The organism is Variovorax sp. 770b2 (assembly GCF_900115685.1).
GTDB lineage: Bacteria > Pseudomonadota > Gammaproteobacteria > Burkholderiales > Burkholderiaceae_C > Variovorax.
In genome coordinates this window covers 1-113,602 of the sequence record NZ_FOXJ01000011.1, presented here as the reverse complement: position 1 = coordinate 113,602, position 113,602 = coordinate 1, and the positions used below count along the sequence as shown (strand labels likewise).

General features: G+C 67.0%; 104 protein-coding genes and 1 tRNA gene (1 of these 105 cut by a window edge). 41 read left to right on the top strand and 64 right to left on the bottom strand.

The window, feature by feature from the left end:
• From BM133_RS33130 to BM133_RS33120, 3 genes are all read right to left on the bottom strand, one after another.
• On the bottom strand, positions 1–2,678 hold the 5' portion of the coding sequence (locus BM133_RS33130; RefSeq protein ID WP_093443588.1) for a beta strand repeat-containing protein. The gene continues 2,668 nt to the left of window position 1, outside the view; 2,678 of the gene's 5,346 nt are visible here — the first part of the coding sequence; its start codon is at positions 2,676–2,678; its stop codon lies beyond the left edge, outside the window.
• A gap of 77 nt (positions 2,679–2,755) precedes the next feature.
• Positions 2,756–4,141 (bottom strand): CsgG/HfaB family protein, encoded by a 1,386-nt coding sequence (locus tag BM133_RS33125; RefSeq protein ID WP_093443638.1) that lies wholly within the window; start codon positions 4,139–4,141, stop codon positions 2,756–2,758.
• Positions 4,142–4,155: 14 nt separating this feature from the next.
• Entirely contained in the window at positions 4,156–4,737 is a 582-nt protein-coding gene (locus tag BM133_RS33120) for a hypothetical protein (RefSeq protein ID WP_256219433.1), read from the bottom strand.
• A 230-nt stretch (positions 4,738–4,967) separates the two neighbouring features.
• On the opposite strand from BM133_RS33120, the gene BM133_RS35315 reads away from it, so the two are divergent.
• Positions 4,968–5,378, top strand: coding sequence for a VOC family protein (locus BM133_RS35315; protein WP_177225023.1), 411 nt, complete (start codon positions 4,968–4,970; stop codon positions 5,376–5,378).
• Positions 5,379–5,396: 18 nt separating this feature from the next.
• Here BM133_RS35315 and BM133_RS33110 read toward each other — a convergent pair whose 3' ends face one another.
• Positions 5,397–6,731, bottom strand: a complete 1,335-nt coding sequence (locus tag BM133_RS33110) for an omega-aminotransferase AptA (RefSeq protein WP_093443586.1) — start codon at positions 6,729–6,731, stop codon at positions 5,397–5,399.
• Between the two features lie 70 nt (positions 6,732–6,801).
• Here BM133_RS33110 and purU point away from each other — a divergent pair, with 70 nt between their 5' ends.
• Positions 6,802–7,677 carry a formyltetrahydrofolate deformylase gene (purU, locus tag BM133_RS33105; RefSeq protein ID WP_093443584.1) on the top strand — a complete coding sequence of 292 codons (876 nt, stop codon included), beginning with the start codon at positions 6,802–6,804 and terminating at the stop codon, positions 7,675–7,677.
• Positions 7,678–7,802: 125 nt separating this feature from the next.
• On the opposite strand, the gene BM133_RS33100 is transcribed toward purU, so the two are convergent.
• The 4 genes from BM133_RS33100 to BM133_RS33085 form a co-directional block, all read right to left on the bottom strand.
• Entirely contained in the window at positions 7,803–8,177 is a 375-nt protein-coding gene (locus tag BM133_RS33100; RefSeq protein WP_093443582.1) for a YXWGXW repeat-containing protein, read from the bottom strand.
• Positions 8,178–8,341: 164 nt separating this feature from the next.
• The gene (locus BM133_RS33095; protein WP_177225022.1) at positions 8,342–9,661 is read right to left on the bottom strand and encodes an SGNH/GDSL hydrolase family protein; all 1,320 of its coding nucleotides are present in this window, start codon (positions 9,659–9,661) and stop codon (positions 8,342–8,344) included.
• 65 nt (positions 9,662–9,726) lie between these two features.
• Positions 9,727–13,023: a carboxyl transferase domain-containing protein gene (locus BM133_RS33090; RefSeq protein ID WP_093443580.1), complete on the bottom strand. Its 3,297-nt coding sequence runs from the start codon at positions 13,021–13,023 to the stop codon at positions 9,727–9,729.
• A 10-nt stretch (positions 13,024–13,033) separates the two neighbouring features.
• On the bottom strand, positions 13,034–14,647 hold the full coding sequence (locus BM133_RS33085; protein ID WP_093443578.1) for an AMP-binding protein: 1,614 nt from the start codon (positions 14,645–14,647) through the stop codon (positions 13,034–13,036).
• A gap of 86 nt (positions 14,648–14,733) precedes the next feature.
• On the opposite strand from BM133_RS33085, the gene BM133_RS33080 reads away from it, so the two are divergent.
• The 4 genes from BM133_RS33080 (at position 14,734) to BM133_RS33065 (ending at position 20,989) form a co-directional block, all read left to right on the top strand.
• Positions 14,734–15,441: a TetR/AcrR family transcriptional regulator gene (locus BM133_RS33080; RefSeq protein ID WP_093443576.1), complete on the top strand. Its 708-nt coding sequence runs from the start codon at positions 14,734–14,736 to the stop codon at positions 15,439–15,441.
• 23 nt (positions 15,442–15,464) lie between these two features.
• Positions 15,465–16,721: a branched-chain amino acid ABC transporter substrate-binding protein gene (locus tag BM133_RS33075; RefSeq protein ID WP_093443574.1), complete on the top strand. Its 1,257-nt coding sequence runs from the start codon at positions 15,465–15,467 to the stop codon at positions 16,719–16,721.
• Between the two features lie 150 nt (positions 16,722–16,871).
• Entirely contained in the window at positions 16,872–20,090 is a 3,219-nt protein-coding gene (locus tag BM133_RS33070; protein ID WP_093443572.1) for a bifunctional cytochrome P450/NADPH--P450 reductase, read from the top strand.
• 140 nt (positions 20,091–20,230) lie between these two features.
• On the top strand, positions 20,231–20,989 hold the full coding sequence (locus BM133_RS33065; RefSeq protein WP_093443570.1) for a response regulator transcription factor: 759 nt from the start codon (positions 20,231–20,233) through the stop codon (positions 20,987–20,989).
• On the opposite strand, the gene BM133_RS33060 is transcribed toward BM133_RS33065, so the two are convergent.
• Positions 20,950–22,674, bottom strand: coding sequence for a long-chain-fatty-acid--CoA ligase (locus tag BM133_RS33060; protein WP_093443568.1), 1,725 nt, complete (start codon positions 22,672–22,674; stop codon positions 20,950–20,952). The two genes, BM133_RS33065 and BM133_RS33060, sit on opposite strands and share 40 nt — an antisense overlap.
• Positions 22,675–22,915: 241 nt before the next feature.
• On the opposite strand from BM133_RS33060, the gene BM133_RS33055 reads away from it, so the two are divergent.
• Positions 22,916–24,421 carry a WS/DGAT/MGAT family O-acyltransferase gene (locus BM133_RS33055; protein ID WP_093443566.1) on the top strand — a complete coding sequence of 502 codons (1,506 nt, stop codon included), beginning with the start codon at positions 22,916–22,918 and terminating at the stop codon, positions 24,419–24,421.
• 48 nt (positions 24,422–24,469) lie between these two features.
• Here BM133_RS33055 and BM133_RS33050 read toward each other — a convergent pair whose 3' ends face one another.
• The 5 genes from BM133_RS33050 to BM133_RS33030 form a co-directional block, all read right to left on the bottom strand.
• The gene (locus tag BM133_RS33050) at positions 24,470–25,243 is read right to left on the bottom strand and encodes an esterase/lipase family protein (RefSeq protein WP_093443564.1); all 774 of its coding nucleotides are present in this window, start codon (positions 25,241–25,243) and stop codon (positions 24,470–24,472) included.
• An 86-nt stretch (positions 25,244–25,329) separates the two neighbouring features.
• On the bottom strand, positions 25,330–25,965 hold the full coding sequence (locus BM133_RS33045) for a TetR/AcrR family transcriptional regulator (RefSeq protein ID WP_093443562.1): 636 nt from the start codon (positions 25,963–25,965) through the stop codon (positions 25,330–25,332).
• 22 nt (positions 25,966–25,987) lie between these two features.
• Entirely contained in the window at positions 25,988–26,485 is a 498-nt protein-coding gene (locus BM133_RS33040) for a phasin family protein (RefSeq protein WP_093443560.1), read from the bottom strand.
• A gap of 53 nt (positions 26,486–26,538) precedes the next feature.
• Positions 26,539–27,099, bottom strand: coding sequence for a hypothetical protein (locus BM133_RS33035; RefSeq protein WP_177225021.1), 561 nt, complete (start codon positions 27,097–27,099; stop codon positions 26,539–26,541).
• A gap of 137 nt (positions 27,100–27,236) precedes the next feature.
• Positions 27,237–28,943 carry a WS/DGAT/MGAT family O-acyltransferase gene (locus tag BM133_RS33030; protein ID WP_093443556.1) on the bottom strand — a complete coding sequence of 569 codons (1,707 nt, stop codon included), beginning with the start codon at positions 28,941–28,943 and terminating at the stop codon, positions 27,237–27,239.
• Positions 28,944–29,122: 179 nt separating this feature from the next.
• Here BM133_RS33030 and BM133_RS33025 point away from each other — a divergent pair, with 179 nt between their 5' ends.
• Positions 29,123–31,177, top strand: coding sequence for a prolyl oligopeptidase family serine peptidase (locus tag BM133_RS33025; RefSeq protein WP_093443554.1), 2,055 nt, complete (start codon positions 29,123–29,125; stop codon positions 31,175–31,177).
• Positions 31,174–32,094: an arginase gene (gene rocF, locus BM133_RS33020; protein ID WP_093443552.1), complete on the top strand. Its 921-nt coding sequence runs from the start codon at positions 31,174–31,176 to the stop codon at positions 32,092–32,094. Before BM133_RS33025 ends, rocF begins: the two co-directional genes overlap by 4 nt.
• 9 nt (positions 32,095–32,103) lie before the next feature.
• Here the strand turns inward: rocF and BM133_RS33015 are convergent, their stop codons facing one another.
• The 3 genes from BM133_RS33015 to BM133_RS33005 all read right to left on the bottom strand — a co-directional run bounded on the left by BM133_RS33015 (position 32,104) and on the right by BM133_RS33005 (position 34,822).
• On the bottom strand, positions 32,104–32,781 hold the full coding sequence (locus BM133_RS33015) for a DUF2242 domain-containing protein (RefSeq protein WP_093443551.1): 678 nt from the start codon (positions 32,779–32,781) through the stop codon (positions 32,104–32,106).
• An 84-nt stretch (positions 32,782–32,865) separates the two neighbouring features.
• Complete coding sequence (locus tag BM133_RS33010; protein ID WP_093443549.1) at positions 32,866–33,519, bottom strand: nucleoside/nucleotide kinase family protein; 654 nt, start codon at positions 33,517–33,519, stop codon at positions 32,866–32,868.
• A gap of 31 nt (positions 33,520–33,550) precedes the next feature.
• A complete protein-coding gene (locus tag BM133_RS33005; RefSeq protein WP_093443547.1) occupies positions 33,551–34,822 on the bottom strand; it encodes a Glu/Leu/Phe/Val family dehydrogenase in 1,272 nt (423 codons plus the stop codon).
• 246 nt (positions 34,823–35,068) lie between these two features.
• Here BM133_RS33005 and BM133_RS33000 point away from each other — a divergent pair, with 246 nt between their 5' ends.
• The 3 genes from BM133_RS33000 (at position 35,069) to BM133_RS32990 (ending at position 36,654) form a co-directional block, all read left to right on the top strand.
• The gene (locus tag BM133_RS33000; RefSeq protein ID WP_093443545.1) at positions 35,069–35,413 is read left to right on the top strand and encodes a DUF4148 domain-containing protein; all 345 of its coding nucleotides are present in this window, start codon (positions 35,069–35,071) and stop codon (positions 35,411–35,413) included.
• Between the two features lie 133 nt (positions 35,414–35,546).
• Positions 35,547–36,047 carry a hypothetical protein gene (locus BM133_RS32995; RefSeq protein WP_093443543.1) on the top strand — a complete coding sequence of 167 codons (501 nt, stop codon included), beginning with the start codon at positions 35,547–35,549 and terminating at the stop codon, positions 36,045–36,047.
• A gap of 139 nt (positions 36,048–36,186) precedes the next feature.
• Positions 36,187–36,654, top strand: a complete 468-nt coding sequence (locus tag BM133_RS32990) for an Lrp/AsnC ligand binding domain-containing protein (protein WP_013543828.1) — start codon at positions 36,187–36,189, stop codon at positions 36,652–36,654.
• Between the two features lie 12 nt (positions 36,655–36,666).
• Here BM133_RS32990 and BM133_RS32985 read toward each other — a convergent pair whose 3' ends face one another.
• Positions 36,667–37,368, bottom strand: a complete 702-nt coding sequence (locus tag BM133_RS32985) for a YggS family pyridoxal phosphate-dependent enzyme (protein ID WP_093443541.1) — start codon at positions 37,366–37,368, stop codon at positions 36,667–36,669.
• A gap of 51 nt (positions 37,369–37,419) precedes the next feature.
• On the opposite strand from BM133_RS32985, the gene BM133_RS32980 reads away from it, so the two are divergent.
• Together BM133_RS32980 and BM133_RS32975 are read left to right on the top strand one after the other, a co-directional pair.
• Entirely contained in the window at positions 37,420–38,463 is a 1,044-nt protein-coding gene (locus BM133_RS32980) for a type IV pilus twitching motility protein PilT (protein WP_093443539.1), read from the top strand.
• 138 nt (positions 38,464–38,601) lie between these two features.
• Positions 38,602–39,738, top strand: a complete 1,137-nt coding sequence (locus BM133_RS32975) for a PilT/PilU family type 4a pilus ATPase (protein WP_093443537.1) — start codon at positions 38,602–38,604, stop codon at positions 39,736–39,738.
• Positions 39,739–39,822: 84 nt separating this feature from the next.
• On the opposite strand, the gene BM133_RS32970 is transcribed toward BM133_RS32975, so the two are convergent.
• Positions 39,823–41,376 carry an MFS transporter gene (locus tag BM133_RS32970; RefSeq protein ID WP_093443535.1) on the bottom strand — a complete coding sequence of 518 codons (1,554 nt, stop codon included), beginning with the start codon at positions 41,374–41,376 and terminating at the stop codon, positions 39,823–39,825.
• Complete coding sequence (locus BM133_RS32965) at positions 41,373–41,858, bottom strand: MerR family transcriptional regulator (protein ID WP_093443533.1); 486 nt, start codon at positions 41,856–41,858, stop codon at positions 41,373–41,375. Before BM133_RS32965 ends, BM133_RS32970 begins: the two co-directional genes overlap by 4 nt.
• 88 nt (positions 41,859–41,946) lie before the next feature.
• Between BM133_RS32965 and BM133_RS32960 the strand changes: the two genes are divergently transcribed.
• A complete protein-coding gene (locus BM133_RS32960; protein WP_093443531.1) occupies positions 41,947–42,855 on the top strand; it encodes an NAD(P)-dependent oxidoreductase in 909 nt (302 codons plus the stop codon).
• A gap of 30 nt (positions 42,856–42,885) precedes the next feature.
• Here BM133_RS32960 and BM133_RS32955 read toward each other — a convergent pair whose 3' ends face one another.
• The 3 genes from BM133_RS32955 to BM133_RS32945 all read right to left on the bottom strand — a co-directional run bounded on the left by BM133_RS32955 (position 42,886) and on the right by BM133_RS32945 (position 44,848).
• On the bottom strand, positions 42,886–43,662 hold the full coding sequence (locus BM133_RS32955) for a BON domain-containing protein (RefSeq protein ID WP_093443529.1): 777 nt from the start codon (positions 43,660–43,662) through the stop codon (positions 42,886–42,888).
• The gene (locus BM133_RS32950; RefSeq protein WP_093443527.1) at positions 43,659–44,303 is read right to left on the bottom strand and encodes an SIS domain-containing protein; all 645 of its coding nucleotides are present in this window, start codon (positions 44,301–44,303) and stop codon (positions 43,659–43,661) included. The genes BM133_RS32955 and BM133_RS32950 overlap by 4 nt, the downstream gene beginning before the upstream one ends.
• A gap of 170 nt (positions 44,304–44,473) precedes the next feature.
• A complete protein-coding gene (locus tag BM133_RS32945) occupies positions 44,474–44,848 on the bottom strand; it encodes a YraN family protein (protein ID WP_093443525.1) in 375 nt (124 codons plus the stop codon).
• 51 nt (positions 44,849–44,899) lie between these two features.
• Between BM133_RS32945 and rsmI the strand changes: the two genes are divergently transcribed.
• Complete coding sequence (gene rsmI / locus BM133_RS32940; protein WP_093443523.1) at positions 44,900–45,874, top strand: 16S rRNA (cytidine(1402)-2'-O)-methyltransferase; 975 nt, start codon at positions 44,900–44,902, stop codon at positions 45,872–45,874.
• Here the strand turns inward: rsmI and BM133_RS32935 are convergent.
• The 5 genes from BM133_RS32935 to BM133_RS32915 form a co-directional block, all read right to left on the bottom strand.
• Entirely contained in the window at positions 45,871–46,599 is a 729-nt protein-coding gene (locus BM133_RS32935; protein WP_093443521.1) for a glutathione S-transferase, read from the bottom strand. The genes rsmI and BM133_RS32935 overlap by 4 nt on opposite strands.
• Before the next feature lie 71 nt (positions 46,600–46,670).
• Positions 46,671–46,892 carry a hypothetical protein gene (locus tag BM133_RS32930; protein WP_041944048.1) on the bottom strand — a complete coding sequence of 74 codons (222 nt, stop codon included), beginning with the start codon at positions 46,890–46,892 and terminating at the stop codon, positions 46,671–46,673.
• Between the two features lie 213 nt (positions 46,893–47,105).
• Positions 47,106–48,326, bottom strand: a complete 1,221-nt coding sequence (locus BM133_RS32925; protein WP_093443519.1) for an MFS transporter — start codon at positions 48,324–48,326, stop codon at positions 47,106–47,108.
• A gap of 145 nt (positions 48,327–48,471) precedes the next feature.
• Positions 48,472–48,546 (bottom strand) — tRNA-Arg (locus BM133_RS32920).
• 43 nt (positions 48,547–48,589) lie between these two features.
• Complete coding sequence (locus BM133_RS32915) at positions 48,590–49,261, bottom strand: TetR family transcriptional regulator (RefSeq protein ID WP_093443517.1); 672 nt, start codon at positions 49,259–49,261, stop codon at positions 48,590–48,592.
• Between the two features lie 179 nt (positions 49,262–49,440).
• Here BM133_RS32915 and BM133_RS32910 point away from each other — a divergent pair, with 179 nt between their 5' ends.
• The 4 genes from BM133_RS32910 (at position 49,441) to BM133_RS32895 (ending at position 56,130) form a co-directional block, all read left to right on the top strand.
• The gene (locus tag BM133_RS32910; protein WP_093443515.1) at positions 49,441–50,778 is read left to right on the top strand and encodes an efflux RND transporter periplasmic adaptor subunit; all 1,338 of its coding nucleotides are present in this window, start codon (positions 49,441–49,443) and stop codon (positions 50,776–50,778) included.
• A gap of 15 nt (positions 50,779–50,793) precedes the next feature.
• Entirely contained in the window at positions 50,794–53,958 is a 3,165-nt protein-coding gene (locus tag BM133_RS32905) for an efflux RND transporter permease subunit (RefSeq protein WP_093443513.1), read from the top strand.
• Entirely contained in the window at positions 53,951–55,372 is a 1,422-nt protein-coding gene (locus tag BM133_RS32900; RefSeq protein ID WP_093443511.1) for an efflux transporter outer membrane subunit, read from the top strand. Before BM133_RS32905 ends, BM133_RS32900 begins: the two co-directional genes overlap by 8 nt.
• 116 nt (positions 55,373–55,488) lie before the next feature.
• Positions 55,489–56,130, top strand: coding sequence for a c-type cytochrome (locus BM133_RS32895; RefSeq protein ID WP_093443509.1), 642 nt, complete (start codon positions 55,489–55,491; stop codon positions 56,128–56,130).
• Positions 56,131–56,207: 77 nt separating this feature from the next.
• Here the strand turns inward: BM133_RS32895 and BM133_RS32890 are convergent, their stop codons facing one another.
• The 3 genes from BM133_RS32890 to BM133_RS32880 are packed head-to-tail and all read right to left on the bottom strand — an operon-like array spanning position 56,208 to position 58,295.
• Positions 56,208–56,771 (bottom strand): DUF2946 family protein, encoded by a 564-nt coding sequence (locus BM133_RS32890; protein ID WP_093443507.1) that lies wholly within the window; start codon positions 56,769–56,771, stop codon positions 56,208–56,210.
• A 4-nt stretch (positions 56,772–56,775) separates the two neighbouring features.
• Positions 56,776–57,798 carry a YheT family hydrolase gene (locus tag BM133_RS32885; protein ID WP_093443505.1) on the bottom strand — a complete coding sequence of 341 codons (1,023 nt, stop codon included), beginning with the start codon at positions 57,796–57,798 and terminating at the stop codon, positions 56,776–56,778.
• Between the two features lie 44 nt (positions 57,799–57,842).
• Positions 57,843–58,295 carry a YybH family protein gene (locus BM133_RS32880; protein ID WP_093443503.1) on the bottom strand — a complete coding sequence of 151 codons (453 nt, stop codon included), beginning with the start codon at positions 58,293–58,295 and terminating at the stop codon, positions 57,843–57,845.
• Positions 58,296–58,511: 216 nt separating this feature from the next.
• On the opposite strand from BM133_RS32880, the gene rutA reads away from it, so the two are divergent.
• The 6 genes from rutA to rutF are packed head-to-tail and all read left to right on the top strand — an operon-like array spanning position 58,512 to position 62,817.
• On the top strand, positions 58,512–59,624 hold the full coding sequence (gene rutA / locus BM133_RS32875) for a pyrimidine utilization protein A (protein WP_093443500.1): 1,113 nt from the start codon (positions 58,512–58,514) through the stop codon (positions 59,622–59,624).
• A 15-nt stretch (positions 59,625–59,639) separates the two neighbouring features.
• On the top strand, positions 59,640–60,434 hold the full coding sequence (rutB, locus tag BM133_RS32870) for a pyrimidine utilization protein B (protein WP_093443498.1): 795 nt from the start codon (positions 59,640–59,642) through the stop codon (positions 60,432–60,434).
• Positions 60,435–60,456: 22 nt separating this feature from the next.
• Positions 60,457–60,849, top strand: coding sequence for a pyrimidine utilization protein C (gene rutC / locus BM133_RS32865; RefSeq protein WP_093443496.1), 393 nt, complete (start codon positions 60,457–60,459; stop codon positions 60,847–60,849).
• Between the two features lie 5 nt (positions 60,850–60,854).
• Complete coding sequence (gene rutD, locus BM133_RS32860) at positions 60,855–61,661, top strand: pyrimidine utilization protein D (RefSeq protein WP_093443494.1); 807 nt, start codon at positions 60,855–60,857, stop codon at positions 61,659–61,661.
• Positions 61,658–62,254 (top strand): malonic semialdehyde reductase, encoded by a 597-nt coding sequence (locus tag BM133_RS32855; RefSeq protein WP_093443492.1) that lies wholly within the window; start codon positions 61,658–61,660, stop codon positions 62,252–62,254. The genes rutD and BM133_RS32855 overlap by 4 nt, the downstream gene beginning before the upstream one ends.
• Positions 62,255–62,271: 17 nt before the next feature.
• Positions 62,272–62,817, top strand: a complete 546-nt coding sequence (rutF, locus tag BM133_RS32850) for an NADH-dependent FMN reductase RutF (protein WP_093443490.1) — start codon at positions 62,272–62,274, stop codon at positions 62,815–62,817.
• A 1-nt stretch (position 62,818) separates the two neighbouring features.
• On the opposite strand, the gene rutR is transcribed toward rutF, so the two are convergent.
• A complete protein-coding gene (gene rutR, locus BM133_RS32845) occupies positions 62,819–63,529 on the bottom strand; it encodes an HTH-type transcriptional regulator RutR (protein ID WP_093443488.1) in 711 nt (236 codons plus the stop codon).
• 203 nt (positions 63,530–63,732) lie between these two features.
• Here rutR and BM133_RS32840 point away from each other — a divergent pair, with 203 nt between their 5' ends.
• The 7 genes from BM133_RS32840 (at position 63,733) to BM133_RS32810 (ending at position 70,643) form a co-directional block, all read left to right on the top strand.
• Positions 63,733–64,734: an isopenicillin N synthase family dioxygenase gene (locus tag BM133_RS32840; RefSeq protein ID WP_093443630.1), complete on the top strand. Its 1,002-nt coding sequence runs from the start codon at positions 63,733–63,735 to the stop codon at positions 64,732–64,734.
• A gap of 13 nt (positions 64,735–64,747) precedes the next feature.
• Positions 64,748–65,134, top strand: a complete 387-nt coding sequence (locus BM133_RS32835) for a VOC family protein (RefSeq protein WP_093443486.1) — start codon at positions 64,748–64,750, stop codon at positions 65,132–65,134.
• A 65-nt stretch (positions 65,135–65,199) separates the two neighbouring features.
• Positions 65,200–66,333: a BMP family ABC transporter substrate-binding protein gene (locus BM133_RS32830; RefSeq protein ID WP_093443484.1), complete on the top strand. Its 1,134-nt coding sequence runs from the start codon at positions 65,200–65,202 to the stop codon at positions 66,331–66,333.
• 30 nt (positions 66,334–66,363) lie between these two features.
• Positions 66,364–67,896, top strand: a complete 1,533-nt coding sequence (locus tag BM133_RS32825; RefSeq protein ID WP_093443482.1) for an ABC transporter ATP-binding protein — start codon at positions 66,364–66,366, stop codon at positions 67,894–67,896.
• Entirely contained in the window at positions 67,889–69,040 is a 1,152-nt protein-coding gene (locus BM133_RS32820; RefSeq protein ID WP_218158424.1) for an ABC transporter permease, read from the top strand. Before BM133_RS32825 ends, BM133_RS32820 begins: the two co-directional genes overlap by 8 nt.
• Complete coding sequence (locus BM133_RS32815; protein ID WP_093443628.1) at positions 69,040–69,972, top strand: ABC transporter permease; 933 nt, start codon at positions 69,040–69,042, stop codon at positions 69,970–69,972. The genes BM133_RS32820 and BM133_RS32815 overlap by 1 nt, the downstream gene beginning before the upstream one ends.
• Entirely contained in the window at positions 69,969–70,643 is a 675-nt protein-coding gene (locus BM133_RS32810) for a cysteine hydrolase family protein (protein WP_093443479.1), read from the top strand. The genes BM133_RS32815 and BM133_RS32810 overlap by 4 nt, the downstream gene beginning before the upstream one ends.
• A gap of 4 nt (positions 70,644–70,647) precedes the next feature.
• Here BM133_RS32810 and BM133_RS32805 read toward each other — a convergent pair whose 3' ends face one another.
• Complete coding sequence (locus BM133_RS32805; protein WP_093443478.1) at positions 70,648–71,400, bottom strand: hypothetical protein; 753 nt, start codon at positions 71,398–71,400, stop codon at positions 70,648–70,650.
• Positions 71,401–71,447: 47 nt separating this feature from the next.
• On the opposite strand from BM133_RS32805, the gene BM133_RS32800 reads away from it, so the two are divergent.
• From BM133_RS32800 to BM133_RS32790, 3 genes are all read left to right on the top strand, one after another.
• Positions 71,448–72,047, top strand: coding sequence for a LemA family protein (locus BM133_RS32800; protein WP_371286380.1), 600 nt, complete (start codon positions 71,448–71,450; stop codon positions 72,045–72,047).
• Between the two features lie 145 nt (positions 72,048–72,192).
• On the top strand, positions 72,193–73,056 hold the full coding sequence (locus BM133_RS32795) for a TPM domain-containing protein (protein ID WP_177225025.1): 864 nt from the start codon (positions 72,193–72,195) through the stop codon (positions 73,054–73,056).
• Between the two features lie 2 nt (positions 73,057–73,058).
• Positions 73,059–73,589, top strand: coding sequence for a TPM domain-containing protein (locus BM133_RS32790; RefSeq protein WP_093443476.1), 531 nt, complete (start codon positions 73,059–73,061; stop codon positions 73,587–73,589).
• 114 nt (positions 73,590–73,703) lie between these two features.
• Here the strand turns inward: BM133_RS32790 and pdeM are convergent, their stop codons facing one another.
• Positions 73,704–74,387 (bottom strand): ligase-associated DNA damage response endonuclease PdeM, encoded by a 684-nt coding sequence (gene pdeM, locus BM133_RS32785; RefSeq protein WP_093443622.1) that lies wholly within the window; start codon positions 74,385–74,387, stop codon positions 73,704–73,706.
• A 77-nt stretch (positions 74,388–74,464) separates the two neighbouring features.
• Between pdeM and trxC the strand changes: the two genes are divergently transcribed.
• Complete coding sequence (trxC, locus tag BM133_RS32780) at positions 74,465–74,911, top strand: thioredoxin TrxC (protein WP_093443474.1); 447 nt, start codon at positions 74,465–74,467, stop codon at positions 74,909–74,911.
• A 26-nt stretch (positions 74,912–74,937) separates the two neighbouring features.
• Here the strand turns inward: trxC and BM133_RS32775 are convergent, their stop codons facing one another.
• The 20 genes from BM133_RS32775 to BM133_RS32680 all read right to left on the bottom strand — a co-directional run bounded on the left by BM133_RS32775 (position 74,938) and on the right by BM133_RS32680 (position 95,672).
• On the bottom strand, positions 74,938–77,550 hold the full coding sequence (locus BM133_RS32775; protein WP_093443472.1) for a ligase-associated DNA damage response DEXH box helicase: 2,613 nt from the start codon (positions 77,548–77,550) through the stop codon (positions 74,938–74,940).
• On the bottom strand, positions 77,547–79,226 hold the full coding sequence (locus BM133_RS32770) for an ATP-dependent DNA ligase (protein WP_093443470.1): 1,680 nt from the start codon (positions 79,224–79,226) through the stop codon (positions 77,547–77,549). Before BM133_RS32770 ends, BM133_RS32775 begins: the two co-directional genes overlap by 4 nt.
• A complete protein-coding gene (locus BM133_RS32765; RefSeq protein ID WP_371286379.1) occupies positions 79,223–80,281 on the bottom strand; it encodes a ligase-associated DNA damage response exonuclease in 1,059 nt (352 codons plus the stop codon). Before BM133_RS32765 ends, BM133_RS32770 begins: the two co-directional genes overlap by 4 nt.
• A gap of 62 nt (positions 80,282–80,343) precedes the next feature.
• A complete protein-coding gene (locus BM133_RS32760; RefSeq protein WP_093443468.1) occupies positions 80,344–80,859 on the bottom strand; it encodes a DUF3617 domain-containing protein in 516 nt (171 codons plus the stop codon).
• Between the two features lie 77 nt (positions 80,860–80,936).
• Positions 80,937–81,620, bottom strand: a complete 684-nt coding sequence (locus BM133_RS32755; RefSeq protein WP_093443466.1) for a phosphatase PAP2 family protein — start codon at positions 81,618–81,620, stop codon at positions 80,937–80,939.
• A 49-nt stretch (positions 81,621–81,669) separates the two neighbouring features.
• Positions 81,670–82,836 carry a Gfo/Idh/MocA family protein gene (locus BM133_RS32750; protein WP_093443464.1) on the bottom strand — a complete coding sequence of 389 codons (1,167 nt, stop codon included), beginning with the start codon at positions 82,834–82,836 and terminating at the stop codon, positions 81,670–81,672.
• Positions 82,837–82,945: 109 nt separating this feature from the next.
• Complete coding sequence (locus BM133_RS32745) at positions 82,946–83,908, bottom strand: substrate-binding domain-containing protein (protein WP_093443462.1); 963 nt, start codon at positions 83,906–83,908, stop codon at positions 82,946–82,948.
• A 43-nt stretch (positions 83,909–83,951) separates the two neighbouring features.
• On the bottom strand, positions 83,952–84,977 hold the full coding sequence (locus tag BM133_RS32740) for an ABC transporter permease (protein ID WP_093443460.1): 1,026 nt from the start codon (positions 84,975–84,977) through the stop codon (positions 83,952–83,954).
• Positions 84,940–86,502 (bottom strand): sugar ABC transporter ATP-binding protein, encoded by a 1,563-nt coding sequence (locus tag BM133_RS32735; protein WP_093443458.1) that lies wholly within the window; start codon positions 86,500–86,502, stop codon positions 84,940–84,942. Before BM133_RS32735 ends, BM133_RS32740 begins: the two co-directional genes overlap by 38 nt.
• Positions 86,499–87,668, bottom strand: coding sequence for an ROK family protein (locus tag BM133_RS32730; protein ID WP_093443456.1), 1,170 nt, complete (start codon positions 87,666–87,668; stop codon positions 86,499–86,501). The genes BM133_RS32735 and BM133_RS32730 overlap by 4 nt, the downstream gene beginning before the upstream one ends.
• 227 nt (positions 87,669–87,895) lie before the next feature.
• Positions 87,896–88,315, bottom strand: coding sequence for a F0F1 ATP synthase subunit epsilon (locus tag BM133_RS32725; RefSeq protein ID WP_013543863.1), 420 nt, complete (start codon positions 88,313–88,315; stop codon positions 87,896–87,898).
• 18 nt (positions 88,316–88,333) lie between these two features.
• The gene (gene atpD / locus BM133_RS32720; RefSeq protein WP_093443454.1) at positions 88,334–89,734 is read right to left on the bottom strand and encodes a F0F1 ATP synthase subunit beta; all 1,401 of its coding nucleotides are present in this window, start codon (positions 89,732–89,734) and stop codon (positions 88,334–88,336) included.
• A gap of 128 nt (positions 89,735–89,862) precedes the next feature.
• Entirely contained in the window at positions 89,863–90,246 is a 384-nt protein-coding gene (locus BM133_RS32715; RefSeq protein WP_093443452.1) for a hypothetical protein, read from the bottom strand.
• 94 nt (positions 90,247–90,340) lie between these two features.
• On the bottom strand, positions 90,341–91,216 hold the full coding sequence (gene atpG / locus BM133_RS32710) for a F0F1 ATP synthase subunit gamma (protein WP_093443450.1): 876 nt from the start codon (positions 91,214–91,216) through the stop codon (positions 90,341–90,343).
• A gap of 33 nt (positions 91,217–91,249) precedes the next feature.
• Positions 91,250–92,863, bottom strand: a complete 1,614-nt coding sequence (atpA, locus tag BM133_RS32705) for a F0F1 ATP synthase subunit alpha (protein ID WP_093443448.1) — start codon at positions 92,861–92,863, stop codon at positions 91,250–91,252.
• A 38-nt stretch (positions 92,864–92,901) separates the two neighbouring features.
• Positions 92,902–93,432 (bottom strand): F0F1 ATP synthase subunit delta, encoded by a 531-nt coding sequence (locus BM133_RS32700; RefSeq protein ID WP_093443446.1) that lies wholly within the window; start codon positions 93,430–93,432, stop codon positions 92,902–92,904.
• An 8-nt stretch (positions 93,433–93,440) separates the two neighbouring features.
• A complete protein-coding gene (locus tag BM133_RS32695) occupies positions 93,441–93,911 on the bottom strand; it encodes a F0F1 ATP synthase subunit B (RefSeq protein ID WP_007830193.1) in 471 nt (156 codons plus the stop codon).
• Between the two features lie 77 nt (positions 93,912–93,988).
• Positions 93,989–94,252 (bottom strand): F0F1 ATP synthase subunit C, encoded by a 264-nt coding sequence (gene atpE, locus BM133_RS32690; protein WP_093443444.1) that lies wholly within the window; start codon positions 94,250–94,252, stop codon positions 93,989–93,991.
• 60 nt (positions 94,253–94,312) lie between these two features.
• Positions 94,313–95,182 carry a F0F1 ATP synthase subunit A gene (gene atpB, locus BM133_RS32685; RefSeq protein WP_093443442.1) on the bottom strand — a complete coding sequence of 290 codons (870 nt, stop codon included), beginning with the start codon at positions 95,180–95,182 and terminating at the stop codon, positions 94,313–94,315.
• Between the two features lie 4 nt (positions 95,183–95,186).
• Positions 95,187–95,672: an ATP synthase subunit I gene (locus tag BM133_RS32680; RefSeq protein WP_093443440.1), complete on the bottom strand. Its 486-nt coding sequence runs from the start codon at positions 95,670–95,672 to the stop codon at positions 95,187–95,189.
• A gap of 157 nt (positions 95,673–95,829) precedes the next feature.
• On the opposite strand from BM133_RS32680, the gene BM133_RS32675 reads away from it, so the two are divergent.
• From BM133_RS32675 to lipA, 4 genes are read left to right on the top strand one after another with little or no spacing between them, the layout of a single operon-like run.
• The gene (locus BM133_RS32675) at positions 95,830–96,723 is read left to right on the top strand and encodes a D-amino acid aminotransferase (RefSeq protein ID WP_093443438.1); all 894 of its coding nucleotides are present in this window, start codon (positions 95,830–95,832) and stop codon (positions 96,721–96,723) included.
• Positions 96,720–97,031: a YbeD family protein gene (locus BM133_RS32670; protein WP_093443436.1), complete on the top strand. Its 312-nt coding sequence runs from the start codon at positions 96,720–96,722 to the stop codon at positions 97,029–97,031. Before BM133_RS32675 ends, BM133_RS32670 begins: the two co-directional genes overlap by 4 nt.
• A 12-nt stretch (positions 97,032–97,043) precedes the next feature.
• Positions 97,044–97,748, top strand: coding sequence for a lipoyl(octanoyl) transferase LipB (lipB, locus tag BM133_RS32665; protein WP_093443434.1), 705 nt, complete (start codon positions 97,044–97,046; stop codon positions 97,746–97,748).
• Between the two features lie 7 nt (positions 97,749–97,755).
• Positions 97,756–98,739, top strand: a complete 984-nt coding sequence (gene lipA, locus BM133_RS32660) for a lipoyl synthase (protein WP_093443432.1) — start codon at positions 97,756–97,758, stop codon at positions 98,737–98,739.
• Positions 98,740–98,792: 53 nt separating this feature from the next.
• On the opposite strand, the gene BM133_RS32655 is transcribed toward lipA, so the two are convergent.
• The 10 genes from BM133_RS32655 to BM133_RS32610 form a co-directional block, all read right to left on the bottom strand.
• Positions 98,793–99,563 carry a hypothetical protein gene (locus BM133_RS32655; RefSeq protein WP_093443430.1) on the bottom strand — a complete coding sequence of 257 codons (771 nt, stop codon included), beginning with the start codon at positions 99,561–99,563 and terminating at the stop codon, positions 98,793–98,795.
• Between the two features lie 79 nt (positions 99,564–99,642).
• The gene (locus BM133_RS32650; RefSeq protein WP_093443428.1) at positions 99,643–99,960 is read right to left on the bottom strand and encodes a DUF2515 family protein; all 318 of its coding nucleotides are present in this window, start codon (positions 99,958–99,960) and stop codon (positions 99,643–99,645) included.
• Between the two features lie 32 nt (positions 99,961–99,992).
• Entirely contained in the window at positions 99,993–100,934 is a 942-nt protein-coding gene (locus BM133_RS32645; RefSeq protein WP_256219432.1) for a PoNe immunity protein domain-containing protein, read from the bottom strand.
• 44 nt (positions 100,935–100,978) lie between these two features.
• Entirely contained in the window at positions 100,979–102,445 is a 1,467-nt protein-coding gene (locus BM133_RS32640; RefSeq protein WP_256219431.1) for a hypothetical protein, read from the bottom strand.
• A gap of 175 nt (positions 102,446–102,620) precedes the next feature.
• On the bottom strand, positions 102,621–103,883 hold the full coding sequence (locus BM133_RS32635) for a type VI immunity family protein (protein WP_093443424.1): 1,263 nt from the start codon (positions 103,881–103,883) through the stop codon (positions 102,621–102,623).
• An 18-nt stretch (positions 103,884–103,901) separates the two neighbouring features.
• Positions 103,902–104,903 carry a hypothetical protein gene (locus tag BM133_RS34990; RefSeq protein WP_143100282.1) on the bottom strand — a complete coding sequence of 334 codons (1,002 nt, stop codon included), beginning with the start codon at positions 104,901–104,903 and terminating at the stop codon, positions 103,902–103,904.
• Positions 104,900–107,722, bottom strand: coding sequence for a type VI secretion system Vgr family protein (locus tag BM133_RS32625; RefSeq protein ID WP_093443420.1), 2,823 nt, complete (start codon positions 107,720–107,722; stop codon positions 104,900–104,902). The genes BM133_RS34990 and BM133_RS32625 overlap by 4 nt, the downstream gene beginning before the upstream one ends.
• 20 nt (positions 107,723–107,742) lie before the next feature.
• The gene (locus BM133_RS32620) at positions 107,743–110,697 is read right to left on the bottom strand and encodes a toxin VasX (RefSeq protein ID WP_143100281.1); all 2,955 of its coding nucleotides are present in this window, start codon (positions 110,695–110,697) and stop codon (positions 107,743–107,745) included.
• 41 nt (positions 110,698–110,738) lie between these two features.
• The gene (locus BM133_RS32615; protein WP_093443416.1) at positions 110,739–111,680 is read right to left on the bottom strand and encodes a hypothetical protein; all 942 of its coding nucleotides are present in this window, start codon (positions 111,678–111,680) and stop codon (positions 110,739–110,741) included.
• Between the two features lie 32 nt (positions 111,681–111,712).
• On the bottom strand, positions 111,713–113,602 hold a 1,890-nt coding region (locus tag BM133_RS32610; RefSeq protein ID WP_093443414.1), incomplete at its 5' end, for a type VI secretion system Vgr family protein.

Genomic DNA, 113,602 nt, shown 5'->3' with positions numbered 1-113,602 from the left:
CTCTGCGCGTTCTGCACGCTGAACGAGGCGTTGGTGGTCAGCACGCCCGCCGCCGACAGGTCGGCGCCGGACACGGCAGCGCCGGCCGTGTTGATGTTGGTGCCCTTGACGGCGACCGTGTTGCCGGTCGCGCGGCTGCCGTAGGCCAGGGTCTCGGCCGAGTTGTCGTTGGACGTGACGCTCGCGTTGTTCAGGGTGCCGCCCACGATGGTGCGCACCGCCGTGCCGCCAGCCGCGATGGCCTCGATGCGCGTGTTCCCGCCGCCCACGGCCTGCGTGTTGGTCACGTTGGCCACCGAGGCGAAGCCGCCGCTGTTCAGGTTGTTCACGTCCAGCTTCACGCCGTTGGCGGCATCGTTGCCGTAGGCCGCGCCCACGTAGGCGTTGCGGTCGTTGCCCACGGTGCCGCCCGAGACGTTGCCGCTCACGGCCACGCCGAAGCTGTCGGCGCCCGTGGTGGTGGCGCTCACGTTGGCCAGCAGCGACTGGTCGTTGAGCACGCCGTAGGCGGCCGTGACGACCGGCTGCGTCGCCAGTGCGTTGTTGAACGGCCGCGGGTTGGCCAGGTCGATCGTCACCTTGGAGGCGACGGCCGCGCCGGGCGCGGCGGCCACGTCGTTGGCCTTCACGTTCACCGCGTTGGACACCGCGTTGCCGTAGGCGACGGAGCGCTGGATGTTGTCGGCCAGCGCCACGGTGCTGTCGGTGACGACGTTGCCGTTCACCAGGATCTGCGCCTGCGCATTCGACAGGGCCGCGCCCACGAAGGAATTGGCGTCGCCCATCTGCACGCTCGCGATGCCCGCGCCGGTGCCCACCGAATTGCCGGTGAGGGACAGCGAGTTGCCCGCGCTGCTGCCCACCGCCACCGACTCCTGCCGGTTCGAGGTGAGCGACAGCGCGCTCTTGGACACCGGCACCGCGCCGGTGTTGGCGATGAGCAGGATCTGCGAGCCGGGCGTGAGCAGCGGCGCGCCGTTGTAGGCGGCCACGGTGCTGTCGTAGTTGCCCTGCAGGTTGGTGATCGTGACGGCGCCGGTCGCCGACACGCGGCCGTCGGCGCTCGCGCCGCCGGTCAGCACGACAGGCGCGCTGCCGGTCGCCACGTCGCTCGCCTGGATCGCCTGGCTCTGGCTGATCTGGTTGCCCTGCGCGGTCGCGGCGCTGCGGTTGCCCGACACGGCGATCACGCCGGCCGCTCCGCCGCCCACGCCGTCACCGGCCAGCACGCCGATCACCGAGGGGTTCACCTTCGCCTGCAGCAGGATCTGGTTGTTGGCCTGCTGGTTGGATTCGGCGGCGGTGCCGGCGAACGATGCGGCCGTGGTGCCGGTGGCGATGCCGCTGGAGGCGGTGTTGCCGGTCACCGCGGCGGTGACGCTGTTGTCCTGCAGGTTGACGGTGCCGCCTGCGAGCGACTGCACGACCGCAGTCACCTGCGCGCCCGTGGTCAGCGCGCTCACCGCGCTGGCGCCGCCGGCGCCCAGGTTGCCCTGGCTGTTGACGATGGCCAGGTCGCTGCTCACGTTGGTGACCACGCCCGCGCCTGCATGCGTGCTGTTGTTGGCGGGCGCCGCGCCGGTGCCGGCGACCGACACGTCGCCCACGAGGATGCGGTTGCCTGCCGTGCCGGCCGCGGCACCGGTCGCTTCATTGCCCGTGGCCGCGCTGGAGATGCTGTTGTCCTTGACGGTCAGCGTGCCTTGCAGCGCGTTGGTCACGCCCGCGCCGACGCCCTGGATGGTGGCCGCGATGACCGAGTTCTGGTTGAGCGCCGTGTGCGCGGCCGCAAGGATGCCGTTGCCGTTCGCCTGCAGGTTCGACACCACCGCGGAGCCCGCAAAGCTGGGCGCGCCGCCCGACTGGATCTCGGCCGTGTTGTTGGCGCTGTTGCCCCTGAACGTGGCCGAGGCCGCGTTGCGCTCGAGCGAGGCCGATGCCGCCTTGGTGACCGCGCTGTTGCTGCCCGAAGTGAGTTGCAGGGCGAAGGTGTTGTCCTGCACGGTCGCCGACGAGCTGGCGCCCGCGGCCACCTGCATCGAGGTCACGACCACGTTGCCCGTGGCGTCGAACACCGGCCCGCCGACCGGGTAGATCAGCGTGGCGGTACCCGAGAACACGGGGCCCGGCGCGGCCTTGCCCGTGACCAGCGTGGTGCCGCTGTTGACGGTGGTGTCCGCCGAGATGGTGTTGTCCGCGTTCATCACGCTGCCGGTCTGGAAGGTGTTCGACTGCACCCGCGTCGCGCTGTTCTGGACCTTGCTGGTGATGGTGCCCGTGTTGACCGAGACGCCGAGCGCGGCATCGCTGCCCAGCGGGATCACGGGACCGGTCTCGCCGAGCTTGTTCGAGGCGATGTTGCCCGTCGCGCTCGCGCCGATCAGGTTGCCGTTGGTGACCTGGGTCACGGGCGCGGGGTTCATCGCGGAGCCGGTGGAGGTGGTGCCCACCGTGGCATTCGTGACCTGCGCATTCACGGCGCCGGAATTGTTCTGCGGCACGGCGGCGGTCAGGCCACCGGTGGCCGAGCCGCCGAAGCCCGGCGCCGGACCGACGACGGTCTCGGCGGCGTGCGCCCCGCTGCTGGCGATCAGCGCCATCGCAACGGCCGAGCCGATGCTGCTGCGGCTGAAGAGGGGCGCGCGCGCGGCGCGGCTCTGGGTCTTGCGTGTTTTCATGACGTGATTCCTCAAGGGATGGAGAACGCTCTGGAACGGAAAGGTGTGACTTGGAAAAAGGCGGGCGGGGGCAAGGCTCAGTCGCCCTTGCCGGCGCCTTCGGTGGGCGCATCGACCGCGCCGCTCACCACGGGGCTGCCCACGCGCAGCTTGGCGATCTCCTGCAGGCCGGGCCCGTCGCGGTGGATCGAGGTGTCGGCCGCGTCGGGGCGCCATGTGACGGTGATGGCGCCCGGCGCAACGCCGCGGTTGGCCAGCGCCGAGGTGACGGCGGCGATGCGCTGGTCGGTGAGCTCGTCGCGCTTGCGGGCATCCCAGTTCTCGGTGTCGCGCGCGACCAGCACGATGTCGGTCGTGCCCTTCTTGGCAGCGCCGGCGATCTGGTCGATCTGCGCGAGCGAGCTGCCGCCGAGCGCGGTGGCGCCGAAGTCGAACGACACCTGCGTCGCGTTGCCCGTAAGGCGCGAGCCGCCCTGGCCCGCGGCGTTGACGGCCACGCCGCCCTGCGCCACCGGCGAGGCGATCGCCGCGCCGCCCATGCTGGCGTCCACCGGGTTGTCGACCTTGCGCAGCTCGGCGGCGGGCACCAGCGGGATCTGTTCGCCGCCGCCCGGGCGCAGCGTCATGCAGGGCCGGTGGTCGACCTGCGTGACGGCCGCCATGAGCCGCACCACGCCCTCCTCGAGCGCGGCGCGCACGCCCATCTGCACCGGCTCCTGGCCCTTGGCGCCGATGTCCACGTCGTACAGCTTGCTGCCGAAGAAGCGGAACACGTTCAGGCCCACTTCGTAGCCGTTGAACTGCTTGGTGAGGCTCACCGTGCGCACCACCATCAGCGTCTTGGTATCGACGATGCGCAGGTCCACGCCCACCGACTGGCTGAAGGTGCGCGCCTTCACGCCCACCTGGTTCACGCCGAACTCGACGCCGCCGGAGTTGATGTTGTAGTTGAGCTCGGTGATGCCGCCGACGATGAAGTAGTCGGACTTGTTGATCGTGCCGCCGAAGTACGGCAGCCACGGCACGGCCTGCCCGCCGTTGGGGCCGGCCAGCTGGTGGTTCCTGCCGTCGCCCAGCTGGCGGCGGTCGGCGTAGGCCAGCTCGCGCTCGGCGATCACCGGATCGAAGCGTTCCGCGATGCTCACCGCGCCGCCCAGCTTGCCGAGCGCCGAATAGACCATCAGCGCGCCGCCCTGCGTGATCGCGTTGCCTTCGTTGATGCTGTACTTGCCCGTGTAGTCCTTGACGTCGCCCACGCCGATGACCACCGGCGGACGCCGCGTGGAAGCGACGTGGTCGGCGAAGCAGGCGAGCACCGGCTCCATCGGCGTCACGTTGTCGCGCACGGCCGGGCCGAGCACCACGGGTGCTTCGTTGGGCGCAAACCGCTGCTGCGGCGCGGAGACGCAGCCGGCCAGCGCCAGTGCGGCGGCCATGAGCGTCAGGGTGGAAGTGATGTGCATGTCGCGCGCCCCGTTCAATTGAGCACGCCGAACGCGCACGCCGAGCTGCCGGCGACGCTCGCGGTCTGGGCGCCGGTGTTGCCCTGGTTCGAGTTGAGCGCCTGGTTGGCCGCGCCCTGCACTTGCGCGCTGGTGCCGCCGACGACGCCCGAAGCGACCGGGCCGCTGTTCGCCTGCGAGGTGCCGACCGTCGCGCCGCCGGTCGTGCCGACGGCCGTGCGGCTGTCGTTGCCCGAAGCGCCCGACGTCGCACCCGCGGTGCTCGGCGAATTGGCGACCGTGCTGTTGTTGCCGTCGTTGCCGGTCGAGTTCGCCGCAACGTTGCAGTTGTACTGGCGCCCGATGTTGTTGGTCGTGTTGTAGACCGGCGCCGCGTAGTAGCCGCTCTTCTGCTTGCGGATCATGTCCTGGATGGCGGCCTGGTTGACCTTGTCGGTGCTCGTCTGGAACTGCCACGCGGCGTTCTCGCCGACGTTGTTCGCCAGGGCCGGCAGCCCGATGCATGCAACGGCCAGGTACAGCGAAAGCGCGGGCAGGCGCCTGCTTGGGTTGCGGCCGGCACGCGCGGTGCCGGCGGGGGGAGATACGCGTCGCATGGCTCTTGTTCCCTTCTCGGAAGTGCACTTGTGAATTCGAAAGTGCTATGTTTTCCGGAGGGGATGCTAGGGATGGGAAGCCGCGGGCGGTATACCGGATACCGGTAGAAATGACCCGCGCAAACCATCGAGAGGCGAGCGGCCAGACAGCGCGCGACGCGCCTTTCCTACATGACGCACGCGTGTGCGCGCATAGCCTGAAGGCTCGATCGACCCCTGGAGCCACACCGATGAAGCTGATGCCCCAGCTGGCCTTCAACGGGCTTTGCCAGCAAGCCTTCGAGACCTACCGCGACATCCTGCGCGGCGAGATCACGACCCTCCACACCTTCGACGATGCGAGGGACCTGCCGCCCGGCTCGACCGCATCGGCACCGGGCAAGGTCCGGTTCGCGGAGTTGCGCGCGGGCGCGTTCTCGCTGCTGGGCAACGACGTGCCCGCCGACGAGTTCGAACCGATGCGCGGCTTCAACGTCGCGCTGCACCTGCAGAGCGTGGCCGAGGCCGAGCGCATCTTCGGCGCGCTGGCCGAGGGCGGCGAGGTCTCGACGCCGCTCACGCGCGTGGCCTGGGCCCCGCGCTTCGGCATGGTCACCGACCGGTTCGGAACGCCCTGGCTCATCCTCGCGCTGGAGGAATGAGCCGCTGCGTTGGTTGCGTCAGGCGTGCTTCCTGATCGAATCGGCCAGCGTGTTGACCAGCGTGTCGATGTGCGACTTCTCCACGATGTAGGGCGGCGCCATCACCAGCACGTCGCCCGCGGGCCGCACCAGCGCGCCCTTGTGGAAGCAGTCCAGGAAGATGTCGAAGGCGCGCTTGCCCGGCGTGCCCGCGATGGGCGCGAGCTCCACCGCTGCGGCCAGGCCCAGGCTTCGGATGCTGATCACGTTCGGCAGTCCCTTGAACGCGCTGTGGAACGCATCGCCCAGCACCTTGCCCATCTCGCCGGCGCGGGCGAAGAGGTCCTCTTCCTTGAAGAGATCGAGCGTGGCGATGGCCGCGGCGCAGGCCACCGGGTGGCCCGAGTAGGTGTAGCCGTGGAAGAACTCGACCACGTGCTCGGGCGCGTCGGTCTTCATCATCGCGTCGTAGAGCTTGTCGCGGCAGATCACGCCGCCCAGCGGAATCACGCCGTTGGTCACGCACTTGGCGAAGTTCAGCATGTCGGGCACCACGCCGAAATAGTCCGACGCGAAGTTGGTGCCCATGCGGCCGAAACCGGTGATGACCTCGTCGAAGATCAGGAGGATGCCGTGCTTGTCGCAGATCTCGCGCAGGCGCTTCAGGTACCCCTTGGGCGGCAGGTACCAGCCGGCCGAACCGGCCACCGGCTCCACGATGATCGCGGCGACGTTGCTCGGATCGTGCAGCGGCAGGATGCGCGTCTCGAGCTCGACCAGCGGGTCTTCGGCCCACACCGGCTCCTCGTTGTGGATGTAGGCGTGGTTCACCGGATCGTGGATGAAGCGCATGTGGTCCACGCGCGGGAGGAACGCCGAGCCGAACACCTTGCGGTTGCCCGGGATGCCGCCCACCGACATGCCGCCGAAGCCCACGCCGTGGTAGCCCTTCTCGCGGCCGATGAACACGTTGCGATGGCCTTCGCCGCGTGCGCGGTGGTAGGCCAGCGCCACCTTCATCGAGGTGTCGGCCGCCTCGCTGCCCGAGTTGCAGAACAGCACCTTGTTGAGATCACCCGGGGCGAGCGCGGCGATCATCTCGGCCGCGCGGAAGGCCTTGTCGTTGCTCACCTGGAAGGCGGTGGCGTAGTCGAGCGTATCGAGCTGCGTCTTGATGGCCTCGTTGATGGGTTTCCGGTTATGGCCCGCGCCCACGCACCAGAGGGAGGAGACGCCGTCGATCACCTTCTTGCCGTCGTGCGTGGTGAACTCCATGCCGTCGGCCGCCACGAAGACGCGCGGGTCTTTCTGGAAATGGCGGTTGGGGGTGAAGGGCAGCCACTGGTTGCCCATGTTGAAGTCCTGGTAGGCCATGTCTCGCTCCTGCGGTTATCTGTCGAGGGAAAATCGCGATTCTGGCACCCCTGCCACAATTACGCCCCTGATGACGACCCCAACGCCCCCCTTGTCCGCCACGCCCGCCTACATCCTGAACCTCTCGTGCCCCGACCGCACGGGCATCGTGCACGCCGTCTCGGGCTTCCTGCTCGAGCGGGGCGCCAACATCGAAGAGGCCGCCCAGTACAACGACCACGGCACGGGCCTGTTCTTCATGCGCGTGCGCTTCGCCTGCGGCGACCACAGCGAAGCGGTGTTGCGCGAGGAGTTGAAGACCTTCGCGGCCGGCTTCGGCATGAACCTGCAGCTGCACGCCGCCGCCGAGCCGATGAAGACGGTGATCCTGGTGAGCAAGGAAGGCCATTGCCTGAACGACCTCTTGTTCCGCTGGAAGAGCGGCCTGCTGTCCATCGACGTGCGCGCGATCATCTCGAACCACCGCGACTTCTACCAACTGGCCGCCAGCTACAACGTGCCGTTCCACCACATCCCGGTAGCGGGCGCGACGAAGGCGCAGGCCGAGGCGAAGCAGCTGGAAATCATCGAGGCCGAGGGCGCCGAGCTCGTGGTGCTGGCGCGCTACATGCAGATCCTGAGCAACGACCTGTGCCGCAACCTGGCGGGCCGCGCGATCAACATCCATCACTCGTTCCTGCCCAGCTTCAAGGGCGCCAAGCCCTACTACCAGGCGCACGACCGCGGCGTGAAGCTGATCGGCGCCACCGCCCACTACGTGACGGCCGACCTGGACGAAGGCCCGATCATCGAGCAGGACGTGGCCCGCGCCGACCACACCGACACCGTCGAAGACCTCACGGCCCGCGGCCGCGACACGGAGAGCCAGGTGCTGGCCCGCGCGGTGAAGTGGCACAGCGAGCACCGCGTGCTGCTGAACGGGCACCGGACGGTCGTGTTCCGCTGAGCATCGCCGGCAGCCCGCGCCTTTCCAAAAGAAATGCCCGCGGAACGGCCGAGCCGTTCCGCGGGCATTTGTCCCTGCGAGGGGGATGCGAGAGCGCCGCGGCGTGAAGTGCGCGCTCCCCAGGCTCAGTTGCGGTTGGGGTTGTTGGGGCGGCTGTCGCGGCGGTCGGGCACGCCGTCGCCGTCACGGTCCCAGCGGCCGCGGTTGTATTCCCAACGGCCATTGTTCTCGCGCCATTCCGGCGCGCGGTACGCGTAGCCCGGACGGGCGCGCACATAGACGCCGCGCACCCACACGTGGCGCCCGCCGCGCCATTCATAGTGCCCCGGTGCCCACACATAGCCGCGGCGCGGCGGAGGCACGCGCTCGGCGCGCGGCGGTGGCGGAGCGACCTGGATGACCACGGGCTGCGCTTGCGCGGTCGTGGGGATGGTCATTGCAGCGCCCATCGAGAGCAACGAGGCAGCGCCGACAGCGAAGGAGATTGCGAGTTTTTTCATGGGGAACCCCTCATGAGTTGTTGGTGAGCCTTCATGCTGCCGGTGTCGTGTGAACCGCCTGTAAGCGGCACGCGAAATCTTGTGTAGACCTGTTTCCCCCTTTCTACGCCCCAGCGGCGTGTCGCCGGGCGCCACAGCGCCCGCTCATGCGCTCTTGCGAGCGCTCACTCCTGCAATTCCTTCAGGTCGATGGCCGCGGCCATCGCGGCGTGGCCGGCCTTGTTGGGGTGCAGGTGGTCGCCGTTGTCGAACTGCGGATTCAAGGTCTGCGGGTCCGCGGGGTTGCGCAATGCGGCATCGAAATCGATCACGCCATCGAGGTCCTGGCGGCTGCGGATCCAGCGGTTGACCGCGTTGCGCATGGCCTCGTTGTCCTCGTTCCAGTACGGCGTATTCCGGAACGGGGGCACCGTGCCGAGCAGCACCTTGATGCCCTTGGCGCGCGCCTGCTTCACCAGTTGCTGCAGCCCCTCGGTGATGCGCTCGGCGGTCGGAAGATCGTGCACGGTGTCCGGATTTCCGGGCGCCCCGAGGAACACGCTGCGGCCGATGTCGTTGGTGCCCAGCAGCACGATCGTGTGCGTCACGCCGCTCTGCCCCAGCGCATCGCGCGCGAAACGCGCGAGCCCGTGGGGCCCGATGCCATCGACCAGGAGGCGGTTGCCGCCGATGCCGGCATTGAGCACCGACACCTCGTGCGCCGCCTGCGGGCTGTCGCGCAGGCGGGTGGCCAGCATGTCGGGGTACGCGCCGTCGCCGGACTCGCCGCCGCCCGCGGTGATCGAGTCGCCGAACGCGACCACGGTGCGCACCGACTTCGTGGTCAGCACGTCCAGGCCCGTCACGATGTGATTCAGCGGCAGCGTCGTCGCGCCCTGCAGTTTCGATGCCGCGACGGCATTGCCCGGCGCGACCCAGCTCGTGTCGACGGAGAGGAGATGCACCGTGCCGTAGGGCGTCGCGCGATCGAAGAACGCGCTGACCGCCACGGTCTGCCCGGCCTCGATCTTCAGATCCACGCCGTCGCTCCAGGCCTCCGCGCCGGGCGCGATGGTGAGGCTCGCGCGGCCACCGAAACGCAGCACCCGCAACGTCGACGGAGAAATCGCATCGCCGCCCGTGCTGCGCGCCACGCTCGCGGCCGCGATGCGCAACGGCGCCTTGCCGAAGCGATTGGAAAAACGAATGCGGATGCGCTCGCCGCCGAGCGTGGGCGCCAGTTGCTGCCGCAGTGTCTGCCCGCGGAACTGATCGCCGCCGGGTGCGGGCTTGTGCGCCACGACCGGGTTCGCGGCCAACTCTCGAAAGTCCAGCGGTGCCACGGCCCAGCTGCCGACCCAGTGCGCTTCGACGGGTTGCCGTGGCTTGTGATCGGGCTGCACCGCCTGCACCCCGACGGCCAGCACGGCGAGGCAGAGGGCAGCGACCCAGTGCGCCAGTGCCACTTCGCGAAGGCTGCGGAGCCAGCGGAAAACGAGGTTCATGCGTGCAAAGCGGCCCAGTTTACGGAGCCGCCTTGCCCTCTGGCGCGACGGGGTCTAGCGCGTGGTTACCAAGTGTCTACGTACGGAGAAATAGGTGCTACAGCACGCGTGGCGGAGGCCAGGCCGCGCACCAGCCAGGTGCGGGTTTCGGCCGGGTCGATGACCGCATCGATCTCCAGCGTCTGCGCCATGTGGATCGCCTCGCCATTCGCGTATTGCTGTGCCACGAGCTTCTTGAAGAGCGCATCGCGCGCCTCGCCTTCGGGCACTGCCGCGAGCTCCTTGCGAAAGCCCAGGCGCACCGCGCCTTCAAGCCCCATCGCGCCGAACTCGCCCGTGGGCCAGGCGACGGTGAACACCGGCGCATCGAAACCACCGGCCGTCATCGCCTGCGCGCCGAGGCCGTAGCCCTTGCGCAGCACGACCGCGAAGAAGGGCACGCGCAGGTGCGAGGCCACCATGAACATGCGGCACACATGGCGCACCTGCGCCTGCGCCTCGATCTCGGGGCCGACCATGAAACCCGGCGTGTCGCACAACGACACGATAGGCAGCCCGTGCGCATTGCACAGCTGCATGAAGCGCGCGGACTTGTCGGCGGCCTCCACGTCGATCGCGCCGCCCAGGTGGTGCGGGTTGTTGGCCATGAGGCCCACCGGCCGGCCCTCGATGCGCGCGAGCGCGGTGACGATGCCCGCGCCGAAGCCCGCACGCAGTTCGAGCAGCGAGCCCGTGTCGGCCACGCCGCGCATCGCCGCGCGCACGTCGTACACGCGCAGGCGGTTCTCAGGCACCACGTGGCGCAACGTGCGCGGGTCGGCGCATTGCCAGTCGGCGACGGGGCCCTGGAAGTACGAGAGGTATTGCTTCGCCGCGGCGACGGCGGCGGCTTCGTCCTCCACGAGGATGTCGATCACGCCGTTGCGCGACTGCACGCTGCTCGGCCCGATCTGCTCGGGCGCAAAGGTGCCGAGCCCGCCACCCTCGATCATCGCGGGGCCGCTCATGCCGATGTTGCTGCCACGCGTGGCGATGATCACGTCCGCGCAGCCCAGCAGCGCCGCATTGCCCGCGAAGCAGCGGCCATGCACGATGCCCACCACCGGCACCTTGCCCGAGAGCGCGGCGAACTGGCTGAAGGTGTGGTTGTTCAGGCCCGCGACGATGGGCATGTCGGTGTCGCCCGGCCGGCCCCCGCCGCCTTCTGCGAACAGCACGACCGGCAGCTTCAACTGGTGGGCCACCGACAGCAGCCGGTCGGTCTTGTGGTGATTGCGCATGCCCTGCGTGCCGGCCAGCACCGTGTAGTCGTAGGCGAGCACGGCGCAGCGCGATGTCTCGGGGCCGAACTGCTTCGCATTGATGCTGCCCAGGCCCGTCACCATGCCATCGGCCGGCGTGTTGGCGATCAGGTCTTCGAGCGTGCGGCGGCGTGTTTGCGCGGCGATGGCGAGTGCGCCGTACTCGATGAAGTTGCCGGGATCGGACGCGGTGTCGCAGAGGTCCGCGATGTTCTCGCGTGCGGTGCGGCCGCCTTGTGCGTGGCGTTTGTCGACAGCGGGCTTGCGGTTGATGTCGAGCGTGGGCGCATGGCGATCGATCACCTTCTGCAGGTCGGGGCGGATCGCTTCGAGGTCGTGCTCGGCGCGCGCCTCGGCTTCGACGACCTGCGCATCGACGGCTTCCAGGCGCACCAGCGATTGCCCCTCGACGAGATAGTCGCCGGGCTCCGCGAGCAGCGCGACCACGCGACCCGCGAAGGGGGCGTGCAGCAGGTGCTCCATCTTCATCGCCTCGAGCACGCCGAGCTGCGCGCCGGCAGGGAGCACATCGCCGATGGCCACTTCGAACTGCACCAGCTTCGCGGGCATCGGGGCCTTGACGGTCAGGGCATCGTCCGATTCATCGGCCAACGACGCTGCCGCCTGCGTCGCGACAGGCGCCATGTCCTTCGCATGCTTGTCGAGCGAGGCGGCAGCGGCGAGCAAGTCGCCCAGGTGCGCTTCGACGAAGCGCGTATGCACCGCCTGCGTCGCGAACTCGGGCCGCGCCGCGATGGCACGCAGCAGCGGGAGGTTGGTGGCCATGCCGTCGACGCGGCACTCGTCCAGCGCGCGCAGCGAGCGCCGCAGCACGTCGGAAAAATTCGGTGACGACGAATGCACGATCAACTTGGCGAGCAGCGTGTCGTAGTGCGGCGACGGCGCGAGGCCCGCATAGCCGTGCGTATCGATGCGCACGCCGGGCCCGCTCGGCAGGTCGAAACGCGCGAGCGTGCCGCCCGAAGGCCGCGCATTGCCCTGCGCGTCGAGCGTCTCGGCGTTGATGCGCCACTGCACCGCGAAGCCGCGCTGCGGCGCCGTGCGATCGGCCTGCACGCCCAATGCACCCAGCGACTGGCCGGCCGCCACCGCGATCTGCAGCTGCACCAGGTCCAGGCCCGTGACGGCTTCGGTCACCGTGTGCTCGACCTGCAGGCGCGGGTTGGCTTCGATGAAAACGAAGGGCAGCGTCGCCGATGCCGCATCGACGAGAAATTCGAAAGTGCCGAGCCCGCGATAGCCGACCGTCTTCGCCATGCGCAGTGCGGCTTGCGTGACCTGCGCACGCAGCGCCTCGGGAAGCAACGGACTGGGCGCGATCTCCACCAGCTTCTGGAAGCGCCGCTGCAAGGTGCACTCGCGCTCGCCGAGGCTGGCCACGCCCTGCCCGTCGCCCAGCACCTGCACCTCGATGTGCCGCGCATTGCGCATCAGCCGCTCGACATACACGCCCTCGATGCCGAACGCCGCCTTGGCCTCGGACATGCATCGCGCATGCGCCTCGGGCAACTCCTCGGCGTTCAGCACCGCGCGCATCCCGCGCCCGCCGCCGCCCCCGATGGCCTTGACCATCACGCCCGCGCCCTGCGCATGCTGCTCGGCGAAGAAGGCCTGCGCCTGTGCGAGCGTCACGGCGCCTGCGCTGCCGGGCATCACGGGCACATCGCATTGCGTGGCCAGCTCGCGTGCGCGCGCCTTGTCGCCGAAGAGGCCCAACTGTCCGGGCGTCGGCCCGATGAAGACCAGGCCCGCATCCGCGCAAGCCTCTGCGAAATCCGCACGCTCGCTCAGGAAGCCATAGCCGGGATGCACCGCATCGCAGCCCTGTCCCTTCGCGACCGCGATCAGCGCGGCCACGTCCAGATACGCAGACGGCCCCGTCGCATCGAGCGCCACGGCCGCATCGGCCAGCTGGACATGCAGCGCCGAAGCATCGTCGCGCGCATGCACCGCCACGCTGGCGATACCCAGGTCGCGCAGTGCGCGCACCAGCCGCACGGCGATCTCGCCGCGGTTGGCAATCAGAACTTTGGAGAACACGCGAAACCTTTCAGGTCTTGTCTTTCAGCAACCGGCGCAGCACCTTGCCGGCGCCGGTGGTGGGCAATGCATCGATGAAGCTCACGGCGCGCGGCGCCTTGTAGCTCGCCATGTTGTCGCGCGACCAGGCGATGAGTGCGTCGGCTTCGAGCTCGGCATCGGGCTTGCGCACGATGAAGGCCTTCACGACCTCGCCCTTCTCGGCGTCGGGCTGCGCGATCACCGCGGCCTGCGCCACCGCGGGATGCTTGATGAGGATGGTCTCGACCTCTTCCGGGAACACGCTGTAGCCCGAGACCTTGATCATTTCCTTGAAGCGGCCGATGAAGGTGAGATACCCGTCTGCATCGAGCTTGCCCATGTCGCCCGTGTGCACCCAGCCGTGGCGCAAGGTGGCCGCGGTGGCCTCGGGCTTGTTCCAGTAGCCCTTGAAGGTGCCCGGGCTGGTGAGCACGATCTCGCCGACCTCGCCGGTGGGCATGTCGGCGCCCGTGTCGGCGTCCGCGATGCGGATCGCGACGCCCGGCACCGCGATGCCCTGCGTGCCCCAGCGCGGCGCATGGTGCGGCGTGTAGGTGTCGCAGGTGTGGGTCTCGCTCAGGCCGTAGGCGGCCTCGAACGAGGTGCAGTTGCCGGCATGCGAGCGCCACTGCGCGGCCAGCGGTTCGGTGAAGGTGATGCCGAAGCTGGTCACCGGATTCATCTTCAGGCTCGTGAGGTCGAAGCCCGCGATGTCGGCCACCTGCATGCACGCCACGTTCATCGGCGCGATGCTGTACCACCAGCTCACCTTGTACGTGGCGATGGCCTGCAGCACCGCGCGTGGATCGAAGCGGTGCAGCAGCACCGAGGTGGCGCCGCCGAGCACCGGCACGTTCACGCCCATCAGCATGCCGGCGATGTGATACAGCGGCGCGATGGAGAGCAGCACGTCGTCCGGGCGCACGCCGTTGCAGTCGACCACGGCGCGCGTCTTGAAGAGCGCGTTGCCGTAGCTCAGCATCGCGCCCTTGGGCAGGCCCGTGGTGCCCGAGGTGTAGGTCATGAGCGCGACGTCGTCCATGTCGATGGCGACGGGCTCTGGTTTCGCACCTGTCTTCATCACCGCGAGGAAGTCTTCGCAATCGGCCGGCACGTTGCGCTGCGCCTTCTGCTCGGCGGCCAGTTCCGCCGGCAGGTCGAGCGCGACCGGCGCGGGCAGCAGGTCGGCGTAGTGCACCACGAACACATGCGAGAGCGCGCTCTCGGGCTGCACCTTGCGCACCACCGGCAGGAGCGGCGCGGCCGCGACGATCACGCGCGCCTTCAGGTCGTTGACCTGATAGGCGAGCTCGTGTTCCTTGTTGAGCGGACCGCTCGGGCAGACGATGGCGCCGATCTTCTGGATGCCGAAGTGCGCGACCAGGTACTGCGGGCAGTTGTTGAGAAAGAGCACCACCGGCTCGCCTTTCGCAACGCCGATGGCCTGCAGGCGCGCAGCGAAGGCATCGCTCGCGCGGTCGAGCTCGGACCAGCTCATCGCATGGCCGTACCAGATGCAGGCGGCACGGTCGCCGCGCTCGCGCGCGTGGGTGCGCAGGTACGCGTGCAGCGGCTGTTGCGGGCGGTCGGGCAGTGTCTCCATGGCGTCTCTTTCTCAGGGTTATCGATAGCCGCCTGCACCGGGCAGGCGCTTGCCAATGGGTGCATGGTGCACGAACAATCCTACCCATGGGTATAACTTCCGCGACACGGCACAAACCCTCTGGGGCCGACAAAGCCAAGCAGACAGCGACCGCCACCACGGCGCAGCCGCACCTGCCGCAAGGCACGGGCCGCCAGCGCGCGGCCACGCAGAGCACCGACACGCAGCGCGAGCGCATCCTGCAGGCGGCCGCGCAGCTCTTCGCCGCGCAGGGCTACGCCAACACGACGATGGCGCAGATCGTTCGCGCGCTCGGCGTGACCAAGCCCTTCGTCTACTACTACTTCCGCGACAAGCAGGAGATCTTCGAGACGCTCTCCTGGCGCCCCGCGGTCGACTGCTTCACCGCGCTCGACTTCGCGGCCGACGATGCGCGCCGCGCGAGCCAGAAGGTGCTCGAAGGCATCGAGCGGCTGATCCGCGCCACCATCGCGCACCACCCGGTCGCCTTCTTTCCGTACCGGGAGCCCCAGGTGTACCGGCCCGAGTACATCGCGGCGCAGAAGAAGCTCGCGCACCACTTCTACGACCTGCTGTGCCCGCTGCTCGAAGAGGCGCGGCGCGACGGCGACCTCGACTTCGGCGAGACCAAGATCACCGCGCTCGCGGCCTGCAGCCTGCCGGGCTTCCTGTACAGCTGGTACCGCCCCGGCGGCCGGCTCTCGCCCGACCAGGTGGTGGCCGAGCTCACGAAGCTCGCGAGCCGCGTGATCGGGCTGCGCGCCAAAGACTGACCACCCATCTCCGGAGACACACCATGAAGCTCAAGAAGGCGCCCTCGGCGCGGATCGCCCTTGCCTGCCTGCTTTGCATCGCCAGTGCGGCGCACGCGCAGCAGCCAACCTACAAGATCGCCTACATCGATCCCCTCTCGGGCCCCTTCGCGAACGTCGGCGAGCTGATGCTGATGCACACGCAGTACGCCATCGAGGACATCAACGCCAGGGGCGGTGTGCTCGGCGGCACCAGGCTGCAATTGCTGCAGTTCGACAGCAAGCTCTCCGCGCAGGAGAGCCAGAGCGCGCTGCAGGCGGCCATCGACCAGGGCGCCAAGGCCATCGTCACGGGCGGCTCGGGTTCGTCGGTGGTCACGGCGCTGGTGCAATCGGTGGCGCGCTGGAACCAGCGCAACCCGGGCAAGGAGCTCATCGTGCTGAACCACTCCTCCATCGACCCCGAGATGACCGGCAAGGGCTGCAGCTTCTGGCACTTCCAGACCGAGGCCAACACCGCGATGAAGATGAAGGCACTGGCCAACTACATCAAGAAGACGCCCGACGTGAAGAAGGTCTACCTGCTCAACCAGGACTACGCGCACGGCAAGCAGTGGGCAAGCTACGGCCGGCAGATGGTCGGCCTCGCGCGGCCCGACGTGCAGTTCGTGGGCGAGGCGCTGCATCCCATCGGCCGCGTGAAGGACTTCGCGCCCTACATCGCCAACATCCGCCAGAGCGGCGCCGACTCGGTCATCACCGGCAACTGGGGGCAGGACATGACGCTGCTGCTCAAGGCCGCGGGCGATGCGGGCTACAACCTGCGCTACTTCAACCACAGCGCGGGCTCGGTGCCGGGCACGGTCACCGCGGTGTCGCAGGCGAAGACAGGGCAGCTCACCTGGGTGGCCGAATGGCATCCGGGCGAGGCCGACACGCCGAAAGCCGATGCGCTGGCCAAGGCCTACAAGGCCAAGACGGGCAAGGACTTCCTCGCGCCACGCATCGACATGACGCCGCGCCTCTTGGCCGCCGCCATCGACAAGGCCGGCAGCGCCGACACCGTGAAGGTGGCCCGCGCGCTCGAAGACCTCCGCTTCGATTCGGTGGTCGGCCCGGTGCGCATGCGCGCCGAAGACCACCAGCTGCTGCTGCCGCAGGTGGTGAACACCATCGCGCCGGTGGACGGCAAGGCGGTCAAGACGGGCTGGGAAGGTACGAACTATGGTTTCCGCACCGATGCGGTCTACACCGGCAACGAGCTCGCACAAGGCACGGAGTGCAGGATGGTTCGGCCCTAGCGGGGTGTGAAGGGCGAATGACGGGCGAATGACGGGCACAGACAATTTCTAGGGGAAACCCCGTCCTGCCTCTCCCCTGTGCCGTCGGGATACTCCGGGTGATACCTCCCGGATTTCCGAAGCGGGTCCATTCCAAAGGCACAACACCAAATGGCAGGCAAGAACTCGCTCTATCCGATCCCGCATCCGGCGAAGAAACCCTTCGTCGGCAACCTGCTGTCGATCGGCTCCGACTCCCCCGTGCTCGACATGTGGAAGATCGCGCAGGACCTGGGCGGCATCTACTGGCTCGACATGCCGGGCATGCCGGTGATCGTGGTGTCGTCGCCCGCGCTGGTCGACGAGCTCTGCGAGGAAGCGCGCTTCGACAAGAGCACGCGCGGGGCCCTGCGCCGGCTGCGCGCCGCGTCGCACGGCCTCTTCACCTCCGACACGCACGAGGAGACGTGGTCCAAGCCGCACAACATCCTCCTGGCCAACTTCAGCCAACGCGCGATGCAGGCCTACCACCCGATGATGCTGGACATCGCCGGGCAACTGGTCACCAAGTGGGAGCGGTTGAACTTCGACGAGGAGGTGGACGTGGTGCGCGACATGACCGCGCTCACGCTGGACACCATCGGCCTGTGCGGCTTCGGCTACCGCTTCAACTCGTTCTACCGCGAGGGCTTCCACCCCTTCGTCGATGCGATGGTGCGCACGCTGGAGACGGTGCAGAACCGCCGCGGCCTGCCGCTCGAGGAGCTGATGCTCAAGAAGGAGCTTGCGCAGCAGCGCAAGGACATTCGCTACATGCACAAGATGGTGGAGGACATCATCGAAGAGCGGCGCGCGAGCGGTGCCGACATCGCCACCAAGCCCGACCTGTTGAGCTACATGATCGCGGGCGTGGACAAGAAGAGCGGCGAGCAGCTCACCGACAAGATGATCCGCGACGAGTGCATCGAATTCCTCATCGCGGGCCACGAGACCACCAGCGGCCTGCTCTCGTTCGCCATCTACTTCCTCCTGAACAACCCCGAGGCGATGGCCAAGGCGCAGGCCGAGGTCGACAGCGTATTCGGCGGCGACACCTCGCAAAAACCCACCTATGCGCAGGTCAACCGCCTGCAGTACGTGATGCAGGTACTGAAGGAAGCGCTGCGCATGTTCCCGACCGCGCCCGCGATCTCGATGCGCGCCAAGGAAGACACGACCATCGGCGGCCAGTACACGATCAAGAAGAACAACATGGTCATCATGCATGCGCTCGCGCTGCACCGTGACAAGGGCATCTGGGGCGAGAACGCCGACCAGTTCGACCCCGACAACTTCAGCCGCGAAGCCGAGCGCGAACGGCCGGTGAACGCCTTCAAGCCCTTCGGCAACGGGCAGCGCGCCTGCATCGGGCGGCAGTTCGCCCTGCAGGAGGCGGTGCTCACGCTGGGCATGATCCTGCAGCGCTTCAACCTGGTCGATCACACGGGCTACAAGCTCAAGATCAAGGAAGCGCTCACGATCAAGCCGGAGAACTTCAAGATCAAGGCGCTCTTGCGCGATCCGGCCTCGCGCCCGCGCAGCAACGGCGAAGCGGCCGCAACGCCGGACACGCCCGCCAAGCCCGTCGTGCGCAAGCCGCAGGCAGCGCGCCACGGCACCTCGCTGCTGGTGCTGCAGGGCTCCAACCTCGGCACGGCCGAGGACCTGGCGCGGCAACTGGCCGAGGCCGGCGAGCTGCGCGGCTTCTCCACGCAGGTCGCTTCGCTGGACGACTACGCCGAGCGGCTGCCGGCCAACGGCGCCGTGGCGATCGTCTGCGCCTCGTACAACGGCGTCGCGCCCGACAACGCCGCGGAGTTCCACCGCTGGCTCGACAAGGCCGACGACGCACTCAACGGCGTGCGCTTCAGCGTGTTCGGCTGCGGCAACACCGACTGGGCGGCCACCTACCAGGCCGTGCCGCGCCGCATCGACGAGCGGCTCGAAACGCTGGGCGCCACGCGCGTGCATCCGCGCGGCGAAGGCGATGCGCGCGAGGACATGGACGGCGCCTTCCAGGACTGGAGCGACGCGCTCTGGCCGACGCTGGTGAAGGCCTTCGACATCAAGGCCGGCGCCGACACGCCCGCCGAGGCCGAACCGCTCTACACGCTCGAGGAACTCCCGCCGCCGCAGAAGAACGCGCTGGTCGATGCGCTGGGCGCCGTGGCATTGCGCGTGGTCGAGAACCGCGAACTGCAAAGCCCCGGGGGCGATGGCGACAACAGCCGCTCCACCCGCCACGTCGAGCTGATGCTGCCTGAGGGCGTGAACTACGTGCCCGGCGACCACCTGAGCGTGGTGCCGCGCAACAGCCCCGCGCAGGTCGAGCGCGCGATGGCGCGCTTCGGCTTCGACCGCTCGGCGCACGTGCGCCTTTCGGCCGTGCCGGGCCGCAAGGCCGCGCTGCCGGTGGACCAGGTGATCGCCGTCGATCGCCTGCTGGGCGACTACGTCGAGCTGCAGGACGTGGCCACGCGCAAGCAGATCGCCACGCTCGCCGCGCACACCGAGTGCCCGTTCACCAAGCCGAAGCTCGTGGCGCTCTCGGGCAGCGACGAGGCCTCGCAGGCCGCGTACAAGGCCGAGGTGCTGCACAAGCGCAAGTCGCTGCTCGAACTGCTGGAAGAACACCGCGCCTGCCAGGTGCCGTTCGCGGTGTTCCTGGAAATGCTGTCGCCGCTCTCGCCGCGCTACTACTCGATCTCTTCGTCGCCGGCGATGACGCCGGGCCGATGCAGCGTCACCGTGGGCGTGGTGAGCGAGCCGGCGCTCTCGGGCAACGGCACCTTCGAGGGCGTGTGCTCCAACTACCTGGCGCGCGCCGAAGCGGGCGACACGGTGCACGGCGTGATCCGCGAGACCACGGCCGAGGGCTTTCGCCTGCCGGAAGAGGCCAATCGTCCGCTGATCATGATCGGCCCCGGCACCGGCCTTGCGCCGTTCCGCGGCTTCCTGCAGGAGCGTGCCGCGCAGGTCGAGCGCGGCGAGGCGCTGGGCGAGGCGATGCTGTTCTTCGGCTGCCGCCATCCCGAGCAGGACTTCATCTATGCGGAGGAACTCAAGGCCTGGTCGCACCGCGGCCTGGTGAAGCTGCACACGGCCTTCTCGCGCTCGGGCGAACGCAAGGTCTATGTGCAGGACCTGATCCGCGAGCAGGCCGCGGCCGTGTGGCAGCTGCTGGAAGCCGGCGGCGTGATCTACGTGTGCGGCGACGGCTCGCGCATGGAGCCCGATGTGCGCCGCACCCTGACCGACATCGCGCGCGAGCACGGCCACGACAGCAATGCCTGGATGGACAAGATGATCGCCGACCAGCGCTATGTGCTGGACGTGTGGGCGGGCACCTGAACTGCACCCGAAGAAAATTGGGGCATGTGGACTAGCTTTCCCACGGTTCTAGTTTTTCACGCCTAGGCCTCCCCGAAGAAGATCGACGCATCGCGAATCCCGCGATTCGTTCAACTTCTGGAACCGGGGAGACTTGGAGCATGGTCAGGGCCGATGAACCGCTGCGCGTGGCTGTCGTGGACGGGGATGTGATCCAACGGTCTGCGTTGCAACGCAGGCTGGCCGCCAAGGGCCATGCCCCCACCCCGTTCCGCAACGCCGGCGACCTGCTGGCGGCCCTGTGCCACGGCTGGCGCTTCGGCCTGTTGCTGCTGAACCCCTCGGACCCCGTGGCCTGGAACGAACTGGCCACCGCCTGCCGGCAACAGGGCCTGCCCGTGCTGCTGCTGACGGACGAGCCGCTCTGGCATGCGCCGCCCGAGTTCGACACCCTCAACTGGAACCACGCCATCGTCGACTTCGCGGTGCAGCCCATCGCCGACCATGAACTGGAATGGCGCATGCGCACCCTGCTCTCGCGCGCACGCGGCCCGGTGCCGCAGACCACGCGCACGGACGACCTGGTCTGCGGCGACTACCGCCTGCTGGCGCAGCGCCGGGCGGTGCTGCATCGAGGCCGGGAACTCAGGCTCGATCCGCGCGAATTCGAGCTCGCGTTCATGCTGTTCCGCAATTCCGATCACCTGCTCACGCGCGACTTCCTGTGGATCTCGCTCTGGAAGCAATTGCCGCGCAAGGGCGCGCGTGCGCTCGACATCGCCGCAGCCGGCATCCGCAGGAAGCTCGACCTGCGCGAGGAAAACGGCGTGCTGCTGCGCGCCGCCTACAAGCGCGGCTACGAACTGCTCACCGTGACGCCTCAGGCGGTCGTGCCGCGCCTGGCGCTCTCTTCGTCGTAGAGCTCTTTCTTGGAGAGCTTGCCGACGGCCGTCTTGGGAAGCTCGGCGCGGATCTCCATGGCCTGCAGCATCTCGTGCTTGCCGAGCCGGTCTTTCAGGAAGTTCTTCAGCTCCTCGAGCGTGAAGGCCGCGGCCCCGTTCTTCAGCTTGATGAAGGCCTTGGGCGACTGGCCGCGGTACTCGTCGTGGATGCCGATCACCGACACCTCCTCGACCGAGGGGTGCTCGTAGATCGCATCCTCGATGGTGCGCGGGTACACGTTGAAGCCGCCGCACAGCAGCATGTCCTTGGTGCGGTCGACGATGAAGACGAAGCCGTCCTCGTCCATGTAGGCCACGTCGCCGCTGCGAAAGAACCCGTCGCCGGTCATGCTGGCCTGCGTGGCGGCCTCGTTCTTCCAGTAGCCCTTCATCACGTTCGGGCCCGAGATGCAGAGTTCGCCGCGCTGGCCGAGCGGCATCTCCACGTCGGAATCGACCAGGTCGCGCATCGACAGCGTGATGCCCGGCAGCGGCATGCCGCAGGAGCCCGCCTTGCGCCGGCCGCGCGCGGGCGTGAAGCTGCCGGTGGGCGAGGTCTCGGTCATGCCCCAGCCCTCGTTGATCTGGCAGCCCGTGAGCTTGAAGAATTTCTGCGCCACCTCGACCGGCAGCGGCGCGCCGCCCGAGCCGCAGGAGCGCAGCGAACGCAGGTCCAGCTCGGTCACCTTCGGGTGGTTGATCATGGCCATGTACATGGTCGGCACACCCGAGAAGATGGTGATCTTTCGCGCGTCGAACGTCTTCATCACCGTGTCCAGGTCGAAGCGGGTGTGCAAGACGATTTCGGCGCCCAGCCGGATGCCCATGAGCAGGTTCGTCACCAGCGAATAGATGTGAAAGAGCGGCAGTACGGCGAGGATGCGCTCCTCGCCCAAACCCACGATGGGCTCCTCGCCCGACAGGGTCTCCACGTACTGCGCGCAGGCGGCCGTGAGGTTGCCGTGCGTGAGCATCGCGCCCTTGGGCAGGCCGGTGGTGCCGCCCGTGTATTGCAGCGCGGCGATCGCGTCGGCCGGATCGGCAACCGGGCGGTAGTCGTGCCGGCCGTCGTTGTCCAGCAGTTGCGCGAACGACATGTGGTGCGCGTTGTCGGCCACCTGGGCCAGGAGGCCCGCGCCCTGCATGTGCGCGCGCGTGGGCCCGGGCGCCCCGGCGTATTCGTCGAGCGCGCCGACGATCAGCTTCTTCAGGCGCGAATGCCCCATGAGCCGCGCCATCTGCGGATAGAGCGCGGCCAGATCGAGGGTGACGAGGAAGTCGCTCTCGCTGTCTTCGACCTTGTGCTCGAGCACGCGCTCCGCATCGAGCGGCGAATAGTTGACCACCGTGCCGCCCGCGCGCAGCACGCCGAAGAACGCGATCGGGTAATGCGGCGAGTTGGGCAGGTACAGGCCCACGTGCACGCCCGGGCCGACGCCGAGTTTCTGGAAGCCGGCGGCCGCGCGGTCGACCAGCGCGCCGAATTCGCGGTAGCTGATGCGGCGACCCATGAAGTCGAGGAAGGGCCGGTCGGGCCACTGCGCGACGGCTTCTTCGAGCAGTTGCGGAACGGGCGTGCGCGCGAGCGGCGCGTCCCACCGCACGCCGGAGGGGTAGGAGGAGACCCAGGGGTGGGCGTCAGCCAGTAGGGGTCTGGTCGTCATGGTGCGGGCTCCCTGATGTGTGGCAACAGCAGGCGCACGTTACGCCGTTGCCCGCGATTGGGCGAGGCCCTTCGCGCGCATTCGGATGCGGGGTTTCCCCTTGGGAATGTATGGGCCCGCGCGGCGCCGACGCGGCACCTGCGCAGGCATACAAAGCTGCCGGGTAAACACCGGCGGTCGTGCAACCTCAAAACGCGCGCCGATGGGAACAATCGCAGGTCCACCCCTGAGGCTTGCCATCATGAAACACCTGAGCGGCGTCGACGCCACCTTTCTGCACTTCGAGACCACCGAGATGCCGATGCACGTGGGCTCGCTCAACGTGCTCGACCTGCCCGAGGGCTACCAGGGCGATTTCTACGAAGACGCGAAGGCCTGCCTCGCGGCGCGCCTGCACCTGGCGAACGTGTTCACGCGCAAGCTCGCGCTCATGCCGTTCGACATGTCGAACCCGGTGTGGGTCGAGGACGAGGACATCGACATCGACTACCACGTGCGCCACATCACGCTGCCACAGCCGGGCACCAACCGGCAGCTGCAGCAGTACGTGGCGCGGCTGCATTCCACGCTGCTGGACCGCAGCCGGCCGCTGTGGGAGTTCTTCATCATCGATGGCTTGAAGAGCGGCCAGGTGGCGCTCTACACCAAGATGCACCACGCGGGCATCGACGGGCAGGCGGGCATCGAGGTGGGCAAGGCCATCTTCGACATGGCGCCCACCGGCCGCGTGGTGAAGCCGCCGCGCCCGCGCGCGCGCCGCAGCAGCTACCAGCTGGGTGTGGCCGAGCTGGCAGGCGCTGCGCTGCGCAACACGGCCGCGCAATACATCAAGGTGGTGAAGCTGATGCCTGCGTTGGGACGTGCGGCGCGCGGGCTCGCGCAGCGCAGCGATGCAACGGCCGCCAAGGACCCGCGCTCACTCTCCCGGCGCTTCAACCTGCTCGCGCCGCGCACGCCGTTCAACGTGTCGATCACCAACCAGCGCAGCTTCGCGGGCCGCACCATCTCGCTGGCCGAGACCAAGCAGCTCGCGCGGCATTTCGGCGTGTCGCTCAACGACGTGGTGATGGGCACCATCTCGGGCGCGCTGCGCCGGTACCTCGCCGACAGCAACGAGCTGCCCGCGAAGTCGCTGGTGGCGGGCGTGCCGGTGAGCCTGCGCGAAGCGGGCGACAGCACGGCCAACAACCAGGTGACGGGGATGACCGTGAGCCTGGCCAGCGATGTCGCGGACCCGGTGGAGCGCCTGAAGCAGATCGCGCTGTCGTCCAACGCATCCAAGTCGGTGGTGAACCGCTTCAAGCCGCTGATCCTGGATGACTTTCCGACCTTCGCCGCGCCGTGGTTCATGTCGGGCATGGCCTCGCTGATCGGCCGCTCGGGGCTGGTGAACGTGCTGCCGCCGATGATCAACGTGGCCATCTCCAACGTGCAGGGCGCGCCCTTTCCGATGTACTTCGCGGGGGCGCTGGTGACGTGCAACTACCCGGTGTCGATCGCGGCGCACGGCACCGCGCTCAACGTGACGGTGCAGAGCTACAACGGGCGCATGGACTACGGGCTGATCGCCTGCCGGCGCGCGGTGCCGGACGTCATCGAGATCGGCGACTACATGCTCGTGGAGCACAAGCTGTTGATGGCGCGGATGCAGGAGACGCCTGCTGCGAACGACGAGATGACGGTGCCGGCGAAGAAGCCAGCGGCAAAGGCGCCCGCAAAGAGCGTCAGGGCGCGAGCGACGGCCTGACGCGCCCAAGAAAAAGCCGGCAGATGCCGGCTTTTTCTTGGGCGCATTTCACATGTCGCGGTCGGGATCGGGATAGACCAGTGGCCCCAGCAGGCCGCGGTTGAAGGGCTTCCATTCCCCCTCGGGCTGCGCGAGCCGGTCGGCCACCGCATAGAGCACCGCGGGGTGCGCGCCGAGCCCCAGGTGGCTGGCCATCACTTCGATGTTTTCCGACTGCGGACCGGTCTTCTCGAGGCTGCAGCGCCAGGCGACGACGCCATCGGTGCGGCTGAAGATCGAGGTGGTCGGCACCGGCGGCGTGGGCTCGACGAACTTCATGCGGCGCGGGTCGTGCGAGCTCTGGCCGCTCACGCCTTCGTACACGCGCCATGCGTTGGTCGCGCGCGGGCTGCCGGAAAACGGGCTGCCCAGCGTGATGACGTTGCGGATCAGGTCGGGTTGCGCGGAGGCCAGCAGGCGCGCATAGACGCCGCCCAGGCTCCAGCCGATCACGCTGACCTTCTGGCCGCTTTTTTCGTGCAGCGTCTTGAGCAGCTGGACCATGCCGTCTTCCACGCCTTCGCGCGGACCGAGGTTGCGGCCCAGGCCCCAGCCATGGGCGTCGTAGCCGCGGCTCGTGAGGTAGCGGCGCAGCAGCAAGGTGGAAACGTCGCTCGCCACCAGGCCCGGCAGCACGAGCACCGGGTGCCCGTCGCCGCGCGGCGTGAGCTGCAGCAACGGCCACATGGCGATGCCGGCGCCTGTTTCCCAGAGGGCGCGCGCTTCGGCCAGCAGCAAGAGGCGCGAGGGGGGCGCGATGTGATCGTGGGTGGCGGTGGTCATGGAGGCAGCTTCCTTTCGGGTTTTCTCTTTTATAGGACGAGCATGAGGGGCCATGGTTGCACTCTCCCGTCGGACGACATCGTCATTTATCCGAGGTATTTGCCCCTCAGGTAATCAAGGTAAGCCCTCGATTCGCTGGAAACATACGGAGAAACCAGCGTGAGCGTGTAGAAAGCCGCCAAACCGGGATCGGCCTGCGCCAGCGCGTCGCGCCCGGGCACCAGGCGTTCGAACGACAGCCAGCAGGTGGTGGTGAACACCATCTGCAGGGCCAGGATGCGCGCCTGCTCGGCGCTGGTCTCGATCACGCCCGAGGCGACGAGGCCTTCGCACAGCGTTTGTGCGGCGAGCAGGTTCTGCGCGGTGAGCGCCTGCGCGCGCTGGCCGAGGGCCGGGTACTCGCTGGCCAGGAAGGCCATGTCGCGGTAGATGAAGCGGTATTCGTCGATGGCCTCGAAGCGCAGGTGCAGCGCGAGCCAGAGGTCGTCGATGGCCGAGATCGATGGCGAAGAACCGTTGAGCGTTTCGAGCCGTTGCTCGAAGCGCCGGAACAGCCACTCGACGATCAGCTGCTTGGCCTTGAAGTGGTAGTGCAGATTGCCCGGGCTCATGCCGAGCTCGGCGGCGATCTTGTGTGTAGACACGGCCGCGAGGCCTTCCGCGTTGAACAGCGCGAGGCTGGTCTGCAGGATGCGATCGCGCGTGGTGTTGGAGCTGGCCACAACCGGCTTGCGTTGTCGTCGCTCAGCGCTTGCTGTTGCCACGGGGGCCGGCGTTGCTTTCGAATTGCGCGAGGCGTTCGCGCAGGTGCGCCACCTCTTCGCGCAGCGCCTGCACTTCTTCAGCGCTCGGCATGCCCAGGCGTTGCAGGGCGGTGGCCACGCGCTGGTCGAACACGTCCTCGAACTTGCGGATGCCGAAGCTGTCCAGGCTCGGGAAGCCGCGGGTGAGCGCCGCCTTGGCGCCCGCCGCGTCGACCTTGCCCTGCCCGATGCCGAGCAGGCCTTCGATCACGTTGGCCTGGCGCTTGGCGACGTCGCTGCGCACGTTGTCCAGTGCCTTGAGGCCGGCACGCAGCAGGCCTTCGGCCTTGCCGGGTGCGGTTGCCGCTGTCTTCTTGGCCGCAGGTGCCGCCTTGCGCGGCGCCGCGGCTTTCTTCGCAGCCGGAGCTTTGGCCGGAGCTTTCTTCGCAGGCGTCGCCTTCTTCTTCAACTTTGCAGTTTCATCGGTGCGGGTCGCCATTCAGTGGTGCTCCAGATAGCAGAAAGAAAAAGAGGCGCAGAGCGCCTCGGGGGTCAAGCTGCCTTGCGGGCAGCAGCGCGGCGAACCGGCTTCTTGGCCGCGGCGACCTTGGCCTTCACGGTGCGCACGGGCTTGGCGATGTCGCTGTCCACGCCGGCCACGCGGGTTTCGATCTGCTTGGCACCGGCGGCGATGCGGTCGGCGATCTGCACCGAGACGGTGGCGATCGGCTGGTTGATGGCGTTCAGCGTGTTCAGCACCGAGGTGGCGACCGGCGATTCGACGCGGGCAACGCGGCCAGCGACGGTTTCGATGCCGCTGGTGGTGCCGGCGGCAACGCGGTCCATCACCGAGACGATGCGGCTGGTGTCGATGTCCAGGCGGTTGGCCAGGAAGCCGTTGACCTTCTCTTGCGCGCCGATCAGGTTGGCCTTGATCTGTTCGCTCACCAGCGGGATCTGGCGGCTGCCCAGGAAGTTGCTGTAGCGCGAAGCGGCGCCGCCCAGGAGGCGATGCACGCCGGTGCGGTAGGCGCCGACCAGGGTCTTGCCCGCGTCGTTGTACTGGCCGACGACGTGGATGGCTGCGGAAGCGAGGGTGGTTTGCGTGGACATGATGAAGATTTCCTTGAAGTTGAGTGGGTCGCTGGATGCGATGGGCCAATCTTCTTCCGAAGGGCCTAGGCCTGCAAAACTAGAACCGTCGGAAAACTAGTCCAACTGCCCCAATTTTCGGGCCCGAGGGCCCTTCATCATGCGGCGGCAGCTCTGGCGGCACTGGCCCGCTTGGCCGGTGCGGCCTTTCGGGCTACGGGTTTGGCGGTCGTCTTGATGGCGGTCTTTGCCCCGGCCTTCCTGGCGGGCGCTTTCTTCGCCGGTGCCTTGGCCGCGGCCTTCACCGGCGCGGGCTTCTTGACGGCCGCCCTCGCCGGCACCTTCTTGCGCGCGGCCGGCTTCTTCGCAGCGGGCGCGGCCTCCTCGACGTCCGGCGCATGTGACGCAACAGGCGCGGGCCTGGGCGCCGTGACGCCGGCCGCGGACGGATGCTTCTGCGTCAGGTCCATCAGGAGCTTGTGCTCGGCCAGCATGTAGTCGCCGATCTCGGTGATGTCGGGCACGGCGCGGCGGCAGGCGATGAGGCCGTAGTCCATGCGGCCGTTGTAGCTCTGCACCGTCACGTTGAGCGCCGTGCCGTGGCTGGCGATCGACACCGGGTAGTAGCAGGTGACCAGCGCGCCCGCGAAGTACATCGGGAACGGCGCGCCCGCCACGTTGGAGATGGCCACGTTGGCCGCGGGCGGCAGCAGGTTGACGAGCCCCGAGCGGCCCACCATCGAGGCGATGCCCGACACCAGCCAGGGCGCGGCGAAGGTCGGGAAGTCGTCGAGGATCACGGCCTTGAAGCGGTTCATCGTCGACTTGGAGCTGTTGGACGACGCGTTGATCGCCTTCAGCCGCTGGATCGGGTCGGTGATGTCGGTCGCCAGGCTCACCAGGATCATGCTGGCCTGGTTGTTGGCCGTGTCGTCGCCCGCTTCGCGCAGGCTCACCGGCACGCCGGCCACCAGCGGCTTGGCCGGCAGCTCGTTGTTGTCGGCCAGGTAGTGGCGCAGCGCGCCGGCCACGGTGGCCATGACCACGTCGTTCAGCGACACGCCGAAGTGCTTGGCAACGTACTTGGTCTCGGCCAGGGAGATGGTGCGGCCGGCAAAGGTGCGCTGGTTGGTGATGGACACGTTCAGCGAGGTGCGCGGCGCGAAGAGGTTGAACTTCTTCGGCGCGGTGGCCGCGGCCTTTTCGGCCGCCTTCTCGTCGGGCTTGGCCAGGCCGCCGATGGCGCGCGCGATGGCCGGCGCCATCTTGAAGAGCTTGACGTACTGCTGCGCCGTGTTGCGCAGCGCCGCCGTTGCGAGCTCGGCCATGCCCAGTTGGTAGCCGTTGCCGCGCGGACGCGAGCGCGGCGGCTTCACCACGCGGCCGGTGGCCTCCAGGTCGAAGATGGCCTTGCCCACTTCCACGCCGGCCTGCCCGTCGATGCCCGCGTGGTGCACCTTGGTGTAGAGCGCCACCTGGCCGCTCTGCAGGCCGTCGATGATGAAGAACTCCCACATCGGGCGGCTGCGGTCGATGAGCGTGGAATGCAGCCGCGCCACGTACTGCTGCAACTGGCGGTTGGTGCCGGGCTTGGGCAGCGTGATGTGGCGCACGTGGTAGTCGATGTCGATGTCCTCGTCGTCCACCCACACCGGGTTGGACATGTCGAAGGGCATGAGCGCGAGCTTGCGCGTGAACACATCGGCCAGGTGGATGCGGCTGGCCATGAACTCTTTGGCGTCCTCGTAGAAATCGCCCTTGTAGCCCTTGGGCAGGTCCAGCACGTTCAGCGAGCCCACGTGCATCGGCATCTCGGGCGTTTCCAGGTGCAGGAAGGTGGCATCAAGTCCGCTCAGGTGTTTCATGTGTTGTGTCTCCTTGGTGGGGCATGCGCCGTTCGGCAGGATACCCCGCACGTGGCGTCCGTGGGCCCCGCCTGCTTCAGTGTTTCCACCGAGGTTTTGGCAAGTAATGAAAAAGTGGCCGCACCCGCAACAACTGCTCACAGGGGCTTTTTTCACAGGGGCTTCGTACACTGCCGTCCATGACATCCAACCCCTCCCCGCCCGCGCAAGACGATCACCTCTGGCTCGAAGAGATCGACGGCGAGGCCCAGCTCGACTGGGCCCGCAAGGAGAACGCGAAGACCGTGCAGGCCTGTGCGCAGTCGCCCGCCTTCAAGGCGCTCGAGGCGGGCATCCTCGAAGTGCTCGACTCGGACGACCGGATTCCGATGGTCCGCAAGATCGGAGAGAACTTCTACAACTTCTGGCGCGACAAGGCCCACCCGAAGGGCCTCTGGCGCCGCACCACGCTGGCCGAATACAGGAAGCCGCAGCCCGCATGGGAAACCGTGATCGACATCGACGCGCTGGCCGCGGCCGACAAGGAAAACTGGGTGTGGCACGGCGCCGATTGCCTGGAGCCCGACTACAGGCGCTGCCTCGTCTCGCTCTCGCGCGGCGGCGCCGATGCCGACGTGGTGCGCGAGTTCGACCTGCAGAGCAAGTCGTTCGTCGAAGGCGGCTTCACGCTCCCCGAGGCGAAGAACCACGTGGGCTGGAAGGACATCGACCACCTCTATGTGGCCACCGATTTCGGCCCCGGCTCGATGACCAGCTCGAGCTACCCGCGCATCGTGAAGGAATGGAAGCGCGGCACGCCGCTCGCAAGCGCCACCATGGTGTACGAAGGCGCGCACGAGGACATGTCCGTGAGCGCCTACCGCGACAACACGCCCGGGTTCGAGCGCGACTTCGTCTCGCGCCAGATCGATTTCTACGAAAGCGAAACCTGGCTGCGCGGCACGGGCGGCACGCTCACCAAGATCGACGTGCCCGACGACTCCAACACCGACATCAGCCGCGAGTGGATGCTGATCGAGCCGCGCGAGGACTGGACCGTGGACGGCGCGACCTACAAGTCGGGCTCGCTGCTGGCCGCGAAGTTCGACGACTACATGGCAGGCAGGCGCGAGCTCACCGTGCTCTTCACGCCCGACGACACGACCGCGCTGGACAGCCATTCGTGGACGCGCCACCACCTCATCCTCAACGTGATGCACGACGTGGTGAACAAGCTGGAAGTGCTCACGCCGCAGGACGGTGGCCCCTGGAAGCGCGAGAGCCTGGGCGGTGCGCCCGCGCTCTCCACCATCGCGGCCGGCGGCATCGACGAGGACGACAACGACGACTACTTCCTCACCGTGAGCGGCTTCCTGCAGCCGACCACGCTCTACATCGGCACCATCGGCCAGGGCGAGCCCGAGGTGCTGAAGGACAGCCCCGGCTTCTTCGACGCGTCGCGCTACAGCGTGAGCCAGCATTTCGCGGTGTCCAGGGACGGGACGCGCGTGCCCTACTTCGAGATCGCCGCCAAGGACCTGAAGGCCGACGGCACGAACCCGACGCTGCAGTACGCCTACGGCGGCTTCGAGATCTCGCTGCAGCCGAGCTACAGCGGCAGCATCGGCCGCGCGTGGCTGGCGCAAGGCGGCGTCTACGTGATCGCCAACATCCGCGGCGGCGGCGAATATGGCCCGCGCTGGCACCAGGCCGCGCTGCAGGAGAACCGGCTTCGCACCTGCGAGGACTTCGCTGCGGTGTCCGAGGACCTCATCGCGCGCAGGATCACCTCGCCCGCGCACCTGGGCGCGATGGGCGGCAGCAACGGCGGCCTCCTGATGGGCAACATGCTCACGCTGTACCCGCAGCTCTACGGTGCGATCGTGAGCGAGGTGGCGCTGCTCGACATGCGGCGCTACACGCACCTGTCGGCTGGCGCGTCGTGGATCGCGGAGTACGGCGATCCGGACCAGCCCGACGAGTGGGAATGGATCAAGGGCTTCTCGCCCTACGAGAACGCCAGCGCCGGCCAGAGCTATCCGCCCGCCCTCTTCACCACCTCGACCCGCGACGACCGCGTGGGCCCGGTGCATGCGCGCAAGATGCATGCGAAGCTGGCCGCGCAGGGCCACGACACCAGCTTCTACGAGAACATGGAAGGCGGCCACAGCGCGGCCTCGGACAACAAGGAATCCGCCTTCATGGATGCCTTGGGCTACGCGTATCTCTGGCAACACATAGGGAAGCCGACATGAGCATCTCCAGCACCACCCTCGAACTGATCGGCGCGCCGACCGACATCGGCGCCAGCGTCCGCGGCGCCGGCATGGGGCCCGACGCGCTGCGCGTGGCCGGCGTGGCCGAGGCGCTCGCCAAGCAGGGCTTCATGGTCATCGACCGCGGCAACCTCGCCGGCCCGGCCACGCCCTGGGCGCCGCCGGCCAACGGGCTGCGCCATCTGAACGAAGTGATCGCGTGGAACCGCTCGGTCTACGACGCCGTGGACACCGCACTGGGCGCCGGCCACGTGCCGCTGATGCTGGGCGGCGACCACTGCCTGGCCATCGGCTCCATCAGCGCGGTGGCCTGGCATGCGCGCAAGCGCGGCAAGAAGCTGCGCGTGCTGTGGCTGGACGCGCATTCCGACGTCAACACCGAGACGACGAGCCCCAGCGGCAACCTGCACGGCATGCCGGTCTCGTGCCTGCTGGGCCACGGGCCCGCGGAGCTGACCGGCTGGAGCGGCGAGCGCGCGGCGCTGGCGCACGAGGCCATCCGCTTCATCGGCATCCGCAGCGTCGACGCCGACGAGAAGGAGGCCATTCGCACGCTCGGGCTGAACGTGTTCGACATGCGCCACATCGACGAGCACGGCATGCGCACCACCATGACCGAGGCGCTGCAGGACGTGGACGAGGACACCCACCTGCACGTGAGCTTCGACCTGGACTGCCTGGACCCCAACATCGCGCCCGGCGTGGGCACCGGCGTGCGCGGCGGTCCGACCTACCGGGAGATGCAGCTGTGCATGGAAATGATCTCGGACACAGGGCGGCTCGGCTCGCTCGACGTGGTGGAGCTCAACCCCGCGCTCGATGTGCGCAACCAGACCGCGGAAGTGGCGGTGGAACTGATCGAGAGCCTGTTCGGCAAGTCGACGCTGGTGCGTTGACCCCGGCGATCAGCCGCGATTGGGCGAAGGGGCGACCGGGAAGCTGATGGCGGGTGCGGGTGGCGCCGAAGGTGGCGCTTCAGCCGGCATGTCGGGCGGCGCATCGGCGCCGCCGCCTTCGAGGAAGCGGTCCATCAGCGTGAAGAAGCGGTCGTAGAAGCGCTCGTCGGTCAGGGTTTCGCTGGCCACCTTGACCATCGCGTCATCGCTGCCGGCAAAGGGCAGCGACAGCGACCCGAAAGCGCCCACGCCCACGCTGGCCGAGTTGTTGACCTTCTTGATGCCGTAGCGGTCTTGCAGTGCGGTCGCGAAAGCCACCGTGCTCTGCTTGCCGCCTTTGCCGCCCTCCCGCGCACAGACCACGCGGAACTCCACCTCGACGTGCACCTCGGCCGCCGGCTGGAAGCTCTTGCGCCCGGTCACCAGGTCGGCGTTGGCCGCCGTGACCATGTAGCCTTGGCTCAGGAGCGCGCGGCGTGCCGCCTCGCAGGTCTGGCCCTCGGTGGCGGCGTAGTTGCGCGTGTGGGTGGTGGTGGAGTCGAAGTCCTCGGGTTCGTACGACACGCGACGCGAGGTGCTGCCGCAGCCGGCGAGCACGAGGGCGGACAGCAGGCCCAGGACGAGGACCGGCGTGCGTAGCGAAGAAGAGGAAAAAGAAGAAGAAAAGGAATTGAAGTGGGACGGCATGGCGCGGCGAATGCTAACCGGCGCCTCCGCCGGCAAGGCTTCGAGCGTGGCGGCGCGCCGGCGTTCCCTTGCGGCGGGTTATTTTCAGGACCACATCAATACGTGATGGGCCCGCGCCTTCGTGGCGGCGATCAGCCGGGCGTTGGGTGCATCGGTGCCCGCCACCCATTCGCGCGCGGCTTCGGCGCTGCGGCCGAACTGCTGGTGGCGCTGCACGAGGCGCTCCTCGCGCACCGCGTCGTCGATGTCCACGTACCAGACCTCGTCGAGCATCGCCGCCGCGCCGGCCCAGGGACCGGCATCGTGCAGGAGGTAGTTGCCTTCGGTGATGACGAGCTGCGTCGATGGCAGCACCGCGATGGCGCCGGCAATCGGCTCCTCGATCTCGCGGCGGAATTCGGGGGCGTAGACGATGTCGCCGTCGGAGCGCTGGTCGCGCAGCCGCTGCAGCAGCGCCACGTAGCCAGCGCTGTCGAAAGTGTCGGGAGCGCCCTTGCGGTTGGCGCGGCCCAGGCGTTGGAGCTCGACGTTGGCCAGGTGAAAGCCGTCCATCGGCACGACCTGCGCGCGGCCGGCGCCGACCGCATGAAGCAGCGCCATCGCGAGCGTGGACTTGCCCGCGCCGGGCGCCCCGACCAGCCCCAGCAGCTTGCGCTGCCCGCTGGCCATGAGGGCCTGCAGACGGGCCAGGCCGTCCGCGGGAATGGAAGGGAGTTTCTGCACGGGGATGGTGGTCATGCCCGAGCGTACCGCCCCTTCCTGTCAAGAATCATGGGTACAGGCCGCGTTCCTGGCGTGCCATGAGGATTCGTTCGCAGGCCACCGCATAGGTTGCCGTGCGCAGCGTGATCTTGTGCTTGTCGGCCGTGTCCCAGATCTGGTTGAGCGCGTTCATCATGATGCGGTCCAGGCGCACGTTGATCTCGTCCTCGTCCCAGAAGAAGGACGAAAAGTCCTGCACCCATTCGAAGTAGCTCACCGTCACGCCGCCGGCGTTGCAGATCACGTCGGGCACCACCAGCACGCCGCGCTCGGCGAGGATGTCGTCGGCCGTGGGCACCGTGGGGCCGTTGGCGCCTTCGAGCACCAGCTTGGCGGTGGTCTTTTGCGCGCGTTCGGCGGTGATCTGGCCTTCGAGCGCGGCCGGGATCAGGATGTCGCAGGCCGTGTCCCAGAAGGCTTCGTTGGGCACCACGTCGCCGCCCTTGAAGGCGATCACGCCGTCCTTGTTGGCGATGGGGATCAGCGTCGCCAGGTCCAGGCCGTTGCTGTTGACGATGGTGCCGGTGTGGTCCTGCACCGCCACGATCTTGGCGCCCGCTTCGGCAAAGAGTTCGGCCGCGACCGAGCCCACGTTGCCGAAGCCCTGCACCGCGATGCGCGCGCCGCGCAGGTCCAGGCCCAGGCGGCGGGCCGCTTCACGGCCGGTGACGAACACGCCGCGGCCGGTGGCCTTGACGCGGCCGAGCGAGCCGCCCAGGTGCAGCGGCTTGCCGGTGACCACGCCGGTGGCGGTGCCGCCGGTGTTCATCGAGTAGGTGTCCATCATCCAGGCCATGATCTGGCCGTTGGTGTTGACGTCGGGCGCGGGGATGTCGGTGTGCGGGCCGATGATGATGCCGATCTCGCTGGTGTAGCGGCGGGTGATCTTTTCCAGCTCGTTCTGCGACAGCTTCTTCGGATCGACGCGGATGCCGCCCTTGGCGCCGCCGTAGGGCAGGTTCACCGCGGCGGTCTTGATGGTCATCCAGGCCGACAGGGCCATCACTTCTTCGAGCGTGACGTCGGGGTGGAAGCGCACGCCGCCCTTGCCCGGGCCGCGGCTCATGTTGTGCTGCACGCGATAGCCCTCGTAGTGGGCAATGCGACCGTCGTCCATTTCGATCGGCACGTCCACGATCAGCGCGCGCTTGGGGCGCTTCAAGGTTTCGACCCAGCGGGCCAGCGGGCCGAGGTACGGCACGACACGGTCGACCTGGGAGAGGTACGTTCCCCACGGGCTGTTGGCGGTGGGGGAGACGAAGGAGAGTTTTTCACTCATGAGAGATCCCTTGGATTGGAACTGAGGTGGCCGCAACGATAGACCTCTCGCGCCTGTCGCGCCATGGCTTATGCGCGCCGCGCTGACGGTTATGCAAGAGACGTTAGGCGGCGTTGCATCGGATCGCCCCCCGCATGGATTTCGCCGATGTAATCGCGGCGTGCGGCCATTGACGGCCTGGATTCCTAGATTGGTTCGCCGGCGCCATGTGGCGCCGGCGAACGACAACCCAAGGAGACCTTCACCATGCTGCACCGCACGCTTTTCTTCGCCCCACTGTCCACAACGGCGCTGGCGGCCCTGGCCGTCGCCGCGCTGGCACCGCTGGCCGCTTCGGCCGCCGGCGAATACCACTTCGCGCCCACCGAGGCCGGCGCGCAACGCTATCCAGACCACCTGCGCCAGGACCCGTCGCGCGACAGGGTCGTCGCCGAACTCGAGGCGGCGCAGAAGCAGCCCGCATGGAACACGGTGAGCCGCGGCGCGCCCTGGCCCGCATCGCGCGCGGGCCAGCCCGCCACGCGCGAGGCCGTGGAGGCGGAGGCGATCAAGGCCATGCGCGAGGGCACGATCCCTTCGGGCGAACGATAGGCACGGGCGGCGGCTCCACGTGCGCGCGCCGGGGCCGCCGCAGATAACCAAACTGTCATCGACTGGTTATCGATCGCGCAGATCCACTTCATAGAGTTGGCTTTACCAACCAACCACCTCAAGGAGCCAGCGAATGAAGTCCTCTTCCACCACCCGCACCACCCGCACCACCCGCACCATCAGCGCCATCGGCACCACCCGCATCCTGGGCACCGCCACCGTCGCCGCACTGCTGGCCCTCGCCTCGGCGCCGAGCCTTGCCGGCAACTATGCCGAAGGCGATCCGCGGCCCGTGCCGCTCGCCTCGTCCACGACGCGCGCCGCCGTGACGGCCGATGCGCAGCAGTGGCTCAAGAGCGCGCCCACGCAGGGCTACACCGCTGGCTATGCGCAGCAGGCGGCCGTCGTTTCCGCGAACAGCCGCGCCGCCGTGGCCGCCGACACGCGGCTGTGGATCCAGTCCGGCCTCGCCGCGCTGCAAAACGGCGAAGCCGGTGCCGACACGACGCGGCCCGCGTACCGCCAGGCCGTGGCCGAATACAACAAGCTGCGCGCGAGCCCCGCCTACGGCGCGCTGGTCGAGCAGTTCACGAGCCAGCAGGCGGCCGCGCAGTCGCGCATCACCGTTCGCTGACTGCAAAAGGCACCGGGTACCGCAGGGAGGGTCGACGCAGGGTAGGCACAGGGCATTTCCTTGGTTCTATCTCCTATGGCCAACTGCCATAGGCCGCATCTTCTGCAAAGAATCGATGCATGAACCGGATAATTCTCCAATGCTCGACCTCGACCGCATCGACCTGCGCCTGCTGAAGATCCTTCAGGAGGACGGGCGCATCACCAACCTCAAGCTGGCCGAGGCGGTGGCGCTCTCGCCCACCGCGGTGCTGGCGCGCGTGCAGCGCCTGACGCGCGACGGCTTCATCCTGGGCTACGAGGCGCGCCTGGACCCCGAGAAGCTGGGCCGTGGCTTCACGGTGTTCGTCGAGGTGCTGCTGGACCGCACCACGCCTAACGTGTTCGACCAGTTCAAGGCCGCGGTGCAGGTGCGCGACGAAATCATGGAATGCCACATGGTCGCCGGCGGCTTCGACTACCTGCTCAAGACCCGCATGGCCGACATGGCCGCGTACCGCGAGTTCGCGGGCACGGTGCTGTGGCAACTGCCCGGCGTGCGCGAGACGCGGACCTATGCGGTGATGGAAGAAGTGAAGAGCAGCGCGCGGCTGCCGCTGGGCATCTGAAACGCCGGCCGCTCAGGCAGGCTTTCTGGCCCGACCGCCGAAGATGGCGGTGCCGACCCGCACCATCGTGCTGCCGGCGCTGATCGCCGCTTCGAGGTCTGCGCTCATGCCCAGCGACAGCGTGTCCAGGTCGATGCCCGCCGCCCTGATCGATTCGAAAACCGCATGCGCCCGCAGGCACAGATCGCGCTGCGCCGCGAAATCCGGCGCCGGTTCGGGGATCGCCATGAGCCCGCGCAGGCGCAGCTGTGGCAACGCCGCCACAGCACGGGCGAGTTCGAGCGCCTCTCCTGGCGGCACGCCGGACTTGTTCGCGCCGCTGTCCACGTTAACCTGAAGGCATACATTGAGCGGCGGCAGATGGGCCGGCCGCTGCGCCGACAGGCGCTCGGCGATCTTGAGCCGGTCGATGCTATGGACCCAGTCGAACTGCTCAGCCACGGGCCGCGTCTTGTTGCTCTGCAGAGGGCCGATGCAGTGCCATTCGAGGGACGCGCGCAGATCGGCGAGGGCCTCGATCTTGTCCAGCCCCTCCTGCACGTAGTTCTCGCCGAAGGCCGATTGGCCCGCCGCATGCGCCTGGCGCACCGCCTCGGCCGCGAAGGTCTTGGACACCGCCAGCAGCCGGACCCCGGCCGGGTCGCGGCCGGCCGTTACACATGCCTCCACGATCCGCGTCTTTACTTGCTGGAGGTCGTCGCCAATCATCGTCATAATCGTCCAAAATCGTATCAAAACGTCACCGAACTCGAGCCGAGGAGCCCCGTGGACATCACCCAATTGCTGGCATTCAGCGTCAAGAACAAAGCCTCCGACCTGCACTTGTCGGCCGGGCTTCCGCCCATGATCCGTGTGAACGGCGACGTGCGCCGCATCAACGTGGATGCGCTCGACCACAAGGGCGTGCACGCGATGGTGTACGACATCATGAGCGACACGCACCGCAAGCACTACGAAGAATTCCTTGAGGTCGACTTCTCGTTCGAGATCGACGGCCTCGCGCGCTTCCGCGTGAACGCCTTCAACCAGGCACGCGGCGCGGCCGCCGTGTTCCGGACCATTCCCTCGAAGATCCTCACGCTCGAGCAGTTGAACGCGCCGAAGATTTTCGGCGAACTGGCGCTCAAGCCGCGCGGGCTGGTGCTGGTGACCGGCCCCACGGGCTCGGGCAAGTCGACCACGCTGGCGGCGATGGTGAACTACCTCAACGAAAACGAGTACGGCCACATCCTCACGGTGGAAGACCCGATCGAATTCGTGCACGAGTCCAAGAAGTGCCTCATCAACCAGCGCGAAGTGGGCCCGATGACGCTGTCGTTCGCCAACGCGCTGCGCTCGGCGCTGCGCGAAGACCCGGACGCCATTCTTGTGGGCGAGCTGCGCGACCTGGAAACCATTCGCCTGGCCATGACCGCGGCCGAAACGGGCCACCTGGTGTTCGGCACGCTGCACACCTCGTCGGCCGCCAAGACCATCGACCGGATCATCGACGTGTTCCCGGGCGAGGAAAAGGAAATGATCCGCGCGATGCTCTCGGAGTCGCTGCAGGCGGTGATTTCGCAGACGCTGTGCAAGACCAAGGACGGCCAGGGCCGCGTGGCGGCGCACGAGATCATGCTGGGCACGCCCGCCATCCGGAACCTGATCCGCGAGGCCAAGGTGGCGCAGATGTATTCGTCGATCCAGACCGGCCAGGGCTCCGGCATGCAGACGCTGGACCAGAACCTGACGGAGCTGGTTCGCCGCAACACGATTTCCGCCGCCGAGGCGCGCGGAAAAGCGAAGATTCCCGAGAATTTCCCCGGCTAGTCATGACGCCCCCCGGCTTTTCACTTCGCTGCGCTTCGTGTAACTCCACCCCGCATGGGGGAGGCGCGGCCGCCTTGGGGCGGCCCGGCGGTCGGCCGCCGGCAGGTTCAAACTAAACAGAGATCAAGGAGCGCTCTCATGGAACGCGATCAAGCCAGCCAGTTCATCAACGACCTGCTCAAGCTCATGGTGAGCCGCAACGGCAGCGACCTGTTCATCACCGCCGACTTTCCGCCCGCGATCAAGGTCGATGGCAAGGTCACCAAGGTGTCGCAGCAGGCGCTGGGCGCGCAGCACACGCTGGCGCTCACGCGCTCGGTCATGAACGACCGGCAGGTGGCCGATTTCGAGCGCACCAAAGAGTGCAACTTCGCGATCTCGCCGACCGGCATCGGGCGCTTTCGCGTCAACGCGTTCGTGCAGCAGGGCAAGGTCGGCATGGTGCTGCGGACCATTCCCGCCAAGCTGCCGACCATCGACGGCCTGGGCATGCCGCAGGTGCTCAAGGACGTGTCGATGACCAAGCGCGGCCTCACCATCCTGGTGGGCGCCACGGGCTCGGGCAAGTCGACCACGCTGGCCGCGATGATCGACTGGCGCAACGAAAACTCCTACGGCCACATCGTCACGGTGGAAGACCCGGTCGAATTCGTGCACCCGCACAAGAACTGCGTGGTGACGCAGCGCGAAGTGGGCATCGACACCGACAGCTGGGAAGCGGCGCTGAAAAACACGCTGCGCCAGGCGCCCGACGTGATCCTGATGGGCGAAATCCGCGACCGCGAAACCATGGAGCACGCCGTGGCCTTCGCCGAAACCGGACACCTGTGCATGGCCACGCTGCACGCCAACAGCGCCAACCAGGCGCTGGACCGGATCATCAACTTCTTCCCCGAAGAGCGCCGCGCGCAGCTCCTGATGGACCTGTCGCTGAACCTGCGCTCGCTGGTCTCGCAGCGCCTGGTGCCCACCGAGGACGGCCAGGGCCGCGTGGCCGCCGTCGAGGTGCTGCTGAACACGCCGCTGATCTCCGACCTGATCTTCAAGGGCGAAGTGGGCGAGATCAAGGAGATCATGAAGAAGAGCCGCAACCTGGGCATGCAGACCTTCGACCAGGCGCTGTTCGACCTGTTCGAGAGCCACTCGATCACCTTCGATGACGCGATCCGCAACGCCGACTCGGCCAACGACCTGCGGCTGCAGATCAAGCTCAACAGCCAGCGCGCGCGCAGCCCCGACCTGGCGGCCGGCACGGAGCACTTCGCGATCGTCTGAACAACGAGGCCCTCCGGCTTTTCGCTCCAGCCGCCATGGGGGAGGCGCAGGCCGCCTCGGGACGGCCCGGCGGTGCCTGCAGGCTCAGTCGATCTGCCGCTGCCACGCGGCGAAGATCCCTGCCGCCAGCGCAATCACGGCCATCGCCGTGAACCCGTCGAGCGAGGCCATGAAGGTGGCCTGCTGCTCGAGCGTGCGCCACAGCGTTCCGAGCGCCATCGCATGCGCCTCGCCGGCGGCGTGGCCCGCGGCCGCGAATCCATGGGTCAATGAATCCAGCGCCTGCATGAAGGCGGAATTGGCCGGGTTGGCCGACTCGCTCAGCCGCACCTCGTGCAGCGCCTGGCGGTGCTGCTGCAGCGCGATCACGCTCGAAGTCGCGAACGAAATGGCGAGCTGGCGCACCAGGTTCTTGAGCCGGTAGCCGTGCGCGAACTCCTCGGCGGCGAAAGGGCGGAAGGTGAGATTGGCCACCGGCAGCACGACGAAGAGCATCAGGAGCCCACGCAGCAGCAGCGGCACCACGAGCGCTTCGCGCCCCGCCTGCGGCGTGACCCGCGACAGCCACCACGCCGCCAGCACCGCGATGCCGAAGCCCGCGACGATGAGCCACTTCTTGCGCGTGAGCCGCCCCGAGAACCGGAGGTACACGAACACCAGCAGGCCGGTGGCCAGCGACATCGCACCCGTGAAGTACCCGGTGTCGCCAACGGTGAAGCCGAGCCCGCCTTCCATCAGCCGCGGCAGCAGGTAGCTGAAGCCGGTCGACAGGTAGTAATAGACGACGTAGAGCGCCAGCCCCACGCGGAACGACGCGCTGCGCAGCGCATGCAGCCGCACCAGCGGCGCGGGGTGCCGCCACTGCTGCCAGCCGAACCACGCGAGCCCCGCCACGCCGGCGATCGTGAGGCCGATCAGCGCCGGCGAGCCGGTGAACAGCTCGAAGTGCGAGCGCGTCAGCACCACCTGCAGCGCCGCCTGCGCGAGCGCGAACACGAGGTAGGCGACGTAGTGCGGCTCGGTGCGTTCGTGCGGCGCGACGTCGCCGATGTCGGGCAGGGTCCAGAGCACCAGGAGGCCGATCAACGCGGCCACCGGCGCGGTGCTCGCGAAAAGCCAGCGCCAGTCGAAGTTGGTGACCAGGAAGGCACCGGCGATCGGTGCCAGCGCGCCGCCGAACACGATCAGCACCATGAAAGCCTTGAGCGCCTTGGCGCGCCGCGCCGGCGGAATGCCGATCTGGATCAGGATGCGGCAGGCGCCCAGCATCGGGCCGACGAAGTAGCCCTGCACCGCGCGCGCGAACGTGAGCTGCATCGAGCTTTCGCACAGCGCCGCGCCCACGCCGCCCGCGGCGAAGGCGAACATGCAGATCGCCAGGTAGCGCCGGTAACCCAGCCGCTCGATCCATGCGTGCTGGTGCAGGATGCCGAGCACCGCGCCCAGCGCATAGGCACTGGAGGCCCAGACCAGCTCGTCGGGCGACGCGTTCACGCCGCCGGCGATGTAGCTCGCGAAGAAGGCGAACAGGGCGTTGTCGAAATAGTCGATGGCCGTCACGAGGCCGATCGCCCAGGGCAGCAGCGCCGCGGCGGCGATGCCGCGCGAGGGCCACCAGCCCAGGGCCGGCGCGCTCATGGCGCGGGCCGCTCCCGGCGGCGCTGCGCGAGGAGCTCTTCCGCCGGCTCGCCGGCCAGGCGGCGTTCGACGTAGTCGAGGTCCCGGCGCAGTTGCACCTGCATGGCGGCCGCCTCCTTGAGTTCGCGGCGGACCTGGGCGACGCGGGCGTCCAGCGTGGCGAGCTGCTCGCCGAGCGTCTCGCGCAGGGCCTTGAGCGAGGCGGTCGACAGGCGCGGACGCCCGCCCTCGGCCGGTGCCTCCATCGGCTGCTGCAGCATGGCGGTGATGGCCGTGAGCGAGAAGCCCAGCGAGCGCATGCGCAGCACCCGCGTCAGCCGGTCGAGATCGGCCTGTTCGTAGAGCCGGTAGCCGCCCTCGCTGCGCACGGGCACGACGATGCCCAGTTCCTCGTAGTACTTGAGCGTGCGCGGCGTCACGCCGAGCCGGGCCGCGGCATCGCGCACGGTGATGGTCTTGGAGGAGGCTGCGGCAGTGGTCATGAGGGTTCGATTTTACCCAAACCTGTACGTTCACGTACAGGTTTGGGGCCATCGCACCGGTCACGGAATGGCTTTAAGCTCTCGCCCCATGAGCAGCATCAACACCCGAACCTACGAATCCATCCCCGCGCAGACGGTCGCTTTTCTCGGCCTGGGCGTCATGGGCGGGCCGATGGCCGGCCACCTGGCCAAGGCCGGCCACAGCGTCACGGTCTACAACCGCACGGCCGCAAAGGCTGAGGCCTGGGCCGCCGAATTCGGCCCGCCGGGCCGCCATGCCGCCACCCCGCGCGAAGCCGCGGCGGGCGCAGACATCGTCTTCTGCTGCGTCGGCAACGACGAGGACCTGCGCTCGGTGGTGCTGGGCGACGACGGCGCCTTCGCCGGCATGAAGAAGGGCGCGGTGCTCGTCGACCACACGACCGCTTCGGCCGACGTGGCGCGCGAGCTGTCCAAGGCGGCCCTGGCGCTGGGCCTGCACTTCATCGACGCGCCGGTGTCCGGCGGCCAGGCCGGTGCGCAGAACGGCGCGCTGACCGTGATGTGCGGCGGCGACGCAGCCGCCTTCGAGCGCATCCAGCCGGTGGCTGCGGCGTTTTCACGCGCCGTCACGCTGCTGGGCGAGAGCGGTGCCGGCCAGCTCGCAAAGATGGTGAACCAGATCGCCATCGCGGGCCTGGTGCAGGGCCTGTCGGAAGCCATTGCCTTCGGCCAGCGCGCGGGCCTGGACATGGAAGCCGTGCTCGGCGTCATCGGCAAGGGCGCGGCCCAGAGCTGGCAGATGGACAACCGCGGCAAGACCATGATCCAGGGCAAGTTCGACTACGGCTTTGCCGTCGACTGGATGCGCAAGGACCTGGGCCTGGTGCTCGACGAGGCCAAGCGCAACGGTGCGCGCGTGCCGGTGACGGCGCTGGTCGACCAGTTCTACGCCGACGTGCAGCAGGCCGGCGGCAGGCGCTGGGACACCTCGAGCCTGATCATCCGGCTCAAATGAAAAAAGCCCGCGGATGCGGGCTTTTTGATTTCAGCGGACCGGCGAGGTCGTCACCGCCGGCGCCGAGCCCGGCGCGGGCAGCGGCTCCATCGGCGGCAGCGGCACGCGCGAGGATGATGACGACGGCGTCGCGTTGCTCACCGGCGCAGGGCCCGTGCCGCCGCGCTGTCCCGCGGACTGGTTCGCCGCCTGGCTCGCGGCGAGGTCGGCTTCGCTCACCACCTCGACCACGCGCACGACCTTCATCACGCCGCCCACGCCGCGCGTGATCTCGGTCGCGCGATCGGTCTCGCGCCGCGTGGCGATGCCCATCAGGTAGACCACGCCGCGTTCGGTGATCACCTTGAACGAGTTGGCGAAGATGTCCTTCGCATCGAGCAGCGAGGCCTTCACCTTGCCGGTGATGTAGAGGTCGTTCGAGCGGTCCTGGAAGGTGCTGGGCGCGCCCAGCGTGAGTTCGTTCACCACGGAGCGCACGTTGACGATGCGGCTCACCTCGTCCTCGACGCGGCGGCGGTCGGCCTCGTTGCCCACCGCGCCAGTCAGGAGCACCTGGCGGTTGTAGCTGGTGACGCTCACGTACATCTGGTCGTTGGCGATGTCGCGCACGCGGGCCGCGGCGCGCAGCTCGATGCCCTGGTCGTCCAGCTGGGCGCCCGAGCTGCGGCGATCGGTCGCCACCATGCCCACGCCCACCACCGCGGCGCCGCCCACCACGAGCGGAACGCAGGCGGAGAGACCGGCGACCAGTGCGGCACCCAGGGTGAGTGCGAGGGCAAAACGTTGGGTCGGTGTCGTCATGGTCATGAGGAAGCTTCCTGTTCTCCGAGTAACTGGGCGTCCACCCCGTCGCACAGGCAGTGCAGCGCGAGCAGGTGGACTTCATGGATGCGCGCCGCACGCTCGTGCGGCACGCTGATCTGGACGTCGGTTTCGCGCAGCGCGCGGCCGATGACGCCGCCGGTGCCGCTGCTGCCCGCGCCGGGCGCAGCGGGCGGGCCCGACACGGCGTTGCCGAGCAGAGCGACCACGGTCATGTCGCGCTCATGCGCAGCCAGGACGGCCGCCAGCACGGCCGTCGACTGCCCGCTGGCACTCAAGGCGAGCAGCACGTCGCCGGCCTGGCCCAGCGCGCGCACCTGGCGGGCAAAGCGGTCGGCATCCATGGCATTGGCGCTGTCGGCGTTGGGGTCGGTGGTGTCGCCGGGCAGTGCGATCGCGCCCAGCTCGGGGCGCTCGCGTTCGAAGCGGCCGACGAATTGCGCGGCGAACTGCGCGGCCAGCAGGCCCGAGACGCCCGCGCCGCAGGCCAGCACCTTGCCGCCGCTGGTCACGCAGGCCAGGATGGCCTGCATCGCTTGAGAGATGGGTTTGCTCAGGACCGGTCCGGTCTGGTATTTGAGGTCGGCACTGTCGATGAAGTGCTGCTGAATCCGTTGCTCGAGCATGAGGCGGGATGATAACTGGGGGTTGTGAAACAGAACGTTGGAATGCCCCCCCGAATCTCCGCGCACTTCGTGTCGCTTCGACTCCTCCCTCGAGGGGGCTCACCCGGTGGCCCGGCAAAGCCGGTTCCGCGGGTGCGCTGGCAGGGGCTGCGCCCCGGGTTTCGAACGGATCAGCCCGCTTCGAAGGCACCTGGGAGCCAGGTGATTTTCTCCTCCACCAGCACCACGTCGAAACGGCACGGCGGCACCGTGCGCAGCCGGCTCAGGTAGTGCTGCGCGGCGAACACGATGCGCCGCTGCTTCGGCCCGGTGATGCTGCCGCCCGCGCCGCCATGCGTGCCGGCGCTGCGCTGGCGCACCTCGACGAACACCAGCGTGCCACCGCCGGGATCGCGCGGATCGCGCATGATCAGGTCGATCTCGCCGCCGCCGCGGCCGGGCGTTCGATAATTGCGCGCGATCAGCGCGAGGCCGGCGTCCTGTAGGTGTTCGAGCGCGGCGTCTTCCGCCGCATCGCCGCGACGCTTCGTGGTGGTGGTCTTCATGGCTCCCTGCCGTCTTCTCTTTTTTGTCGTTCGCTCTCACGGAGAAACCTCTTGGCTTCACTCGCCCCTGCTTCTTTCGGCGCCGCCCTTGCGGCCGCGCACGACGCCGCGGGTGCGCAGCATTATCCGCAGGCCACGCTCTACGTGGTGGCCACGCCGATCGGCAACCTGGCCGACATCACGCTGCGCGCACTGCACGTGCTGCAGCTGGTGGACGTGATCGCCTGCGAGGACACCCGCCACACCCAGAGCCTCTTGCGCGCCTACGGCATCGACCGCCCCGGCGCCCGGCTGCTCGCGGTGCACCAGCACAACGAGGCCGAGGCCGCGCAGGCCGTCGTCGCGCGCCTGGCACAAGGCGAGCGCATCGCGTACGTGAGCGACGCCGGCACCCCCGGCGTGAGCGACCCCGGCGCGCGGCTCGTCGCTGCGGTGCGCGCGGCGGGCCAGCGCGTGCTGCCGCTGCCGGGCGCGAGCAGCGTCACGACGCTGATCGGTGCCGCCGGGCTGGTGGCCGATGGCGCGGACGGCAACGCGAGCAGCGCCTTCGTCTTCGCGGGCTTCCTGCCGAGCAAGGCGGGCGAGCGCGACACCGCCGTGCAGGCGCTCTCGCAGGAGCCGCGCGCCGTGGTGCTGCTGGAGGCGCCGCACCGCATCGAAAGCCTCGCGCGTGCCCTCTCGGTGCTGGGCGAGCGCCGCATCACCGTGGGCCGCGAGCTCACCAAGCAGTTCGAGGACATTGCGACGGTGGCGGCAAGCGCCCTGCCCGACTGGTTCGGCGCGGACCGCGACCGCATCCGGGGCGAATTCGCGCTGGTGCTGCACCCGGTCGCGGTGAGCGGCGACGGCGGTGCTGAAGGCGAGCGCGTATTGCGCTTGCTGCTGGCCGAGTTGCCGGTGAAGACTGCCGTGAAGCTGGCCGCCGAGATCAGCGGTGCGCCGCGCAATGCGCTGTATGAAACCGCGCTGCGCATTCGTAACGACGGCAACGACGGCAACGACGGCAGCGACGAACCGGCCGACTAGCCGTCCAGCTCCGCATACCGCCTGAATATCCCGTCCTCGTTGAACGCGATGCGGCGCGGGCTCTGCAGGTAGTCGTGCACGCGCTGGCGGCGCTTGACGTTGGCATGCAGTTTCTCGACGGCCGGCGCAGGGGCCAGCGCCCTCGCGGTGGCTTTCGGGAACGCGTAGTGCAGGCCGTCGACCAGCTGGAACAGCGAGAGATCGGCATAGGTCAGCATGTCGCCGACCAGGTGCAGGTCGCCCGCGGGATTGCGCTGGAGCACCTGCTCGAACCAGTTCAGGAACTTGGGAATGCGCTCTTCGCGGAAGGACCGCGCACGCTGGACGGCGGCATCGCGCTGGTCTTCGTAATAGGCGCCGGTCGAGATCGGATGGTGCGTGTCGTGCGCCTCGGCCACCACGTCGGCGATGGTGAGTTGCAGCTGGTGGGTCCACAGGCCGTCGGACTCGCCGACGCCCGAGAGCCCCAGGCGCGGCCCCAGGTACAGCAGGATTGCGGCGGTCTGGCCCACCACGACGTCGCCGTCGACCAGGAAAGGCGGCGCGAAGGCCGCGCGGGCGTTGTTGGGGTCGCCGAGCCGCTCGCCCAGTGCGGACTCGCCGCCGCCCTTGGCCTCGGGCAGCCGCGCCACATCGACATAGTCGGCACCCGCTGCCTCGAGCGCGAGCCGCACGAATTCACCGCGGCCCTGGATCGTGGGCCAGTAATGGAGTTGGTAAGGCATGCGGCCATGGTGTCAGGGTCTGTGCAGCCCTGCAACCGGCTCGGGGGTTCACGCGCCGCGTGGCGCAGGGCTCACCAGAATTTCCACCAGGGCCGCGGTGCCAGGCGCAGCGCCTGCGGGCGGGTGTCCAGGTCGATGTTCTGGGTGACCGTGTCGCCGGAGCGGCGCCGCATCTCGGTTTCGAGGGCATGCGCGATGCCGCGCGCCTGTTTTTCGCCGCGCAGCGCGCGCCGGCGCCACTCCGCGGCATGTTCCGCCAGGCTGGCCTCGTCCAGATCAGTCAACTCCGTCATCGATGGAAATCTTGCATGTGCGCGGCGGCGAAGAGACGCCGGCGCGCGGTGAATGGTCGTGGGGAGAACGTCGAGGGGGAAAGAAAAAGACCGGACGCCTTGGGAGGCTTCCGGTCTTGCAGGGGTCTCACCGCCAGGAGTCTCACCCAACGGGGGGAAAGCCATGGTACCGCATCGGGCCCCGGCGATGCCGCTGCCGGGCAGTGTCGGCGATCACTTCCGGACCGCCGCAATCACCTTGCGCGGAAGCCAGTACGCCAGCGTCCCCGCCGCGGCAAAGGCGATCAGCCCGGTCACGGCGATGCCCGCGGCCAGGGACAAGCCGCCCGCCAGAAGAGACAGCAGCGCCGGGCCGCAGGAGGAGCCGATGTCGGACATCAGGCGCCATATGCCCAGGAAGTGCGCGCGGCCGTGGCGCGGCGAGTGGTCGGCGCCGATGGTCATGATCATCCCCGAGCCGATGCCGTTGCCGAAGCCGATCGCCAGCGACGCGAGCAGCAGCGTGGCGACGCCGGTCGTGAGCGGCATCAGCAGCATCGCCAGCCCCATGATCAGCATCGAGGGCACCGCGACCCAGCGCCGGCCCTTCCTGTCCATCACCTTGCCGGCCGGATAGAACACCAGCATGTCGATGCCGCCCGCCAGGCCGTAGATCAGCGAAGCCACCGAGGGCGCCAGCATCAGGTGGTCGGCCCACAGCGGGATCACGGCCTGGCGCGAGGCCCGCACCGCGCTGACCAGCACCACGCCCAGGCCCAGCGTGAGGAACACATGCCGGTGGTCCCGCAAGGTCGAGAGGACGGATGTCGAGGCGGGCGCCGCCTGCCCGGCCGGGACCGGCGGCACCTGCAGGTCGGGAATGCGCGCGCCGATGGCCGCGGCCCCCATCACCGCCACGATGCCGACCACATAGGCCGCGGAAAGGCCGAACACATGCACCGCCCCCGCCGCCAGGAAAGGCCCGGCGAACATGCCGATGCGCATGACGCCGCCCAGCGTCGAGAGGGCCCGCGCACGGTACTCGATGGGCACCGCCTCGGTCATGTAGCTCTGGCGCGCGAGGTTGTAGACGGCCTGCGACATGCCCACCATGAAGCAGCCCGCGGCGAACAGGCCCAGGTGCGAGGTCAGCACGCACAGGAGCATGCCCAGGCCGCTCCACACGCCCGCCGCGACGATGGCCCAGCGCTCGCCCCAGCGCATCGTGATCATCGAAGCGGGGATGTTGTTGAACAGCGAGCCGATGCCGATCATGGCGATCACCAGGGCGGCCATGGGCACGGAAGCCCCCAGGCCGCGCGCCGTCAGCGGCACGATGGGCAGGATGGCGCCCTCGCCCAGCCCGAAGAGCAACGAAGGCGCAAACGCCGGCACGGCGATGCGCCACAGGGAAAAAGGAGGGGTGGGCGTTGGAGCGGGGAGCGGCGATGACATGCGCGGAAAGGTCCGGGTTGCGGCCCCGGCCCGCAGCGCGGACGAGAAGCGGGCGAAGAGCGCGGCGATTGTCTCGCCGATGCCCGGATTCGTCAGACCGTCATGAAAAAAGCCGGAAGCTTTTGCAAGCTTCCGGCTTTGTATTTGGTCCCGCCGCCAGGAATCGAACCTGGATCTCAGCCTTCGGAGGGCCGAATTCTATCCGTTGAAATACAGCGAGAGAGGGGCTCCGGAAAATCTCCGGAGCCAGAGATTATCGCCTATCAGGCGGCGGCAGTTTCCGCTTCGTTCGCGACCACCGCGCCGGTCGCCGGCCGCTCGAAGCCCAGCCCCGCCAGATAGACGCGAAAGGTGCGCCGGCCGGTGGGCACCAGGTCGAAGGCCTCGGGGTCGAGCAGCCAGTTCTGGATGAGGCCGCTGATCAGCGCATGCATGCCCTGCGCCGCCACGTGGCCGGGCACCGGCAGCTTGACGTGGGCGCGGCGCGCAGCCAGTCGCAGGGCTTTTTCGAAATCGACCACGCAGGCATTGCGCGCATCCAGGTGGCGCTGCTGCACCGAGGCCATGTCGTGCGTGTACTCGACCTTGTGGGTGGCCACGTCGAACACGCGGCGCACCTGCGGGTCGGTGGTCATGAGGGTCAGCGCGTGGACCATGCCCTCCTCGATCTCGAGCAGCGGGTCGTCGCTGCCGGCAGCAGCCTCGCTCCTGGGCGCGGCCTCCAGCGGCAGGATGACGCGCTCCATCATCGCGTTGAAGAGGTCGGCCTTGTCCTTGAAGTGCCAATAGATCGCACCGCGCGTCGCGCCGGCCTGCTGCGCGATCTGCTGCAGCGAGGTCTGCGAGACGCCCTGCGCCTGAAACAGCAGCTCCGCGGCATCGAGCAACCGATTCCGCGTGGCCAATGCTTCTTCCTTCGTACGACGTGCCACCAAGTCTCCTGATTTGTAAAGCGAACGCCCCTTGCGTATCGTGGGGCCATTCACGGAGTCACTATACATCCATGAATGTATGTAAACTAGCGGGCTTCCCCGATGGCCCGGCTGTTTATGCTGTCATCCTGTTCGCACCGCGAACACGCCGCCATCTCCCGTCTTCGCTTCAAAGGAATCGCATGCCTCTCCTGCATGTCTCGCGCTCATCGTCCTTTTCGCCGCGTCTCGCGACCGTGGCCGCCGTTGTCCTGTTGGTCCTCGCGGGCTGCGGCAAGGGCGATGCACCCGCCGGTCCGGGCGGCGCGGGAGGCGGCGGCCATCCGCCGGCCCCCGAAGTGGGCGTTGTCGTGGCCACGCCGACCGATGTCGGCCTCGTGACCGAACTGCCGGGCCGCCTGGAAGCCTCGCGCATCGCACAGGTCCGCGCGCGGGCCTCGGGCATCCTGCTCAAGCGCGAGTTCCGCGAAGGCAGCGACGTGAAGGCCGGCCAGCTCCTGTTCCGCATCGATCCGGCACCGCTGGTGGCCGCTTCGCAGAACGCCCAGGCCACGCTGGCCCGCGCCGAAGCCAACGCCGTGCAGGCCAAGGCGCTGGCCGACCGCTACAAGCCGCTGGTCGAAGCCAACGCCGTCAGCAAACAGGAATACGCCACCGCCGTCGCCTCGCAGAAGACCGCCGAAGCCGACGTGGCCTCGGGCCGTGCCGCAGTGACGACCGCCAAGATCAACCTCGGCTACGCCGACGTGACCTCGCCCATCGCGGGCCGCATCGGCCGCGCCCTCGTGACCGAAGGCGCGCTGGTGGGCCAGGGCGACGCCACCGAGCTGGCCGTGGTGCAGCAGATCAACCCGGTGTACGTGAACTTCACGCAGTCGGCCTCCGACGTGCTGAAGCTGCGCCGCGCGCTGGCCGCCGGCCAGTACAAGCGCGCGGGCGGCGAAGAGGCCGCCAGCGTGAGCGTCGTGCTGGAAGACGGCAGCGACTACCCGCTGCCCGGCAAGCTGCTGTTTTCCGACCTCACGGTGGATTCGACCACCGGCCAGGTCACGCTGCGCGCCGAAGTGCCCAACCCCAAGGGCGAACTGCTGCCAGGTCTCTATGTGCGCGTGAAGCTCGAGCAGGCCCAGGCCACCAACGCGATCACGCTGCCGCAGCAGGCCGTCACCCGCACCCAGCAGGGCGACACCGTCTCGGTGGTCGACAAGGACGGCAAGATCAGCAAGCGCACCGTCAAGATCAGCGCCGCCAAGGACAACCAGTGGGTGGTGCTGGACGGCCTGAAGTCCGGCGAACAGGTGATGGTCGACGGCTTCCAGAAGCTGCAGATGATGCCGCCCGGAACGCCCGTGAAGGCCGTGCCGTGGAAGAAGCCGGACCCGAACGCAGCCCCTGCTCCCGCAGCACCTGCACCGGGCGCCGCCCCCGCAGCCGCGCCGGCTGCAGCGGCACCGGCCGCCGCACCCGCGGCAGCCCCCGCCGCGAACGGCCAGGCTTCCGCGCCGGCCGAGAAGAAGTAATCAGGAGCGCGCCGCATGGCCAAATTCTTTATCGACCGACCGATCTTTGCCTGGGTGATCGCGCTGTTCATCCTGGTGATGGGCGGCGTGGCAATCACCCAGCTGCCGATCTCGCAGTACCCGCCGGTGGCCCCTCCGGCCATCGTGATCAACGTCGCCTACCCCGGCGCCTCGGCCCAGACGCTGGAGGACAGCGTGCTGTCCGTCATCGAGCGCGAAATGAACGGCTCGCCGGGCCTGATCTACATGGAATCGGTGGCCCAGGCCGACGGTACCGGCTCCATCACGATCAGCTTCGAGGCCGGCACCAACGACGACCTCGCGCAGGTGGACGTGCAGAACCGGCTCTCCCGCGCCACGCCGCGCCTGCCGGCCGCGGTGACGCAGCAGGGCGTGCGCGTGGACAAGTCGCGCAACAACTTCCTGCTGTTCGCGATGCTGTCTTCGGACAATCCCGCCTTCGACCCGGTCGCGCTCGGCGACTACGCCTCGCGCAATATCCTGCCCGAGCTGCAGCGTGTCGTGGGCGTGGGCCAGGCCCAGCTGTTCGGCACCGAGAACGCCATGCGCGTGTGGATCGATCCGGCCAAGCTGCAGGGCTTCAACCTGTCGCCCACCGACGTGAACAACGCGATCCGCGCGCAGAACGCCCAGGTGTCCTCCGGCACCATCGGCGACCTGCCCAACATTCCCGGCCAAGCCATCGCGGCGACCGTGGTGGTGAACGGCCAGCTCGCCAACGTGGAGCAGTTCAAGAACATCGTGCTGCGCGCCAACACCGATGGCTCGGCCGTGCGGCTGAAAGACGTCGCGCGCGTCGAACTCGGCGGCCAGTCGTATGCCACCTCGGCCCGCCTGAACGGCGTGCCCGCGGTCGGTATCGGCGTCCAGCCGACCCCCAACGGCAACGCACTGCAATCGGCCAAGGCGATCCGCGCCAAGATGGCCGAGCTGGAGCGCTTCTTCCCGCCGGGCGTGAAGTGGAACATTCCGTACGACAGCTCGCGCTTCGTGCAGATCTCCATCACCGAAGTGGTCAAGACGCTGCTGGAAGCCGTGGCTCTGGTGTTCGTGGTGATGTTCCTGTTCCTGCAGAACTGGCGCTACACGATCATCCCGACCATCGTGGTGCCGATCGCGCTCCTGGGCACGTTTGCTTCGCTGCTCGCACTGGGCTTCTCGATCAACGTGCTGACCATGTTCGGCATGGTGCTGGTGATCGGCATCGTGGTGGACGATGCCATCGTGGTGGTGGAGAACGTCGAGCGCATCATGAGCGAAGAGGGGCTCTCGCCGCTGGAAGCCACGCGCAAGGCCATGAAGCAGATCTCCGGCGCCATCATCGGCGTGACGGTGGTGCTGATCTCGGTGTTCGTGCCGCTCGCGTTCTTCGCCGGCTCGACCGGCAACATCTACCGCCAGTTCTCGGCGGTGATGGTGACCTCGATCGCCTTCTCGGCCTTCATGGCGCTGTCGCTCACGCCGGCGCTGTGCGCCACGCTGCTCAAGCCCGTGGAAGCCGGCCACCACCACGAGAAGCGCGGCTTCTTCGGCTGGTTCAACCGCGGTTTCTCGCGCACGGCCAAGGGCTATGAAAGCATCGTCGCGCGCATCCTGCGCCGCGCCGCGCGCTACCTGATCATCTACGTGGCGATCATCGGCGCGGTGGCCTACACCTACACGCACCTGCCCAGCTCGTTCCTGCCGGAAGAAGACCAGGGCAACATCATCGTGAACGTGCAGCTGCCCCCGGGCGCGACGCAAGAGCGTGCGCTGGCGGTCATGCAGCAGGTCGAAGGCTTCATCCTGAAGCAGCCCGAAGTGCAGAGCATGGTGGGTGTGATGGGCTTCAGCTTCTCGGGCCAGGGCCAGAACGCGGGCCTTGCCTTCGTGACGCTGAAGGACTGGGCAGAACGCAAGGACCCGGCCCACTCGGCCAGCGCGCTGGCCGGCCGTGCCTTCGGTGCGCTCTCGGGCATCCGCGACGCCTTCATCTACCCGCTGAGCCCCCCGCCCATTCCCGAACTGGGCAACGCCAGCGGCTTCAGCTTCCGGCTGCAGGATCGCTCGGGCGCAGGCCACGAGGCGCTGATCAACGCACGCAACCAGTTGCTGGGCATGGCCGGGCAGAGCAAGATCCTGTCGCAGGTTCGCCCCGACGGCCTGGAAGACGCGCCGCAGCTGCAGATCGACATCGACCGCGAAAAGGCCAGCGCGCTGGGCGTGACCTTCGACGCGATCAATGCGACGCTCTCCACGGGCCTGGGCTCCAGCTACATCAACGACTTCCCGAACCGCGGCCGCCTGCAGCGCGTGGTGGTGCAGGCCGATGCACCGGCCCGCATGCAGCCCGACGACCTGCTCCGGCTGAACGCCAGCAACACGCAGGGCCAACCGGTGCCGCTGTCGGCCTTCGCGACCACCAAGTGGGTCACGGGCGCCACGCAGACGGTGCGCTACAACGGCTACCCGGCGATCCGCATCAGCGGCTCTGCCGCGGCGGGCTTCAGCACGGGTGCCGCCATGGCCGAGATGGAAAAGCTCGCCGCGCAGCTGCCGCAAGGCTTCGGCTTCGAATGGACCGGCCAGTCGCGCGAGGAAAAGCTCGCGGGTTCGCAGGCCATCGTCCTGTACGGCTTCGCGATCCTGGCGGTGTTCCTGTGCCTGGCCGCGCTGTACGAGAGCTGGTCGATCCCGCTGTCGGTGATCCTGGTGGTGCCGCTCGGTGTGCTGGGCGTGCTGCTGGCAACCATGCTGCGCTCCTATTCGAACGACGTGTACTTCCAGGTGGGGCTGATCACGATCATCGGCCTCTCGGCGAAGAACGCGATTCTGATCATCGAGTTCGCCAAGGACCTGCAGGCACAGGGCAAGGGCATCGTCGAATCGGCGCTGGCCGCGGCCCACCTGCGATTCCGGCCGATCGTGATGACCTCGCTGGCCTTTGGCCTGGGCGTGGTGCCGCTGGTGATCGCCTCGGGCGCCGGCTCGGCCAGCCAGCGCGCCATCGGCACCGGCGTGCTCGGCGGCATGGTGACCGGTACGGCGCTCGCCGTGATTTTCGTGCCGGTGTTCTTCGTCGTCGTGCGCACCCTGTTCAAGGGCAGTGCGCGCCAGCATGAGGCCGACAAGCGGCATGCAGAAGCCGCCGGCATCGTGGAGGAACCCAAGCATGACTAAGAAACTGATTCCCACAGCCCTGGCCGCAGCGATGCTGCTGGCGGGCTGCTCGCTGATCCCGACCTACGAGCGCCCCGCCGCGCCGGTGCCGACCACCTTCCCGGGTGACCCGTCGCAACCGGGCGGCCCGGCCGCCGCGGCCCTGCCGTGGGAGGACTTCTTCACCGATCCGCGCCTGTCGGGCCTGATCCAGACCGCGATTGCCAACAACCGCGACCTGCGCGTGTCGGTGCTCAACATCGAGCAGGCGCGCGCGCAGTTCCAGATCGAGCGCTCGGCCCTCTTCCCGGCGCTCGGCCTCACGGGATCGGGCTCGCGCTCGAGCCCCAATGTCTACCAGGCGATCGACCCGAGCCAGGGCAGCGTGACCTCGCAGTACAGCGTCAACTTCGGCTTCACGGCCTGGGAGCTGGACTTCTTCGGCCGCATCCGCGCGCTGAAGGACCAGGCGCTGGCGCAGTACCTGGCCACCGAGGAAACGCGCAAGGCCGCGCAGATCAGCCTGATCGCCTCGGTCGCCACCGGCTGGATCACGCTGATGGCCGACGACGAACTGCTGGAGATCACGCGCCAGACGATGGTCACGCGCGAGGAATCGGTGCGCCTGGCCAAGCTGCGCTTCGACAACGGCGTGTCGTCCGAAATCGACTTCCAGGCCGCGAACACGGCCGCGGAAAGCGCCCGCGCCACCTACGCGCAGCAGCAGCGCGCGCGCATGCAGGACGAGAACGCGCTCGCCCTGCTGCTGGGCGCGCCGGTGCCGGCGACGGCACTCTCGGGCGGCACCAAGGGCCTGGACGGCATCCAGCCGATGCCCGACGTGCCCGCGGGCCTGCCTTCGGACATGCTGATCGAGCGGCCCGACATCCGCGCGGCCGAGCAGCAGCTGATTGCCGCCAACGCCAACATCGGCGCGGCGCGCGCGAACTTCTTCCCGCGCGTGTCGCTCACCAGCTCGATCGGCACCGCGAGCAGCGAGTTCTCGGGCCTGTTCGACCGCGGCTCCAAGGCCTGGTCGTTCGCGCCCACGGTCACGCTGCCGATCTTCGATGCGGGCCGCAACTGGGCCACGCTGCAGTCGTCCAAGGCCGGGCGCGAGATCGCGGTCGCGCAGTACGAGAAGTCGATCCAGACCGCATTCCGCGAAGTGGCCGACGCCCTCGCGGGCCGCGCCACGCTGGGCGAAGAGGTGCGTGCGCAGCGCGCGCAGGCCACAGCGGAAGCGGTGCGCTTCAAGCTCTCGGACCTGCGTTACCGCAACGGCATCGCCAGCGCGCTGGACCTGCTCGATGCGCAGCGTTCGCTGTTCACGGCGCAGCAGTTGGCGGTGAATGCGCGGCTGTTGCAACTGCAGAACCAGGTCACGCTGTACAAGACGCTGGGTGGCGGCTGGGCAACGCGCGACAAGGGTTGAGGCGCTTGCGCGCCCGATATCGGGAGGCCAATCGCCCGCCGGGGCGGGGGGCCTCTCTATAATCGTCGGTTGATCTAGAAAAAGCCCCCCGACGAGCCCCCGTTATTGAGGACGCCATGAGCGCAGACCCGCACTACCAGGCCACAGAAGAAGCCCATACAGGCCCCATCAAGAACCCGAAGCAACTGCTGCTCGCGGTATTTTTCTCCTTCATTGCACCGATCCTGATCATCGTGGGACTTGTCGCCTACGTGGTCTCGGGCACCAAGCCCGCCGGCACCGCGGAGGGCGACAACATGGCGCTCTACGGCGTGTCGAAGGAATCGCGCGACAAGGAAGTGGCCGACCGCCTCAAGAAGGTCGGCGCCATCGAGATCCGCGACGCCAACCGGCCGCTGACCGCTGGCGAGGCCGTCTTCAAGGCCCAGTGCATTGCCTGTCACGGCGCGCCCGGCATTCCCGGCGCACCGCATTACAGCGACGCTGCAGCCTGGGGCCCCCGCATCGGCCAGGGCTACGCCACGCTGCTGGAGCATGCGCTCAAGGGCAAGGGCGCGATGCCTCCCCAGGGCGGCGGCGACTTCGAAGACCTCGAAATCGGCCGTGCGGTGGTCTACATGGCCAATGCCGGTGGCGCCAAGTTCCCGGTGCCCGATCGCCCGGCGGCCACAGCGCCCGCAGAAGGCGCTTCGGGTGCTGCGCCTGCCGCGTCGGCACCGGCTGCCGCAGCCTCGACGGCTGCTGCCCCGGCCAAGTAATCCCTCCCTCTCTGCTTCGCCCCAAAGAAAAAGCCGGCCCAGCGCCGGCTTTTTTGTGGGCGATGCGCGCCCCTGAACTATTGTTTTGATAGCGCCTCGGCAGCGCCCGCATGGCGTTTCGCCGGGCTCATGACATGGCCGAAGCGTTGCGGCAAATCGCCGGCCTGCACTGCCTCGGGCGTCCACAGTCCCTGTTCGATCGCTTCGGCCGCGATGCCGACGTCCTGCGTGTGCACCAGCCCGAGCCCGATCGGCGCGACCAGATAGAGCCGCCCGGCCTCGTCGAGCAGGCAGGCCGAGACGTCGACCGTCTGGCCGGTATGGGCGGTGACCGTGAATCTGCCGCCGCCCTCGTCCGCCACGCGCCAGACCATCGGCGCAGCCTCCAGTTCGACGTACACGCGCTGCGGCCCGTTCTGGAAGAACCACTGCCCTTCGTCGTCGTGCTCGTAGTTGCGATGGATGAAGTCGATCAGCTTGTCGTGCCGCAGCATCGAGCCCTTGGCCTGCACGAACGGGCCCTCGGCCTGGGTGCGGTCGTCGCGCATGTACCAGTTGCCGCGCGCATCGAGCCCCAGCCAGCCGTAGCAGTGCGGCACGTTGGGCCATTTGGCGAGCGCCTGTTTGACGATGTCGTCCATGAATTCATTCTCCTGCCGGTTGCGCCGCAGAGGCGTCAGCCAAAACGCCGCCGTGCACCTGCAGCCAGTTGCCCACGCGCTCCGGCATCCCGCGCACATGCCCCGGTGGCAGTCCCAGCGGAAAGCCGACATGCCCGCCATGTGCCGGCTGCCACAGCGTGACGTGCCGCCCGACCTCGCCCGGCCCCGGAAGGCTCCGGGCCGGAATGAACGGATCGTTGAGCGCGTTCACCACCAGCGTGGGCACGCGGATCTGGCCCAGGTGCGGCTTGGACGAGCCCCGCGCCCAGTAGTCGTCGGCATTGCGAAACCCGTGCAGCGGCGCGGTGAACACGTCGTCGAAGGTGTAGAGGTCGCGCGCGGCCAGCAGCCGCTCGCGATCGAACAGGCCCGGGAACTGCGCCAGCTTGGCCATCGCCTTGGGCTTCATGGTCGCGAGGAACATGCGTGTGTAGACCAGCCGGTTGAAGCCGCGGCCGATCGCCTCGCCGCCTGCCGCAAGGTCGACCGGCGCGGACACCGAGGCCACCGCGCTGACCGAGGCACGGGCCGTGTCGCCCGCCTCGCAGGCCCAGCGCAGCAGCGCATTGCCGCCCAGCGAGACACCCGCGGCCAGCACCGGACCTCCGCCGTGAAGGACGTGCTGGTCGTGCATGCGCCGAAGGATCCAGCCGATCTCTTCGTAGTCCCCTGAGTGATAAGCCCGAGGCGCGAGGTTCATCTCGCCGCTGCAGCCCCTGAAATGCGGCACGGCAAAGGCCATGCCCTGCTCGGCCGCAAACGCGGCGAAGGCCTCCGCATAGTGGCTGCGCGACGAGCCTTCGAGCCCATGGAACAGCACCAGCAGCGGCCGCGGACCGGGCAGCGGCGCATCGATGAAATCGACGTCGATGAAGTCGCCGTCGGGCGCGTTCCAGCGCTCGCGGCGGTACACGGGCGCCACGCCGTCGAAGCGGCGCGCACAGAGCGCGGCCCAGATGGTCTGCAGGTTGCCGCCGGGCAGCCAGCGCGGCGCCGCATAGGCCATGGCCGAGCGAGAAAGGTTCAGGGGAGAAGAAGCGTCAGGAGGCATCAGTGAAGGGTCTGGGGCGGGTCGTTCGCGTCGTCGGGCTCGCGCGCGCTGCCCGGGCTCGCGTGGTGCGCCACCATGCGCCAGCCCTGCGCGGTCTTGTGATAGACGTTGGTGGCCAGCACGAAGGCATGGCGCGGGCCTTCGGCGGTGAGCACCTCGATGCGCTCCAGCACGTTGTGCACGGCGCTGGCGAGCGATTCGATCTTGCGCACCCGCGCCGGCTGGGCGTGGATCGCGCCGTTGCCGAACATCTGCTCGAACGCCGCGCGGATCGCGATGCTCCCCACCAGCCGCGGGCCGCCGGGGTGCACGCAGAACACCTCGTCTTCGTCGGCCCAGCAGGCCATCAGCGCGTCGATGTCGCCGCGCTGCAGCGCTTCGTAGAAAGCCGCCTCGACATCGTCGGCGGTGCCGCCGATGGCCGCGGCGGCACGGTGTGGGGTCTTGGGCATGGCGTGATTTTGCCGCGCCGTTCGTGACGCCGACGCTGCACCGCTTTGGTCCGGCCTGCACCGCGTCGCCGCAATTTTTTCGGTTCGCCTGCTCCACTTTGGACCAAATGGTCAAAACAAAAACGCCAAAAAACCATAACCTGTTGATTTGAAACGACTTATCCGGCTGGCACGCGCCATGCATAGGGCTCTGCAACCCCGCAACAGGAGCCCTTCATGAACGTCGGCATCTTCATTCCCATCGGCAACAACGGCTGGCTGCTTTCCGAAAACGCGCCGCAGTACAAGCCCAGTTTCGCGCTCAACAAGGAGATCACGCTGAAGGCCGAGCGCTACGGCGTCGACTTCGCGCTGTCGATGATCAAGCTGCGCGGCTTCGGCGGCAAGACCGAGTTCTGGGACCACAACCTGGAGTCCTTCACGCTCATGGCGGGGCTTGCGGCGGTCACGACGAAGATCAAGCTCTTCGCCACCGCCGCCTCGCTGGTGATGCCGCCGGCCATCGTCGCGCGCATGGCCTCGACCATCGATTCGATTTCCGGCGGCCGCTTCGGCCTGAACCTCGTCACCGGCTGGCAACGGCCCGAGTACTCGCAGATGGGCATGTGGCCCGGCGACCAGTTCTTCGGCACGCGCTACCAGTACCTGTCCGAATACATCCAGGTGCTGCGCGACCTCTGGGGCACCGGCAAGTCCGACTTCAAGGGCGACCACTTCCAGATGGACGACTGCCGCCTGAGCCCGCAGCCAGAGACCGACATGAAGGTGATCTGCGCCGGCCAGAGCGACGCGGGCATGGACTTCTCCGCGAAGTACGCCGACTACAACTTCTGCTTCGGCAAGGGCGTGAACACGCCCAAGGCCTTTGCGCCCGCGGCCGAGAAGCTCGTCGAGGCCACGCACAAGACCGGCCGCCACGTCACCACCTACGTGCTGATGATGGTGATCGCCGACGAAACCGACGAGGCCGCGCGCGCCAAGTGGGAACACTACAAGGCCGGCGCCGACCACGAGGCCATCGCATGGCTCGGCCAGCAGGGCGCGGCCGACACCAAGTCGGGCGCGGACACCAACGTGCGCCAGATGGCCGACCCGACCTCGGCGGTGAACATCAACATGGGCACGCTGGTCGGCTCCTACGAAACCGTCGCACGCCTGCTCGACGAAGTGGCCGAGGTGCCCGGCACCGAAGGCGTGCTGCTGACCTTCGACGATTTCGTGCAAGGCGTCGAGGCCTTCGGCGAACGCATCCAGCCGTTGATGAAGAGCCGCGCGCACGTGCAAAGCCCCGTGCCCTCGCAGGTCGAACCCGAGCGCCTTGCGGCCTGAAGAGAGGAGACGCGCATGACCACGCCCACGCCGAAGAACACCACGCTCACATCGACCACGCCCGTAGGCGCGCCGCGCCTGCCCGGTGCACCTGCACCACTGGTGCTGCCCGCACGCCCCGAGCCGCTGGCGCTGCACGCCAGCGACTGCGCACTCATCGTCGTCGACATGCAGAACGCCTACGCATCCATCGGCGGCTACGTCGACTCGGCCGGCTTCGACATCTCCGGCGCGCAGGGCACCATCGCCAACATCGCGCGCACCATCGCCGCCGCTCGCGCGGCCGGCATGCTGGTCGTGTTCCTGCAGAACGGCTGGGACGCGGCGTATGTCGAAGCGGGCGGCCCCGGCTCGCCCAACTGGCACAAGTCGAACGCGCTCAAGACCATGCGCGCCAAGCCCGAGCTGCAGGGCAAGTTCCTCGCCAAGGGCGGCTGGGACTACGAACTGATCGCCGAGATGAAGCCGCAGGCCGGCGACATCGTCGTGCCCAAGACGCGCTACAGCGGTTTCTTCAACAGCACGCTCGACAGCACCTTGCGCGCGCGCGGCATCCGCCATCTCGTGTTCACCGGCATCGCGACCAACGTGTGCGTCGAATCGACGCTGCGCGATGCGTTCCATCTCGAATATTTCGCGGTGATGCTGGAAGACGCGACGCACGAACTGGGCGGTGCGGCCATCCAGAAGGCCTCGGTCTACAACGTCGAGACCTTCTTCGGATGGGTCTCCACGGTGGACCAGTTCTGCAGCACCTTCGCGCCGGAAGTCGCCACTCAACCCGCAACGGCCGAAGCGGCCATCGCCTGATTCGTTTTCAAGGAGTCCTCGAATGCCCAAGCAAGCCATCATCCCGCCCGGCACCGGCGTGCCCCTGGCTCCCTACGTTCCCGGCGCGCTCGCCGACGGCGTGCTCTACGTCTCGGGCACCCTGCCCTTCGACAAGGACAACAACGTGGTCCACATCGGCGATGCGAGCGCGCAGGCGCGGCACGTGCTCACCACCATCCAGGGCGTGGTCGAGGCCGCGGGCGGCACCATGGACGACGTGACCTTCAACCAGATCATGCTGAAGGACTGGGCCGACTACGCGAAGATCAACGCGGTGTATGCCGAGTTCTTTCCCGGCACCAAGCCCGCGCGCTACTGCATCCAGTGCGGCCTCGTGAAGCCCGATGCGTTGATCGAGATCGCCTCGATCGCGCACGTCGGCAAGAAGGCCTGAGTCGCATGACGTCGCTGCACTACGAGGTGCACGGGCCGGCCGATGCAGCGGCCACCGTGCTGCTGTCGTCGGGCCTGGGCGGCTCGGCCGGCTTCTGGCAGCCGCAGCTCGGCGCGCTGGTCGATGCGGGCCATCGCGTCATCGCCTACGACCAGCGCGGCACGGGCCGCAGCCCCGTCGCGCTGCCCGAGGCGTATGCCATTGCGCACATGGCGCGCGACGTGATCGGGATCCTCGATGCCACCGGCACCGCGCAATGCCACTTCGCAGGCCATGCGCTCGGCGGCCTGGTCGGGCTGCAGCTCGCGCTCGACGAACCATCGCGCGTCGTGAGCCTCGTGCTCGTCAACGCATGGTCGAAACCGAACCCGCATTCGGCGCGCTGCTTCGATGCACGGCTCGCGCTGCTCGGCGCGCTCGGTCCACGCGCGTATGTGGAAGCCCAGCCGATCTTCCTGTACCCCGCCGCCTGGTGCGCCGAACACGCACAACGCGTGGCCGATGAAGTCGACCACGCCTTCGCGCATTTCCCGGGCGAAGCCAACATGCGTGCACGCATCGCCGCGCTGCGTGCCTTCGACATCGATGCGCGCCTGGCCGACATCGCCGTGCCCACCCTAATCGCAGCTGCGAAGGACGACGTGCTCGTCCCCTGGACCTGCTCGCAGCGGCTGGCCGATGGCCTGCACGACGTGACGCTCGACTTCGTCTCGCACGGCGGCCACGCCCACAGCGTGACCGAAGCGCCCGCCTTCAACCGCAGCCTGCTCGACTTTCTCGCGCGGGTCAGCACACCCGCAGTTCCCGCATGACCTCCTCGCAGATCCTGGAAGACGCGGCGCTCGCGCTTCTTTTCACCAGCGCGCGCAGCCACAACGGATGGACCGGCGAGCCCGTGTCCGATGCCCAGCTGCAGCGCATCTACGCCCTGGCCAGCCTGGGGCCGACCTCGGCCAACTGCTCGCCCGCGCGCTTCGTCTTCGTGCGCACGCCAGAGGGCAAGGAGCGCCTCGCGCCCGCACTCTCCAAGGGCAATCTCGACAAGACCATGTCGGCACCCGTCACCGTGATCGCCGCGTGGGACTGCAAGTTCTACGACAAGCTCCCCACGCTGTTCCCGCACGGCGATGCGCGCAGCTGGTTCACCGGCAGCCCCGAAGCCGCACACGAAACTGCTTTCCGCAATGCGAGCCTGCAGGCCGGCTACCTGCTGCTCGCCGCGCGCGCGGTGGGGCTGGACGCCGGCCCGATGTCGGGCTTCGACAAGGCGAAGGTCGATGCCGCGTTCTTCGAAGGCACCGACTGGACCACCAACTTCCTCATCAATCTCGGCCACGGCGATGCGTCGAAGGTGTTCGGCCGCCTGCCGCGCCTGCCCTTCGACGAAGCCTGCATCCTGGCCTGAAGCCTCAGGAGTCCTCCATGCTGAACGTCATTGCGTCCCACGTCCCGCCGAGCGGCCCACTGCCGGCGCTGCCGGCGCTGCCCAAGGCCGATTACCGCAACGCGATGGCGCGGCTGGGCGCGGCGGTGAACATCATCACGACCGACGGTCCCGCGGGCCGCGCCGGCTTCACCGCATCGGCCGTGTGCAGCGTGACCGACGAGCCGCCGATGCTGCTCGTGTGCCTGAACCGCTCGGCCTCGGTGTACCCCGCGTTCACCGCCAACGGCGTGCTGTGCGTGAACGTGCTGGCCGCGGGCCACCAGGCGCTCTCGGGCCTGTTCGGCGGCAAGACACCGATGGACGAGCGCTTCGCCGCCGGCCGCTGGAGCCGCAAGGCCACCGGCTCGCCGGTGCTCGACGATGCGGCCGCGTCATTCGACTGCCGCGTGGTGAGCGCCACCAGCGCCGGCACGCACGACGTGCTGTTCTGCGAAGCGGTGGCGATCGCCATTGGTGGTGCGGCACAGAGCCTCATCTACTTCGACCGGCGCTATCACGAGATCGCCGCGCCGCCGCACTGAGTCAACGCACGGTGATGCCCTGGAGAACGATGCGCTGCACGTTCTCCACCGTCTGCTCGAAGAACGCCGCGTCGTCCAGCGTGTGCCCCGACAGCGCATGCACCTGCACACCGAAATCGGCGTAGTGCTGCGTGATCGCCCACAGCGCGAAGATCAGGTGATGCGGATCGACAGGCGCGAGCTTGCCGGCCTCGACCCAGGCGCGAATCACCTCCGACTTGCGCTCCACCAGCGTGCGCAACTCACGGTCGAGTTCATCGCGCAGCAACGGCGCGCCCTGGATCATTTCGAGGCAGAACAGGCGCGATGCATCGGGCCGGTCGCGCGAGATCACGAGCTTGCGGCGGATGTAGTCGCCGATGGCTTCGCCCGGGTCCTGCTCGGCGCTGAAGCCGCGCAGCGGTTCGAGCCACACCGCGAGCAGGTCGCGCAGCACGTTGACGTACAGCTCCTCCTTGTTCGCGAAGTAATAGAGCAGGTTGCTCTTGGACACATCGGCGCGCGCCGCCACCTGGTCGATCGAGGTGCCGTGCAGCCCGAAGCGCGAGAAGAGGCCCAGCGCAGCGCCGAGGATCGCGCTGCGCTTGTCCTCGATCTGGCGCAGGCGCCGGCTCACGGCGGATGCGCTGCGCACCGCGGGTTTCGCGCGCTTGCGCGCCGGGCTCTTGTCGGTGCTGCTGCTGGCTGCTGCCAGCGCCTTGGTCTTCGGCATCTTCCCTCGCTCTTCATGTACGGATTGCAGGTTCTTCTGAACGGCGCACCACTGTAAGGCCGCGGTGCATCGCGTTGCGCCACGGCGGCTTGCGAGCCCCCGTGGCGCGCACCATGCTGACGCGACAAATGCGATTTGTCCATTTGGTCCAACTGGCACAGACGTTGCATGGCGAAAGGCATGCCACGCACGAGGACCCGCCCATGACCCTGCTGTCCGTACCCATCATCGATCTCGCGCCCTACTTCGCCGGCACGCCCGAAGGCAAGGCGCAGATCGCGCAGAAAGTCGACGAGGCCTGCCGCAGCATCGGCTTCCTGGTCATCACCAACCACGGCATCCCGCCCGGGCTGGTGTCGCGCGTGTCGTCGCTCTCGCGCGAATTCTTCAACATGCCGCTGGCCGAAAAGCGCAAGGTCGATCGCCCGCGCGAAGACGCGGTGCGCGGCTACAGCGCCGTCGGCGAAGAGGGCCTCTCGTACAGCCTGGAAGAAGCGGCGCCCGGCGACCTGAAGGAGTCGTTCTCCATCGGCCCCTCGAACGTGCCCGACGACGACTACCACCACGGCCCCGCCGCCGGCCCCCACTTCGAGCCCAACAGCTGGCCGCCCATCGACGGTTTCCGCGAAGCTTACGAAGGCTACTTCGAGGCGATGAGCGACCTCTCGCGTTCGCTGATGCGCATCTTCGCGCTCGGCCTGGAACTGCCCGAAACCTTTTTCGACGACAAGATCGACGAGCACATCAGCATGTTCCGCGTGCTGAGCTATCCGCCGCAGCGCGAAGCGCCGCTGCCCGGCCAGTTGCGCGCCGGCGCGCACAGCGACTACGGCAGCCTCACCATCGTGCTGCCCGACGACAAGGGCCTGCAGGTCTTCAACAAGGCGGGCCAGTGGGTCGACGTGCCGCAGGTCGAGGGCGGCATGGTCGTCAACATCGCCGACCTCATGATGCAGTGGACCAACGACCTGTGGGTGTCCACGCTGCACCGCGTGGTCAACCCGCCGTTCGAAGTGGCGAGCACCAACCGCCGGCAGTCGCTGGTGTTCTTCCATCAGCCGAACTACGACGCGATGGTCGAGTGCCTGCCGAGCTGCCTCGCGCCGGGCGAAGCGCCGAAGTACGCGCCCATTTCGTCGGGCGACCATCTCACCTCGAAGTTCGTGAAGCAGACGACCTTCGGCGGCACCAAGGCGACGGCCTGAGCCGAAGCCCGACATGGCCCATCTCTCCTACGTCAACGTGTTCGCCAAGGACGTGGTCGCGCTCAGCGGCTTCTACCAGCGCGTGTTCGGCTTCCCGGAGATCGAAGCGATCCGCTCGCCGATCTTCAGGGGCCTGGACACCGGCAAGTCGAGCCTGGGCTTCAACGCCCTGGACGCCTACGAACTGCTGCACCTTGCCGAGTTCTCCGAAACGCGCGGCGTGAAGTTCCTGCTGAACATCGACGTCGACAGCCAGGCCGACGTCGACCGCATGGTGCCCGTCGCGATCGAAGCCGGCGCCACGTTGATCAAGCCGCCCTACGTCACCTACTACAACTGGTACCAGTCCGTGCTGCTGGACCCCGAAGGCAACGTGTTCCGCATCAACTTCATGATGTGACGCGCGCGGCATCTGCTTTGGTTTTTCTTCCGTCACTTTCCATGCTTCCCACGAAAGGTTGCTCCATGCTGCGCACACCCACCACCGGCCGTCCCGGCTTTCACGGCTTTCACGGCTTTCTCGGCCTTGCACTGACGCTGGCAGCCGGCGGCGCCTTCTTCGTCACGCTGCCCGCCCTGGCGGCCGACGGCTTCACCCTGAAGGACAAGCCGAAGATCGCGATGCTCTACTTTGGCCCGAAGAACGACGGCGGCTGGACGCAGGCCTTCGACGAAGCGCGCGTGAAGATCGAGAAGGAGATCGGCCAGAAGATCCAGTTCGTCGAGAACGTGCCCGAAGACGCCTCGGCCATCAAGCCCGCGGCAGAGAAGTTCATCCAGCGCGGCGCCAACATCGTGATCGGCACCGCCTTCGGCTACTCCGACAGCTTCAAGGACCTGGCCGCCAAGTACCCCGACGTGGCCTTCCTGAACGGCTCGGGCACCACCAACGGCAGCAACCTCGAATCGTTCTACGGCCGCACCTACGAGAGCCAGTACCTCTGCGGCATGGCCGCGGGCGCGGCATCGAAGACCGGCAAGCTCGGCTTCGTCGCGGCCAACCCCTTCGGCGTGGTGAACTGGACCATCAACGCCTTCGCGCTCGGCGCGCAGAAGATGAACCCCAACGCCACCGTCAACGTGATCTACACGGGCGCGTGGAACGACCCCATCAAGGAGCGCGCCGCCGCCGCCGCGCTGATCGACCAGGGCGCCGACGTGATCGGCCAGCACGTGGACAGCCCCACGCCGCAGATCGTGGCGCAGGAGCGCGGCGTGTACGGCACCGGCCACCACCGCGACCTGCGCCAGTTCGCGCCCAAGGCGACGCTGTGCTCGTCGGTGTGGGTGTGGGACCGGTTCTTGACGCCCGAACTGAAGAAGGTGATGGCCGGCGGCTGGAAGCCCGCGCCCTACGGCGCCTTCATCGAGATGAAGGACGGCGGCACCGACATCGCGGGCTTCGGCCCCGCGGTGCCCAAGGACAAGACTGCGGCGATCACGGCGGAACGCGAAGCGATCCTCAAGGGCAAGCAGATCTACGCGGGGCCCTTGGCCGACCGCGACGGCAAGGAGCGCGTGGTCAAGGGCGCGGTGCTGTCGGACGCCGACCTCTGGAAGATGGACTGGTTCGTCAAGGGCGTGGTGACGCAGAAGTAAGCAGGGAAAGAGAGAGAGAGAGAAACCGGCATGCCCAACGCGCTGGAACTCACCGGCATCCGCAAGACCTTCGACGGTTTCGCGGCCCTCACCGACGCGCACTTCGCCGCACGCTGGGGCGAAGTGCATGCGCTGCTCGGCGAGAACGGCGCGGGCAAGTCTTCGCTGATGAACATCGCGGCCGGGCTCTACGCGCCCGAGGCCGGGCAACTGCTGGTGGACGACAACGTGGTGCGCCTGGCCGGTCCGCGCGATGCGGCGAAGCACCGCATCGGCATGGTTCACCAGCACTTCAAGCTGGTGCGGCCGTTCACGGTGGCGCAGAACATCTTGCTCACCGCGCCGCCGCCGGCCGAGTTTCAAAGCCATGGAGAGCGGCTGCGCGAGATTTCGCGCGACATCCGCAACAAGGCGTCGGAGCTGGGCTTCGACATCGATCCTTCGAAGCGCATCGACGCGCTCTCGATTGCCGAGCAGCAGCGCGTCGAGATCCTCAAGGTGCTGCTCGCGGGTGCGCGCATCCTCATCCTGGACGAGCCCACCGCGGTGCTGACCGACCAGGAGGCCGCGCGCCTGTTGCAGACGGTGCAGGGGCTCGCGCGCAGCGGCTCCGCCGTGGTGCTGGTCACGCACAAGATGGCCGATGTGAAGACGTATGCCGATCGCGTGACGGTGATGCGCGGCGGCCGCACGGTGGCGACGCTGGAGCCGGGTGCGACGTCGGTAGGCGAACTCGTGAAGCTCACGGTGGGTGAATCCGTTGCCGCACCTTCGTCGCAACCGGCCACTTCGCCGCGCGGTGCCGTGCGCCTGTCGGTGCGCGGCCTGCGCTCGCCCGCTTCGCCGCAGGGCCGCCGCGTGCTCGACGGTGTCGATCTCGAACTGCATGCGGGCGAGATCTACGGCCTGGCCGGTGTCGGCGGCAATGGCCAGAGCGAACTGGCCGGCGCCATCATGGGCCTGCCCGATATTGGCGCCAGCCTAGAAGGCGAGATGCATCTGGAAGGCCACGGCGATCTCAAGACCATGTCCGCCCCGGCGCGCCGAAACGTCGGCATTGCCGCAATCCCGGCCGACCGCTACGGGCTCGCGCTCGCAGGCGGTCTCTCGGTTGCAGAGAACTACGCCATCGGCCGCGTGCACAGCGGGCGCTACGGTCCCGTGTGGCACCTGCGCCGCAACCGCATCCAGGCCGACACGCAGGAAGCCGTGCGCGCTTTCGACGTGCAGGGCGTGCGCTCGGTGGCACAGAAGGCCGCGCTGCTCTCGGGCGGCAATGCGCAAAAACTCGTGCTCGCGCGCGAGTTCGGCAAGTCGCCCACGCTGGTGCTCGCGCACAGCCCGAGCCGCGGGCTGGACGTGCGTGCCAGCGCCGAGGTGCATGCACGCCTGCGCGCCGCGCGCGACGGCGGCGCCGCGGTGCTGCTGATCAGCGAAGACCTCGACGAGGTGCTGCAGTTGGCCGACCGCGTGGGCGTGATGACGCGCGGGCGCATTGCCGGCGAGTTCGCGCAGCCGGCCGACCGGCAGGCCATCGGCCAGGCGATGGTGGACCATGGCTGACGCATCCCTCGCTGCCATGGTGCATCCCCCGAAGACCGATCCGAAGACACCCGCAGCCGTGCGCGCGCCGCAACCGCTCGCGAGCCGCCGCTACACGCTGGAGATCCGCCAGCACATGGCGTGGCGCTGGCAGGCGCTGATCCTTGCGATCGCACTGCTGGTGGGCTTTGCGATTTCCGCCGCGATCCTCGTGGCGGCGGGCGTGCCGGCCGACGAACTTGCCAACGAGTTCGTGATGCAGACCTTCTTCGACGGGCAGAACTTTCGCGCCGTGCTGTTCCAGGCCGCGCCGATGATCCTCGTCGGTCTCGCGGGCTCGATGGCCTTTCGCGCGCGCTTCTGGAACCTCGGGCTCGAAGGCCAGATGATCTGGGGCGCGATCGGCGCCACGGCAGTATCGATGTGGCAGGTCGGGCCCGAGAGCCTGCGCCTGCCGCTGATGTTCGTCGCCGCCATCGGCTGCGGGCTGCTATGGGTGCTGGGGCCCGCATGGCTCAAGCTGAAGCTGGGCGTGAACGAGATCATCTCGACGCTGATGCTCAACTACATGGCGGCCAACTTCCTGCTGCATCTGGTCTACGGCAACTGGAAGGACCCGAAGGACAACTTCCCCTACTCGCCGCAGTTCCGTGCGTTCGAGCGGCTCCCCGAACTGGGCGCGGGCGTGGGAAGCGCGATCCTGCTTGCCGGCGTCGTCGCGCTGCTCGCGTGGTGGCTGGTGGGCGTGAGCCGCGCGGGGCTCTACCTGCGCTTCGTCGATGCGAACCCGCGCGTGGCGCATGCGGCCGGCGTGCCGGTGCGCCGCACCATCTACGGCGCCGTGCTGCTGTCGGGTGCGATGGCGGGCCTTGCGGGCTTCGCGGTGGCCTCGGGGCAGGAAGGAAGGCTCACGCAGGCCTTCTACCAGGGCTATGGCTTCTCGGGCATCCTCATCGCCTTCCTTGCGCGCAACAACCCGCTGGCGGCCGCCGTGGTGGCGCTGCTGGTCGCGGCACTGTTCGTCACCGGCCGCAGCCTGCAGGTGTTCTACCAGGTGCCTTTCTCGATGGTGCAGCTGATCCAGGCGGTGATCGTGGTGTGCGTGGCATCGAGCGATTTCTTCATTCGCCACCGGCTGCGCCGTGTGGGCGCGGAGGCTGCGTGATGGGTGGCGGCATCGTTCTCAACTGGCTCGCCAGCACGCCCGACTTTGCGGTGCCCTACGCGCTCGCGGCGCTGGGCCTGATCATCAGCGAGCGCGCGGGCGTGCTCTCGCTCGGCGCCGAAGGATTGATGCTGGTCGGCGCGCTGGCCGGCATCGGCGCGCAGCTGGCGCTCGGGCAGCCGGCGGTGTCGCTGGTGCTTGCGATGCTCGCGGCCAGCCTGGTCTCCGTGCTGTTCGCGGTGATGGTGATCTGGCTGCGCGTGAACCAGGTGATCGCCGGCCTCGCGCTGGTGTTTTTCTGCCAGGGCCTCACGGCGCTGGTCGGCTCGACGGCCGACTGGACCAACCATGCGACCGAGGGCATCGGCGCGATGGCGCTCTGGCCGTTGTCGCTGCTGCCCGGCGTGGGCAGGCTCTTCGAGCAGAACGCGATGGTGTGGCTCACGCTGCCGATCTTCGGCGCGGTGGCCTGGTTCTTCGCGCGCACGTCCACGGGCCTGCGCCTGCGCGCGGTCGGCGAGAACCCGCAGGCGGCCGATGCGGCGGGCATTCGCGTTACCGCATGGCGCTTCGCCGCGGTGCTCGCGGGTTCTGCGCTGGTCGGGCTGGCGGGCGCGTACATCTCCGTGGTCAGCACCAAGCTGTGGATCGCGGGCATGACCGGCGGACGCGGATGGATCGCGGTGGGCCTGGTGATCTTCGCGCGCTGGTCGCCCTGGAAGGCGTTCGCGGGCGCGCTGCTGTTCGGCTGCATCGAGGCGCTGATCCCGCAGCTGGCCGCGGCCGGCGTGCAGCTGCCGCAGTACTTCGTGATGATGACGCCGTATGCCGTCACGCTCGGCGTGATGGTCTGGGTCGCGCTCGGGCGGCGCAGCGGCGACGACGAGCCCGGTGCGCTGGGCCAACCCTACGTGAGAGAAGAACGCCGATGAAGGCCTGGGTCTACAACGAGGAACGCGAGCTCGATGCGGCGCAGTTCGCCGACTACCTGAACCCCGCCACCACCGCGGTCGTCTCCATCGACATGCACCGCGGGCACCTGGACGACAGCCCCGACTGCCCGTGCCCCGCGCCGCGGGCGCGCGACGTGGTGGCGCCGATCGACAGTTTTCATGACCAGGTGCGCGCGCTGGGCGTGCGCATCGTGCACATCAAGTCGGTGCTGCGGCCTGGCGGCGAAGACGACATCCATGGCATTCCGGCGGCGTGGCGACGTACCTTCCCGCTGCATGTGGGCGACATTCCGAATGCCGACGCGCACGCCATCGAAGGCTCGCGCTGGACCGAATGGGTCACGCGCGTAGAGCCCGGCGACATGCGCGTGGACACCAAGCGCCGGCTCTCGGCCTTCTATCCGACCGACCTGGACTTTCTGTTGCGCAACCAGCGCATCGAGACGGTCGTGCTCGACGGCGGCTTCACCGACTGCTGCGTGCTCAACACCGCCTTCGACGCCAACAACCACAACTACCGCGTGATCGTGCTGCGCGACCTGGTGCGCGGCACCGATGCGCACCTGGAGAGCGCCGCGCTCGCCATGGTGTCGCTGCACCTGGGGCTGGTGCTCGATTCGGCGGAGATGCTGCGCCAGTGGCGCGGCTGATGCGCTAGCTCAACCAGCGCTGCGCCACGGCCTGCATCTGCTGGCCCTGCGAGGCCTCCCACACCATTTCAGGTGCGGCCACGTGCACGCCCGCCGGCGCGATGCGCAGCGCGATGTCGACGAGTTCCGCCACCTTGGACGCGCGCACCGGCTGCTCGCTGCTGGGCACCATGAAGCGCACGACCGACAGCATCCAGGCGGCCAGCCTTTCCGCGGGGTTGGCGAACTTCGCGTTCAGGGGCTTGCGCGCCGAGCGCACGAGGATCACCCGGTCGAAGCCGTTGGCGACCACCGCCTGCTCGTCCAGGCTCGCCAGGCCGCGCTTGAGCGCCTCGGGCAATTTGCCCTGGTCGTGCGGCTGCACGATGGCCAGCGTCTGCACGCCGCAGGCGCGCAGCCACTGCGCGAGCGCAGGCAGGTCGGAAGGCTGCGGCACCCACAGCGCACGCTCGCGGTCGTGATAGAGCCGGGGCGGATCGAAGGCGATGACCGCGGCGTCGGCCGATGTCAGCGGCCATTGGGCGATCGGCAGGCCGGGGCAAAGATAAGTCTGGACGCCGCGCAACCCGTCGCGGATCGGCTCGCGCGACAGCACGCGGGCATGGGCAAAACGATGGCGGCCGGCCAGCTTTCGGAGCAGCTCCTGCCCCAGGGCGCCCGTCGCACCCGCGATCAGCAACGTGCCGGCGTTCGCCGCATGGGTGGGCGATACCGCACGGTTCGCGGCCTGCAGTGCCTGTAGGGGATCGAGGGTCATGGAGCCACCTATGCTACCTTCCGCTTCTTCTCGCGGAGGTAATGCAAATGATGATGAAGCGCTGGCTCTTGATTCTCGCGGCGGTCCTGTCCCTGAGCGGATGCGGCTACAACCAGTTCCAGTCTCTCGACGAGGCCAGCAAATCGGCCTGGAGCGAGGTGCTCAACCAGTACCAGCGGCGCGCCGACCTGGTGCCCAACATCGTGGCCACCGTCAAGGGCGAGGCCAGCTTCGAGCAGGACACGCTCACCAAGGTGATCGAGGCGCGCGCCAAGGCCACCTCGATCCAGGTGACGCCTGAAACCCTCAACAACCCCGAGGCCTTCAACAAGTTCCAGCAGGCGCAGGGCGAGCTCTCCTCGGCGCTCTCGCGCCTGATGGTGGTGTCCGAGCGCTACCCCGAGCTGAAGGCCAACCAGGCCTTTCGCGACCTGCGCGTGACGCTGGAAGGCACCGAGAACCGCATCACCGTGGCGCGCAACCGCTACATCGAGACCGTGCAGGAGTACAACGTGCTCGCGCGCAGTTTCCCCACCAACATCACGGCCAAGATCTTCAGCTACGCGCCCAAGCCCAACTTCTCGGTGCAGAACGAAGCGCAGATCTCGACGCCGCCGACCGTCGACTTCAGCGCACCGAAGAAGTAGCACGCCCCCGGTCTTCGTGCACTTCGTGTCACTTCGCCAACCCCCTCGCCGGGGGCAGCACCTGCGGCCGGGCAAAGCCCGTCCGGCGGTGCTCCTGGAACGGTTCGCGCGCCTGACGAGGCCGCTGTGGGTGGCCTTCCTGCTGATGACGCTGGGCATGGCCGGCGCCTTCGCGCAGGGCCTGCTGCCCGTGCCCACGCTCACCGCGCGCGTGATCGACCAGACCGGCACGCTCGATGCCGCGCAGCGCTCGGGCCTCGAAACCAAGCTCGCGGCGTTCGAAGCTCGCAAGGGCTCGCAGATCGTGGTGCTGATGGTGCCGACCACCCAGCCCGAAGACATCGCCAGCTACGCGCAGCGCGTGGGCGACGCCTGGAAGATCGGCCGCAAGGACGTGGGCGACGGCCTCCTCGTGATCGTCGCCAAGGACGACCGCAAGATGCGCATCGCCACGGCCAAGGCGCTCGAAGGCGCGGTGCCCGACCTGGCGGCCGTGCGCATCATCGACGAGGAGATGAAGCCGCGCTTTCGCAACAACGACTTCGCGGGCGGGCTGAATGCGGCAGTGGACCGGCTCATCGGCCTGGTCGACGGCGAGCCGCTGCCCGAGCCCTCGCGCAACAGCGGCGGCAGCAGTTCGGGCGGCGACTTCGACTGGGAGAACCTCGCGATCTTCCTGTTCGTCGGCGTCTTCGTCGGCGCGCCGATCGTGCGCGCCATCCTGGGCAAGACGCTGGGCTCGGTCGTCATGGGCGGGGGCATCGGCGCGGTCGCGTTCTTTCTCACGACCAGCACGGTCATCGCGGTGATCGCCGGGCTGATCGCACTCATGGTCTCGCTGTTCACCGGTCTTGCCGGGTTCGGTGGTGGCCGCGGCGGCGGAGGCGGTGGTGGCTGGAGCAGCGGCGGTGGCGGCGGATGGAGTGGAGGCGGCGGGGGTGGTGGCGGCGGCTTCAGTTCCGGCGGCGGTGGCAATTTCGGCGGCGGCGGCGCCTCGGGAGACTGGTGAACATGGCAACTGCAGAACCGACGCTCTTCTCGAAGCTGGGCCGCATCTGGCGCCACCGGTGGACCGACGAAGCCGCGGTGCGCCGCGTGCTGCCCAACGACGCGATGGAACGGCTCGCCAGCCGCGTGGCCGCGAGCGAGCGACGCCACAGCGGCGAGATCCGCATCTGCGTCGAGGCGGGCCTTCCGATGTCGTACCTCTGGCGCCATGCGCCGCCCAGGGAACGCGCCGTCACGCTGTTCGGCAAGCTGCGCGTGTGGGACACCGAGCACAACAACGGCGTGCTGGTCTACCTGCTGCTGGCCGAGCACGCGATCGAGATCGTGGCCGACCGCGGCATCGATTCGCGCGTGGACGATGCCGAATGGGCCGCGATGGCGCAGCGCATGGGCGCGGCATTCCGCGAAGGCCGCTTCGAGGACGGGCTCACGCAGGCGCTGGAAGAAATGTCGGCCCTGCTGGTCGCGCACTTTCCGCTGGCCGAGGACGAGGCCGACACGAACGAGTTGCCCGACGAGCCCGTGGTGCTCTGACTTTCTCCCTTCCCCTCCGGAGGAGGGCCGGGGCGGGGGCAGGCGGCGTAACCATCAAGCGCTCTGCCTGCCCCCATCCCAACCTTCCCCCAAAGGGGGAAGGAGCCAGATCCTTCAATTCACCGGCGGCAGCGCCCACACGCTCTCGCCGCCCACCGCGTAGAAGCGCCGCTCCGGCGCCGCCTCCATCAACCAGCCGCCTGTGAACTCCCCGAAGGCGGGCAGCACGGCCTGCCGCGCATCGCTCACGAAACAGGGCAGCCGCACGCTGTCGCGCCCCGGTCCGTAGAGCCTGCATGCGGGATGCAGGTGCCCCGCGAGCACGAAATGCGTGGCATGCGATTGCGGATGGTGGCAGCAGGCGAACGGGCCGAGCAGGAAGGGCTCGTCGACCACCTCGATGCCCAGCGCGGCCGGCGGATCGCCCGCGCGGCTGTCGTGATTGCCGCGCACCAGCGTCATGGCCACGCCCGCGTGCGTGGCGCGCCAGGCTTCGAGCGCGGCCAGCACCTGCGGCGTGCGGGCCTGCGCCGCGTGCAGGAAATCGCCGAGGAAGACGATGCGCCCGGGCGCGTGCGTGCCAATCAAGGCATCGAGCCGCACCAGGTTCTCCTGCGTGGTGCCGCCCGGCACGGGCTGGCCCAGCGCGCGGTAGGTCGCGGCCTTGCCGATGTGCAGGTCGGCGATGAACAGCACCCGCGCACCGGGCCACCAGAGCGCGCGCTCGGGCAGCAGGTGCAGCAGCTCGCCGGCCCACTGGACAGCGAGCGCAGGCGGGGTAAGGTGCGAAGAGGTCACGGCCAAGGAGTGTCGCAAAAGACGCCCGGCCCGACGGCCACCTTGCAATTCAACCGTGCGAGCCCCAGTTTTCCCGTATGACCGAATCGCCCCCGAAGCTCATCGTCTGCCCGCACTGCCACACCACCAACCGCGTGCGCGCGGAGCAGCTGGGCAATGCGCCCGATTGCGGCAGTTGCCACAAAGCGCTGTTCGCCGGCCATTCGACCGCGCTGCCCGACGAAAAGACCTTCGACCGCCACATCGCGCGCAACGAGATCCCGGTGCTGGTCGACTTCTGGGCGCCGTGGTGCGGCCCCTGCCGCCAGATGGCGCCGGGCTACGAGCAGGCCGCGGCCCAGCTCGAACCCCACGTGCGCCTGGCCAAGGTCGACACCGAGGCCGTGCCCGCGCTCGGCGCGCGCTTCAACATCCGCAGCATCCCGACGCTGGCCCTCTTCCGCGGCGGCCGCGAGGTGGCGCGGCAGGCCGGCGCGATGGGCGCGGCGGACATCGTGCGGTGGGTGAAGGCGCACGGCGGCTGATCCCCTTCGATCCCCGCTGGTGATGGCTACAGCGGCGGCAGGGGTCTCGAGGGCCGCCTGCGCTCGCGCCGCGGCTTGGGCGGCTTGCCCGGCCCCTCCTGCCCGAACGCCAGCGTGTTCTTCACTCGCTCCACACCGCCGGCCGTGACCACGCCGCCCGCGGCCTTCTCCAGCTGCTCGACCATGCGCGCGATGCGGTCGGCCACGTTCTCGTTCGACAGCTTCTCGCGGAACAGCTCGACCATCAGCGGAAACGAAAACGGCGTCGGCCGCTCCAGCGGCTTCAGCACGAGCTGCTGCGTGGCCATGCGCTCCAGGCTCGCGCGCAGGCGCCCGATCTCCAGCTCCTGCGACAGCAGTTCCTGCTCGGCCTGGAGCAGCAATCTGTTCGATGGGTCGTACTTGCGGAACACCTCCCAGAACAACGAAGACGACGCCTGCAGTTGCCGGCTGCTGCGCTTCTCGCCCGGATAGCCCTGGAAGATCAGCCCCGAGACACGCGCGATCTCGCGAAAGCGCCGCTGCGCCAGTTCGCCCGCGTTGAGCGAGGCCAGCACCTCGTGCAGCAGCACGGCACGCGCATCCATGTCGCCCTCGCCTTCCGGCAGGCGCAGCACCTGCGGCAGCAGCGTGGGCCAATCCACCTCGGTCGCGCTCAGCAGCTCGAAGCCGTAGTCGTTGACCGCGATGGAAAAGGTGCGCGCCTCGTGCTGCGCCACGCGCCAGGCCAGCAGGCTCGCAAGGCCCAGATGCACATGCCGGCCCGCGAACGGATACAGGAAAAGGTGCGAGCCCTCGCGCGTCGTCAGCGTCTCGGCGAGCAGCGTCTGCGGCGTCGGCAGCGCGGACCACTGCTGCTGGATTTCGAGCAGCGGCCGCACGCACTGCAGCTCGGGCGAGCTGTAATGCCCCTCGCCCGCCAGCGCGAGCTGCTGCACCACCGCATCGGCCAGCGTGTTCGACAGCGGCATGCGCCCGCCGTTCCAGCGCGGCACCGCGGCGCGCTTGCCGGTGGCGCGCCGCACCCAGGCCGTCATGTCGTGGATGCGCACGAGTTCGAGCAGCCGGCCGCCGAAGAGGAAGCAATCACCGGGCTTCATGCGCGCAACGAATCCCTCTTCGACGCTGCCGATCTTCGCGCCGCCCAGGTACTGCACCGCCATGCTCGCATCGCTCACGATGGTGCCGATGTTCATGCGATGACGGCGCGCGAGCCGCGCATCGGGCACGCGCCACACGCCCTCTGCATCGGGCACCGCGCGCTTGTAGTCCGGGTACACGGCGAGCGACGGGCCGCCTTGCGAGACGAAGTCGAGGCACCACTGCCAGCTCTCGCGCGAGAGCGCTTCGTAGGCGGCCGTGCCACGCACCTCGTCGTAGAGGTCGTCGGGCACGAAGCCGCCGCCGAGCGCCACCGTCACCAGGTGCTGCACCAGCACGTCGAGTGGCTGGTCGGGCGAATGGCGTGCCTCGATGTGCCCCTCTGCAATCGCCGTGCGCGCGGCCGCCCCCTCCACCATCTCGATGCTGTGCGTGGGCACGAGCGTGATGCGCGACGGCCGCCCCGGCGCATGGCCCGAGCGGCCCGCGCGCTGCAGCAGCCGCGCCACGCCCTTGGGCGAGCCGATCTGCAGCACGCGCTCGACCGGCAGGAAGTCCACGCCCAGGTCCAGGCTCGAGGTGCAGACAACCGCCTTGAGCTCGCCGCTCTTCAACCCCAGCTCGACCCATTCGCGCACCTCGCGGTCGAGCGAGCCGTGGTGCAGCGCGATGGTGCCCGCCCACTCGGGCTTCGCCTCGAGCATCGCCTGGTACCAGATCTCGGCCTGCGAACGCGTGTTGGTGAAGACCAGCGTGGTGCTGCTCGCGGCGATCTCCTCGATCACCTGCGGCAGCATCGTGAGGCCCAGGTGCCCGCCCCACGGAAAGCGTTCGGCGCGGCCGGGCAGCAGCGAGTCGATGACGAGCTTCTTGGGCACCTGGCCCTGCACGAGCACCCCGTCTTCATGGCCCAGCAGCGAATGCATCGCCTCCTGCAGGTTGCCGAGCGTGGCCGACATGCCCCAGGTCGCGAGCCCCGGGTTCCATCGCTTGAGCCGCGCGAGCGCCAGCTGCACCTGCACGCCGCGCTTGTTGCCGAGCAGCTCGTGCCACTCGTCGACCACCACCATCTTCACGCGGCCCAGCACGTCGCTGGCATCGGCGCGTGCGAGCAGCAGCGACAGGCTTTCGGGCGTGGTGACGAGCACGGTCGGCAGCCGCTCGTTCTGCGCGCTGCGCTCGGCCGACGAGGTATCGCCGCTGCGCGCGCCGGCGCTCCACGGATGCACCTCGGCGCCCAGGGCTTCGAGCGGCTGCTTCAGCGCGCGCAACGTGTCGGCCGCGAGTGCGCGCATGGGCGTGAGCCAGAGCACGGTGAGCGGCGGGGCCGCGGGCCGCGCGGTTTCCTTGCGCGCCTGTGAGAAAACCTGCAGCGCGCCGAGCCACACCGCATAGGTCTTGCCCGCGCCGGTGGTGGCATGCAGCATGCCCGACTTGCCTTCGGCAACGGCCTTCCACACGTCGCGTTGAAACTTGAAGGGCTTCCACCCGCGCGAGACGAACCACGCATCCAGCGCAGCCTTGACCGCCTTGTTCATGACGGCAGCAGCGCAGCCAGCGTCTGCAGCGTGTCGGCTTCCGCCACCGGCTTGTCCTCGCGCCAGCGCAGCATGCGCGGAAAGCGCACCGCGATGCCGCTCTTGTGCCGCGTGCTGCGCGCGATGCCCTCGAAGCCCAGCTCGAACACCAGCGTCGGCTTGACGCTCTTGACCGGGCCGAAGCTCTCGACGGTGGTCTTGCGGATGATCGCGTCCACGCGCGTCATCTCGGCATCGGTGAGCCCTGAATAGGCCTTGGCGAACGGCACGAGCTTGCGGTCTTCCTGCTCGGGCGGGCCGTCCCATACGGCGAAGGTGTAGTCGCTGAACAGGCTCGCGCGGCGGCCGTGCCCACGCTGCGCGTAGATGAGCACGGCGTCGATGCTGAGCGGATCGATCTTCCACTTCCACCACACGCCCACGTCCTTGGTGCGGCCCACGCCGTACTGCGCGTCGCGGCGCTTGAGCATCATCCCTTCGACGCCCATCGTTCGCGCGGCTTCGCGCTGGCGGGCGAGGTCGATCCAGTCGAGGCCGGTGAGCATCGGGCTCGGCAGCAGCGACGGGTGCTGCATGCGTGTGACGAGTTCATCGAGCAGCACGCGGCGCGCCGACTGCGGCTCTGCGCGCAGGTCGCGCCCTTCCCATTCGAGGAGGTCGTAGGCCAGCAGCACCACGGGGATGTCGCGCAGCAGCTTGGCGCCGAGTGTCTTGCGGCCGATGCGCTTCTGCAGTTCGGCGAAGGGCTGCACCTTGCCTTCGCCGTCCGGTGAAGTCTCGTCCTTGCGCCACACGGCGATCTCGCCGTCGAGCACCGTGCCGTCGGGCAGCGCCTCGCCGAGCACCGCGAGTTCGGGAAAGCGATCGGTCACCAGCTCTTCGCCGCGCGACCACAGCCACACCACGCCCGCACGCTTGACGAGCTGCGCGCGGATGCCGTCCCACTTCCACTCGACGATCCAGTCGGCCGGCGGCCCCAGCACCGCATCGAACTGCGCGAGCGGAATGTTGAACGGGTGCGCGAGGAAGAAGGGGTACGGCTGCCCGCTGGTCTTTTGCACCTGCTCCGAGTCGGACTCCGGTGCGATCAGCGCGGCGTAGTCGCCCGCCCGCGGACGCGCACCGATGTGCGTGTAGCCCATGAGCCGCTGCGCGACGCGCTTGGCATCGATGCCGCCCACGGCCGCGAGCGCCTGCGTGACCTGCAGCTTCGACACGCCGACGCGGAACGCGCCCGTGATGAGCTTGAAGTACACCAGCCGCTCTTCGGCCGCGAGCTGACGCCACTGGGCGCGCAGCCGGTCCGCCAGTTCTTCCGGCGCAGTCTTTGCGGCTTCGCGCAGCGGCAACAGGTGCTCTTCGACCCAGGCCGCGAGCCCGAGGTCGTGCGCCTCGCTCGGCGGTGGCAGCAGGAGTGCGATGGTCTCGGCGAGGTCGCCGACGGCGTCGTAGCTTTCGTCGAACAGCCACTCGGGCAGGCCTGCAGCTTCCTGCGCGAGCAGGCGCAGCAGCTTGGTGGGCACGAGCTGGCGCGGCTTGCCGCCTGCGAGGAAATAGACGGCCCACGCGGCATCGGCCGCGTCGGCGTCGCGCAGGTAACGCTGCAATGCCGCCTGCTTCACCAGGTTCGACGTGCTCGCGTCGAGTTCGCGGTAGAGCGCGGCGAAGTCCTTCACTTCGCGTCCTCCTCGGCGGCGGGCGCCGCGGCCGGCGTTTCCTGCTCGTCCTCATCGCCGTACTCGGTCTTGAAGCCCTGCGCGTCGAGCCCGTTCTCCGTCAGCCAGCGCACCATCACCTGCACGCTGCCGTGCGTCACGAACACGCGCTCGGCGCCGGTGCCCGCAATGGCCTGCTGCAGGCCGGGCCAGTCGGCATGGTCGGACATGACGAAGCCCCGGTCCACGCCGCGGCGCCGGCGCGTGCCGCGCAATTGCATCCAGCCGCTCGCGAAGGCGTCGGCGTAGTTGCCGAAACGCTTCATCCACGGCGTGCCCTGCGCGGACGGCGGCGCAAGCACCAGCGCGCGCTTCAGCAGCGCCGCATCGACGCCCGGATCGGTGACGCGCACGGTCTCCGGCAACGCCACGCCGGCCGCGCGGTACACCGCGTTGAGCGGCTCGACCGCGCCGTGCACGACGATCGGCCCGATCGACGCATCGACCCCGTGCAGGATGCGCTGCGCCTTGCCGAAGGCATAGCAGAACAGCACCGAGGCGCGGCCGGCCTGCGCATTGGCGCGCCACCACGCATCGATCTGCGCGAACAGCACGGCCTGCGTCGGCCAGCGGTAGATCGGCAAGCCGAAGGTCGACTCGGTGATGAAGGTGTCGCAGGGCACGGGCTCGAAGGGCGTGCAGGTGCCGTCGGGCTCGGTCTTGTAGTCGCCGGAAGCCACCCACACGCGCCCGCCGTGTTCGAGCCGCACCTGCGCCGAGCCCAGCACGTGGCCGGCCGGGTGCAGCGAGAGGCGCACGCCGTGGTGCTCGATGGCTTCGCCATAGGCGAGCGTCTGCAGGTCGATGTCCGCCCCGAGCCGCGTGCGCAGCGTGCCGGCGCTGTCGGTGTGCGCGAGGTAGTGCGCGTGCCCGATGCGGGCGTGGTCGGAATGCGCATGCGTGATGACCGCGCGCGCCACCGGCCGCCATGGGTCGATGTAGAAATCGCCGGGCGGGCAATACAGGCCCTCGGGCCGGGCGACGACGAGATCCAGCTTGTCGGGCATGGCCGCCATCGTAGGCCCGGCCGGCCGCCGGCGCCGCCGAACGGCCGCCCCGAAGCGATGTGGGCCGGCGCCTACTTCTTGCCGCGCCCGCTCATCATGTCGAGCACGTTCATCGTCATGCCATTGGGCATCACCATGTCGCCCGGTTTCTGTCCGGGCTTGCAGGGCCCGACCCACTTGGCCTCCATGACGCTGGTGCCTTCGGTGCGGCCCATCAGCGGCGGGCTGTAGGTCGACTTGCTCTCCATGCGGTAGGTCGAGTTGAAGTCGCCCGTCATCACGGCGTGCGAGGTGGCGGTGGTGGTGCCGATCTTGCAGACCGAATCCATGACCAGCTTGCCGCCCTCGATGCGCAGGTCCTGCCTGGCGCACATGTCCTTGCCCATGCCCTGTCCCATGTCGCGCAATGCCTTGTCGCTGGCCGCGTCGATGCACTGCTGGACGGTGTGCCCCGCACCCTTGCCGGTCGCGTCGCCGGTCTGGATTTCCCACAGGCCGGGCTTGCGCGCCGGGTAATCGATGGCGAAGGCCGGGGTGCCGGCGATGGCGCAGGCCACCATGCAGGCGGCGGACAAACGAATCTTCATGGCGGGCTCCGCATCGGGTGGACAACGATGCCCGCTTTGTACCGCCCGCGCCGCCGCGGCGGAATACCGCAATCGGTCTACGCCGTGCGGGCCTGCGCCGGTTGCGCCACGGCGGCGCGCTCGCGAGAGACGAAGCCGAGCGCGAGGCCCAGCGCCAGTCCGCCGAGCACGTCGATCAGCACATGCTGGCGCACCGCCATCGTCGAATACACGATGGCCACGGCCCACGCCACGCTGAAGAGGCGCAGCCATGCCGGCGCGCCGGCGTCGCGCAGCTGGCGCGCGAGCACGATGCAGGCGAACACCGAGAACGACACGTGCAGCGACGGGAAGGCATTGCCGGCCGAGTCGACGGTCTTCAGGAAATGCAGCGAGGTGCCCGGCGTGGCATCGATGGCGAAGTTCGGTATCGCCGTAGGCATGAACCAGAAGACGACCAGCGCGAGCGCCGTCATCGCCGCGCAGCCGAAGGAGAAGCTCCAGAGCTCGCGCTTGTCCTTGGCCAGCAGCACCGGCAGCGCGATGTAGCCCCACAGCGAAAGATAGATGGGAAGGACCGCCGGCCAGAACGCGATCAGCCGGTCGAACGCGGTGAGCGGCAGCACCCAGGCCTGGCCGGCGTTCTTCATGATCCAGAAGTACAACGGAAAGAAGCCAATGGTGGCCACGGTGTTGCCCACCAGCTTCAGCGGCCACAGCGTCCTGCAGCGCAGCCACAGGGCGCGCAGCCATCGCGTCGAGGAAGATGAATCGTTGGTCATGGAGGCCGATGGCAACGCGGCATGGCCTCGCGGGTGCGAGGCCGGCGCATCACCAGGGCGTCCACTTTAATTGGCTTTGCGCCGAAGCCACCGTGCGCTCGATGAAGCGCACGCCGCGTGCACCGTCTTCCACGCGCGGGTAGTCGGCCGCCAGCGGATCGGCCGGCCGGCCCGCGAGCCGCGCGCGAATGTCCGCCGTAACGCCCGCGTAGATGTTGGCGAAGGCCTCGATGAAACCTTCGGGATGGCCTGTCGGCAGCCGGCTCGCGCGCCGTGCCGCCTCGCACAGCCACGGCCCGCCGCGCGTGAAGATGCGCTTGGGTCCGTCGTGCGGCAGGTGCACCAGCTGGCTCGGCTGCTCCTGGTGCCATTCGAGCGTGCCCAGCGCGCCCGAGATGCGCAGGCGCAGGTCGTTCTCCAGCCCCGTGCTGATCTGCGAGGCGATCAGCACGCCGCGCGCACCGCCCTTGAAGCGCAGCAGGAGGCTGCCGTCGTCGTCGAGCATGCGGCCCGGCACGTGCGCGGTGAGGTCGGCGCAGAGGCTCTCGATTTCCAGGCCCGTGATGCTCGCGACGAGGTTCTCGGCGTGCGAGCCGATGTCGCCGATGGCGCCGGCCGCGCCGCTGCGCGCGGGGTCGGTGCGCCAGTCGGCCTGCTTGTTGCTGCCGCTGCCCTCGACGTGGCTCGCGAGCCAGCCCTGGTTGTATTCGACGACGATCTTGCGGATGTCGCCCAGCTGGCCCGAGCGCACCATCTCGCGCGCCTGCCGCACCATCGGGTAGCCGGTGTAGTTGTAGGTGACGCCGAACACCGTGCCCTGCTTCGCCACGGTGGCGACCAATGCATCGGCCTGGTCGCGCGTGTGCACCAGCGGCTTGTCGCACACGACGTGAAAGCCCGCATCGGCAAAGGCTTGTGCCACGGGAAAGTGCACGTGGTTGGGCGTGACGATCGAGACGAAGTCGATGCGCTGGTCCGCCGGGCGTTGGAGCTCATCGGCCAGCAGCGTCTGCCAGTCGCCGTGGTTGCGGTCGTCGGCCAGGCCCAGGTCGCGGCCCGAGGCGCGCGCCTTGTCGGGGCTGGACGAGAGCGCGCCCGCGACGATTTCGATCTGGCCGTCCAGCGCCATGGCCTTGCGGTGCACGGCGCCGATGAAGGCGTCGCGGCCGCCGCCGACCATGGCGTAGCGCAGCTTGCGAAGAGGTGTATCGGTCATATCGTGCTTTTCGAGGGACACCGCGGAACCGGCTTCGCCGGGCCGCAGGTGTTGCCCCCGGTAGGGGGTTGGCGAAGCGACACGAAGTGCGCGAAGCCTGGGAGCGAGCTCAGAAAGGCGAGTTCGGGTGGTAGAAATCCTTGGCGTTTTCCTTGGTGATCAGCACCGAAGGAATGATCGTCGTCGCCGGCAGCTTCTCGCCCTTCAGGCGCGCTTCGGCCGTGAGCTTGATCGCGTCGTAGATGAACTTGGGCGAGTAGCTCACGTCGGCGCCGATGCGCTTGTCCTTGCCGTCCATGATGGTCTTGACCATGTCCTTGGCGCCCGCGCCGCCGAACACGATCTTGATGTCGTCGCGCTTGGCCTGCGAAATCGCCTTGAGCACGCCCACGGCCATGTCGTCGTCGGCCGCCCAGATGGCGTCGATCTGCTTGAAGCGCGTGAGGTAGTCCTGCGTGACCTTGAAGGCGTCGTCGCGGTTCCAGTTGGCGTACTTGGCGTCGAGCAGCTTGATGTCGGGGCTGCCCTTCAACACCGCGTTGAAGGCGTCCATGCGCTCGTTGTCCAGCGTGGTCGCAATGCCGCGCAGCGCAACCACGTTGCCCTTGCCGCCCAGCGTCTTCACGATGTATTCGGCCGGGATCTTGCCGAAGGCGGTGTTGTCGCCGGCCACGTACGCATCCTGCGCGCTGGTGTCGGTGAGGCCCCGGTCGACCACGGTGACGTAGGCGCCCTTGGCCTTGACCTGCGCGACCGGCTTGGTGAGCGCGGCCGATTCGAACGGGAACACGACCAGCGCGTTGATCTTGGTGACCGTGGACAAGTCCTGCAGCTGGTTGGCCTGCTCGGGCGCGTTGGCGGCCGTCTTGATCGTGATCTTCAGGTCCTTGTGTTCCTTCTCCAGGTCCTTCTTCGCCTGGTTGGCCCAGTAGTTGATGCCGCCCATGAAGCTGTGCGTGGCCGCGGGGATCGAAACGCCGAGGTTGACCTTCTCCGCGGCGAGCGCGGGCAGGCTGGCGAACGCTGCAGCGGCGACGGCCGTGAGTACGATGCGACGGGTGAAAGTTGTCATGCTGGATGTCTCCTCTTGGTGGGTGGAATGAAACGGGAAAGAACTAGCGCCGGCCGCGTTGAAGGAACGCGACGATGATGATCACGAAGCCCTGCACGGCAGCGTTCAGGTACACGCTGATGATGCTGGTGAGGTTCAGGATGTTGCTGATGACCGAGAGCAGGATCGCGCCCACCACCGTGCCGGTGATGCTGCCCGCGCCGCCCTTGAGCGCGGTGCCGCCGACGATCACCGCGGCGATCGCTTCGAGCTCCCACAGGAGGCCGGTAGTCGGCGATGCCGAGCCCAGGCGCGGCACGTACAGCAGCGTCGCGATGCCCACGCACACGCCCAGCAGCACGTAGGTCATGATCTTCACGCGGTCCACATCGACCGCCGCATAGCGCGCCACCTGCTCGTTCGAGCCGATGGCCTGCACATAGCGCCCGTAGGCCGTGCGGTTCAAGATCACGCCGCCGATGATCGCGACGATCACGAACACCCACACCGGCACCGGGATGCCCGCAAGGCTCGCGTAGTACACGGGCGCGTAGAGGTCCGACAGGTCGTTGTCCAGCGTGAGCGCGCCGCCATCTGCAAAGTACGTGAGGTACGCGCGGAAGATGCCCAGCGTGCCCAGCGTCACGATGAAGGGCTCGATGCGCCCCTTGGTGATCAGGAGGCCGTGCGCCAGGCCGAACACCGCGCCGAGCACGATGGCCAGCACCGCGCCCATCACCACCGCCAGCATCGGCGAGCCCGAGGCGGGGCCGGCCCAGTTGATGAACATGATCACGCTGCCGGCAATGAGCGCGGCCATCGAGCCCACCGACAGATCGATGCCGCCCGAGATGATCACGAAGCACATGCCCACCGCGATGATGCCGATGAAGGCCGTGCGCGTGAGCACGTTCATCGCGTTGTCCACGGTGGCGAAGTCGCCGTTCAGCAGCGTGCCCCCGATGCACAGCAGCACCAGGCCGATGACCGGGCCGAGGCCGTGCAGGCGCGCGATCCAGCCTGGCTTGGCTTCGCTGCGATGCGCGGCGTCTTCAGGCTGCGGCGGGGGTGTCTGCGGTTGCTGTGGCATGAGCGATCAGCTCCTCTTCGGTCAGGTGGTTCGCGTCGAGCGTGGCAACGAGTTTTCCTGCGCGCATCACCGCGACGCGGTGGCACAGGCCGATCAGTTCCATCAGCTCCGACGAGACGACGATCACCGCGAGCCCTTCGCGGGCGAGTCGCTGGATCAGGAAATAGATATCGCGCTTGGCGCCCACGTCCACGCCGCGGGTGGGCTCGTCGAGCACCACCACCTTGGGGCGAGGCTGCAGCACCTTGGCGAGTGCGAGCTTCTGCTGGTTGCCGCCCGAGAGCGACGAGGCCTTGACGTCGAGCGAGCCGGTGCGGATGCCGTAGTCCTTCACCGCCTCGGCCAGCGCACCGCGCTCGCCTTCGGGCTGGAGCCACGGTTTCGCATAGCGCTCGAGCGCCATCAGCGTGAGGTTCTGGCGGAGGCCAAAGTTGACGTGCAGGCCCTTGCCCTTGCGGTCTTCGCTCAGGTACGTGAGGCCGTGCCTGGCGGCATCGCGCGGATTGCGCCAGCCCTTGTTGTGGGGCACGGGCTTGCCGAGCATCTCGACGCTGCCGCTCGCGGGGCGCAGGCCCAGCAGGCCTTCGAAGAGTTCGGTGCGGCCCGCGCCGACGAGGCCCGCGAAGCCGAGGATCTCGCCGGGGCGCACCTCGAAGCTCGCGTCCTGCGCCCAGCCGGGCACACTGAAGTTGCGCACGCGCAGGGCGGGCGCATCGGCGGCCACGACGAGGTCGCGCGGCGGATAGAGGTCGGCCAGTTCGCGGCCCACCATCAGGTTGGCCATCTGGTGGCGCGTGACCTCGGGCGTGAGCGCGCGGGCGACGAAGCGGCCGTCTCGCATGACGATCACCTCGTCGGTCACCTGCTCCACCTCGTCCAGCTTGTGCGAGATGTAGACGATGGTCACGCCGTCTGCGCGCAGCTGTGCAATGAGCTTGAAGAGCCGTTCGGTCTCGCCGGGCGTGAGCGTGGCGGTGGGCTCGTCCATGATCAGAAGGCGCGCGCGGCGGGCGATGGCCTTGGCGATTTCGACGAGCTGCTTCTCCGCGACGATGAGCTTGCGCACCTTGGTGCGCGGATCGACCTGCAGGCCGACGGCGGCAAGAGCGGCGGCTGCGTCGCGCTCCATCGATGCATCGTCGAGCAGCCAGCCCTTCTTCTTTTCGTGACCGAGGAAGATGTTCTGCGCGACGCTCAGGTCTTCGGCGAGATTGAACTCCTGGTGGATCAGCACGATGCCCAGCGCCTCGGCGTCGCGCGAACTCGTGAACCGCTGCGGCTGGCCGTTGATGCGCAGCGTGCCGCCGGTGAGCTGTTCGTAGCCCGCGAGGATCTTCATCAGCGTGGACTTGCCCGCGCCGTTCTCGCCGAGAAGGCCATACACGCGGCCGGGCGCGAGCGCGAAACTCACGCCGTGCAGCACCTGCACGGGGCCGAAGGCCTTCACCACGCCGTCGAACTCGACGGCGACGCTGCCCTTGGTGCCGGTGTCGGTGTGGGTGCCGGTATTGGTGTCTGCACTCATGGCGCCACTCCGCGAACTTTCAGGGTCTCGTGCATCGCGAGCACGCCGGCACCGACGAGGCCGCCCTGTGTGCCGAGCGGCGTGTACTGGATCTCCAGGTGCCGCGTGGAGAGCGCGAGCGAGCGCTGGTACACGCTTTGCCGCACCGCCGCGAGAAACAACGGCCCGATGCGCGTGATGCCGCCGCCGATGAACACGTGCGACGGATTGAAGAAATTGACGACCGAGGCGAGCATCTGCCCGATCAGGCTGCCCGCGCGCTGGATGATGCCGTTGGCCGCGGTGTCGCCGCCGCGGCTGGCCTGGCCCACGTCGATCGCGTCGATGCGGCCGTGCACGCGCAGGCACTCGGCCAGCACCTCGCTCTCGCCCGCCTCGGCCGCCTGCATCGCCATGCGCGTGATCGCGGGGCCGGCGGCCATGGCCTCGACGCAGCCGAGGTTGCCGCAATGGCAGCGCGGGCCTTCCTGGTCCACGCAGATGTGGCCCACGTCGCCCGCCGAGCCCGCGGCGCCGCGGTACACCTCGCCGTGGCAGACGATGCCGCAGCCGATGCCGGTGCCGATCTTGATGACCAGGAAGTTGGTGAGCGAGCGCTTGAGGCGCCAAAGCTCGCCCAGCGCCATGAGGTTCACGTCGTTGTCGACGAAGACGGGCGCCGCGTAGTCCTCGCGCAGGTAGTCGCGGATCGAGAAGCTGTCCCACGCCGGCATGAGCGGCGGGTTCACCAGCTGGCCGATCTCGAAGTTGACGGGGCCGGGCACGCCGATGCCGATGCCCAGCACGCTCCTGGCGCCGTGGCCGCAGCGGGCGAGCAGCTCTCGCATCAGCGTGCGCACGCGGGCGAGCACGACGGCGGGGCCGTCGCGCACGTCGGCAGGTTCGTCGTGTTGCGCGAGCACGGTGAGGTCGGGGCGCAGCACCGCCACGTCCAGGCTGGTGGCGCCGATGTCGATGCCGATGAGCACGCCGAGGCCGGCATGCAACTGGAGGTTTTCCGCGCGGCGTCCGCCCGAGGAGCGCTGCAGGCCCGCTTCGGCCAGGAGGCCCTGGTCGACGAGGCCGGCAATCAGCGCATTGGCCTTGCTCTTGGAGAAGCCGAGTTGTTCGGCCATGGCGTGGCGCGAGCCGCCGGCCGACCAGAAGGTCGTTTCCAGCAACCGCATCTCATGAGCAGTGATGCCACTCCAGGGTGCCACGCTTGTCTCCGTGTTTCTTTTTGCTCTTCCCGCAGCCTTTGGGCCGTCGGGCGAACGCGAATACTAGGGGCAGGGCTTCAGCCGGACAAGGCCGAACTTCGACCAACTTCAGATCGAAGATGGCTTGAAGCATGCGTACAGACGCAAAAAAGCCGCCCGAAGGCGGCTTTTTCCGGGAAGAAGCGCTCGCGCGCTTACTTCTTCTGGCGGTATTTGCGCAGCGCAGCGATCTGCGCGGCCATCACGGCCAGTTCGGACTGCGCCATCGCGATATCGATGTCGCTCTTCGCGTTCTTGAGCGCTTCCTCGGCCGCGGCCTTGGCGACGTTGGCCTTCTCGTCGTCCAGGTCCTTGCCGCGGATCGCGGTGTCGGACAGCACGGTGACCGCGTTGGGCTGCACTTCGAGAATGCCGCCGGCCACGAAGACGAACTCTTCGCCGCCGTCGGCCGTTTCGATGCGCACGGCACCGGGGCGGATGCGCGTGATCAGCGGGGTGTGGCGCGGATAGATGCCGAGCTCACCGGCTTCACCGGGCAGCGCGACGAACTTGGCTTCGCCCGAGAAGATCGACTCTTCCGCGCTGACCACGTCGACGTGAATGGTGTTTGCCATCTGAGTTCCCATGCCGCCTTAAGCGACCTTCTTGGCTTTTTCGAACGCTTCGTCGATGCTGCCCACCATGTAGAACGCTTGTTCCGGCAGGTGGTCGGCTTCGCCGTTCACGATCATCTTGAAACCGCGGATGGTTTCGGCCAGCGGCACGTACTTGCCAGGCGAGCCCGTGAACACCTGCGCCACGAAGAACGGCTGCGACAGGAAACGCTGGATCTTGCGGGCGCGGGCCACGGCGAGCTTGTCGTCGGGAGCCAGTTCGTCCATGCCCAGAATCGCGATGATGTCGCGCAGTTCCTTGTAGCGCTGCAGGATGCCCTGCACGGCGCGGGCCACGTTGTAGTGCTCCTCGCCGACCACGTTCGGGTCGAGCTGGCGCGAGGTCGAGTCCAGCGGGTCCACGGCGGGGTAGATACCGAGCGAGGCGATGTCACGCGACAGCACCACGGTCGAGTCCAGGTGGGCGAAGGTGGTGGCGGGCGACGGGTCGGTCAAGTCATCGGCCGGCACGTACACGGCCTGGATCGAGGTGATCGAGCCGACCTTGGTCGAGGTGATCCGCTCTTGCAGGCGGCCCATTTCCTCGGCCAGCGTAGGCTGGTAGCCCACGGCCGAAGGCATGCGGCCCAGCAGTGCCGACACTTCGGTACCGGCCAGCGTGTAGCGGTAGATGTTGTCCACGAAGAACAGCACGTCGCGGCCTTCGTCGCGGAACGACTCGGCAATGGTCAGGCCGGTCAGCGCCACGCGCAGGCGGTTGCCCGGGGGTTCGTTCATCTGGCCGTAGACCATGGCGACCTTCGACTCCTCGAGCTTCTCCAGGTTCACGACGCCGGAGTCGGCCATCTCGTGATAGAAGTCGTTGCCTTCGCGGGTACGTTCACCCACGCCAGCGAACACCGACAGGCCCGAGTGAGCCTTGGCGATGTTGTTGATGAGTTCCATCATGTTCACGGTCTTGCCCACGCCGGCGCCGCCGAACAGGCCCACCTTGCCGCCCTTGGCGAACGGGCACACCAGGTCGATCACCTTGATGCCGGTTTCCAGCAGGTCCTGCGAAGGCGACAGCTCGTCGTACGCGGGGGCCTTGCGGTGGATGGAGGCGGTGAGGTCCTGGCTCACGTCGCCGCGCTCGTCGATCGGGCGGCCGAGCACGTCCATGATGCGGCCGAGCGTGGCCTTGCCGACGGGCACCGTGATGGGGGCACCGGTGTTGGTCACGATCAGGCCGCGACGCAGGCCGTCGGACGAGCCCAGCGCGATGGTGCGCACGATGCCGTCGCCCAGCTGCTGCTGAACTTCGAGGGTCAGTCCGCCGCCTTCGAATTTCAAGGCGTCATACACCTTGGGCATCTGGTCACGCGGGAACTCCACGTCGACCACGGCGCCGATACATTGGACAATTTTTCCTTCAGCCATGGCGTTTCCTTCTGGATGGATCTCAATAAATTTGCGACAGGTTCTTGCAGAAGCGTCCTGGTGCCAAAACGGGCCGCTTTTGCAAGAATGCCGGACGGGCCGGCACCCTCGATAACTACTTCTTCAGATCAGCACTTCATGGCCGTCGCTTGTGCAGCGAAAGCGTCCGAAGCGGCCTTGCAGGCCTGACCCAGCGCAGCCTTGTCGGCACCCATCGAGGCCCAGGTGGCCTTGGTCTGGTCGAGGCTGGACTTCATCGCATCGGCGGCAGCGCCGCTTTGTGCGCCCACGCAGGTCTGCACCTTCGCCAGGTAGTCGTTGCACTCTTGCGGCAGGTCCGCGGCCGATGCCGTCGGGGCTGCAGCAGGTGCTGCGGCCGGAGCCGGTGCCGGGGCGGCAGGAGCGGGCGCAGGTGCGGCGGCGGGAGCCGGAGCAGCAGCGGGCGCTTCTTCCTTCTTGGAGCAAGCAGTCAGAGCGGCAGCAACAGCCACCAGAACGAGAAGTTTCTTCATGTGCGCAAAGTCCCCTAAAAAGTAGGCCTGTGTTATCGGACGCGCAGAGCGCGCCCGTTCGGCAATGTGGCCCGTTGCATTGCCTCGAACCAACTCAAACGCCGGCAGCCGCTGCCGCGCCCGACACGATTTCCGACAGCTCTTTCGTGATGCCGGCCTGGCGGGTCTTGTTGTAGACCAGCTTCAGCTCGCTGATCACGTTGCCTGCGTTGTCGGTGGCAGCCTTCATGGCCACCATCCGCGCCGAATGCTCGGACGCCATGTTCTCGGCCACGGCCTGGTAGACCAGCGACTCCACATAGCGAACCAGCAGCTCGTCGATCACGCTTTGCGCATCGGGCTCGTAGATGTAGTCCCACGAATGCTGGCCTTCCTCGACTTTCAGCGAGTCTGCCGCCAGCGGCAGCAACTGCTCGACGAGCGGCTCCTGCTTGATCGTGTTGATGAACTTCGTGTAGCACAGGTACACGGCCGAGAGCTTGCCTTCCGCGTAAGCGTCCAGCAGCGTCTTGACCGGGCCGATGAGCTTGTCCAGGTGCGGCGTGTCGCCCAGGTGGGTGACATGCGCGACCACGCGGGCGCCGATGCGGTTCAGGAAGCCAAGGCCCTTGCTGCCGATGGCGACCGACTCGATGGCAACGCCAGCGGTCTGCGCTTCGCGCAGCTTGGTCGTCACGGCGCGCAGCAGGTTGGTGTTCAAGCCACCGCACAGGCCCTTGTCGCTCGTCACGATGATGAAGCCGATCGCTTTCGCGTCGCTCTTCTTCATGAATGCGTGCGTGTACTCGGGGTTCGCCTTGCCAAGGTTCGCCGCGATGTTGCGGATCTTCTCGCTGTAGGGGCGGGCGGCGCGCATGCGCTCTTGCGCCTTGCGCATCTTGGAAACCGAGACCATTTCCATGGCCTTGGTGATCTTCTTGGTGTTTTCCACCGATTTGATCTTGCCGCGGATTTCCTTACCAGCTGCCATATGAACTCCTTCTTGCGTCGGTCAAGGGGTCGGTCAGGCGAACGACTTCTTGAACGAGGTGGCGGCTGCCAGCAGTTCGGCTTCGGCGTCCTGGCAAACCTTCTTGAAGGCTTGCTTCTCGGCGCTGTCGTCCGGCTTGGCGGGCTTCACGTCCCACTTGGCGCCATTCTTTTCCATGGTCTCGAGCAGGGCGGCGTGGCTCGACTTCAGCAGCTGGTGGAAGCCGTGTTCGAACGAGAGCACCTTCTTCACGTCGATGTCGTCCATGAAGCCCTTGTTCACTGCGAACAGCGTGGCATTCATGAGCGAGATCGGCAGCGGGCTGTACTGGGTCTGCTTGAGCAGTTCCGTCACGCGCGCACCGCGGTCGAGTTGCTTGCGGGTCGCTTCGTCCAGGTCGGAGGCGAACTGCGCGAACGCGGCCAGCTCACGGTACTGGGCCAGGTCGGTACGGATGCCGCCCGACTGGTTCTTGATCAGGTTGGTCTGCGCCGACGAACCCACGCGCGACACCGAGATACCGGCGTTGATGGCGGGCCGGATGCCGGCGTTGAACAGGCTGGTTTCCAGGAAGATCTGGCCGTCGGTGATCGAGATCACGTTGGTCGGAACGAAAGCGGACACGTCGCCGGCTTGCGTCTCGATGATCGGGAGCGCCGTCAGCGAACCGGTCTTGCCCTTGACTTCACCCTTGGTGAAGGCTTCGACGTAGTCGGCGTTCACGCGGGCTGCGCGCTCGAGTAGGCGGCTGTGGAGATAGAACACGTCGCCGGGATAGGCTTCGCGGCCTGGCGGGCGGCGCAGCAGCAGCGAGACCTGGCGGTAGGCCACGGCTTGCTTGGACAGGTCGTCATAGACGATCAGCGCGTCCTGGCCGCGGTCGCGGAAGTATTCGCCCATCGTGCAGCCCGAGTAGGCCGACACGTACTGCATGGCTGCCGATTCGGAGGCCGATGCGGCCACCACGATGGTGTAGTCCATCGCGCCGGCTTGTTCGAGGGAGCGCACCACGTTCTTGATCGACGAAGCCTTCTGGCCGATCGCAACGTAGACGCAGGTCATGTTCTGACCCTTCTGGTTGATGATCGCGTCGATCGCCACGGCGGTCTTGCCGGTCTGGCGGTCGCCGATGATCAGCTCGCGCTGGCCGCGGCCGACGGGCACCATCGAGTCGATGGACTTCAGGCCGGTCTGCATCGGCTGGTCCACGGACTTGCGTGCGATCACGCCCGGGGCGACCTTTTCGATCACGTCGGTCATCTTGGCGTTGATCGGGCCCTTGCCGTCGATCGGCTGGCCCAGGGCGTTCACCACGCGGCCGATGAGCTCGGGGCCCACGGGCACTTCCAGGATGCGGCCCGTGCACTTGACGGTGTCGCCTTCGGAGATGTGCTCGTACTCGCCCAGAATCACGGCGCCGACCGAGTCGCGCTCCAGGTTCAGCGCGAGGCCGAACGACGGCGTGCCGTCTGCCGTGGGCGGGAATTCGAGCATTTCGCCCTGCATCGCGTCGGACAGGCCGTGCACGCGCACGATGCCGTCGGTCACCGAAACCACGGTGCCCTCGTTGCGGATGTTGGCGCTGACCCCAAGGCCCTCGATGCGGCTCTTGATCAGTTCGGAAATTTCTGCGGGATTGAGTTGCATGACTCTTTCCTTCTTTCTTTGTAAGGCGATGGAGACCGTCAGGCCGCCAGCGCAACTTTCATTTGTTCAAGGCGCGCTTTGACGGAGGTGTCGAGCACCTCGTCGCCGACCACCACACGAATGCCGCCGATCAGCTCCGGATCCTGCTGGACCGTGACCTGCAGCTTGCGGCCGAAACGCTTTTCGAGCGCAGCCGACACGTTGGCCAGAGCCGCGGCATCGATCGGGAAGGCGCTGTAGACCACGGCGTCGGACGAACCGCTCTTCACGTTGGCCAGTGCCCGGAACTGCTTCGCAATTTCCGGCAGCACCGAAAAACGCCCGTTGTCCAGGAGCGCACCCAGGAAGTTCTGGGCATGGGCGGCCAACGGCGCACCGAGGGCGCCGGCGACCACACCGAGAACCTGCTCGGCCGTGGCCTTGGGGTTGTCGGCGAACTGCTGGAGCTCGGGGTTGGCCGCGATGGCGGCAACCTTTTCGAGCCAGGCGCTGGTTGCGGCGACGTCGGACGACGAGGCCTTGAAAAGCGCCTCCGCGTAGGGACGTGCAATGGTGGCGAGTTCTGCCATGGCTTCTATCAGAGTTCGGTCTGCAGACGGGCGAGCAAATCGGCGTGGACGCCCGCATTCACTTCCTTGCGCAGAATCTGCTCTGCGCCCTTGACGGCCAGTGCGGCAACCTGCTCGCGCAGGGCTTCACGGGCCTTCAGTGCCTGCTGGTCGGCTTCGACGCGGGCAGCTGCAACGATCTTGTTGCCTTCTTCGGTCGCGCGGGCCTTGGCCTCTTCAACGATGGCCTGGGCGCGACGTTCGGCGTCGGCAAGACGTTGTGCGGACTCGTTGCGTGCCTGGCCCAGTTCGGCTTCCACGCGCTTGTTGGCGGCGGACAGTTCGGACTTGGCCTTGTCGGCGGCAGCGAGGCCTTCGGCGATCTTCGCAGCGCGGTCGTCCAGCGCCTTCGCGATCGGCGGCCACACGAACTTCATCGTGAACCCGACCAGGATCAGGAACACGATCATCTGAACGATCAGGGTACCGGTAATGCTCACTTTTCACCCTCTCTTTGGGATTGAATGCGAAGCCATTCCACAGAGGGGAACGACGACACGGGTCCGACGAGAAAGACTTACTTCGGCAGGAGAGCGATCTGGGCCAGGAACGGGTTGGCCGTTGCGAACCACAGGGCGATACCGGTGCCGATAATGAAAGCAGCGTCGATCAGGCCGGCCAGCAGGAACATCTTGGTTTGAAGTTCGCCCATGAGTTCGGGCTGACGTGCGGCCGACTCGAGGTACTTGCTGCCCATGATGCCGATGCCGATACATGCGCCCACAGCGCCCAGACCGATGATCAGGCCGGCGGCCAGTGCAACAAAGCTAATAACTTCCATGATGACTCCTAGAGGACTTTGGTTGAAGAGAAAACGAAAAACAGAAACGAAACCGGACGATCAGTGATGCTCGTGAGCCTGGCCGATGTAGACCAGCGTGAGCATCATGAACACGAAGGCTTGCAACGTGATGATCAGGATGTGGAAGATCGCCCAGGCGGTGCCCGCGATGACGTGGCCGAGGGCCAAGAAGATGCCGGTGGCCGACAGCGTGAAGGCGCCGCCCATCAATGCGATCAGCAGGAAGATCAGTTCGCCGGCGTACATGTTGCCGAACAGCCGCATGCCGTGCGAGACCGTCTTGGCGACGAACTCGATCATCTGCATGGCGAAGTTGAAGGGGTACAGCGCCCAATGGTTGCCGAAGGGTGCGGTGAACAGCTCGTGGATCCAGCCGCCGGCACCCTTGATCTTGATGTTGTAGTAGATGCAGATCAGCAGCACGGCCACCGACATGCCCATCGTCACCGAGAGGTCGGCCGTGGGCACGACGCGCAGGTAGGCGTGGTGCGGGTCGGCGCCGGCGATGCCGAAGATCTTGGCCCAGATGGCCGGGAACAAATCGACCGGGAACAGGTCCATTGCGTTCAGCAGGAAGATCCAGACGAAGATGGTCAGAGCCAGCGGAGCGACGAACTTGCGGCTCGTGGCGTTGTGAACGATGCCCTTGGCTTGCTGGTCGACCATTTCGACCAGCAGTTCGACGGCAGCCTGGAAGCGGCCCGGAACGCCCGAGGTGGCCTTACGTGCAGCCAGCCAGAGCAACCAGCAGCCCAGGATACCCAGAGCGATGGAGAAAAACAGCGAATCGAAGTTGAAGACCGAAAGATCGGCCACACCTGCAGGCTTGGAGCTTTGCAGATGCGTCAAGTGGTGAACGATGTATTCACCAGCGGTCTGACCATGTTCCGCAGCGTTTTCAGCAGCCATTCCGTTACTCGTCTCGTTGTTGCCGGCGCCGGGGCGAGAACATCACCGCCAACCAGGCCGCCTTCATTGTCACCACCAAGCCGACCAGCATTGCAGGCCAGCTCAGCGCCGTTATCAGCCTTGGCGCGGCGATCAGCATCGCCACGGACAAGGCCATCTTGACCATTTCCCAGAGGAAGAACCCGAACACCGCAGTGCCTGGATTCAGGGAAGAGAACCTGCCGGTCAACCCACGTGCGAACACCGCCGCTGGAATGACCACCGCGATCGCGCCGTAAGCGGCGGACCAACCCAGATTTTGCCTCCCCGTCAGTCCCCAGATGGCCAGAGCCACCACCAGACCGACAACCAACTGACCCGCGACCACCCGCCAAGGGGAGGCCGAAGGGTTCTTTGCTCGCAGTTCACGCGCCTCATCGGCGGTCAACGGCTTGAATTCTGCGTCGAGGTCTTCAGCGACCTCCGAGTCCTGTCGGGCGATTGTTTTCATTTCGAATGAAGCCCGGATGACGACCCAGAATTTCTACAAAGCCATTGATTATAAGTAAAAACCCAGCCACTCCCGACACATGAGCGTCACGATTGCAAATCGATGGCCACAAGACCTGACGTGAACCCGACTCGGCGCAGGCAACCATAATTCCTTCATGCACCCTATCACCGACGCCCTGCCAGCCACGCTTTGTTACCTCGATGGCGAGTACACCGCCCTTCGCGACGCGAAGATCAGCGTCCTGGATCGCGGCTTCATTTTCGGCGACGGCATCTACGAGGTCGTTCCCGTCTACGGCGGCCAGCCCTTCTGCTTCGAGGAGCACATGGCGCGCCTGGATCGCTCGCTGGCCGAGTTGCAGATTGTCAACCCGCTCTCCCTCGCCCAATGGCGCGAGATCGTGATGCGCCTGATCGCCCCCGGCGGCGACGCACCGCAAGCCGTCTACTTCCAGGTCACCCGCGGCGTCGCGCCGCGCGATCACGCGATGGTCAAGGGCCTCACGCCCACCGTCTTCGTCATGGTGAACCCGCTGCCGCCCGTGGCCGACGCGGTGCGCGCCAAGGGCGTGGCCTGCGTGACGGCAGACGACTTCCGCTGGCAGAAGGCCCACATCAAGAGCACCAGCCTGCTGGGCGCCGTGCTCTCGCGGCAGATCAGCGTGGAGGCCGGCGCGGCCGAGACCGTCATGTTCCGCGGCGACTGGCTCAGCGAAGCGTCGTCGAGCAACGTGTGGATCGTGAAGGACGGCATGCTCATCGGCCCGCCCAAGGACAACCTCGTGCTCACCGGCATCCGCTATGGCCTGCTCGAGCGCCTGTGCCAGGAAGGCGGCATTCCCTTCGCGCTGCGCCGCGTGTCGCGCGACGAAGTGTTCGGCGCCGACGAACTGATCCTGTCCTCGGCCAGCAAGGAAGTGCTGCCTGTCGTCACCCTCGACAGCAAGACCATTGGCAACGGCCACCCCGGCCCCATCTACAAGAGCTTGTATGCCGCCTACCAGCAGGCCAAGCAACGCAACGCTGAGAAGCAAGGAGCCACTGCATGACCGAGAACACCACCGACGACGCAGTCACCGCACCCATTCCCGATCCGCGCAAGGAATCGCTGATCGAATATCCCTCGCAGTTTCCGATCAAGGTCATGGGCGCCAAGACCGATGGCCTGGTGCACGCGATCACGCAGATCGCCGAGCAGTTCGATCCGACCTTCGACGCCACCACGGTCGAGCTGCGCGACAGCAAGGCGGGCAATTACCTCGGCGTAACGATCACCGTCACCGCGACCAGCCGCGAACAGCTCGACGACCTCTATCGCGCGCTCTCGGGGCATCCGTCGGTCAAGGTCGTTCTTTGAACTGAGCCCTTCATGACGACGGTCGCAGAACTCCCGGCGGACACCGCCATCGCGCCGCAGTGGCTGGGCCGCGTCGGCTACGCCGAGACCTTCGCCGCGATGAAGCAGTTCACGATGGAGCGCGCGCCCGAAACGCCCGATGCGCTATGGGTTTGCGAGCACGCCCCCGTGTTCACGCAGGGCATCGCCGGCAAGCAGGATCACGTCCTGAACCCCGGCGACATCCCCGTGGTGCAGACCGACCGCGGCGGGCAGGTCACCTTCCACGGCCCGGGCCAGGTGGTGGCGTATCCGCTGATCGACCTGCGCCGCGCCGGTTACTTCGTCAAGGAATACGTCTACCGCATCGAGGAATCGGTGCTGCGCACGCTCGCGCATTTCGGCGTGACCGGCCACCGCGTGCCGGGCGCGCCGGGCATCTACGTACGGCTCGACGACCCGTTTTCCCACGCGACCTTGACCGGCCCGCTGCCCGCCAGCGACCCGTTCCGCGGCCTCGGCAAGATCGCCGCGCTGGGCATCAAGGTGAGCCGCCATGCCACTTATCACGGCGTGGCGCTCAACGTCGACATGGACCTCGAACCCTTCTCGCGCATCAACCCTTGCGGCTACGCGGGGCTGCAAACGGTCGACCTTTCTACAATCGGCATCCAAACCACATGGGAAGAAGCTGCCGGCGTGCTGGGCCAAAAGCTCACCACCTTCCTGGCACCTTAGCAATCCAATGAGCACCACCGAAGTCGTCCGCGACGCGCAAAGCGCCGAAACCTACAACCCCCTGGCCAAGCAAAAGGCCGCGGCCAAGCTCTCGCGCATCCCCGTCAAGGTCGTGCAGACCGGCGAAGTGCTCAAGAAGCCCGAATGGATCCGCGTGAAGGCCGGCAGCCCCACCACGCGCTTCTACGAGATCAAGCAGATCCTGCGCGAGAGCAACCTGCACACCGTCTGCGAAGAAGCCTCGTGCCCGAACATCGGCGAGTGCTTCGGCAACGGCACGGCCACCTTCATGATCATGGGCGACAAGTGCACCCGCCGCTGCCCGTTCTGCGACGTGGGCCACGGCCGCCCCGACCCGCTGGACAAGGACGAGCCCCTCAACCTCGCCAAGACCATCGCCAAGCTGCGCCTGAAGTACGTGGTGATCACCAGCGTCGACCGCGACGACCTGCGCGACGGCGGCAGCCAGCATTTCGTGGATTGCATCCAGAACATCCGCGAGCTCTCGCCGATGACGCAGATCGAGATCCTGGTGCCCGACTTCCGCGGCCGCGACGACCGGGCCCTCGAGATCCTGAAGGCCGCGCCGCCGGACGTGATGAACCACAACCTGGAGACTGCGTCGCGCCTTTATAAAGAAGCACGCCCCGGCAGCGACTACCAGTTCAGCCTCAACCTCTTGAAGAAGTTCAAGGCGCTGCACCCGAACGTGCCGACCAAGAGCGGCATCATGGTGGGCCTCGGTGAAACCGACGAAGAGATCCTGCAGGTGATGCGCGACATGCGCGCCCACGACATCGACATGCTGACCATCGGCCAGTACCTGTCACCGTCGGGCTCGCACCTGCCGGTGCGCCGCTATGTGCACCCGGACACCTTCAAGATGTTCGAGGAAGAGGCCTACAAGATGGGCTTCAGCCATGCGGCTGTGGGGGCGATGGTGCGGTCCAGTTATCACGCGGATCAGCAGGCGCACGCGGCTGGGGTGTGAGGCAAATACGGCGCATCAAAGCGCCGTGATCGAGGCCGCAGGCACGGGGTCGTTCACGGCTTCGTGACCACCGAATCGCCTCGTTGGATGGCGTTGGCCTCCAGGCGCTTGTTCAACTCGGCGCGCTCTTTCTTGTCCGCTTCGAGCTTGGCCGTGCTGTTCCAGCCCTTGGCATCGCCCTGCTGGAGGTCCCTCGCCTCGTTCTCCGCGTCGCGCTGGAGCTTGACGTCCAGCAGATGGAATTCGAGATTCATTCGGTAGTCGACCCCGCGATCGGAATTTCCGTAGTCATTGACCTTCAAGCTGGCCAACACGCCATCGCCGACCCAGCGCCACAAGGGGCCTTTGCTGACCACGATAGGCCAGTCTTCCGGAGGGATCTTGTACGCGGGATCGATGTTGTATTGGTCCGATGCGATTTCGCCCCTCTCGTCCAGCAGGCTGGAGCGTCCCGTCAGCAGCGTGTCCCACACCGGGTTGAAATACCGCTGCCACCTGCCCTTCTGGAATTGCGCGATGGTCTGCTCGACGAAGGCTCGGGCTTCTTCATGCGTTCGGTTGATCTTGCTGCTGAGCTGGAGATCGACAGACTGCACACGTCGATCCGGAAACCGGCCTTCGTCCGCGTTCATCGTGAAAGCAAAGATGGGCTGCCAAACGACCTCGTATCCCGGGCGCGTGTAGCGCGCGGGAACAGTTTCCGGAACGGGCGCGACGCTATAGCTGATGTAGCCGTTGATGTTGTCCGTCTCGAATTGCGGAACGCCTGAAGCGCGGCCGGTCTCCAGGATGTTCTTGCCCAGGTCAAATTTTATTTCTGCCATCTTCTGTCCTCGTTCCTTGCTACAGCTCGTGAGCCCGCCCATCAAGCCAGCAGCCGTAGCCGCCAACAAAGTCCGCCGATCAAGCATCGATCCAACTCCCGATCTTGCGCAACTCGCCTTCCATGTAACCCCTCTTATTCGCCATCAGGTCATTGAATTTTTTTGCGATCTTCGCTACGTAGTCCATTCGATCCGTTGGATTGGGCAGACTAGCCTTGCGTCCGGTCACATAGTCCCACGGTGCCGTTGGCGCATCGAAAGTGATTTGCAAGTTGGGATCCTTGTTCTTCGGCGCAGCGCTGGAGTACAACGTGTAGGTTGTCGTTGCGCTGCCCACGACAAGCATACGCAGCAAAAAGGCGCCTGTAGCATCCGCGCCCCCCATGAACGCGACCATCGCCCCAGGGCGCCGTGGGCTTGTTCGGAGTTTCAGAGCTTCGGAGCAGACTGATCAGCATCCCATTGCCAGAACGTCGAACCGTAGTCACTCCCCTCGATGACTGGCATCACTTCCCCTTGTTTGAAATAACGCCGGCTTCCCTTCAGTGCAGGAGTGAACCACCAGCCGGCCTGCGAGCATGACTCCCCTCCCGGTGTGCGACTCGGGCCTGACGGCACAGCTTCCGTTCGATGCTCTCGAGCCCAATCGACAAGGTCCTTCGGGTAGACCAAGTGGTCTCGATAGCTGCTGTCATCAATATCCCAGAGCACCGTAACCAGTGCAGCCTCAAAAGCCCAATAGCCGAAGTACGACGAACCTTCCTTGTCGGTATGTGTGCCGTGCCAATAGCAGTCCGTCATGTTTTTGTACCAGCCGTTCAGAAATTCCTTGACCAGCGCTGGCCGATCTTGCGCATCGGGTGCGGTGGCCTTTGCGAGCGGGCGATAGGCGGCGGGATGCAGCAGCACGCGCTCGACGGGCTCTTTGCGACCCGTTAGCTTCTCCACCACGGCCTCGAACAGACCGTCGCGACCACGGTTGAACTCGGCGTTCTTGTCGAGCCAACTCATGACCGTCGGAATCAATTCAGCATGGTCGAGCAGACGACATAAAGCCAACAGCCACATCACGTAGACGTAAGCCTCAAGTTGGGTGATCGTCAGCGTGTGGGCCTCGTAAGGGGGGGGATTTTCGAATGGGATGAATGCATCGAATGCCTCAATCACAGAAGGAATATCCCGCGACAATTCCGTTATTGAATAGCCTGCGGTATAGCGAAGAATGAGTAGCTCAAGCGTGCTCGTGGCCACGCTCCAAGCGTAGTCGCCGCGCGCTGCATGGACTCGAGTTTCATCCGCGATCCTGGGAAGCGACCTTGTGATCTCGTCAGTAAGGTCGCCATCACGTTCTTTTGCGCGATCTTCGTCCAAGAATTTTTGCCTTCGAATATCTTTAAATGCCATAGCTTGCTCGCTCAGTATGTTGAATCTGTTGGGGCAGAAGACGGCTTGCGAGCCTTCGGCAACTTACTTTCAAGGTCCATACCGGACGCCGCCACGTCGATGAAGACATACAACTTGGTACTGCTCCCGACAGAGCCTGACAAGCACACAAAAATCCAACTTGCATAGCGCTCATCTCGGATCGCATCCGTTTTTTCAATTCGAAGCGGCTTATTTTTTGCTCCCGGATATTGGCGTTCGAGTGCTTGTGGAATACGTCTCGCGGTCCACCTCGTTCCCATCTGTTGTCCATCACAGGTGTTTCCCAGCCGATTTTTTGTCTCCTTCTTGATACCTTCGGCGTCGTTTTCGTCAAAGGTCTTGGCAATGTGCTTCGCCTCGAACACCACGAACTTTGGGTAAATGCTGGCCGCGGGCTTGCCGGTGAAGTCATATCTTGCCTGCGGCGGTTTATCGGCAGGCGGAATGAAAATCAGCTTGCCCGGCTTGGGCATCGTCACCGTCGCAGGCATCGGATTGGGTTGATCGAAGGGCAAACGCTTCTCGAAAAGTCCGTCCAATCCCTTGCCTTTGGGAGGATCGACCAACCTCGAGTATTGCAACGCCTGCTCCATCAGCACATAGCCGTCCTCCTCGCACGCCGTCCCGTTCTTCTTGTTCTCTTCGCTCTGCGGCTTGCAATCATTGTTCGCCGTATCGGTTACGGCATCCGCTTGAGGCGGCGCATCCGGAATCGGCAGTTGCTGCTTCTTCTCGTATTCGGCACGCCAGCGCCGAAGGTCTTCATCTTCCGTGTTCTTCTGGAATGCGTTACCGGGCGTCAACACGATCACGAGCACGAACAACACGATCGCCGCTGGCTCGGCCAGCAATGCCAGCGCGCCTCGCGCGGCAGCACCAGCACCGGGGCCGCCTACGGGAGGCGGCTCCACTGGAGGCACGAGACGCAAAGGCGGCCTCGCCCTGGGCATGTAGGGCTCATTGGCTGGCGGTACATCTGTCACAGGCGCATTCGGCAGTGGCTGCGGGTTGGCCTGCGCCAGCAGGACCGGTTCTCCATATGCAGCCATCTCGATGCCCTTGACTTGCTTCTGCAAGATCCCCTTCCAGGCATCGATCTCGGCCTTCGCCTTTTTTTCGCCTTCGCGCCAATCGAAGGTCTCGACGTGCTTTCGCGCATCGCCATAACTTTGGCTGTGCATGAAGGCCTGCACTTCGCTCCATGGCCGGCTGTCTGCGGCCATGCTCAACAAGGTACGCGCGGCCCCGTAGCTCGGCATGAAGCCGGAGAAGTAATAACCCAACTGATCCGCAATCCGCGAGCGTTCGCCGCCGCTCAGCACGTAGCTGAGAAAGTCACGCGTCAGATGCAGAAAGTCATCGTCATTGTGAAAGCCCTTCACCCTCGACAGCCACTGCCCCGCAACTGCCTTGGCTGCATCCGTCTGCGGATTTGATATCGACCAATCGATTCGCACCGGCCCATCCCATCAGTGCTCCCCCGACTGATTGGAATCCCACTGCCAGAAGGTGGCACCGTAGTCACTGCCTTCGATGACGGGCATAACCTCTCCAGCTTCGATATAGCGCCGGCTGCCAACCTTGGCAGGCGTGGACCACCAGCCATCCTGCGGACACGGCTTACCTCCGGTCTCAAAGCTTCGGAGCAGACTGATCCAAATCCCATTGCCAGAACGTCGAACCGTAGTCACTGCCATCGATGGCTGGCATCAGTTCGCCAGCTTTGAAGTAGCGGCGCGACTTTACTTTTGCCGGAGTGAACCACCAACCGGATTGCGGGCACGGTTGACCTCCTTCTACGCGACCAGTCGCCGCAGATGTTTGGTGTCTTGGAGCTACAGAAAGATCGCTACCTTTCGCAGCTTGGTTCGACTCGCTGCCCAATGCATCAGAGGCCGCGTCGAACCGCGTGAAGTAAGACAAGGCATCTTCCGGCAAGGCGAGTTGCCCCGGGGTATCACCCATGTGGTATTGCATTGCGGGCAACCGGATTGGCTTGAGCACCCGGTTCAACCAGACATAACGCGGCGGCAACCCATCATCCTTGTGGCCAGGCTCCGGATAGGCGCCCGCTTGGATAAACACGCCACCAGGGCATGCTTCTACTTTGAACAAATCCTCCGGCAACTGCGACCGCAAGTGCTCCAGCCCCCCTAATCGCGTCACCCAATCGTCATCCAGAAAATTCAGCCAATGCGCGCCAGAAATACCTTTGAGCCCATCCCACCCGTTCGCAAGCTGCAGCGCCAGTCGATGCGGTATGTCGATGTCGGTTCCGCTGAATACCTTCGCTAGTTGCGCCTCGGTCCGACAAGTTGTGCTCTCCTCGTTATAGGTGCGCAAGAAACCAAGCCCTCCATACGCTTGGTTCGCCTTCAGGCGTGTGGCGCACCGCTTCACCAGGGCAATGAACTTCGGCAAGTCGCCATTGGTAACGAATGCCAGTGGAGCTTGCAAGCGAAGGGTGGCGAGTTCGAATGCAAATTCCGGATCGACATACGTGGCAAGGACATGAAACATGTACTCACTCGCATCGTCATCATGCTTGCCGCCGCTTGCGTAGTACTGGTAGGCATTCGCCCGTTCCGAATCACCCATGTAGTTCTCTATCTTTGGCACCTTTTCCGTGGGCACACGATAGCTTGGAACAGAACCATTCTTGAATCCGTAGACCCACCGCCAATGCTCTATACCGACAACGCTCCAGTAGTCGTTCCAGCATTCGACCAACGCTTGGCGCGTCGACTGCGTAGATTGCCTTGTACTGTGCGTGTGCTTGAAGTAGAAGGTTGCATAAAGGCCCGCCTTGTGCTCGACGAATTTCTTGTCGTCACGCCATAGCTCGGCATAGGGCTCGAGCCGCTTAAGACGCTGCGGATAGGTGTGGTTTGACATGACTTCTAGGTTTCCAGTTCATTCCTGTACAGCAGCAACAGCAGCCCCAACTCCGAGCATGCGCAAGAAGAAGAGCCCTAAAGCGCTTACCGCCGCCTCCGGCAAAGCAGCCACAACCAACGCACCCACAGCGAGGGCGCCCACAATGGCCAAACCATCAGAGACGGTCACAGGTGCCATGCCTCCGCCCCTTCGGTCTTTGTCATTCGCGGCCAGCGCCGAAGTGACTGCGGCCGCCCATGCCATCAATTCCGCATGGGTCATCTGGCGGATTCTCTCCTTGCGCTTTTCGCAACGGCAGTCTTTCACTTCAATGGTCTGCACGCGAATACCGTCTCGCCTGACGATAGCTTGATAGGCTTGTTCTTGCGCCACGTCACGGCGCTCGTCGAACTTCAGTTCGTAAATCATCGCGATGTTGAGACTTTCAGGTGGTCGCGCAGGATCTCGCACAAGCACAATGTCCGGTCGACGCAATGAGGCTCCATTTCGTTCGAATGTGGGACTCGATAGTTGAACGTTTTTGCGCCGTCCCACGTGGCTTATCACACCCCAATGCCAACTTAGAGGTTTCGTGGATATGCTGCCGGACATCAGCGGCTGAGGCCAACCAGGGGTCTTATCTCCGACTCCTCGAAAACGGGCCTTGTATCCCTGCATGTCGTAATAGACCTCGGCTTTGACCCAGCTTTTGTAGTCGATCGCAGCGTCGAGCGCCTGGAACAGACCGGACACACAGTTCTGCTGCATCCGCCGCGTCTCGGCAACTGCCTCTTCGGGTGTTTCGGTTACTGCGGTCGTAGTTTCGGGACTCGGCGATTCCCCGTCTGTCACTGACTCCGGAGCTTCCCGATCATCTTGATAGATTTTTCTGCACGCACACATCACTACGCACATGAACTCCTTCACGGGATCCTGAAAGGCGGGAAGCCCAGTCGGCGCATCCGTGGTCATGCCTTGGCCAACAACACGGCGTTCTCCGTTCAAGTCAAGCACGGGATAAGTTCTTTGATCGTTCATGCCTGGATATCCAATCCATCTTGTTCGACTTCCAGCCGGATCTGCTCAGGCGTCTGGGTCACCACATTGCCCGTACGCCCTTCTTCATCCGTCCAACCTTCAATGGTTTCGCCCGAAGCGAGAGTGATCCAGTAGCGCACGTTCGCCGCAGCCTTGCCCGTTGCGCTTTCGATCAACTTGAACCCCTCGCTGTAGATTTTTCCTGTGGGCAGCGCAGGCAGTGCGGCAGGCGCACCCTTCGGCCCCACGAAGCTCTTCGTCGTCCCCTTCACATCCAACAACCCCGGCATCTTCAACGTGATGTTCGCCCCATCAAGCTCGATGCTCGTCTGCCCGCCCTTGAACGTGATCTTCTGCTTGGCCAGCACGTGGATCTCGTCGTTGCTGCTCGTGACCGTGAAGCCTTCCTTGGACAGCCATTCGAGTTCGTCGGTGTGCGCCTGCACGCTCACCGGACCCTCCTGCGCGATCACCTGAATGCCACCTTCATGGCTGTACAAGCCCATCGACTTGCCAGCCGCAAAACTCACCGTCTTGCCCGCCGCCATATGCGCCTGCTCCTGCGCGGTCCAGTGGATCGCCTCGCCCGCAAACACCGTCGCGCTCGCGGGCGTGGCCATGTTCAAGCTCATGTTCGCATCGAGCACCATGAGCGGCCGTGCGAATGCGGGCACCGGGTCCTGGCCCTGACGCGCATCCGCGCCTTCACCACCCTTCGGCTCCCGCGCATCCTGTCCATTGACGCTGCCGGGGTAGTGCCCGTTCTTCTCTGGATCGATGTCGTCGATCAGCGGCTGCAGCAGCGCCGTCGCCTTCAGCGCCAACGCCTTCGCACCGCCGGCCGCGTCCGACAGGTTCTGCGACTCGCGCAGCGCGCCGGCCAGTTGGCCGCGCACGCTCGCGGTGTCCTGCACGCTGCCTGCGGCCCGCTCCTGCGCCAGCGTCGAAATCAACAGACCTTCGCCCGCACGCGTGACCACCCACGCATCGGAGCGCAGCTCGGCACCGCTGCCGCGCCACGCCCCGCGATTGCTCTCGTCGGGCGACTGCGCGTTGAGATGCCCCAGGTTCAGCTGGCTCGCCGCATGCGAGCTCGCAAGCCGCGTGCGCACCTGGCCAGGCGCGTCGTCCGCGATCCACTGGTTGTAGCCGCTGCCATCGAGCGCGCGGCTGTGCCAGCCCGAGAGCACGCCCGCGTGGTTGGCCGACGAATCGGTGCTCGCCGACCACGGCGGCAGGTCCTGTCCGTTGTAGAGCTGCTGGCTCACCACCGGCCGGTCGATGTCGCCTTCGATGAACGACACCAGCACCTCCGAGCCGACACGCGGCAGATGGTGCGCGCCCCAGTTCGGCCCGGCCACCGGTGCGGCCACGCGCAGCCACACCGACTGGCGGTTGCTCGCATGCCGGCCGGCCGCGACAAGGCTGCCCTGCCCGCTCTGCGCTGACTGTTGTTGCGTTGCCGCGCGCTGCGCCTGCCAATGAAAGCGCACCTGCACGCGGTGATCGCGTTGCGTGTGGACGGCGGTCGGCGCCTCGTCGTCATCGGCGCCGACCACGAGCGCGACCATCGCCTCGGGCGCCGTGGGCTTGGGCCGCCAGACCGGCGCGACCTGCGCTTCTGCAGGCTGCGCCTCGAAGCTGTTGCGGTAGCTGCCCTTCTCGAGCTCGCCGGCCTCCAGCACCTGCGCGGCCTGCGCGCCGAGGTTGTTGGCAGCTTCGTGGTGCACGCGCAGCGTGACGAATTTCTGGCCCTCGTAGCGGTCATGCTGCGTGAGCGTGAAGCGCTCGCCCGCGCCAAGCTGCCGCACGCTGCCGCCGGCGCTGTAGCGCTTGATGCGTGATTCGAACGCCACGAGCTGGTTCTCGGCACGCCGCGCAGCTGCGGCGTTGTTGGCGTAGCGCTGCGAGCCCGCGCCGTCGTAGTGCTCCAGCACGGGCACGTCGCCCATGGCCAACGCGCTTTGCGTCGAGCCCGTGGGCGCCTGCAGCACGCTGGCGTCCCACGCGTTCAGCGTGACGGCGTTGCTCGCGAGCTGGCGCCGGCTGCTCCATGCAGTGATCGCGTCTTCTTGCTCGGTGGCGTCGACGCGGTGAAAACGGATCTCGGGCAGCGCGCAGTCGGGCGCCTTCGCTTCGCGATCGAAGATCACGAGGCGATGGTGCGACGGCGCTGCGTTGTTGTCCGCGCTGCCACCACCGCCCTCCGCTTTCGTCTGCTCGTGCTCGAAGCGAAAGCTCAGGCCTTCCTCGGCGAGCAGGCGCATCACGAAGGCGAGGTCCGACTCGCGGTACTGCACGCAGGTCGGCCGCACGGGCAGTTCCTGCGTGACCTCGAAGGTGAAGCTCGCGCTCGTGTGGTCGGCGAACACCTCGCTCACGATGTCCTGCACGCTCTTGGCGGCGTACACGAAGCTGTCGCGGCGAAGGCCCAAGACGGCGAGCCAGGGCTGCAGGTGCAGCCGATAACGCGCGAGTCCGCCATCGCCGCCCAGTGCATCGACGGCCGTGAGGTAGCCGTGCCAGGTGCGGAAGCTGCCGTTGGCCAGCAGGAGGCGCAGGCTCAGCTCCTCGCCGATCAGCGCGAACGGGTCGAACTCGCTCGACGTGGCGAGGGTGTCGATGGTGAAGGCGAAGAGTTCGTTGACGCCTTCGGTGGCGGTGAAGCGTTCGACGACGACGGCGTTCTGCGGCGCCGCCTGCGGCAACTGCAGCTTGATGAGGCGCGCCTGCTCGGAGAGGCGCGCGACGTTGAGGCCTTCGGACGTCCATGGCGCGGCGCCATACGTCGGCATGAAGGCATTTGAAGTGTCTGACATGAATTGCTCCCTCCCTGTTGTCACTGCCGGTAGGTCCGGTCTTCGTCCGATTCGATGTAGATCTCGTCTTCGCCCCGATGATCGATGAAGATCGCGTTCACGAAGTAGTCATGCTCGGCGGCGCGCGGTATGTAGTCGATCGAGAACATGCACCGCCCGATCGTCGAGTTGCTCTTCACCGTGAGCCCTTCGTTCGTCAACATCGGAAGAATGCGGTCCGCCTGAAATCTCTCGATGTCCTGCAGGTTCCTTTGATTCGGCAGCAACGGCACCACGCGGCTCACCCATGTATTGCCATAGGTCGTCATGCCGCCCTGCACCGTGACGAGGCCGAACTCGTAGTGCCCCACCAGTTGCTTGCGCTCGCCGTTGCCATTGGCGTCGAAATACACGTTGACGACCGCGCCCGACTCCGGGTTGTCGAAGGTGAACTTGAAGTCCGCCTTCTCGTCGTCCACCCGGTAGGTCACGCGGATCGCGTGTTGTGCCTTGATGAAGCCGAGACGCTCGGCATCCAGCGACGGGTATTGCTCGAAGAAAATTTCACGACGGGAAAAGTGCTCGTGCCTTCGGTCGAGTTCGCCGTTGCCGAAATACGTGCGCCGCAGGAATAGCCCATAGGGCTCGATCTCGCTGGTTTCGATGAGTTGCTGCCAGATGAAGATGCCCAGGAACAGCACGATCAAAATGACCGCACCCCACGGCCCGAGAAGAAACGGGCAGGCCTCCATCATGAAGAGCCGCGTCGCCAGCGAACGGGTGACCTCTAGGCCCAGCGTGATCATCAATGCAGTCTGCGAATACGCAAGCTGCTGGTTGTTGTGCCCCTTGGCCTGCTCCCGGGCGTCGAGCGCGGCCAGGAAGTAGCAGACATTGCCGGCGGACAGCAAGCCGGTTGCCAGCCACGACATCTTCGATGTCTTCTGCAAGTACTCGACCAGGTTGTACCTCGGAATCGGCGCTGGCTTGGCGGCCTCGGCCACGGTCTCGACCAGCTCGGCCCTGGGCACGACGCTCACGATTTCGGACTTTGTCGAGGAGAACATCCGCTTGAAGCGAATGTCGAGCCGAACGTCCTTCGTGTTCGGCACCGAAGCGCCCTGAATCAGCTGCCGCCCGTTGCTGACCTTCTGGCCGGCGATGACCTCGTCATAGAAGAACGCGCCAGGCGTCACGGACTGCAGGTACAACGAGCGCACATCGAGCAGCGTGAGGAAGAAGCGGCCCCAGTTGTTTTTGCGGCCCTCGGGCGTCGGGTCGTTGCGCTTCATGTACATGAACCAGATCTGCGAGATCGCGCTCATCGCGGTAAAGGCGAAGGCGGCCCGGTTGGCCGTCACCGTGAGTTCGCGCACTTCCTGGTCGATCATGTCCTTGACCAGAACCTGGTACTGCTCTTCCTTGAGTTGCTTGGGCGTGATTTCAGCGCTGGCCAGGAGCAGATTTTCCACCCGCTTCTGATAGAACTTCACGTACACGTCGCGCACGGTTTCCTTGCCCGAGATGGCGCCGCGGCGCGCCCAGGCCGTGGCCCGGGAATAGACGTTGTCGCTCTCCCGCTTGACATGCGCGAGCACCAGCTCGGCCCAGAATTCCGGATGCGTGAGGACCGACGTTCCCTCGGAAAAGGCCTCGCTCGCGTGATCGAATAGCGGGTCGTCCTGCTTCCTCATGAACACTTCGCAGGCCAGCACGAACGCACGCTTTTGCGAGTTCCTGGCTTTCAGGTCGATCCAGTTGCGGTGGTTGGCCGCATGGATGTCGATGACCTTGCGGATGCGGTCTTGCTGGTCGATGAGCGCCTTCACCTCCCCGGTCCAGCTGGGGCGCAGGTGCTCGTCAAGCCGCTGGAGTTTCTCGGGCCTTGGCGGGGTGTTGGGGATCAGATCGTGCGTGCTTCGGCTGACGCGCTCCCACTCCGCCTGGACGGCCTTGTTGTAGGCCTCGTCGGCAGCGATGAGTTCGTTCACCGGCGCGCCGGCAATGCGCTCGTATTCGCTGATGCTGCCGAGCGGCCAGGCATGGTTTTCCTGCCAGATCTGGTAGTTGACGATGGCCAGCGAAGTCGCGTGATTGAACTCCTCGGCGACGCCCAACGGGTCGAACAGCCCGAGGATGATCGGCACGCTGCCCGCGTTGCCCGAGCCATCCTTCGTGCACCGGTCCATCAGCTGGAACATCGTGGGCGATTCTCCCGCCCTGAACAGCGCCATCTTTCCGGAATAGAAAGTGGCGAACTCGGGGAAGTGCAGATCGGGGTGCGCGGCGTCCAACTCCTGCACATCGTTCTCTGGGCTTGTTCGCCGATACGACCCGTCTGTGCTGCTCTGGTGCTCGAAGATCTTGTCGAAGGACTCGGCGTTCTCCACCTTGTACGCCAGCGCGCCCGACTGCTTGTCCGGTACAACGCCGGCTTTCAACTGGTCGAGATCGATGGTCGTCATCAGCGCCGCCTCGTTCGCCAGCAGCGCGTCTCTTTGCGGCTTGGTCAGCCAGTTGAGCGAGTAGCCGATGGCGACCTTGCCCGTGTGCGCATGGCTGATGCGGATGAACTTGTTGTACAGCGCATGTCCGCTTCGGCTGCAGAAGATCTGGCTCTCTTCGACGTTGTCGCCAACGCTCTGCACGCGGGTGAAGATGCCGTTCTCGTCAGCGCGAAAGTACTCCCAGAAGCGCGTCGAGCCATCGGCATTCTTGAAGCACAGATAGACGTACGCCTTCTGGATGACCTTCAATCCCCACTCGCCGCCAGTCAACGAATGCTGCGACGGCTGTGGAGTGCCCAGCAGGTAGTTGGGCAGCGCCTCCATCGGGAACGGCACGCTCGCGTGGGGATAGAAATGGTCGGGCGCATCGTCCTCGCAATGAACCATCTTGGGCATCGACTGGAGGAACGGATAGACGCCAAAGCGCGTCGGGTAGATCGCAAAGCAATCTCCGCGGCTGCACGCTTCACAGATTTCGAGAGTTGCCATTTTTCAGAGCTTTTGATAATTGGATTGGCTTCGAAAAAAACTCAGGCGAGGAAATAGCCGAGGTCCTGCATGAACGAGGCGGCGCCCGAGCCTTGCTTCTTGCGCACGAAAACCTCTCGCATCAATGTCTCGTCGTGCTCGAAGGCCCTGCCGGTGGCGTGCCGGATGAAAGCGAGCGCGGCCTTGTCGTCCTCGTCCAGTCCGCTCATGGCGTCGAAGGGAAACAGGTTGGGCGCAAGAACGCTCTCGAAGACTTCGGCGATGTCCAGCGCGCGGAAACGGTCCACATCCTGAGCGAGCACATGAAGGAGCGCCTTGTTCAAGGTGCCCCAGCGCTTCAGTTCCCTTTCCATCCGACCGTCGAGTTGCAGGCCTCTCGCGAAAGGCACATCCGCAGCCACCGGCCGGCACACGATGTCGTGCTGCGCGGGACGCCCGAGGGAGTCGAAATAGAACCATGACATCGCTTCCTCGTGCGAGTACAGCAATGTCCCCAGATCGATGGATGGCCGATTGCCGCCATTCATCGCAAGGTGCTGCATCACGCGCGGGTCCCAGAATCTGAAGACGCGGTGCTTGCCGGTCGAATCGGTGACGAGCCGCATCTTGCCGAAAACGATCTTCAACTTCTCCGGGCCCTGGCCGACCAACGCGCCCGTGACGAATCCGGCCACTGTGCGGGGCTGCGTCTGAGATTCGCCCTCTTTCGGAATCCAGTTCGCTTCGGCGCGCGCGATGTCCTGCAGGTCGTGCAGGAGTCCGCGCGTTTCGTTGTTCAGGGAAATCCACAGGACGTAGGGCATCTGCGTCTCGGGCAGTTGCTCCCACGCACCCCGAAGCAGCCTTTTCTGCACGACGGACGGTCCCTTCGTGAACACCAGCGAGTGCTTCTCCAGCGGATCGAACAGAAATGGATCGACGAATACCGCCACGGGTTGCGAACCATCGAATGCATGAATCTGGCGCGTGCCTTGTGTATTCATGTCGGTGGTTCCCGGAGGTCGCCCGATCGCGATCAGACCAGCGCATCGCCGACTTCGCTCGCCTGCTGCATCGCGGTTGCGCAGCCTTCGTAGTCGGTCGGCGGCAGGTTGTTGCTCGCACTGTCTCCTTGCGGCCCGACGAAGTTATGCATCCCCCTGAACGTCACCTTCCCCGGCGCGTGGATCTTGATGCTTGCGCCTTCGAGCTTGATGTACGCCCCGGCGCTGGTGAGCAGCACGTGTGTCGGCGCCTCCACATCGACGTTGCTCGTCGTGCTGGCGATCGTCACCTTCTTGTCCGCCGCGATCTTGGTCGCGCCCTTCTGGCTTTGCAGCGTCACGCTGCCGCTGGCCGCGTGCAGCGCGATGCCGCGCTCCTGGTTGGGCTCGCCGCCTCCGCTCGCCTTGGCGCCGAGCGTGTACAGGCTCACGCCCTTGGCCACGCTCACCGCGATCTGGCCCTGTGCCGGCAGGTCGATGTCCTGATGGGCGACGATGGCGGTGTGCTTGCCACTCACCGCAATCGCCTCCTTCGGCGTCACGAAGCCGATGCCCATGGGTGCGCTGAACTGCAGGTGCGGCTCGCTGTACGCGGTGACGCTGCCCTGTCCACCTTCGGTGGCCTTGATGTCGCCGCCGCTGCCGTTCGCACCGCCTGATTGCGCCGCACTGCCTTCCTGCGTCGCCCCGAGTACTTCGGCCACGTGTTTCAGCGCCTCGATGGCCGGCAGCTTGTCCGGCGCCTCTTCGCCCTTGATCTGCGCCTTCTGCGTCTGCGCACTCTTGGCCAGCGAGGTCGCGAGTTCTTCGGCCTGTTTCGTTTGCTGCTGCGCCTCGCGGCTGGCCATGAACGCGCCCTTGGCGTTCTGCTGCGCATGCGCGCTCACCAGCAGCCCTGCGCCGGCGCGGATGGCGCCCTGTGCGGTCGTGGCCAGTTCAGCTCCGTGCCCCCGGGCCTTGCCACGCGCGTTGTCGTCCTGCTGCTTGTGATGCCCCAGGTGCAGCCGGCTGTGTGCCTGCGTGGTTGCCAGGCTCGTGCTGCCCTGGCCGGGGGTGTCGTCGAAGACCAGTTGGTTGTAGCCACCGTCGCCGCTCTGGCTGGCGCTCAGTTCCTGGGTCTTGATGCCGGAGAAGACGGCGTTGTGCGCGTGCTCCTTGGCCTCCTTGCCTTCCCCGGCGAACCAGGCGGGGGCGTTGCCGGTGGATTGCGCTGCGCCTGCGGATTTCTCGTTGTGCTGGGCATCGACTTGTCCGGCGCCGTTGTACAGCGCTGCGACGACCACCGGGCGGTCGATGTCGCCATGATGGAATTCCACCAGCACTTCCTGCCCCACGCGCGGCAGGGTGACCTGCCCCCAGTTGTCGCCCGCAGCGCTGGCGGCCACGCGCACCCAGGCGCCCAGGCGGTCGGCGGCGGGCGCGTTGTCCTGACCGTCTGAGCGGGGTTGTCGGGCGCTGGCGGCACTGCCGCGCTGCCAGTGGAACTGCACCTTGACGCGATGGTCGCGCTCAGTGTGCACGGGGGCGTTCTCGCCCACGCCAATCACGATCGCGCTCTGGCTGCCGTGCACGCTGGGCTTGGGGTGGATGCGCTGGCCGTGGCCATCCACGCTCAGCGGGCGGTAGGGGATGGCGGCGCGAACGGTGGTGAAGTCGTTGCGGTAATGCGTGACGCTCTCAGGATTCGCCGTGGCATTGCCGCTGTCCTCCGATGCATCGAACACGGTGGCAATGTTGGGTAGGCCGAGGCGTTCACTGACACCTGCCTTCAGGGCTTCGTCGAAGTTGTTGCGCGCGATGTGGCGCACGGCCAGCACCGCGAAGCGGCGGTCTTCTTCGCTGTCCTTGTCGTGCTGCTCGTGACCGGTCAGGGTGAAGGTGGTGGCGGGTGCCAGCGTGCGCACGGCGCTTTGGCCTTCGAA

Coding starts and splice junctions, on each gene's coding strand:
- BM133_RS33125 (WP_093443638.1), bottom strand. CDS start 4,141: ATGCACATCACTTCCACCCTGACGCTCATGGCCGCCGCACTGGCGCTG.
- BM133_RS33120 (WP_256219433.1), bottom strand. CDS start 4,737: ATGCGACGCGTATCTCCCCCCGCCGGCACCGCGCGTGCCGGCCGCAAC.
- BM133_RS35315 (WP_177225023.1), top strand. CDS start 4,968: ATGAAGCTGATGCCCCAGCTGGCCTTCAACGGGCTTTGCCAGCAAGCC.
- BM133_RS33110 (WP_093443586.1), bottom strand. CDS start 6,731: ATGGCCTACCAGGACTTCAACATGGGCAACCAGTGGCTGCCCTTCACC.
- purU (WP_093443584.1), top strand. CDS start 6,802: ATGACGACCCCAACGCCCCCCTTGTCCGCCACGCCCGCCTACATCCTG.
- BM133_RS33100 (WP_093443582.1), bottom strand. CDS start 8,177: ATGAAAAAACTCGCAATCTCCTTCGCTGTCGGCGCTGCCTCGTTGCTC.
- BM133_RS33095 (WP_177225022.1), bottom strand. CDS start 9,661: ATGAACCTCGTTTTCCGCTGGCTCCGCAGCCTTCGCGAAGTGGCACTG.
- BM133_RS33085 (WP_093443578.1), bottom strand. CDS start 14,647: ATGGAGACACTGCCCGACCGCCCGCAACAGCCGCTGCACGCGTACCTG.
- BM133_RS33080 (WP_093443576.1), top strand. CDS start 14,734: ATGGGTATAACTTCCGCGACACGGCACAAACCCTCTGGGGCCGACAAA.
- BM133_RS33075 (WP_093443574.1), top strand. CDS start 15,465: ATGAAGCTCAAGAAGGCGCCCTCGGCGCGGATCGCCCTTGCCTGCCTG.
- BM133_RS33070 (WP_093443572.1), top strand. CDS start 16,872: ATGGCAGGCAAGAACTCGCTCTATCCGATCCCGCATCCGGCGAAGAAA.
- BM133_RS33065 (WP_093443570.1), top strand. CDS start 20,231: ATGGTCAGGGCCGATGAACCGCTGCGCGTGGCTGTCGTGGACGGGGAT.
- BM133_RS33060 (WP_093443568.1), bottom strand. CDS start 22,674: ATGACGACCAGACCCCTACTGGCTGACGCCCACCCCTGGGTCTCCTCC.
- BM133_RS33055 (WP_093443566.1), top strand. CDS start 22,916: ATGAAACACCTGAGCGGCGTCGACGCCACCTTTCTGCACTTCGAGACC.
- BM133_RS33050 (WP_093443564.1), bottom strand. CDS start 25,243: ATGACCACCGCCACCCACGATCACATCGCGCCCCCCTCGCGCCTCTTG.
- BM133_RS33040 (WP_093443560.1), bottom strand. CDS start 26,485: ATGGCGACCCGCACCGATGAAACTGCAAAGTTGAAGAAGAAGGCGACG.
- BM133_RS33035 (WP_177225021.1), bottom strand. CDS start 27,099: ATGTCCACGCAAACCACCCTCGCTTCCGCAGCCATCCACGTCGTCGGC.
- BM133_RS33030 (WP_093443556.1), bottom strand. CDS start 28,943: ATGAAACACCTGAGCGGACTTGATGCCACCTTCCTGCACCTGGAAACG.
- BM133_RS33025 (WP_093443554.1), top strand. CDS start 29,123: ATGACATCCAACCCCTCCCCGCCCGCGCAAGACGATCACCTCTGGCTC.
- rocF (WP_093443552.1), top strand. CDS start 31,174: ATGAGCATCTCCAGCACCACCCTCGAACTGATCGGCGCGCCGACCGAC.
- BM133_RS33015 (WP_093443551.1), bottom strand. CDS start 32,781: ATGCCGTCCCACTTCAATTCCTTTTCTTCTTCTTTTTCCTCTTCTTCG.
- BM133_RS33010 (WP_093443549.1), bottom strand. CDS start 33,519: ATGACCACCATCCCCGTGCAGAAACTCCCTTCCATTCCCGCGGACGGC.
- BM133_RS33005 (WP_093443547.1), bottom strand. CDS start 34,822: ATGAGTGAAAAACTCTCCTTCGTCTCCCCCACCGCCAACAGCCCGTGG.
- BM133_RS33000 (WP_093443545.1), top strand. CDS start 35,069: ATGCTGCACCGCACGCTTTTCTTCGCCCCACTGTCCACAACGGCGCTG.
- BM133_RS32995 (WP_093443543.1), top strand. CDS start 35,547: ATGAAGTCCTCTTCCACCACCCGCACCACCCGCACCACCCGCACCATC.
- BM133_RS32990 (WP_013543828.1), top strand. CDS start 36,187: ATGCTCGACCTCGACCGCATCGACCTGCGCCTGCTGAAGATCCTTCAG.
- BM133_RS32985 (WP_093443541.1), bottom strand. CDS start 37,368: ATGACGATGATTGGCGACGACCTCCAGCAAGTAAAGACGCGGATCGTG.
- BM133_RS32975 (WP_093443537.1), top strand. CDS start 38,602: ATGGAACGCGATCAAGCCAGCCAGTTCATCAACGACCTGCTCAAGCTC.
- BM133_RS32970 (WP_093443535.1), bottom strand. CDS start 41,376: ATGAGCGCGCCGGCCCTGGGCTGGTGGCCCTCGCGCGGCATCGCCGCC.
- BM133_RS32965 (WP_093443533.1), bottom strand. CDS start 41,858: ATGACCACTGCCGCAGCCTCCTCCAAGACCATCACCGTGCGCGATGCC.
- BM133_RS32960 (WP_093443531.1), top strand. CDS start 41,947: ATGAGCAGCATCAACACCCGAACCTACGAATCCATCCCCGCGCAGACG.
- BM133_RS32955 (WP_093443529.1), bottom strand. CDS start 43,662: ATGACCATGACGACACCGACCCAACGTTTTGCCCTCGCACTCACCCTG.
- BM133_RS32950 (WP_093443527.1), bottom strand. CDS start 44,303: ATGCTCGAGCAACGGATTCAGCAGCACTTCATCGACAGTGCCGACCTC.
- BM133_RS32945 (WP_093443525.1), bottom strand. CDS start 44,848: ATGAAGACCACCACCACGAAGCGTCGCGGCGATGCGGCGGAAGACGCC.
- BM133_RS32935 (WP_093443521.1), bottom strand. CDS start 46,599: ATGCCTTACCAACTCCATTACTGGCCCACGATCCAGGGCCGCGGTGAA.
- BM133_RS32930 (WP_041944048.1), bottom strand. CDS start 46,892: ATGACGGAGTTGACTGATCTGGACGAGGCCAGCCTGGCGGAACATGCC.
- BM133_RS32925 (WP_093443519.1), bottom strand. CDS start 48,326: ATGTCATCGCCGCTCCCCGCTCCAACGCCCACCCCTCCTTTTTCCCTG.
- BM133_RS32910 (WP_093443515.1), top strand. CDS start 49,441: ATGCCTCTCCTGCATGTCTCGCGCTCATCGTCCTTTTCGCCGCGTCTC.
- BM133_RS32905 (WP_093443513.1), top strand. CDS start 50,794: ATGGCCAAATTCTTTATCGACCGACCGATCTTTGCCTGGGTGATCGCG.
- BM133_RS32900 (WP_093443511.1), top strand. CDS start 53,951: ATGACTAAGAAACTGATTCCCACAGCCCTGGCCGCAGCGATGCTGCTG.
- BM133_RS32895 (WP_093443509.1), top strand. CDS start 55,489: ATGAGCGCAGACCCGCACTACCAGGCCACAGAAGAAGCCCATACAGGC.
- BM133_RS32890 (WP_093443507.1), bottom strand. CDS start 56,771: ATGGACGACATCGTCAAACAGGCGCTCGCCAAATGGCCCAACGTGCCG.
- BM133_RS32885 (WP_093443505.1), bottom strand. CDS start 57,798: ATGGCCTATGCGGCGCCGCGCTGGCTGCCCGGCGGCAACCTGCAGACC.
- BM133_RS32880 (WP_093443503.1), bottom strand. CDS start 58,295: ATGCCCAAGACCCCACACCGTGCCGCCGCGGCCATCGGCGGCACCGCC.
- rutA (WP_093443500.1), top strand. CDS start 58,512: ATGAACGTCGGCATCTTCATTCCCATCGGCAACAACGGCTGGCTGCTT.
- rutB (WP_093443498.1), top strand. CDS start 59,640: ATGACCACGCCCACGCCGAAGAACACCACGCTCACATCGACCACGCCC.
- rutC (WP_093443496.1), top strand. CDS start 60,457: ATGCCCAAGCAAGCCATCATCCCGCCCGGCACCGGCGTGCCCCTGGCT.
- rutD (WP_093443494.1), top strand. CDS start 60,855: ATGACGTCGCTGCACTACGAGGTGCACGGGCCGGCCGATGCAGCGGCC.
- BM133_RS32855 (WP_093443492.1), top strand. CDS start 61,658: ATGACCTCCTCGCAGATCCTGGAAGACGCGGCGCTCGCGCTTCTTTTC.
- rutF (WP_093443490.1), top strand. CDS start 62,272: ATGCTGAACGTCATTGCGTCCCACGTCCCGCCGAGCGGCCCACTGCCG.
- rutR (WP_093443488.1), bottom strand. CDS start 63,529: ATGCCGAAGACCAAGGCGCTGGCAGCAGCCAGCAGCAGCACCGACAAG.
- BM133_RS32840 (WP_093443630.1), top strand. CDS start 63,733: ATGACCCTGCTGTCCGTACCCATCATCGATCTCGCGCCCTACTTCGCC.
- BM133_RS32835 (WP_093443486.1), top strand. CDS start 64,748: ATGGCCCATCTCTCCTACGTCAACGTGTTCGCCAAGGACGTGGTCGCG.
- BM133_RS32830 (WP_093443484.1), top strand. CDS start 65,200: ATGCTGCGCACACCCACCACCGGCCGTCCCGGCTTTCACGGCTTTCAC.
- BM133_RS32825 (WP_093443482.1), top strand. CDS start 66,364: ATGCCCAACGCGCTGGAACTCACCGGCATCCGCAAGACCTTCGACGGT.
- BM133_RS32820 (WP_218158424.1), top strand. CDS start 67,889: ATGGCTGACGCATCCCTCGCTGCCATGGTGCATCCCCCGAAGACCGAT.
- BM133_RS32815 (WP_093443628.1), top strand. CDS start 69,040: ATGGGTGGCGGCATCGTTCTCAACTGGCTCGCCAGCACGCCCGACTTT.
- BM133_RS32810 (WP_093443479.1), top strand. CDS start 69,969: ATGAAGGCCTGGGTCTACAACGAGGAACGCGAGCTCGATGCGGCGCAG.
- BM133_RS32805 (WP_093443478.1), bottom strand. CDS start 71,400: ATGACCCTCGATCCCCTACAGGCACTGCAGGCCGCGAACCGTGCGGTA.
- BM133_RS32800 (WP_371286380.1), top strand. CDS start 71,448: ATGATGATGAAGCGCTGGCTCTTGATTCTCGCGGCGGTCCTGTCCCTG.
- BM133_RS32795 (WP_177225025.1), top strand. CDS start 72,193: ATGACGCTGGGCATGGCCGGCGCCTTCGCGCAGGGCCTGCTGCCCGTG.
- BM133_RS32790 (WP_093443476.1), top strand. CDS start 73,059: ATGGCAACTGCAGAACCGACGCTCTTCTCGAAGCTGGGCCGCATCTGG.
- trxC (WP_093443474.1), top strand. CDS start 74,465: ATGACCGAATCGCCCCCGAAGCTCATCGTCTGCCCGCACTGCCACACC.
- BM133_RS32775 (WP_093443472.1), bottom strand. CDS start 77,550: ATGAACAAGGCGGTCAAGGCTGCGCTGGATGCGTGGTTCGTCTCGCGC.
- BM133_RS32765 (WP_371286379.1), bottom strand. CDS start 80,281: ATGGCGGCCATGCCCGACAAGCTGGATCTCGTCGTCGCCCGGCCCGAG.
- BM133_RS32760 (WP_093443468.1), bottom strand. CDS start 80,859: ATGAAGATTCGTTTGTCCGCCGCCTGCATGGTGGCCTGCGCCATCGCC.
- BM133_RS32755 (WP_093443466.1), bottom strand. CDS start 81,620: ATGACCAACGATTCATCTTCCTCGACGCGATGGCTGCGCGCCCTGTGG.
- BM133_RS32750 (WP_093443464.1), bottom strand. CDS start 82,836: ATGACCGATACACCTCTTCGCAAGCTGCGCTACGCCATGGTCGGCGGC.
- BM133_RS32745 (WP_093443462.1), bottom strand. CDS start 83,908: ATGACAACTTTCACCCGTCGCATCGTACTCACGGCCGTCGCCGCTGCA.
- BM133_RS32740 (WP_093443460.1), bottom strand. CDS start 84,977: ATGCCACAGCAACCGCAGACACCCCCGCCGCAGCCTGAAGACGCCGCG.
- BM133_RS32735 (WP_093443458.1), bottom strand. CDS start 86,502: ATGAGTGCAGACACCAATACCGGCACCCACACCGACACCGGCACCAAG.
- BM133_RS32730 (WP_093443456.1), bottom strand. CDS start 87,668: ATGCGGTTGCTGGAAACGACCTTCTGGTCGGCCGGCGGCTCGCGCCAC.
- BM133_RS32725 (WP_013543863.1), bottom strand. CDS start 88,315: ATGGCAAACACCATTCACGTCGACGTGGTCAGCGCGGAAGAGTCGATC.
- atpD (WP_093443454.1), bottom strand. CDS start 89,734: ATGGCTGAAGGAAAAATTGTCCAATGTATCGGCGCCGTGGTCGACGTG.
- BM133_RS32715 (WP_093443452.1), bottom strand. CDS start 90,246: ATGAAGAAACTTCTCGTTCTGGTGGCTGTTGCTGCCGCTCTGACTGCT.
- atpG (WP_093443450.1), bottom strand. CDS start 91,216: ATGGCAGCTGGTAAGGAAATCCGCGGCAAGATCAAATCGGTGGAAAAC.
- atpA (WP_093443448.1), bottom strand. CDS start 92,863: ATGCAACTCAATCCCGCAGAAATTTCCGAACTGATCAAGAGCCGCATC.
- BM133_RS32700 (WP_093443446.1), bottom strand. CDS start 93,432: ATGGCAGAACTCGCCACCATTGCACGTCCCTACGCGGAGGCGCTTTTC.
- atpE (WP_093443444.1), bottom strand. CDS start 94,252: ATGGAAGTTATTAGCTTTGTTGCACTGGCCGCCGGCCTGATCATCGGT.
- atpB (WP_093443442.1), bottom strand. CDS start 95,182: ATGGCTGCTGAAAACGCTGCGGAACATGGTCAGACCGCTGGTGAATAC.
- BM133_RS32680 (WP_093443440.1), bottom strand. CDS start 95,672: ATGAAAACAATCGCCCGACAGGACTCGGAGGTCGCTGAAGACCTCGAC.
- BM133_RS32675 (WP_093443438.1), top strand. CDS start 95,830: ATGCACCCTATCACCGACGCCCTGCCAGCCACGCTTTGTTACCTCGAT.
- BM133_RS32670 (WP_093443436.1), top strand. CDS start 96,720: ATGACCGAGAACACCACCGACGACGCAGTCACCGCACCCATTCCCGAT.
- lipB (WP_093443434.1), top strand. CDS start 97,044: ATGACGACGGTCGCAGAACTCCCGGCGGACACCGCCATCGCGCCGCAG.
- lipA (WP_093443432.1), top strand. CDS start 97,756: ATGAGCACCACCGAAGTCGTCCGCGACGCGCAAAGCGCCGAAACCTAC.
- BM133_RS32655 (WP_093443430.1), bottom strand. CDS start 99,563: ATGGCAGAAATAAAATTTGACCTGGGCAAGAACATCCTGGAGACCGGC.
- BM133_RS32650 (WP_093443428.1), bottom strand. CDS start 99,960: ATGGTCGCGTTCATGGGGGGCGCGGATGCTACAGGCGCCTTTTTGCTG.
- BM133_RS32635 (WP_093443424.1), bottom strand. CDS start 103,883: ATGTCAAACCACACCTATCCGCAGCGTCTTAAGCGGCTCGAGCCCTAT.
- BM133_RS34990 (WP_143100282.1), bottom strand. CDS start 104,903: ATGAACGATCAAAGAACTTATCCCGTGCTTGACTTGAACGGAGAACGC.
- BM133_RS32625 (WP_093443420.1), bottom strand. CDS start 107,722: ATGTCAGACACTTCAAATGCCTTCATGCCGACGTATGGCGCCGCGCCA.
- BM133_RS32620 (WP_143100281.1), bottom strand. CDS start 110,697: ATGGCAACTCTCGAAATCTGTGAAGCGTGCAGCCGCGGAGATTGCTTT.
- BM133_RS32615 (WP_093443416.1), bottom strand. CDS start 111,680: ATGAATACACAAGGCACGCGCCAGATTCATGCATTCGATGGTTCGCAA.